The following is a 113,324-nucleotide window of genomic DNA, read 5'->3' as shown; positions in this document are numbered from 1 at the left end:
AACATGGTGAGGAAGCCGTCCAGGATCGAGGTCCGGCTCATGACGATCGCCATGCCGTCGGTCGCCAGGAATAGGCCTGCGAGGAGCGTGAGCGCCGGTGTGTGGAAGAGGTTTTGGGCCAGGCGGCACAAGAGAATAACCGTGATGATGCCGCAGATAGCCGCAGCGATACGCCACCCCACGGGGTCCGCCTGTCCGAAGAGTTTCATGCCCAGGGCGATGAGCCACTTGCCTGTCGGTGGGTGGACAGGGTATCCGCCTACTGCCGACAGGCCGGATGTGTCGCCGCTGGCGAACGCGGTATCGACGTCCTTTGCCCATGTGCCCTCGTAGCCGAAGGTAAGGAGAGACCAGGCGTCCTTCACGTAGTAGGTCTCGTCGAAGATCAGTGTTCGGACGTTGTCGAGGCCGGGCAGTCGAATGGCTGCCGCGATGATCGTCGCGATCAGGGTCGCCACCCATCCGGCCGCAGGAGTGTTCAGGCGCCGTGTCCATCCGGCGGCGGGCGGGGGAGGCGAGGTCTTGGCACCTTCCTCGGCGGAGGTCACGGTCGCCGTCCCCTGCTCGAGGGTGTCCGTGGCCTCGTTGATCGTGTCGCAGTGTGCAGTCGCTGTATCCATCGCATCCGAGTCTAGCGGCCGTGTCGCACTGAAAGGGATGCGCCGCACGTTTGCTCGCAACCGAAGGGAGAATGTGCAGGGGGGCTCATCTTGAGAATTATTCTCTCCTCCACCTATAATTTTCGCGTACCCGAAAATATATTAGGAGTCATGATGTTTTCTTTGACTAGGCGCGGCTTAGCAGCTGCTTCGGGGCTGACCATGGCGATCGCCTCGCTGGCCGCCTGCTCTCCCTCTTCGTCGTCACACGGCCTCGCGGTCGTCGCCACGACGACTCAGATCTGCGACTACGTCACCCAGATTGCGGCTCGGTCGACCGATATCTCCCTCGACAAGACCGATGCCTCAGGGCAGAGCACACACGTGGGCGCCGCCCCTGAGGGGGCCGCCCTGACCATGAGCCTCACGTGCCTGCTCGCCCCCAACGCCTCCGCGCACGAGCATGAGATGACCCCCGCCCAGACCAAGGCGCTCTCAGAGGCCGACGTCATGGCTGTTTCCGGCGTCGACCTCGAACACTTCCTCGACGATGCTGTCGCCTCCTCGGGTTTCAAGGGGCGCATGGTCGTCACCTCGGGCGTCCTGACCGCCGCCGACATCGACAACCCGGGCACACCCGACCCTGAGGTGGCCTACACGATCGACCGCGGCGGAGAGCGCGTGAACGTCGCCCCGTGGCCCTTCCCGCCGGAAGAAGCGGACGAAGAACCCGAGTTCCGCTTCGATCCGCACGTGTGGACCTCGCCCAAGGGTGCCCACGTCCAGGTTGCCAACCTCGGAGCAGGCCTCGCCGCCGCGGTGCCGGACGCAGCCTCGTCGATCAACGCGGCCACGGCCTCGTACCTGGAGGACATCGACGCTCTCGATCAGTGGACCGCCGAGGCCATCGAGACCGTTCCTGCGGGCCAGCGCGTGCTCTTCACCTCTCACGACGCATTCGGCTATTTCTCTAAGGACTACGGCATTCGCTTCATCGGCGCGGCCCTGTCCGACTTCAATGAGCAGCAGGACGCTACCGCCGACCACATCGCCGAGGCCGTCGCCGCCGTCAAGGAGTCCGGTGCGGTCGCGCTCTTCGCCGAAAACTCCAACAACTCTAAGTCCATCGAGGCGATCGCCCGCGCGGCCGGCGTGACCCCCATCGTGGGTGAGGACGCCATGTACGGTGACTCGCTAGGCCCCGATGGGTCTGAGGGGGCGACTTACGTCGGCTCGATCGTCCACAACGTGCGCGCCGTGACACAGGCGTGGGGCGGCACCGTCCCGGACCTGCCCGAGCGCCTGAAGGATCAGTGATGGCGCGACTCGTCTCCTTCCGGGACGCGGCGTTGGGGTATGCACATACCCCGGCGTTGACCGGCCTGACCCTCGACGTGTTCGGGGGCCAGGCCCTCGCCCTTGTCGGACCCAACGGCGGCGGCAAGACCACCCTCATGCGCGGCATCGCCGGCGGCTGCTCCCTCCTGTCCGGCAGCGTCGAGGTCGAGGCCGAGCGCATCGGCCTCGTGCCCCAGAGCGCAGACCTGGACCTCACCTTCCCCGTCAGCGCCGCCGAGGTCGTCACCATGGGACTGGTCGCCGAGGTCGGCTGGGGTAGGCGCATCACCGCAGAAAAGCGCGCGCGGGTGGGTGCCGCCCTCGAGCGCGTCAACCTGTCAGACCGGGCTTCCCACCGCTTCGGGACGCTCAGCGGCGGACAGCGCCAGCGTGTCCTCGTCGCGCGTGCCCTCGTCGCGCGCCCCGATCTGGTCATGATGGACGAACCCTTTAACGGCCTCGACGCGCCCAGCCGAGACATCATCACGGGCCTCATCGCCGATCTGACGGCCGACGGCATCGGCGTCATCGTATCCACGCACGACCTGTCCCTCGCGCGCGACGTGTGCTCCCAGGCGTGCGTGCTCGCCTCCCGCCTCATCGCCCTGGGGCCCACTGGCGAGGCCCTGGCGCCCGACATCCTGGCGCGTGCCTACGGGGCGAGCGCCGACGAGGCGATTGCGGCCCTGTCATGATCGCCCCCTACCTGCTGCGCCCGATCATCGTCCTGGGCCTGCTGGCGCTCGCGGTGGGACCAGCCTCGACGCTCGTCAACCTGCGCCGCGCCGAGTTTAGCGCCGAAACCATGGTGCACGGCGTCTTCCCCGGCATCGTGGTGGGCATGGCCGTGGGCGGGCGCGACGCCATCATTCCCGGAGGAGCAGTGTGCGCGGCCCTCGTGGCGGCTGCCTTGACCGCAGCCTCTCGTAAGCCCCGCCACTCCGAGGCGACGACCGCCGTCCTGCTGACCGCCTTCTTTTCCCTCGGCATCGTGATCTCCCTGCGCATCGGGGACATGTCCGGTCAGCTCGAATCCCTCATGTTCGGACGGCTCTTGGATATCACCCCGTCGCGCATGGGCACGAGCGCCGTGGTGCTCGTGGTCGCCGCCGCCCTGCTCGCGCTCACCTGGCGCGCGCAGGTCGCCGTGGCCTTCGACCGCGAGGCTTCCCGCGTGAGCGGAATCCCGGTCACCTGGATTGACGTCGTGTTCAATGCGGCGCTCGGCGCGATCGTGGTCGCGGCCTCCACGGCGGTCGGCGTCCTCCTCGTCGTCGGATACCTCATCGTGCCCGGGGCTTTCGGGCGCCTTCTCGCCGCAGGGCCTCGGTCGATGGTGCTCCTTGCTGGCGCCTGCGCGCTTGTCGGTGGATGGGCCGGTTTCGGCGTCTCCCTCCTGCGCGCGCCGCGTCCGCTCTCCCCGCAGGCCTGCGTGGCCATGGGGGTCCTCGTCTGTTTCGCTGGTGCCTGCGTGCTCCGCGAGATCCGCGCCCGCCGCGCGCGTCCGAGGCCGGACGCGTGTGAAACAGCTCGTGAAACGAGCGCCGCTGGAGGAGGGGAGCAGCAGTGATCGCCAACCTCCTCCTGTATCCAGTGCTCCACGTGACGATCATCGGAGCCCTCGGCGGCCTCGTCGGAGCCTTTGCCTACCTGGACCGGCGCATCTTCTTCGCCGAATCAGTCACGCACGGGACCTTCCCGGGCGCGGTCCTCGGCGTCGTCATTGCCGCGGCCTTCGGCCTGGGGCACTCGGGCATGTCGGCCGCTCTGTACGTGGGGGCCTTCCTTGGGACCATCCCCCTCGTCGCCCTCATGCGCTGGCTCGCGAGGATCCCCGGCGTCTCCAGCCAGGGTGCCGCGGGTATCGTGCTGACCGCGGGATTTGCCTCCGGATACTTCTTAGCGACCTGGTTCAAGCCCCTGCCCCTTGCGGTCAATTCCTTCCTCACCGGTTCCGTCATGACGGTCTCTCCGGCGGACGTCGCCTGGGCGGGCGCTGTTCTCTTGGTCGCGCTCGTCGTCGTGGCGCTGGGTGGGCGTCACCTGATCGCCCACTGCTTCGACCCCGCCAACCCGGCGGCAGCCGCTCGGGCCGGGCGACACGAACTCATCATCCTCGGGCTCATCCTCGCGTCGGTGACCGTGGCAATCCCCGCGGTCGGCACGATCCTGTCCATCGCCCTCATCGCAGCTCCAGCGGCTGCCCTCGCGCCCCTCGTGCGCAGCTCGCGCGCCTTCCTCATCGCCTGCCCCCTCCTCGGTGCCCTCGTCGGCCTGGCTGGCTTGGCGATCGCCGTGCCCGCGCGGCTCAGCGCCGGCGGAACCATCGCACTCCTGTGCGCCGCATGCGTCCTGGTTTCGCGCCTTCCCCACTGGCTGGCGTGCTCGGGACGGACGCGCCGTGCGCGCGCAGGCGGCGAATGAGACGATACGGGCATGGAAGCAGCGACCGACACGACCAATGCCCCCGAGCCCGGCTCGACCTCGACGCCTCACGAGGGGTGCGCGACCGAAGACTACCGGCAGGCGGCGGGAACCATCCTGCTGGCAGCCACCCCGATCGGGGATGTGCGTGACGCGTCGCCCCGCGTCGTCGCCGCGCTCGAAGGGGCGGACATCGTCGCCGCCGAAGACACCCGCCGCGCGCTCGCCCTGGCCTCCCGCCTGGGCATCAAGCTGGGGGGTCGCCTCATCGCCCTGCACGACCACAACGAGGCCGAAAAAGCCGCGGGCATCGTCGAGGCCGCCAGGGGAGGGGCGCGCGTCGTCTTCGTCTCCGACGCGGGCATGCCCACGGTCTCCGACCCGGGCTTCCGACTGGCACGCGCCGCCATCGACGCGGGCGTTCCCCTGTCTGTGCTGCCCGGCCCCTCCGCGCCGCTCGTCGCCCTCGCCCTATCCGGCCTGCCCTCCGACCGCTTCGCCTTCGAGGGGTTCCTGCCGCGCAAGGACGGGGAGGCCACGCGCTACCTGCAGGACCTAGCTACCGACCCACACACGCTCATCTTCTTCGAGTCCCCCCGGCGCGCGGCCGCAACGCTGACGCGCATGGCCGAGGTCTTTGGTGCTGACCGGGCCGCCGCGCTGTGTCGCGAACTCACGAAGGACTACGAGGAGGTTCGCCGCGGCACGCTCGGTAAGCTCGCGGCGGGTGCCGACGACGTCCTCGGCGAGGTGACGATCGTTGTCGCCGGATACGCGCGAAGCGGACGCGCCGAAGACCATGTCGGTGCCGTCCTCGCGCTCGCGGCGGAAGGTATGCGCCTCAAGGACGCCGCAGCCGAGGTGGCCGCGGCGACGGGCGCGCGCAAGAACGACCTCTACAAGGCCGCACTCGCCGCGCGCTAAAGACGAGGCCGGGGCGCCTCAGACGATCTCGACGCGCTCCGACGTCATCCACTGACGGGCCGACGCGCCCAACTCAGCGGTTACGGGAGCCGTCAGCTTGCCCAGGACTCGGGTCTTGAAGTCCGCCCGTGCGGCGTCCACCGCGGTGCATGCGACGCAGTGCGACTCGGCGAGGCCCACGACGTCGACGTCCGTGATGCCGGCAGCGCGCAGGGCCTCCAGCAGCGTGGCCCCGTCCTCCGTCGTGCCCTCGAAACCCGAGTAGGCGGCCTCGTACTGGCCCTTCTTAATCGTCACGTCCGCGTTCACGTGGGCGAGCGCCGGGTGCAGCTCGGCCTCGGCCGTCCCCGCGACGCCGTGCGGCGGCCACGTATCCACGAAATCCGGCGTCTCGGAGAAGTGAGCGCCCGGATCGATGTGCCAATCCTGCGTGGTGACGATCAGCTGGTACTCGTCGCGGTGCGCGTCCACGTAGGCGGCCACGGCCTCGGCGATGGCGTTACCGCCCGTCACCGGCAGGGCACCCCCTTCGCAGAACGTGGGCTGAACGTCGACAATAATGAGTGCGCGGGCCATGAAACCTCCCTGATAAATCAGTATTTTCTCAAGCGTATCACCCGTGCCAGCGCCCGTGGTAGAGCTGTCTTGATACATCGGTCTGCGGCCAGTTCCCCGTTTGTGACTACCAGGCAGTATTGTTAGGGGCTATGAGTCGTATTCTGTCCGCCGTCGCATGGCCCTACGCCAACGGCCCCCGTCATATTGGCCACGTTGCGGGATTTGGTGTCCCCTCCGACGTTTTCTCCCGGTACATGCGAATGGCCGGACACGACGTCCTCATGGTGTCCGGCACCGATGAACACGGCACCCCCATCCTGGTGGCCGCCGACGGTGCGGGCGTGAGCGCCCGCGAACTCGCAGACCGCAACAACCGCCTCATCGTCGAGGACCTCGTGGCCTTGGGCCTGTCCTACGACCTCTTCACCCGCACGACCGCCGGCAACCACTACCGCGTCGTCCAGGACATGTTCGCCACCGTGCGCGACAACGGCTACATGATCGAGCAGGTCACGCGGGCCGCTATCTCCCCGTCCACCGGCCGCACCCTGCCCGACCGCTACATCGAGGGCACCTGCCCGATCTGTGGCGCCGAAGGAGCGCGCGGCGACCAGTGCGACAACTGCGGCAACCAGATGGACCCGACCGAGCTCATCAACCCGCACTCGCGCATCAACGGCGAAACCCCCAACTTCGTGGAGTCCACCCACTACTTCCTCGACCTGCCCGCCCTGGCCGAGGCCCTGTCCGCCTGGCTCGATGAGCGCGAGAAGTCCGGCACCTGGCGCCCCAACGTCATCAAGTTCTCCCAGAACTTCCTCGAGGACATCCGTCCCCGTGCGATGACGCGCGACATCGACTGGGGTATCCCGATCCCCGGCTGGGAGGACCAGCCCACCAAGCGCCTGTACGTGTGGTTCGACGCCGTCATCGGCTACCTGAGCGCCTCTATCGAGTGGGCGCGCCGCACCGGCGACCCCGAGGCGTGGCGCAAGTGGTGGAATGACCCGGGCGCCCTGTCCTACTACTTCATGGGCAAGGACAACATCGTTTTCCACTCCCAGATCTGGCCCGCCGAAATGCTCGGCTACAACGGCCAGGGAGCAAAGGGCGGCGCCCCCGGTGACCTGGGCGTCCTCAACCTGCCCACCGAGGTCGTCTCCTCCGAGTTCCTCACCATGGAGGGGAAGAAGTTCTCATCCTCGCACGGCATCGTCATCTACGTGCGCGACTTCCTGTCCCGCTACCAGGCTGACGCCCTGCGCTACTTCATCAGCGCGGCCGGCCCCGAGACCTCGGACTCCGACTTCACGTGGGCCGAGTTCGTGCGCCGCACCAACGGCGAGCTCGTCGCCGGGTGGGGCAACCTGGTCAACCGCACGGCCTCCATGATCGCCAAGAAGTTCGGTGAGATCCCCACCCCCGGTGAACTCGAGGACATCGACCGCGCCCTCCTGGACGCCGTCGAGGCCGGCTTCGCCACCGTCGGTAACCTGATTCGCCACCACCGACAGAAGGCGGCGCTATCCGAGGCCATGCGCCTGGTCGGCGAGGCCAACAAGTACGTGACCGACACCGAGCCCTTCAAGCTCAAGGCCCCCGAGCAGCGCGAGCGCCTCGCGACGGTCCTGTGGACCCTGGCCCAGGCGGTCGCGGACCTAAACCTCATGCTCTCCCCGTTCCTGCCCCACGCCGCCAACGACATCGACCGCGTCATGGGCGGCACCGGCGAGATCGCGCCCATGCCTCGTATCGAGGACGTTGAGGAGCTCGACCCGCAGGTCCTGCCCGCCGACTTCGAGGGCCGCGACGGTTACCCGATCATCACCGGCGACTACACGAAGGTGCCAACCTGGGAGCGCCACGCGATCACCGCGGGCACCCCGATCGCCAAGCCGACCCCGGTGTTCGTCAAGCTGGACGAGTCCATCGTCGAGGAAGAGCTTGCCCGCTACGCGGACGCTCGCCCCGACGACGTGACCGGCGCATGATCCGTGCTTTTCCCTTGATACGTCGGGCTTTGTCACAAATGTGACGAACGTTTGACAGCGCGCGGGTGGGATGAACGTGTCCCGCCCGCGCGCTCCTCTGTCCCGGGGTGTTACCGTGAGGTCATGGCCGAAGATTTTCTCGCGTCAGCCCTCGCCGCCGAGGCCTCGTCGCGCGCCCTGCAAGATCCCGACTATCCCCTCTTTCACGTGGCCCCTCCGGTGGGCCGCCTGAACGATCCCAACGGCCTCATCGAGGTCGGGGGCACCTTTCACGCATTCTTCCAGTACACGCCCGAGCATCCTCGCCGGCTCGTCTACTGGGGCCACGCTTCCTCCGCCGACCTGACACACTGGAACTACCATGCGCCCGCGATCCTGCCCGACACCCACCAGGACGCCAACGGCGCCTACTCGGGCACCGCGATCGAGGTCGGCGAGCGCGTTGAGCTGTGGTACACCGGCAACTACAAGGATGCGGAGACGGGGGAGAGGGAGGCCACCCAGTGCGTCGTCACCACGACAGACATGGAGCACTTTGACAAGCAGGTGCCCCCGGTCATCTCTCGCCAGCCTGAAGGCTACACGGCCCACTTCCGCGACCCGCAGGTCTGGCGCGACATGGACGGCTCCTACCGGATGCTGCTCGGTGTCCAGCGCGAGAACCTCACCGGCGCTGCCCTGCTCTACCGCTCGACCGACCTGCGCGCCTGGGAGTGCGAGGGGGAGATGACCTTCCCGGACGCCGGCGGCACCTTCGACGCCTTCGGCTACATGTGGGAATGCCCCAACCTCGTGCGCCTCGTCGATGAGGCAACGGGGGACGCCCACGACGTGCTCATCTTCTGCCCGCAGGGGGTCTCGCCGCAGCGCGAGGGCTTCGAGAACATCTTCCCGTGCGTGGCCATCGTCGGTCAGCTCGTGGGCACCGAGTTCCGTGGCGCCTCCGGCTCCTTCGAGGAGCTCGACCGAGGCACCGAGTTCTACGCGCCCCAGATCATGGCCCGCTCCGCCTCATCCTCCCCGGATGCTCCCACCATCCTCCTGGGCTGGGCCGGCAATGCCAGCGAGGACGACCAGCCCTCGATCGGCACCGGCGGCTGGGTACACTGCTTCACCGCCCCGCGCGCGCTGAGCCTGCGCAACGGCCGCGTTATCGCCCGCCCGTACCTGCCGGGTCTGGTGCTCGCGCCCGCAACCCTCGATGGCGAGCCCGGGGACGAGGCCGGGGCGAGCGTCGCCGAGCTAGCCGGGTCGCGCTCGTGGCGCCTCGCCTTCGATGCCTCCTACGAGGGAGCTCTGTCCGTGAATATTGGCGAGGAATCGGGCCTGGCGATCACTCTTGAAGAGGGTCGCCTTACCGTCGACCTGACCGGCACGCGCTACCCCCACGGCGGGCACCGCGTCGTTACCCTCGACCCGGGCGAGGCTGGGCGCGTCGAGATCCTCCACGACCGTTCCATCACCGAGATCTACCTGGGCGACGGCTCGCGCGTCTTCACCACGCGCAGCTTCCTGCTCGGCGAGGGGGCCGGAGTCACGCTCACGGGTGGCGCTTCCGTGACGAAGGTGAGCGCCGTGCGCGCCGACTGAGCGACCCGATAGCGAGGCCGTGGCTGCCCAGGCGACCACGGCCTCGTCGCATGTGTGCGGTCTCTCAGTCGCTGACCTGAGATTATGCCTCCCGCGCCTTGCGTCCGCGCCTCTTTCGCCCGTAGCATGTCAATCGATTGCTACACACCGCCCAGCGCGGCGTAACAATGGCGTTGCGCGTGGGGTTTTGAGAAAGGAATGTGGTCGGCAATGGATCACGCCAAGGTGGCAGGAGAGGTCGTCGAAGCAGTCGGCGGCGCATCCAACATCAGCGCAGCAGCACACTGCGCAACCCGTCTCCGCCTGGTGATCGCGGACGAGTCCAAGATCAACCAGCAGGCCCTCGATGACAATGAAGATCTGAAGGGCACATTCGCCGCCGGCGGCATGTTCCAGATCATCGTCGGTCCCGGCGATGTCGACCAGGTCTACGCCAACATGGTCGCGAACCATGGCGTACGTGAGGTCTCCAAGGACGAGGCCAAGGAAGAAGCCGAAAAGGGCGGAAACCTCTTCTCGCGCTTCATCAAGATGATTGCCGACATCTTCGTCCCGATCCTCCCGGCCCTTGTCGCCGGCGGTCTGATGATGGCCATCAACAACGTCATGACGGCCGAGGGCCTGTTCGGCGAGCAGCCCCTGACCGCCATGTACCCGGCGATCGCCGACTACGCGGCCCTGATCAACATGGTCTCCTCCGCGGCCTTCGCCTCGCTGCCGGTCCTCGTCGGCTTCTCCGCTGCGAAGCGTTTCGGCGGCAACGTCTACCTGGGTGCCGCGATCGGCGCGGCCATGGTTTCCTCCGACCTGCTCAATGCCTGGAATACGGGCGCGGCGCTCGCCGGTGAGGCACAGGTTAGTTACTGGCACATCTTCGGCATGGACGTCGCCAAGATCGGCTACCAGGCGCAGGTTATCCCGACCCTGGCCGTCACCTACGTCATGTGCCTCATTGAGAAGAGCCTGCACAAGGTCCTCAAGGGCACCGCGGACTTCCTGCTCACCCCGCTCATCACGATGCTGGTCACCGGCTTCCTGGCCTTCACGATCATCGGCCCCATCACCCGCGTGGCCGCCGAGTACCTGACCTGGGGCATCAACTGGACGTACACGACGCTCGGCGTTTTCGGCGGTCTGCTCTTCGGCCTCGTCTACAGCCCGGTCGTTGTGACCGGTCTGCACCAGTCCTTCCCGGCCATCGAAATCCCGCTGCTGCCCGTGAACGGTGGCGTCGGCGACTTCATCTTCCCCGTTGCCTCCATGGCGAACGTCGCGCAGGGCGCGGCCGCCCTCGCCGTCTTCGTGAAGACGAAGGACGCCAAGCTCAAGGGCCTTGCCGGTGCCGGTGGCGCGTCCGCCGTCTTCGGCATCACCGAGCCCGCGATCTTCGGCGTCAACCTGCGCCTGCGCTGGCCCTTCTTCTGCGCCATGGCCGCTGCTGCCATCGGCTCTGCGGGCGTCGCGCTGCTGAACGTGCGCGGTCAGGCGCTCGGGGCCGCCGGCTTCGTCGGTTTCGTGTCGATCATCCCCAAGTCGATCCCCGCATACATCGGCCTCGAACTGCTCGTCTTCGTCCTCTCCTTCGGCTTCACCTTCGCCTACGCCATGACGCGCGGCAAGGCCGACATGGATGGCCGTGCGCCCGCCGCCAAGGCTGCCGCTCCCGTGGCCGCCGCCGTGGCCGCCCCCGCTGCCGCGCCCGTGGCTGCTCCTGCCGCTGCCCCGGCTGCCGACCCGGCCACGTCCTTCAGCGACGAGGCGCTGGCTGACCTCTCGGTCGCCTCGCCTCTCGCGGGCACCGTGGTTCCGCTCGAGCAGGTCAAGGACGAGTCCTTCGCTCAGGGGATGCTCGGCCCCGGCATCGGCATCGAGCCCGCTGACGGCCTCGTCGTCGCGCCCTTTGACGGCACCGTGACCGTCGCCTTCCCGACCGGCCATGCCTACGGCCTCAAGTCCGCCTCCGGAGTCCAGGTCCTGATCCACGTCGGCATGGATACCGTCAAACTCGAAGGCAAGGGCTTCACACCCCGCGTCGCCAAGGGCGATGTCGTGCGCCGCGGCGACGTCCTTGCCGAGGTGGACCTCGACGTAATCCGCGAGGCCGGCTACGACACCATCACGCCCGTCGTCGTAACGAACAAGAAGAAGCTCGGCGCGATCACCCCGGTTGCGAGTGGTCAGATCCAGCGCGGAGACGCGCTGCTCGACGTGGCCCGCAAGGAGGCCTGAGCCTTCCGCGAGCCATTCCTGACCCAATGGGTGGGCGGCACCATCGCATGGCGGTGCCGCCCACCCTTTTGCTTCTCGTGGCTTGTTGCGCCGAGGTGGGGTGGGTTGCTTGGGGGTGTTGGGCTGGGTGATTGAGCCGTGGTGCGCCAGCGTTCGCGAACGCGTGAGTGGGTGATGTCGGGGCTGGTTGCTCGGGGGCGTTGGGGTGAGGTTGGGTTGCTGAGAGTGTGGTGCACCGGGGCGTTGGGTTGTGGCGGAGATGCCGGTGTTTGAGGGTCGTGGGGAGTCCAAGCCCATGGCCGTTGCGCCTGATTTCCTACCAATACCGCATGCGATGCACCTGCGTTAGTTGCAGGAAGTGACAGCAGAACGCCGGTATTTCGAGGTTTCTGTGGGTTTCGCGCGTGCGGCGAGCGAGAATTGCTTGCGAAATCTGTGGAGTCGCGGCTGCCAGTATTGATCGGTGGGGTGAGGCACCCCGTGGACATGAACGAACGCGTGAGCTGGGCCGTTGGGGTGGGGTGTTGGCCCGTTGATGCGCACCTGGGCCCTATAGGTGGAGCGTGGGCACCCCTGCCCACGCTCCACTCAACGGGTTAACGTGCGTATTGAGGGGCCCACGCTCCACTCAACGGGTTAACGTGCGAGAAGAGCAGCCGAAGTGTCCGTAGGCGCTCGCTTGCGGATAGGTTGCGAGCATACGGATAGGTTATGACGATGCGGATAGGTTAATAACCTATCCGCAAGCCGATAACCTATCCGCAAGCCGGTAACCTATCCGCGTGTGAACGGCTTGTTTGCGAACGTTCCTAGGGCCTCTCCGTCGGACACCGCCTGCCCGGTGCCTGCCTTAAGAGTTGCGAGCGAACGCGCCCAGGGGCTCCTTAGCGGGGCCGCAGGTTGCCCCGTTCCTCAATCCGTTGGCATCTTGTCGCAGGCCCCACGCGGTGTCAACGTCAATGCGGCGATGGCCGCGAACCCCATTGGCATCTTGTCGCAGCCCCCTCGCGGTGTCAACGTCTGACTCGGTCGCAGCCGGTATCTCGCGCTGCACGCCCTTACCGGGACACGAGGCATGCCCGCCGCAAACGATGTCGACCGGCTCCACCACACGCTGCACGCCCCTACAGCAACACGCCGCACGCCCTTGCAGGGATAGTGCTGTTGGCGCTCGCAGGAAGCCCCGCCGCAAGGTACTGCTACAGGGCCAGGGAACGCCCCGGAATCAGCATGCCCGGGAACTCCACCGTCTGAGCGGGTGCTGCCCCGGCCTCGTCGGAGGAGGAACGTGGAGCCTTGCCTTCGATCTGATCGAGGAGGATGGACACCGCGGCCTGGGCGATCTCTGCGATGGGCTGACGGATCGTCGCCAGGTGGGGGAGGGCGCGTCGCATCGTTTCCGTCCCGTCAAAGCCGATGATAGACAGATCAGTGGGGACCGATAGGCTGTGGGTGCGTGCCCACTCGAGGACCTCGGCGGCCGCCAGGTCGTCGGTCGCAAAAACGCCATCCACGGGAGAGGCTGCGCGCGCCTCATCCAGAGCGTTGCGCACCATCGCGAAGCGCTGCGGGGTCGGAGTGTCGAAGGGGACGGTGACGATGCGAGGGGTGAGCCCCGCTCGCTCGACCTCGGCACGGTAGCCTGCCTCGCGCAGGTTACGCGGGCCCGAACGGGACGTGAGCAGGAGAGGATGAGAGCACCCGCCCTCGATGAGAGCGCGAGTCGCCATCGCGCCCGCCTCCTCGTTCGCGCAGCGCACGTTCGGGACGGACGGACTCAGCTCGCGGTCGATCGTCACGAGCGGCATACGGATCGTGTCGTACTCGTCCAGGCCCTCGTTATGGGCACCTGAAATGATTCCGTCGACGCGGTTTCCCACGAGAAGCGACAGATACTCGCGCTCGCGGTCCGCGCGCCCCATGGAATTGCAGATGAGGATCCGGTACCCGGCCTCGGCCAGTGCGTTCTCGACCTCGACGGCCAGCTCGCCGAAGAACGGCAGGGAAACGGCGGGCACGATCAGGCCTACGGTCTGCGTGCGCTTGCCGTGCAGGGCGCGCGCCAGGGAATTGGGCCGATATCCGAGCGTCTGAATCGCGTCGGCCACGTTCTTCTTTGTCTTCTCCGACAGGTAGCCGCGGTTGTTGAGGACCCGAGATACCGTCGTCAGGCTCACTCCGGCAAGCTCGGCGACGTCGGCCAGCGTGGGTTCGCGGGAACTCATGCGCGTGCCCTTCCTTTCCTCGGTACTTCTCCAGTGTAGTTGGTGGGGCTCTCATGAGCTGCCCGTCACGTCGGCGAGGCTGGGACGCTATGTGTTTGACGCCCGTCAAACGGAAGATCGAACGGGACCTTTCGATGGTTTTCTGGCACATATTAAGGTGATGTATCCCATGTCACTGTCCGTGATACCGGATTATGCCTGGGTGTGTAACACCGATACGATGGGCCGTACGGGCACCTGTGTCTCACGATGGACATACCCGGATTTGAAAGGAACGACCATGATTTCCCGCACCGTTGCAATTGGTTCCTCCGTTGGCCTCCATGCGCGCCCCGCTTCCGTCCTCGCCGAGGCCGTCGAAGAGTCCGACGTTGAGGTGACGATCGCGTTTGACGGCGAGGAAGCCGACGCCGCGTCGCTCCTCGAGATCATGACCCTGGGAGCCAAGCACGGCGACGTTGTGACCCTGTCTACCGAGGATGATTCCGCGGGCGCGGTGCTCGACTCGCTCGTCGAGCTGCTCTCGCGTGACCTCGATCAGGAGTGAGCTAATGGCGACGCACGACGTCCTGCACGGCATCGGCGTCTCTGCCGGTACCGCCGCAGCCCCCGCCGCGATCGTTCAGCCTGCCCCCGGCGTCGACACGACCGAGCCGGGCAGCGTCGATGCTGCCGCCGACGGCACGCGTGTCCGGGAGGCGCTTGCAGCTGTCTCTGCTCGTCTGAGTGAGCGAGCAGCGAATGCGCCGGAGGAGACGAAGGCGATCCTCAAGGCCACTGCACAGCTCGCGGGAGACCGCGGCCTGGCAAAGGCGGTCGATAAGAAGCTCAAGAAGGGCCTCGGTGTGACCCAGGCCGTCCATGACGCCGTAGAGGACTACGCGCAGATGCTGCGTGGCCTGGGTGGCTACATGGCTGAGCGCGCGACCGACCTCTACGACGTGCGCGATCGTGCGATCTGCGAGCTTCGTGGCCTGCCCGAGCCGGGCGTCCCGGCTTTCGACGGCCCCGTCGTCCTCGTGGCCCGGGACCTGGCGCCCGCCGAGACCGCGACCCTGAATCCTGAGACCGTTCTCGGCATCATTACCGAGGTTGGCGGCCCTACGTCGCATACGGCGATCCTGGCTGCACAGCTGGGCATCCCCGCGATCGTCAAGGCCGAGGGCATCATGGAGGTCGAGGAAGGCACGATGCTGGCCCTCGATGGGGGCGTCGGCGAGGTCATCGTCGCCCCCACCGATTCCGAGGTGGAGCTGCTCAAGGAGCGCTCGCGTCGCCGTGCGCTTGCCCTGGCCGGCTCGACCGGCGAGGGCGCGACCTACGACGGCTACCGCGTCAAGCTCCTGGCCAACATCGGCACGGTCGACGACGCTCTCAAGTCCTCGAAGGTCGACCTGAGGGGGTCGGGCCTGTTCCGCACGGAGTTCCTGTTCCTGGAGCGCTCGGAAGCCCCGACGCTGGAGGAGCAGATCGACACGTACACGAAGGTCCTGCAGGCCTTCGGATCGCGCCGCGTGGTCGTGCGTACGCTCGACGCCGGTGCTGATAAGCCGCTGAGCTTCGCGGACCTGGGTGCCGAGGAGAACCCCGCCCTGGGCGTGCGCGGCCTGCGCCTGTGCCAGGTGCGCGAGGACCTCATCGACACGCAGCTGCAGGCCCTCGCCGCCGCCCACAAGGCGACGGGTGCGGACCTGTGGGTCATGGCCCCCATGGTCGCGACCGCAGACGAAGCCAAGTGGTTCGCCGATAAGGCGCGCGGCTACGGCCTGCCCAAGGTCGGCATCATGATCGAGGTGCCCGCGGCCGCCCTGCGAGCCGAGCAGCTCCTGTCGATCGTGGACTTCGCGTCCATCGGTACCAACGACCTGACGCAGTACACGATGGCTGCCGACCGTCTGGACGGCAACCTGGCACCCCTCCTGGATCCGTGGCAGCCCGCGGTCCTGGAGATGATCCGCCACGCCTGCAACGGTGGTCGTGCGACGGGCAAGCCTATCGGCGTGTGCGGCGAGGCCGGCGGCGATCCGCTGCTTGCCCTGGTCCTCACCGGCCTGGGTGTGGCATCCCTGTCGATGGCCCCCTCGAAGGTCAACGCCGTGCGCGCCGCCCTGCGTATGCACGACCTGGCGACCTGCCAGCAGATGGCCGCGTTTGCCGTGGATGCGCCCAACGCGAAGGAAGGTCGCGACAACGTCTTGAAGCTGGTGGCTCCGGCGATGCTGGATCTGCTCTGATTTGACGTGTCTGACACACGACAGGGGCCCGGGAAGCAACTGCTTCCCGGGCCCGCTGTCGTGTGGCCCGGTGCCTCGTCAGGCGCGGCGCGCGGATTCGGCGGGGTTTGATGCCGACGAGACGGTTCCCGCCTTCGTCTTCTTGTTGGAATGTCCGGAGAAGAGGGCAGTAACAATCAGGATGACGCCGAGGCCGGCGACGGCGCTGATCCCGAGGATTGGAAGGCTGAAGCTCGTGATGTACGTTTCGGCGATGAGCAATACCCCCACCATGCACACCAGGATGGCCCAGATGAAAGAGCCGACCCTCACGCCTCTGCTGGGTGCCTCCGGGAGGGGATGCGTCGAGCCGTAGCTGTTCTGGGCGCTCCACGTCTGAGTTCCTGGCGTTGCACCGACTGGGCCGGTGCCTGCAGCCGGGGAGTCGCCCGAGGAAGAAGAGGAGTAAGTTCCCGCTCCGGCCTCGTTCCCCTGCGGAGCCTGCTCGCCCGTGAAAGCCGGGTCGAAAGCGGTGGCGCCACCCGGCCTTAGCGAACCCACAGGAGAGCCGGCCTGCGCCTGTGTGCTTTCAGCGCCCGGTGCAGCCGTCGGGCTCGCAGCGTCAGCGTCTGAGCGAAAAGGATCGACAGGCATCTGCGCGGTTGGCGCCTCGCGGAAGAGCGCGAGGGGATCCGAGGAGGACTCGGGAGAGGATGTCGGCATCTCGACCGTTGCATCCAGGTTTGGAGTGGTCGGCAGCGCCGTCGTCTCTTCGACGCTGGGCATCTGGGTGGTCTTATCGTCGTTTGAGGGCGTCATGGTCGTGTTCCTTCCTCAGTTACCCGACTGGGAGCTGGTGGGGGTGTCGGTCGGCGTCTCGGAGGGGGTGGGCGACGGGGTTGCATCCGGCGCGGACGTCCACTTTCGAGCGGCGTCGGGCGATTGAACGATCGTCAGTGTGTCCATCCTCGCCGTATCGGCGATGAGTACCGTGAGGCCACCAAGGTTGGGCTTGCCCCAGGAAGGGGACGACACGGTCTTACCGGAGCAGTTGTCCAGGTCAGCCGCCCAACCGTCGTCGTCCATGTTGGTGGACAGGGTGTCGATACTGGACTGGCACACGATCTGTATTGGCTGTCCCTCGGATACCTGAATGGTGAGTCGCTTCCACGCCCGCCAGTCGACCGTGATCGTCTTGGTCGTGCCGACGGGAGCGCCGGTCAGGTCGAGGACGGTCGTGGCCGTCGGATCGGTACCGCTGACGGTATCAACCGTCCAGTCGAGCGTATTCGCGGAACCGGTGTTGGTATTGAAGTTTACGTTGGCTGGGTTGCCTCCTTGAGAGCCAATGATGGCTGTTGGGAGCGCGAAGACGAAGCCGATGACGGACAGGGTGGTAAGCCAGCCGGCGCGTCGGTCACGCAGGGCGGCGATTGCCAGGGAGAGGCCGACGACGATGAGGCACACTCCGCCGCCGATCGCGATGATTCGGGCGATCGTGAGGTCTAGTGTCTCGGCGGAGATGTAGGGAATCGTCACGCCCTCGCCGACAGCGTACAAACCGGTGAACACGGCTGCGAAGACGAGCACGACAATGCCCGTAATCGCGAGGTTCGCGCGAGCAGACACGGCGCGTGGGCTGTGCGTCGGCAGCGCGGGTGCGGTCCATTGACGAGGTCGGGGCGAATTCGCTGCGGACGTCCAGCCTGCGCTGGTCTGGGAGGGATGGGCGGTCGGTGGAGGTGTCCAGCCGGGGTGATGCTGTGACGCTCGCGCCGCATCCGGTGAACCCGACGGGCTGTTCGCTGCGGGTGTGCCGGCAGGGCCTGCGGGCGCACCGGTGGAGGAGGCCCCCGGGGATGACTGCGTGTTGTTGTGCGGGTGCATCGTGTTCTCCGATCTCTTAGCGGCCGGAGCGCTCTGATCAAAAGGGGCGGACGCTCCCATCGCCGACGTCTTGTTCTGAGGAGTGTGGTTCTGGGGCGCACCGTACGGGGGCGCGCCGTGCTGGGTCGTGTGGTTCTGGGGCATGCCGTATTGGGGCATGCCGTACTGAGGAGCGCCATGCTGCGGGGTACCGTACGGGGGAGCGCCGTGTCGATGCGGGCCGCTCTGAGAAGCGGAGCGCACAACGCTCACGATGACCACGACGATGGCTGTCATGGCAGCAGCCAACGCGAGCAGCTGGAACCAGCCGAAGCCCACGCCGTTGACAATTCCGATCGACGACAGTGCCGATGACAGACCGGCGAGAACCATGAACACGCCACCGATAACTGCGACGTCGAATCGTCCCTCTAGCGTTTCTTCGGCATGAATGCGACCGTCGGCGGCCTCGGGTAGGAGAAGCCAGGCAAGACCGTAGGCGATCGCAACTACGGGCATACACAGCGTTGCAACCACCATGACGACGCGCACGAGGGTCAGATCCCACCCCTGGCGTGCCGAAAGGCCCGAGCATACGCCGGCGATCGTGCGATTCTGAGCGCGGTACCAGCCCGAGCCTCGAATCGCGTCAAAGAAACCTTGGCGGGGTGGGCGCTGGTACTGGGCGTTGGGGTCTGATGTGCCATTGGGCCAACTCATGGTCCACTTCCTCTCGATGGGATCCACGAGACGCGGATCGATACCACTACTCAACCAAAGTGACGGGTCCCCCCGAAAGTAGGGGACCCCCTGAACTGCCCCTGATTGTTCTGGGGGTACCCCGGAGAATGCCCCGACACATGCCACAATGGGATTGTGAGCAGACCCGAACAATCCCCGCACCCGGGTTGGACGCCGCCCATTCCGGCCCCGCCGGCCAGGCCTCCGCTCGTGCGTGCGACAGTCGCGAGCCCGGACATGCAGGCCCCCTGGATGGGCGGCGTGTGCTCCGGTCTCGCCGTGCACCTGGGAGTGTCGGTCGCGCTCGTGCGCATCGTCGTCGTCTGCCTGAGCGTCGTCGGCATCGGTATCGGTGTCTACCTGTGGCTGTGGGTGAGCGTCCCCGAAGACAATCCCGAGCGAACCGACAACGGGACACTCAGCCCCGGCCTCGTCCGACTGCGCGAGGAACGCGCCAGCCAGGTGTCACGCAACCGCATGATTGTTGTCGGCGTCGCCCTGCTCGGTGGCGCGATCGCAGGCACCATCTTGAACGCGACGAGCACATTGGACTGGCGCGACATGGGTGCCATCGTGTCGATCGTTGCGGGTATCTCCCTCGTGTGGAGCCAAAGTCGCAACGTACGAAGCTGGCGGTCCTGGCGCTTTGTCGGTTCCGTTGTGGGCGGTATCGCGCTGCTGAGCCTCGGCGTCGTCATGGAGGCGTCGCGCGACAATCCACCCGTCGTCCTGCTGCGCGGAGGCCTCATAGGAGTCGCCATCGTCGCGGGTGTCCTCTTCGCCTTCGGCCCCTTGTGGGTGCGCACCACGAAGGACCTGTCCGAGGCCCAAGCCCAGCGTGTGCGCGAAGCCGAGAGGGCAGACATCGCCGCTCACCTGCACGATTCCGTGCTCCAGGCCCTCACCCTCATCCGTGCCTCCGCCGAAGACCCCGCCCGCGTGCGCGCCATCGCCCTCACCGAGGAGCGCGAACTGCGCGCGTGGCTCTACACGGGCCACTCGCAGGCCGCCGACTCGCTCGAATCCGCCGTCACCGAAGGCGTCGTCGGCGTCGAGAGCCGCTACGGCGTGCCCATCAGCGTCGTCGTCGTTGGCGACATGCGCCCCGGGCCCGGCGAGCTCGCGATGGTCGCCGCCCTGTCCGAGGCCTGCCAAAACGCCGTGCGCCACGGCGCCCCGCCCGTCTCCGTCTACGTCGAGGTGCGTGCCCGCGTCGTCGAGGCCTACATCAAGGACAACGGCCCGGGCCTCGACCCCGCGGACATCGCGCCCGACCGCCACGGCGTACGCGACTCCATCGTCGGACGCATGCGCCGAGCCGGAGGAAGTGCCACGATCAGGCGTCTCGCGGTTGGAACCGAAATCGCTCTGAGCGTGCCGCGCTCCGATATCCTGGAAGAAACAGCGCCCAACTGGAGGACACAGTGACCATTCGCATCCTCGTCATCGACGACCACCCCATGGTTCGCGCAGGCGTGCGCGCCGAGCTCGAAAACTCAGGGGCCGACCTTGAGGTCGTCGGAGACGCCTCCGACGTTGAGGGCGCCATCGCAGCGTGCCGCGCGCTCACCCCGGACGTCGCCCTCCTCGACGTGCACCTGCCCGGCGGAAACGGCGGAGGTGGCGCTGAGGTCGCCAGCACCTGCCGTGATATTGAGGGACTGCATTTCCTGGCCCTGTCCGTCTCGGACGCCGCCGAGGACGTCGTCCAGGTCATCCGAGCGGGCGCACGCGGATACGTCACGAAGTCGATTGCCACCCCCGACCTCGTCGAGGCTATCGGCCGCGTCGCCGCCGGTGACGCCGCCTTTAGCCCGCGCCTGGCCGGCTTCGTACTCGACGCCTTCGGGACCGGCGAAGTCTCCGCGACCGACACCGAGCTGGACCTGCTGTCCGCGCGCGAACAGGAGGTCATGCGCCTCATCGCACGCGGCTACACCTACAAGGAAGTCGCCCACGACCTGTTCATTTCCATCAAGACCGTCGAGACCCACGTGAGTGCGGTCCTGCGCAAGCTCCAGCTCTCCAACCGCAATGAGCTGACCCGCTGGGCGATGCAGCGACACATCGTGTGAAGTCGGACCCCTTTCGTGCGCCCTGCTCCTGGCGTTCGGCTCGCGCGTGCCTACAATGGAATTCCGAGAGCGTGACAGCGCCTGACCGCCCCCGCACGGACGGCCCCTTTATTTCCGCGACCTCGGAGGATGCATGCACCGCATCGGTTTTGATAGTGATCAGTACGTCGAGATGCAGTCTCGACACATTGCCCAACGACGCAGCGAGTTTGGCGGCAAGCTGTATCTGGAGTTCGGCGGCAAACTGATCGACGACATGCACGCGTCGCGCGTTCTTCCCGGTTTTACGCCCGACAACAAGGTGCGTATGCTGCGCGAGCTGGCCGACGAAGTCGAGATCATCGTCGCCGTCAACGCCAAGGATTTCGCGCGACGCAAGGTGCGCGCCGACATGGGCACCACCTACGACGACGAGGTCCTGCGCCAGATCGATGAGCTGCGCGAGCGCGGCCTGTACGTCGGCTCCGTCGTCATCACCCAGTGGACGGACGACAACAAGGCGGCCGCCGACGTCAAGGAACGTTTCGAGAAGCTCGGCATCCGCGTCTACCGCCACTTCCCGATCCCCGGCTACCCCTCGGACGTCGATCGCATCGTCTCGGACGAGGGCTACGGCGCCAACGAGTACGTGGAGACCAGCCGCAACCTCGTCGTCGTGACGGCTCCCGGCCCGGGCTCCGGCAAGATGGCGACGTGCCTGTCGCAGCTGTACCACGACCACAAGCGTGGGATCGAGTCGGGGTACGCGAAGTGGGAGACCTTCCCGATCTGGAACATTGCGCTGGATCACCCGGTCAACATCGCCTACGAGGCGGCCACCGCCGACCTCGACGACGTCAACATGATTGATCCCTTCCACCTCGAGGCGTACGGGATCAAGACGGTCAACTACAACCGCGACGTCGAAATCTTCCCGGTCCTGAACCGCCTCTTCGAGAAGATTCTCGGATCCTCCCCGTACAAGAGCCCAACCGACATGGGCGTCAACATGGCGGGCCACTGCATCGTCGACGACGAGGCCTGCAGGGAGGCCTCGCGCCAGGAGATCATCCGCCGCTACTACAAGGCCCTGGTCACCGAGAAGAAGGAGATGAGCGAGCCCGTGCAGTCGGCGCGCATCTCCCTGCTGATGAGCCGCGTGGGTGTGGGTCGCATGGACCGTCCGGTCGTGCGTCCGGCCCTCGAGCTGGCCGAGGCCACGGGCGAGCCGGCCGCCGCGATAGAACTGCCCGACGGACGCATCGTCACGGGTAAGACATCGGAGCTGCTGGGCTGCTCCTCGGCGATGCTCCTCAACGCCCTGAAGCTGCTCGCGGGCCTGCCGGACGAGGTCCAGCTCCTGGCTCCGCAGTCGATCGAGCCGATCCAGCGTCTCAAGACCCACGACCTGGGGTCGCGCAACCCGCGCCTGCACACCGACGAGGTCCTCATCGCGCTCGCGGTCAGCGCCAACGGCGACGACAACGCGCGCCGTGCGCTGGACAAGCTGAGCTCGCTGCGCGGCTGCGACGTGCACGAGTCGGTCATCCTGGGCCCCGTGGACGAGGGCATCTTCCGGTCCCTGGGCATCCAGGTGACGACGGAGCCGGTGTACGCCACGAAGTCGCTGTACCGCAAGAAGTAATCTCTTCGACGAGGCCGGGGTGTCCTTCGCGTTCCATCGCGGGGAGGCCCCGGCCTCGTCGTGTGCGCCCTTTCGTGGTTGGCGCCACCCGGGACGGGGGTCGCAGGTGTGGGTGGGGCGGTTTACCCTTGGAGACGATGAGTGACTCGACTTCTTTGCCCGACCTTGGTTTCCTGATCGGCCCCGACGGGGGTTTCCAGGACGACTACGTGCCACCGGAGGTGCCCGCCTTTGATGTGGAGGACGCCCTGGGTGCCGACACGTGGCCGGATATCGCGGTACCCGGCGGAGCGTCGGGTGCTCCGTCGGCGTGGGAGCCTCCCGCACCCTCGGGCGGCTTGTCGTCCGGCTGGGAGCGGGCATCTCGCCCGGTCGTGGATCCCGAGTCGCTCACGCGTGGCCTTAACGATCGTCAGCGCGAGGCGGTGACGCACGCGGGTTCGCCCCTGCTCATCCTGGCGGGCGCAGGCTCCGGCAAGACGCGCGTGCTCACGCACCGCATCGCCTACCTGCTGGCCACGGGCCGCGCACGGGCGGGCGAGATTCTGGCGATCACCTTCACGAACAAGGCGGCGGCCGAGATGCGCGAGCGAGCGGGTGCCCTCGTGGGCGACGATGCGCGCCGCATGTGGGTGTCGACCTTCCACTCGGCGTGCGTGCGCCTGCTGCGCTACGAGCATGAGGCGGCGGGGCTGTCCTCGTCCTTCACGATCTACGACGCCCAGGACTCCCAGCGCCTCATCCAGATGGTCCTCAAGGCCATGGACGTCGACATCAAGCGCTTCACCCCGAAGATGGTGGCGGCGCGCATTTCGGACGCGAAGAACGAGCTTATCGGCCCGAAGCGTTACGCCGAGACGGCTGGCAAAGACCCCGTCTCTCGCATCGTCGCCGACGCCTACGTCGAGTACGACAAGCGCATGCGCGCCTCGAACGCGCTGGACTTCGACGACCTCATCATGCGCACCGTCGATCTGCTGCGTGAGAACCCGCTGATTGCCGAGCACTATCACCGCCGCTTCCGCCACATCCTCGTGGACGAGTACCAGGACACCAACCACGCCCAGTATGTGCTTGTACGTGCCCTCGTGGGGGACGGCAAGGACGGCGTGCAACCCGCCGAGCTGACCGTCGTGGGCGACTCCGACCAGTCGATCTACGCCTTCCGTGGCGCCACGATCCGTAACATCGAGGAGTTCGAGCGCGACTTCACGGGCGCGCGCACTATCCTGCTTGAGCAGAACTATCGCTCGACGCAGAACATCCTGTCGGCCGCGAACGCTGTCATCGCCCGCAACACGGGGCGCCGCGCGAAGAACCTGTGGACGGCCTCGGGCGATGGTGCGCTCATTACGTTGGACGCCGCCGATTCCGAGCACGACGAGGCTCGCTTCGTCGTCGGTGAGATCGACCGCCTCGCTGATACGGGCGTTGAGTGGGGCGATATCGCGGTCTTCTATCGCACGAACGCCCAGTCCCGCGCACTCGAGGAACTCCTCGTGCGCCAGGGCATCCCGTACCGCGTCGTCGGCGGTACGCGCTTCTACGAGCGCCGCGAAATCAAGGACGCGCTGGCGTACCTGCAGGTCATCTCCAACCCCGATGATACGGTTGCGGCTCGCCGCGTCCTCAACGTTCCTAAGCGAGGCATCGGTGCCAAGGCCGAGGAGGCCATCGCGGCGCACGCCGCCCATTACGGCATCTCCTTTGGTGCCGCCCTGCGCCACCTGTGGCTGCGCGCAGGAAGCCCCGCCGGTGAGGGGGAGGGCATCGACGTCGATACGCTCGCTCGTTGCACGGACGAGGCTTCCGTTGAGTCCTCTGCCCGGGTTTCCTCGGATGAAACAGCGGGGGAGGACACGGTTGTGAGCGACGCTGCTGCTCAGAGTGCTCCTGCCCCGGCCTCGTCCGCGGTATCGACCGAGAACGCTCCCGAGGTCCTGGGTATCACCCCGCGCGCCGCGAAGTCGGCGGCCTCCTTCTGGGGGCTCATCGAAACTCTGCGCGCCGCGGAGGCGCGCGGCGCATCGCAGGCCGACATCCTTGAAGAGGTCCTGGACCGGACCGGCTACCTCGCGGAGCTGCGCCGCAGCGAAGACCCGCAGGATGCTTCGCGCGTGGAAAACCTCGCGGAACTGCACTCGGTCGCCGGAGCCTTCGCGGCCGACGCTCCCGGCGGAACTCTCGCGGACTTCCTCGAGCGCGTCGCTCTCGTGGCGGACTCGGACCAGGTGCCCGCAGAGGGGGAGCGCGGTGGGCAGGTCACCCTCATGACCGTACACACCGCGAAGGGCCTGGAATTCCCGTCCGTGTTCGTCACCGGAATGGAAGACGGCACCTTCCCGCATCAGCGCAGCCTGGGGGACGAGAGTGAGTTGGAGGAGGAACGTCGCCTGGCGTACGTGGCTATCACACGTGCGCGCGAACGCCTCTACCTGACGCGTGCCGCCGTCCGCAGCGCGTGGGGAACGCCCCAGGAGATGCCGCCCTCGCGATTCATTGATGACATTCCCGCTGAGCTTCTCGACGTGCGCCGTGCGGCCACGTCGGGGGAGCGCATGCGCGCCTCCTATGGCTCCGGATCGTACGCTTCGGGATCCTACGGGCGCTCTCGTCGCTCCGATGGGCGCGACCCGTGGGGCGATACCGACACGGGTGCCTTCGGGTCCGGCCGTGGTGGTGCCTCCGCACAGACTGCAGGCATTCGCAAGGTCACCCGCATGGGTGTCGCACCTGCCGCCAAGCCCGCCGACGACAAGGCGCTGCTGTCCCTCAAGGTCGGCGACCGCATCAAGCACGCCACCCTGGGTGCAGGCACCGTCACCGGCATCGAAGGCGAGGGGCCGCGCACCGTGGCCCGAATCCGTTTCGGCCTGGGCGAGAAGCGCCTGCTTGTGCGCATGGCACCGATGGAGAAGATTTCCTAGCTTTTCCCGCTGGTTTTTCGGCGTCGCGTGGCTTGTGCCGCGCCTCATATCCGGGGATCGTGTTGCTTGTCTTGTCGCGCCGGGCTGCTGGTTGTGCCGGTAGGAGATGGCTCGCTCGTACGTCATGATGCGGGAGTGCGACAACGGGACCGCTGGTTGTGCTGGTAGGCGGTGTCCCGACCGCGACGGCGAGCGCGTGGGGCGCGTCGTTGTGCTGCTGGTTGTGTCGGTGGGCGGTGTCCTGCCCGCGAGATCGCCACGCGCGACCTTCGCCCCGATTGGTCGATCACGAGGCCTGCCCTGCCATCGCTCGCCGGAACCTGTGCCGTACCGCTGTGTCTCGCGTGTTGCTGCGCGTCCCTGCCGCCGTCCGCCGGCACCAAGGCCACTCCGCGTAGGCCACGCGGCACCCCCCACGCCGGTGGCGTCCGCTGCGCATGCGGATAGGTTGTCGGCGTGAGATCGGCGTGTTCGAGTCGAGGGGGTACCCGCCGCGCACGCGGATAGGTTGTCGGCTCATGGATAGGTTATGAGGGTGCGGATAGGTTATTAACCTATCCGCGTGGCGATAACCTATCCATATCGCCATAGCCTATCCGCATCTTTGGAACCCATTCACGAAAACGACAATGAGGCATCGAGGTGGCCTTCTCTCAGGTGGCAGTGGGGGCTTTTACCCGACACGAAGCCATCTGAGGGGCGTGTGACCCTGGTGTCGTGCAATTCTCCCTCGGTCGTTGCCGGTGCGCCGGTGCCAACGGGCGTGTGACCCTGGTGTCGTGCAGTTCCCCCTCGGTCCGGGCCGGTACGTCGCCACCGACGCGCGTGGTTGACCCTCGTGTCGTGAAAATCCCCGGCGGCCGTCCGCGCGCCTTTGCCGGGGGTCCCGTATGCGCCGCCCCTCGGGTCGTTCCTCCGCGTTGGAGTCTGTTCGGTCGCTCGAGCTTCGGCAGGAGCGTGATCACCGTACCCCCGGCAACGCAAAGCATTGACAAAGGGAAAGGCCCGTCCGGTCAAGGCTGTGACAAGCCTTGATAATGGGAGGAAATGGCGCGTTTGTGCCGGTCGCACGTTAGAATTATTGCGCTGACCACACCACGTTCAACGGAGGGAATAAGGTGGATCTCTACGAGTACCAGGCCCGGCAGATGTTTAAGGAGCACGGCGTGCCCGTGCTCGACTACCGCCTGGCGTCAACCCCCGAAGAGGCGCGCGAGGGTGCGCGCGAACTCCTGGAGGACGGTGCCTCGCTCCTGGTCGTCAAGGCGCAGGTCAAGACCGGGGGCCGCGGCAAGGCCGGCGGCGTCAAGCTCGCTCACACAGCCGACGAGGCCTACGAGAAGGCTGAGGCGATCCTCGGCCTCGACATCAAGGGCCACATCGTCAAGAAGGTCATGATCGCATCCGGCGCGGACATCGCCGCCGAATACTACTTCTCGATCCTGCTGGACCGCTCGAACCGCCGCCACCTGGCGATGTGCTCGCGCGAGGGCGGCATGGACATCGAAACCCTCGCGAAGGAACGCCCCGAGGCACTGGCCCGCGTCCCCCTCGACCCCGCCGTCGGCATCGACGCCCAGGTCGCCCGCCACATCGCGAAGCAGGCGGGCTTCGACGAGGAAACGGCCGAGGCCATCGCGCCCGTCCTCGAGACCCTGTGGACGGTGTACCGCGAGGAGGACGCGACCCTTGTCGAGGTCAACCCGCTGGTCTCCAGCCCCGACGGCTCCGTGTGGGCCGTGGACGGCAAGGTCACCCTTGACGACAACGCGCGCTTCCGCCACCCCGGCCACGCCGAGCTCGTGGACGTCGCCGCGCAGGACCCGCGAGAGGCCGCCGCGAAGGCCGCGGGACTCAACTACGTACGCCTGGAAGGCCAGGTCGGCATCATCGGTAACGGCGCGGGCCTGGTCATGTCGACGCTCGACGTGGTCGCGATGGCCGGCGAAGAGTTCGGCGGCATGAAGCCCGCGAACTTCCTCGATATCGGCGGCGGTGCCTCGGCCGAGGTCATGGCCAAGGGTCTCGACATCATCCTCGGCGACGAGCAGGTCCGCTCCGTATTCGTCAACGTCTTCGGCGGCATCACCGCCTGCGATCAGGTTGCCCGAGGCATCGTCGGCGCGCTCGAGACGCTGGGCGACGCGGCCTCCAAGCCGCTGGTCGTGCGCCTCGATGGCAACAAGGTCGAGGAAGGGCGAGCGATCCTCACGCAGGCTGCCCACCCGCTTGTCCACATGGAAGAAACGATGGACGGGGCGGCCCGGCGCGCGGCCCAGCTCGCAGCCCAGGCCTCGTCGAAGTAACGACCCGAGAACCGCAGGAGAACACCCATGACTATCTTCGTCAACTCTGACACCCGGGTCATCGTCCAGGGCATGACCGGCGCCGAGGGACGCAAGCACACCCAGCGCATGCTCAGCGCAGGCACCACCATCGTCGGCGGGACGAACCCGCGCAAGGCCGGCACGACCGTCACCTTCGACGTGGCCGGCTACGGTCCGGGCGCCGACAAGGTGACCGACGGCCAGGTCGAGGTCCCCGTCTTCGGCACGGTCGCCGAGGCCCGCGAGGCAACCGGCGCGAACGCGTCCGTCATTTTCGTTCCCCCGGCCTTCGCGAAGGGCGCCGCCCTTGAGGCCATCGAGGCGGGCATCGAGACGATCGTCCTCATCACCGAGGGCATCCCCGTCCAGGACTCCACGATCGTCGTCGAGCGCGCGCTCGCGGCGGGCGTGCGCCTGATCGGCCCGAACTGCCCCGGCATCATTTCCCCCGGGCAGGCGAACCTGGGCATCACCCCGGCGGACATCACGGGACCGGGACGCCTTGGCCTCGTCTCCAAGTCGGGCACGCTGACCTACCAGCTCATGTACGAGCTGCGCGATTTCGGCTTCACGACGTGCCTGGGCATCGGCGGTGACCCGGTCGTCGGCACCACCCACATCGACGCGCTGGCGGCCTTCGAGGCTGACCCGGACACCGACCTCGTCATCATGATCGGCGAGATCGGTGGCGACGCCGAGGAGCGTGCGGCGGCGTGGATCCAGGAGAACATGACGAAGCCCGTCGTCGCCTACATCGCGGGCTTCACTGCCCCCGAGGGCAAGACCATGGGCCACGCGGGTGCAATCGTGTCCGGTTCGTCGGGCACGGCCGCCGCGAAGGCGGAGGCGCTCGAGGCCGTGGGCGTGCGCGTGGGTCGCACCCCCTCGCAGACGGCGCAGATCGCCCGCGAGATTCTCTCGCGCTAACGTCACAGCACGAATCGGCCCGGGGTCGGCGCGCAGCGTCGCGACCCCGGGCCGATTCTGACACTATGGGCATGTGAGCGAGCGCATCAGAGAAGTACCCAGCCCCCGGCGAACCACGACCACGTACGTGCCGGATCGCGCGACGATTCGTGTCGCCGTCCCGCAGGGCTGGGCGCGCGGCGTGCTGGCAGGCATCGAAGCTGCCTTCGCGGGATGGGCACTCATCACGGTCTTCACGATGATCGCGTATCTGACGATGCGATCGAACTCGTGGATGAATAACACGACGCCGCGTGATGCTCTCGGCCTGGGCTCAGACCTGTGGGCCGCCGTCATCGGAGGCACGTCGGTGGTTGGGGGAGTGCATTACCGCGCGATTCCGACGCTGGCGGGCATCCTACTGATTGTTCTCGTGCGCCTCCTGCTGCGCAATACGGCTGACTTCCCGCGTTCCTCGGCGCTGTTCGCAGTGCCCGGTTTCCTGCTCACGTCCTGGCTTCTTGCGGGCGCATCGGGCATCTATTCGCACTGGTGGACGGGCACGATCGGCGCGATTCTGATCCCGCTCATCGGCTCGCTGTGGTTCGTTGCGTCGGGGTATTCGCGCGATAATGAGGCCCCGTCGATGCAGCACTGGATCTCGGGCGGATTCAAGCTGGGTGGCCTGTCTCTCCTCGCGCTCGCGGCCGCGTCGCTGGTGGCGTCCGTGGTCGCGCTCGTCGCGGGGTGGAACCGCATGGCCGGTATCCAGGAGATCCTGGGTGCGGACTCGGCCACGGACACGGCGTTCATCGTCGGCGGGCAGGTGTTGTTTGCTCCGACGGTGATGGCTTGGGCTGCCGCCTGGTGGTCGGGCGCTGGTTTTCTGACGGCGACGGATTCGCTGCACTCCCCGGCGGTGGCGGCCCCCGGCCCGATTCCGCCAATTCCGCTGTTGGGTGCCGTCCCCGAGACGGCCCCCGGCATGTGGGTGATTCTTGCTCCGATCGCTCTGGGCATCGCCTTGGGCGTTGTCGCGGCGCGTTCCTTCCGGCGCGAGCACCTGCTACACCAGAGCGCCCAGGGCGTTCTGGCCTCGGTGATTGTCGCCTCGGTGACGGCCCTGTGGATGTGGAGCGCGACGATGAGCCTGGGCTCCGCGCGCCTGGCATCGATGGGTCCGCGCGTGGGCTGGGCGACGCTCGCGCTCGTTCTCGAGATTGCGCTGCCCACCCTGATCATCGCGCTGGCGACCCATCCGACGACGCGGGCCCTCCTGGGTGAGGGAGCGGGGCGCGTCCGCAATGAGGGCGAGGCCTTGCGCCGACGCGGCGCCGAGCGCGCCTCCCGTGAGGGGGCCGCGGCATCGGAGATGGACGAGGCGTGGGCGCAGGCCTCCGGTCCCGCTGATGCGAAGGACGCGGAAGCGGGCGACGACAAGGCTGCGGACAGTCAAGCGGGCCAGGGCGAAGGTGACGCGGATGACCCCGCGACGAAGGGGACGCGGCGCAGAGGGCTGAACTAGACTGGGGGGTGCCGCGACTGGCGAGGGTGGATGACCACCGGGGAGCGGCCGCATTTCCCGCGAGGCGTCGCCCGCCTGGGCGCCTGGGTTTGGTATCAACCTGGAGGAACTATGTCCGTCTCCCTGGACAACCTTGAACCCGTCGACGTGCGCCCCATCAAACGGGCCCTGATCTCTGTCTACGACAAGACTGGGCTGGAGGATCTCGCCCGCGCGCTCGGCGATGCCGGCGTGGAGATCGTCTCCACCGGATCCACGGCCGCTCGTATTGCGGCGTCGGGCGTGGCCGTCACCCCGGTCGACGACGTCACCGGTTTTCCCGAGGTGCTTGAGGGGCGCGTGAAGACACTGCACCCCTTCATCCATTCCGGCATCCTGGCCGACCAGCGTAAGGCCGCGCACCGCGAGCAGATCGCGCAGCTGGGCATCCGGGCCTTCGACCTGGTCGTATGCAACCTGTATCCGTTCCAGGACACGGTCGCCTCGGGTGCGTCCTTCGACGAGTGCGTCGAACAGATCGACATTGGCGGCCCCTCGATGGTGCGCGCCGCCGCAAAGAATCATCCGTCGGTCGCGGTCGTGACCTCCCCGCAGCGTTACGCGGACGTGGTCGAGGCCGTGGCGGGGGAGGGCTTTACTCTCGAGCAGCGCCGCGAGCTGGCCGCCGAGGCTTTCGCGCACACGGCGACCTACGACCTGGCGATCGCCGGCTGGCTTGCCGACGAGCTGGAGTTGGAGGACGTGCGCGAGACCCTCGACGAGGCCGCAGAGACCCACCTGGATGCCTCGGACGCGGCGTTCCTGGAGTCGCTGGGCTACCAGACCGGGGAAGACTACGCGGTGGAGGTGCCAGAGGAGGAGGGGCAGGCCTCGGGTATGCCCGTGTTCGTCGCGGATGCCTTCGAGCGCGTGGAGTCGCTGCGCTACGGCGAGAATCCGCACCAGGGCGCGGCCGTGTACCGTGAGATGGACGAGTCCTTCGAGGATGAGGGGGCGGGCGACGAGGCCTTGGCCCCGGGGATCGCGAACGCTCGCCAGCTGCACGGAAAGGCCATGAGTTTCAACAACTACACGGACGGTGACGCGGCTCTGCGTGCGGCCTACGATCATGAGCGTCCCTGCGTGGCGATCATCAAGCATGCGAACCCCTGCGGCATCGCGGTGGCCGATGATGTGGCGCAGGCGCACCGCCTCGCGCACGCGTGCGATCCGGTGTCGGCGTTCGGTGGCGTGATCGCCGTGAATCGCCCGGTGAGCGTGGAGCTGGCCCGCCAGATCGTCCCGATCTTCACGGAGGTTGTGCTCGCCCCCGACTACGAGGAGGGGGCGCTCGAAGTGCTCTCCGCCAAGAAGAATCTGCGCGTCCTGCAGGTCGAGCCCCCGGCTCGCGGCTCGTACGAATTCAAGCAGATCAGTGGCGGCCTGCTGGTCCAGGAGCGCGACGACATCGATGCCCCTGGAGATGCCCCGGAGAACTGGTCTCTCGTTGCGGGTGAAGCGGCCGACGAGGTGACGCTGGCGGACCTGGAGTTTGCGTGGCGTACGGTGCGTGCCGTGCGTTCGAACGCGATCCTGCTGGTCAGGGATGGTGCCTCGGTGGGCGTGGGCATGGGCCAGGTGAACCGTGTGGACTCGTGCAAGCTGGCTGTTGAGCGTGCGAACACGCTGGGCTCGCGCTCGACGGGCGACGCGGCCGTCTCCGCCGTGGATAGTGCGGGCGGCGCTCGCGCGTCCGAGGTTGTGGGCGAGGCTCCCGAGCGGCGTTCTGTCGGTGCGGTTGCCGCGTCGGATGCTTTCTTCCCCTTCGCCGACGGGTTGCAGGTGCTCATCGATGCGGGCGTGAAGGCCGTTGTCCAGCCCGGCGGATCCGTTCGTGACCAGGAGTCGATTGATGCGGCGAAGGCCGCGGGCATCACGATGTACCTGACGGGCACACGCCACTTCGCGCACTGATCACGCCTGTTGATTGACGTCAGGGGGCGAGCGCCGGTGTGACGCTCGCCCCCTGAGATCTTCTCCCGTGTGCTTGACAGGGGAGCGACAGTCGACATATTGTTCAATTGTTGAATGAAAGGCTGTTAGCCCTGCTGAAAGGTTCCCTATGACCACGCTGACCGTCCAGCCCGCCGCCCTCGCGCACAAGAACCGCGTCCTCGCAGACCGTCTCGGCGGAACGATCGCCCGCGAGATTGCCCTCGTGGCGGCCGGCACGATCGCCATGATCGTCCTGGCGCGCATCTCGATTCCGCTGCCCTTCACGCCCGTGCCCGTCTCCCTGGGCACGCTCGGCGCGCTGTCGGTCGGCACTGCCCTGGGCGTTCGTCGAGGCCTCCTCTCGGTTGCCGCCTACGCCCTCCTCGGTATTGCTGGTGCCCCCGTCTTCACCGGCACGAACGTCGGCTGGGCCTTCGCTTCCTTCGGTTACATCCTGGGCTACCTCCTCGTCGCAGCGATCGCCGGAGCGGCCGCCCAGCGCGGCGCGGACCGTCGCATCATCACCATGGCGCCGACCGCGCTCGTGTCCCTGTTCTCCGTGTACGTCGCGGGCCTTGCCTGGATGATCCCCTTCGCTCACATGACGCTTGAGCAGGGCCTCATGAAGGGCTTCGTGCCCTTCATCATCGGCGACCTGGTGAAGGCCGCCGTGGCCACCGGCACCTTCCCGGTGCTGCGCTCCATCTTCCGCTGATCCGCGCTTCAGCGTCACGCGAGTCGGCCTCGTCCCCACCCGGGGGCGGGGCCGTCGTCGTATTCGGCGTACGCTGTGGTGACATGCGTAATGGAGTGCGACGGGGCGGGGCGCGCGCGGGTACCATTGGCAGGGTGAACGCTTCTGACATGCATCCCGTCCTCGTTGTCGACTTCGGCGCTCAGTACGCCCAGCTGATCGCGCGCCGCGTGCGCGAGGCCAGCGTCTACTCGGAGATTGTCCCCCACACCATGAGCGTGGCCGACATGCTCGCCAAGGAGCCCGCCGCCATCATCCTGTCCGGCGGCCCGTCCTCCGTGTACGAGGAGGGCGCCCCCTCCGTCGATCCGGCGATCTTCGAGGCAGGCGTGCCCGTTCTGGGTATCTGCTACGGATTCCAGACCATGGCCCACGCCCTGGGTGGCACCGTGGGGCGCACGGGCACCCGCGAGTACGGACATACCGAGGCGACCGTCGCGGGGGACTCCTGCCTGTTCGGCGGCACCCCTGACGATCAGATCGTGTGGATGAGCCACGGCGACGCCGTCCAGGGTGCCCCGCAGGGCTTCACCGTCACGGCATCCACCTCCGAGACTCCCGTCGCTGCCTTCGAGTCGCGCGAGCGTCGCCTCTACGGCCTGCAGTGGCACCCCGAGGTCGGACACTCCCAGTTCGGCCAGGCGGCCCTGAAGAACTTCCTCTACGAGGGCGCTGGCCTGGAGCCCACGTGGACCGCCGGTTCCATCGTGGACGAGCAGGTCGCCAAGATCCGCGAGCAGGTCGGCGACGCGCAGGTCATCTGCGCCCTGTCCGGCGGCGTGGATTCCTCCGTGGCCGCGGCGCTCGTGCACAAGGCCGTCGGCGACCAGCTGACCTGCTTCTTCATCGACCATGGCCTGCTGCGCGCGGGCGAGCGCGAGCAGGTGGAGAACGACTACGCGCGCGGCATGGGTATCCGCGTCGTCACGTGCGACGAGTCCGAGCGCTTCCTGTCCGCCCTGGCCGGCGTCACCGAGCCTGAGGCGAAGCGTAAGATCATCGGCCGCGAGTTCATCCGTTCCTTCGAGGCCGCCCAGAAGCAGGTCATCGAAGAGGTTGGCGCCGCCGGCGGCGAGGTCAAGTTCCTGGTCCAGGGCACCCTGTACCCCGACGTCGTCGAGTCGGGCGGCGGCGAGGGCGCGGCCAACATCAAGAGTCACCACAACGTGGGCGGCCTGCCCGAGGACATGACCTTCGAGCTGGTCGAGCCCTTGCGCACCCTCTTCAAGGACGAGGTGCGCGCGGTCGGTCGCGAGCTGGGCCTGCCCGACTACCTGGTGAACCGCCAGCCCTTCCCTGGCCCCGGCCTGGGCATCCGCATCATCGGCGAGGTGACGCGCGAGCGCCTGGATATCCTGCGCGCCGCCGACCTGATCGCCCGCGAGGAGCTCACCGCCGCTGGCCTGGATCAGGAGATCTGGCAGTGCCCGGTCGTCCTGCTCGCCGACGTGCGCAGCGTGGGCGTTCAGGGGGATGGCCGCACCTACGGTCACCCGATCGTGCTGCGCCCCGTCTCCTCCGAGGATGCGATGACGGCCGACTGGACCCGCCTGCCCTACGACGTGTTGGCCCGCATCTCCACGCGCATCACCAACTCGGTGCCCGAGGTCAACCGCGTCGTCCTCGACGTGACCTCCAAGCCCCCGGCCACCATCGAGTGGGAGTGATAGCGGAATGAGTGAACAGTCGCAGCTGGAGAATAAGCTGAAAATAACGACGGGACAAACTATCCTTGGATTTGTTTATCTGCTATTTTTTCTCGCTGTGATTGTTGGTCTCATTTACTTTTTTCTGGTGAAGCTTGGGCCGGCTTTTGGCGTATTCTTTAGTTCGCTATCGAGTCTTGATTCGGCTATCATCGTTGCATTGATAACTGGTGCTGTGTCTGCGGTATCTTTTCTTGGGAACACAGTAGTGAACTCGTTTATGAAAAAGAATGAGTATCTTCGCGCGCATCGTGAAGAGCCATATATGAGGCTTATTTCTTTAGTCTATGATTTTCAGGCAGTCGCTTCAAAAGGGAAGACTATGGCAGATGATGAGCTCGCAGAAATTCTAAAGCAGTTTAACAAGGAGCTAACGCTCTGGGGCTCTTCTAAAGCTATTCAGGCTTGGGGGAATTGGCGAACAGCTTCGTCGAACTCTTCAGGTGATCCACTCCAGAATCTATTCGGGATGGAAAAGGTTATGGTTCAGTTGCGGAAAGATATGGGGATGAAGCGGGGGCTTCGTAAAGGTGATCTCTTGCGCCTAATGGTCAATGATATTGATTCAGTTCTCAACTGATTCATAGTTGCTGAGTGTGGTATGGATAATCTATTTTTCTTAGCGAGCTGTTTCTCGTGAATTGGGCGCTCCCTCACTCGCCGTCATCCCAGTCTCCAGGGAGTCGTGCGACTCCATTCGCATCCAGGGGTGGGCGGTAGGCGTAGCGCTCAAGGCCATCAAACGTGGGGATCTCGGGGCGCATATCGAAGGGGAGGCCGCCAACCTCAATCGACTTGGCAAGGAAGATGTTGGTCGCGTCGGAGAGGCTAATTCCCCAGCGCGCATAGACGGCTGCGGCATCGGCCTTGATCTGTGCGGTCGTGCGGGTCTTCACCTCAGCTGTGCGGGTCATTGTCGGCATCATCGCTCCTTTCGTTGTCTCGATTATAGGCCCGAACCGGGTACAGTTCGGGTTCTTTCTGGGGATAAAACGGTTGATTTGCTGTCTGTTGGCCTGGCTTCGCAGTGCTCACGGCGCATCACGTGGAGTAGGGTTCGTCGTAGCGAAGCGGCAGCCCTGGATCAAGGAGGATGACACGTGGATCTGCTCGAATACATGCGCTCGCATAACGGCATGACGCAGGAGGAATGGGAGCGCACGTTTGAGGACGAGGCCAGGGAGATCCTCGTCCTGCTTGCCGGCGGCAGGGGAGCGAGTAAGAGGAATAGCTTCTGGGAGGTCGCGCACTACTTCGTCGCGTATGTGGACTGTCAGACCGGCGCACTGTACACGGGGGACGGCCGGATCGTCTATCCCGTTAGCGATGAGGAACACGATGCTGGAGGAATCCTCGATCTCTTCTGTCAGGAGGCGGTTTACCGACTCAAGGCGCGCAAGAAAGTCCCGCACGAGGCTCCGCATGGTGTGGCTGCTTCGTCGCTCAGTCAGTTCCTGATCGTCGAGGTCCTCGAAGAGCGCCCCCCGTGCCCCGCGCTCGAAGAGGTTCTGGCCGAATACCGCAGACCGGTCGTGGTGACCGACGAGGTGCTCGGAGAGCTCACCCTCGACAAGGACTACGACGTGTTCGAAGGACATGTCCTGTGGCAGGGTGAGCAGATCGACGTGTCGCTTGAGGTCGATGCGGCAAGCGAGGACAGCTGGATCGCGGCCAGGCAAGCGATGAAAGCGATGCTGGCGGACCAGGATCGCTGGGACCGCGACATGCGAGCGAGCGCCGCACGTGAGCTGACCGAACTCGCGTGTGAGTGGCGCGATTCCGCCGACGAGGAGGCCCCAGAGATTACCGAAGAGAGCTTTGCTCGCCGGATCGAGCTGCGCAGTATCGTGATGGACGCCGAGGGTTCATTCTCCGCCTACTTTGATGATGACGATGTGTTCTTCGGGCACAGCGTCACCGTGTACGGAACCCTGAAGGACGGTGTGACCAAGGCAAACATGGAGGGATAGTCGTCCTACATGGTGGTCGGAGAGGCGCTGTCGAGTCGACGCAGGAGTGCGTAGAGCCTGATCGAGGAGACCAGGTCGGCGACGGGGATGGCATGCCATCGCTTGTGCTGCTTCGCCGTTTCAGGGGAGATTAGTTGCTCGTTGCGCGCCCGAACGATTGCCGCGAACCCGTGGGATGAGGTGACGATCATGATGATGTAGCTCCCCAGGAGTAGGGGAGGGAGGAAGAGCACGTGAGGGGCGGGGCCGCCTGGAGCGAACAAATATTGTCCCAGGAAGAGAAGCAACAAGCACGTGATAAGGAAGAAGGGGAGGAAGCTAAGTTTGATGAAGAGTCCCCAGAACGCCAGTTCGCGGGGCTTGCGCCTGTTGCGCGAGATATTGGTGAAGACGACAGTCGCCACGGCGAACACAAGCATCGCGGGGAACCAGACGTCGATCCGGAGCATTGGGTAGGGACGATAGAAAACTACGGTAAAAGGCCCGCCCGCATAGGCTGTCGCGACGAAGCAGAACGTGGTGACGAGGGATGCGACTCGAGACATGGGTTTTCTCCATCGGACTTCGTTGACTTGTGGCGAGTATAACCTTGCTGTCGCGGAATGAGGCCTACCCTGCCAAGCAAGGTAGGCCTCGTGATGTGCGCCTGGTGTCGCTACCGAAACAGTCGTGCGTTCAGCTCAGTGCGCGGTAGCGGGACTACTTCTGGCCCTCCACGTCGGGCACGTACGCGAGGAACCCAGCCAAGACCTCGTCGTTGTGCTCGAAGAACGGCTTCCCCTTGTCGAGGGAATCGATCTGGGCCATGTCCTCGTCGGTCAGCGCGAAATCGAACAGGTCGATGTTCTGAGCGATGTGCGACGGCGTCTTCGATCCCGGAATGACGATGTGTCCCTGCTGGATATGCCAGCGCAGCAGCACCTGGGCGGGGGACTTGCCGTGCTTCTCGGCGAGGCCCTGGACGAGGGACTCGGTCATGATCGAGTCGTTGCCGCGCCCGCCGAGCGGGTACCAGGCCTGCAGTGCGATGTTGTGCTCCTTGAGGAGTTCCTTGAGCTCCGTCTGAGGGAAGTACGGGTGGCACTCGACCTGGTTGATCGTGGGGACAACCTCGCACTTGTCCAGGATGCGCTGCGTCTGGGCAACGTCGAAGTTTGACAGGCCGATTGCGCGAATCTTGCCTTCCTTATGCGCCTTCTCGAGGATGCGGTACCCCGCGACCGTGTCGCCGGCGGGCTGGTGCAGGATCATCAGGTCGATGTAGTCCGTGCCCAGACGCTCGAGCGTCTCCTCGACGGCGGTGGGGCGTTTGAAGAACGATGGCCAGAGCTTCGTCTCGAGGAAGATCTCATCGCGCGCTTTCGAGGACGCGCGCATTCCGCGCCCGACGGCGCGCTCGTTCACGTAGACGTTCGCCGTGTCGATCAGCGTGTAGTTGTTGTCGAGTGCGTAGGTGACCGCTGACTGGGCATCATCGGGCTCGAGCAGGTAGGTGCCGAGGCCGACCTGGGGGATTGTGATGCCGTTGTTCAGGGTGATGTGGTCCATGTGAACTCCTTTGTTGTCGTGAGCGGCGTGCGATGGCTCGGCAGTGTGGCGCTGAGGCGTGCGGACGCTGCTGATGTCAGAGTATTCCTATCCCCGGTTGGTTTGTGTGGGGCGGGTGCATCTGGATATGTGATGTGCGGCTAGTATTATGGTGATGGCGGTATGAATTTGTGGTTCTGCTCTTGACGTGAGGCTGCGCAACCCTATACTGAACACTGTTCATTATGAGTTGTTGCAGCTCGCAAGACAGTAGGAATACGTGCCCAAACAAGTGATCGACCGGGAGGGCCTGGTCAGCCAGGCCTACGCCATCGCCTCGCGCGACGGTATTTCCGCGCTCTCCGTGCGCAAGGTCGCCTCCGCGTGCGGGATCGCCGTCGGATCGGTCTACGGCTACTTCCCGACGAAGGCAGACCTGACGGCCGCAGTGCTCACCCGATTTTTCGAGGAGAACCTCTCCGAAGAGCTGTGCGTCGTGCGCCCCGGTGAACGCTTCACCTCCTACGTGAGGCGATTCCGCGAGGCCTTGAGCTCTGCCCGTGCGGAGATGAGCGTCGACTGGTTTACCGAGATGCGCCGCCTGCCCAGCGCCGAACACGCGGCACTCGATGCCGTGCGCGCCCCCATGCTCGCCCACATCGAGCGCGGACTCGCGCGCGTCCTCGACGCGGACGAGGCCGTGGACTCCTCGCGCCTCGTCGGCCCCATGAGCCCCGAGCCGCTGTGCCGCTACGTGCTGCGCGCCCTCTTCTCTTCGCTCGCGGAGGGAAGCGACTGTGAGACGCTCATCACCCTCCTGGACGCCGCCCTATACGCCCCCGAATTCGCCACAGACAAGGAACCCGTTCGATGAGTCGATTCCGCATGAAGAAACAGCCGCTGATCGCCGTCGCCGGCGTGGTCTGGCTGCTCGCCGGCTTGAACGTCGCCATCCTGGGCGTGCGCGCGGCCATCGACATGCGAGGAGTCGCCGCGATCATCCTGATCGCCCTCGTCGGCGGCGCGATCGCGGTCTTTAGTGCCTTCCACTCGATGTTCTCCAGGCTCGTGAAGAAGAATGCCCGGCGTATCGCCGACCTGGAGGGGGATCGCCACCTCTTCTTTCGATTCTTCGACCGTAAGAGCTACATCATGATGGCGGTCATGATGACCTTCGGGATCGTCATGCGCGCCATCGGCCTCTTCCCCAACTGGTTCATTGCTTTCTTCTACACGGGCCTGGGCCTGGCTCTCGCGCTTGCGGGTGCCAGCTACATCGTGCGCGGCGTGCTTGGCCGGGCCTGGGCGTTCCATGGGAGCAAGGGTGAAACACGTGGGCAGTCGGCCAGCTGAACGGGGAAGAACACGCCAGTTGGCCCGGGGTGTGCTCGTCGCGGCTGTTCTGGCGTACGCGGCCGTCCGGATCGGCTTCCTGTACGTTGGTCTCCAGATGGCGTCGACGGCCTCCTTGCGCGAAACTGTGGATCAGTACAGCGCTCTGCTCATGGCCATGGACGAATTACTGATGCTTGCAGCCGTCCTGGGCGGGTGGGCTTTCTACATCGGGCTCGAATCGCGTGTCCGCAATGGGAGAACGCTGACCGGGCTCGCGGTGGCGAGCTTCGTGCTGATGCTGATTGCATGGGTGGTGATTGTGCTCGGGACCGGCAGGCTCGTCTACCCCGTCAATGGGCTGCCTGCCGTCGCCGACGACGGTCTCCGGGGGGCTGTGGCCGAGATCTACGGGGCGTGGCACATGTGCGACATCATGCTCGGGGTATTCATGATCGCCTGGGCCGGGTTGTTGTCCCGGCCCCTGTGGAAGTACAGCGGGGCGGTCATTGGGCTGGCACAGATCCTCAGCACCTACTTCGGGCAACCCGTGAAGCCGATCCCCATGCTCATAGCGATCGCACTATCGACGGCATGGTTGCTGATGCGCGGCGTTTCCAGCGTCACCGGCCTCGAAAGCGAAGCCGTCCAAGAGGCTGAATGAGCCGATCACAGCGTTGCCGTGGGGAGTGTTCCTCTTTTCCCCCTGGATCTGCGCACGCCCCGTCGGTCGCCCCCGCCCTAGAATGGGAGGAGTCAGGAACTCCTTTGCCTAGGAGATGAAGGAGGCCGTGTCGTGGCGCGACCGACGAGCAAGAACGAGCTGATCACCGCATCCGCACACGGGTACGGGAAGCTCATGGAGTTTGCTGCCTCCATGACCGAGGACGAACTGGCGGCCCCCTTCGACTTCTCCGCCGACAAGGGCCGGAAGGAGGCGCACTGGAGCCGGGACAAGAACCTGCGCGACGTCCTGGCTCACCTCCACGAGTGGCACCGGCTCCTCCTGGACTGGGTGGGTGCCAACGAGGTCGGGGCGAAGCGGCCATTCCTGCCCGAACCCTTCACGTGGCGGACCTACGGCGACATGAACGTCGCCCTGTGGCGCAAGCATCAGGACACGCCCCTGGAAGAGGCCCGCGACCTGCTGGATCAGTCCCACAGTGGGGTCATGGCCCTGGCGGAGGGGTTCTCCGACGAGGACCTGTTCGACAGGGGACGATTCGACTGGACGGGGACCACGACGCTCGGCTCCTACTTCGTGAGCGCCACGAGCTCCCACTACGACTGGGCGCTCAAGAAGCTCCGCGCCCACCGAAGGGCGTGCGCGAGGCGCGACTAGCCGAGGGCCGCGGTGCATGCCGCGCCAGCGCTCGGCACAAGAGTCCGAGCGGCTTGCCGGCCCCCGCGACTCACGCCCCGGCCTCGCCGTAGCGGCGACGCAACTCCGCACGCAGGTCCCTGAAGTATCGGGCCTGGTACGAGCGTAGGAACAGCCTGGCAACCCAGCGGGGGACGAACCTGCCCCGCACGTCCACGTCCTCCGTGAAGCGCAGGCGGCACCCGGATCCCGCCGGGACGAATACGCCTCGCCAGCATCCCTCCAGGGTATCTCCGTCGATGGAGAACTCCCAGAGTCGTTCCTCCTGCCGGCGCACGGTCGTGAAACGAATGGGCTTGCCGCCCTTGGGATACTCCACGAAGTCGTGCTCGCCGACCCTCTCGCATCGCTCCAGGTCCGAACGCCACCGCCACTGATCGACGTCGGTGACGACCTGCCACGCCTGGGATACCGGCCAGGGCAGGTCGTCCTCGTAAACCACGCGAACTCGTCCCATCGTCCCCACCGTCCTTCTTCACACGGGAGCCACGGTGCCGGATGTGTCTGCCGCCTCCCCGTCGCGAGGCGCTCCCCGGTTATCCTCTCAGGATACACAGCTCCCTGAAGCGGTCGTCCAGCTCAGCGATCCTCCCCAGCGTGTCTGCCAAGGCGAGGTTGTCCTCCGCGAGGTTGTGCAGGTGCGCCTGCCCGAACAGGGAGGCGATCCGCTCCTTGAGCTCCGCCCGCTCCGGGTCGTGGTCGGCGAGGAATCGGGCAGCGTAGAGGCTCCTGGCCGCGGCCAAGCGGAAACTGAAGTACTGGTGCATCTGCTTTTGCTGCTGGCTCATTCCGTTGCGTCGGATGGCCTCGGCGTAGGCGCGGATGACGCCCGCCTCGCCTGCCTCGTAGCGTCTTCTCATGATAGAGGAGACCTCACGGTAGACCTCCTCCTGCGTAGGTTCCCTTACCCGCGTGAAGGCGCCCCACATGGAGAACGACCCCCTCCTGTAGGAGATCGTCCGCGCCTCCCAGGCCTTTGCGAAGTCCTGGAACTCCATGCTCATGCAGGGGAATCCCGCCGGATCGTGCAGCCGCACCCGACCGTCGGTAAGGCCGAGGATGCAGACGAAGTGATCGACCCCGCCAAGCTCACGAAAGTTCGGGTTGTAGGTGAGCAGTCCCATGTCCAGAGGGCCCGCCACCACGGGGCCGCGCTCCAGCATGCGGGCGAGCCGATCCCGAACCTCGCCGAGGCCGGCCGCGGGTCCTTCGACGAAGAAGTCCTCCCACGTAAAGCCGAGCGCGCGCAGGCAGTTACTGATGGACGCGTCGGGCATTCCGTTGTCGAAGAAGACGATCGGATGGCGCGGGTCGTCTTCCATGACGCTTGCCCCGTTGCCCATGACCATGAGCGCCTCCAGGCGCTCGGGCCGCACGTCGAACCCGTAGGAGTCCAGGGCCATTGCCAGCGAGTTGGTGTAGCACAGCGACACGTCTCCGAAGTACATACTCATGCGTTCTCCTCACATTCTGCGCGCGCGTGAATCAATCTGCGTGCGATGATTCCCAGGTTTGGGGCAGGGAAAGCCGCGCCTGGCATCCCTCCTTGGAGACTGCTCACGTGTGACAGGCGGGCAGAGGAGCGGTCGGCGCTCACTCAGTCCCCCGCCCACGATAACGGCAAGAAAAATTCCCGTCAACACAACGAAAAATCATCCTTGGAGGGGTTGCTTCCGGTCATCGAGAATCCTGAGCGCCCCGAACCGCCGATGTCACGATGTGAGGGTGCTCGCGCTGCTTGTCGCCTTCCTCACCCCAGGAAGAACTCGTGCTTGGCTCGGAAGAAGCGAGTGAGCGTCTCCGCCACGTTCACGGGTGCCTCCTCAAGGCCAGATCCTCCGGCGTCCCCTTCAGAGGTCGACGTGCTGGCGGGCGGAGAACCCGCGTTCCTTGAGCCTGCCGCTGACGTAGTCGTAGCGAGTGGGGGTCACCTTGATGATGTTCATGATGAAGGGCAGATTCCGCAGGCGCTCCACCGGGATGCCGCGCAACCGGCAAGCGTGCTCATACTCCTCGCCGAAGGGCTCGAGCACCTGCGCCGTGCCCGTCACCTGCAATCCGGCGAGGCTATCGAAGGATACGTCGTCGTCGTGGATGGCCAGGCACACGTTCCTGTTCTCCCGCAATGCCCGGAACTTCAGGCCGCCCTCGCTGATGATCCAGAAGGCCCCCTCGGCGTGGACGTACTCGACGGTCGTGTTGCGGACAATACCATTCCCCGCCGTGGCCAGCGCGCAGATCTTGTGGCGGCTGAGGAAGGCCTCAATCTCGGCGATCAGCTCATCCTCGGGCATGCGCGCCTCGCCCGCTTCCTGGTCGATCCAGCGCCTCGCCGCCGCCTCCCAGTCGATTGTGTTTCCATCCATGGGGTCTCTCCCTTCGGGGTCGGGGTCGGGGGCCGCGCCGCGCGGCCCTTCCCACCAGGATAGGCCGGGGCAATGGCGCTTCGGGCGCCCGTGGGAGAGGGACACTGGGACCTCGGTGCCTTGAAAGACGGCACCCGACGGTGTTCCCTGTGAACAGCCCGATCCGAAGACCCGAAAGAGGTGGCCGACGTGCCCGAGCTGAGTGAGCTGTCGAAGACCCTGTACATCCCCCTCGTGGGGCGCATCTACGCCTCGAGGCACTACCCGTCGATGATCCACGATCCCAAGGCCCTCGGCCTGGAATCCTCTCTTCCTGAGGATGCGGCGACGATGAACCGCGGGCAGAACGAGTACACCATGGTGTCGAGCATCGCGCGCTCGGTCAACATGGACCGCCGGATACGGCGCTTTCTCGCGGCCCACCCCGACGCGGCGGTTGTCAGCGTCGGATGCGGGCTGGAGACAACGTACTGGCGCTGCGACAATGGGCGTGCCCTCTGGTTCGAACTCGACCTGCCCGAGGTCATCCGCGTGCGTGGCGAACTCCTCTCGCCCGGCCAGCGCCAGGTCCTGATCCCGGGCGACATGTTCGACTACTCGTGGATCGAGCGGGTGAAGGAGTATGGTGAGCGGCCCACCATCGTCGTCGTCTCGGGAGTCTTCTACTACTTCGAGGAGGAAAGAGTCATCGACTTCCTGAACCACCTCTGCGCCTTTGACGCCGTGCGAGTGGTCTTCGACTCGACCTCCTCCAGGGGGCTGAAGCTCTCGCAGGCGTACGTCAAGCGCATGAAGAACGGCTCGACCATGCACTTCTCGGTTGACGACCCCCGTCAGTTCGTCGGTAGGCTCCAAGGCGGGGCGCGCCTCGTCGAACACGTGCCCTACTACCGCGAGATTGACCGGCGCGGCGTAGGGCTCATCCCCAGGGCGTACATGCGCATCTCGGACATGTTCCACATGGTGTCCATGACGACCATCGACATGGGGCGGCCGTGAGGGGCATGGCCCTCCGGGCCGCGGGGTGCCTACGCCTCGTCGTCGTTGGCCGAGGCGTCCGGGGTCGCGGCCCTCGCCTGTTTGCGCAGGTGCGTCAGCCATTCCAGGCGCTCCTTGAAGCGCCTCTCGTTGCCCTCCTCGGTGGGCCTGTAGTACTCGGCGCCCGCGAGCGAGTCGGGCAGGCACTGCAGGTCGGTGGCCACCTTGTCTGCCTCGTAGTGGGCGAGACGGTAGCCTTGCCCGTATCCCAGGTCCTTCATGAGGCGGGTCGCGGCGTTGCGGATGGTCAGCGGCACGGGCTCGGCGAGCGTGTGTAGCGCGTCCTTCTTGGCGTGCTCGTAGGCGATGTAGGAGCTATTCGACTTCGGGGCCAACGATAGGTAGATGACGGCCTGCGCCAAGTGGACCGAGCACTCGGGCATGCCGATGAAGTGGGCGGCTTGGAAAGCGTTGATCGCCACGTTCAGGGCGTTCGTGTCGGCAAGCCCGACGTCTTCCGAGGCGAAACGCGTGATGCGCCGGGCGACGTAGAGGGGGTCTTCGCCGCCCTCGAGCATGCGGGCCAGCCAGTACACGGCGGCGTCCGGGTCCGAGTTGCGCATCGACTTGTGTAACGCCGAAATGATGTTGTAGTGCTCTTCGCCGTCCTTGTCGTAGCGCAGGCTCTTGGTGGAGGTCAGCTGCGCGACGGTGTCTTGGCTGACGGTCGTCACGCCGTCCTCTTCGTCGCCGTTGAGGACGACCATCTCCAGGGTGGACAGGGCCACGCGCGCGTCGCCGTCGGCGAAGGTCGCGATCGTGCGCAGCAGGTCGTCCTCGATATGTACGTTCTGGTTGCCGAAACCCCGCGGGTCACTCAGGGCTCGGCGCATCAAGGCAACCAGGTCCTCCTCGGTCAGGCCGTGCAGGACGAAGACTTTGCAGCGCGACAGGAGGGCGTTGTTGACCTCGAAGGACGGGTTCTCGGTGGTCGCGCCGATGAGGATGATCGCGCCCTTTTCGACGAAGGGGAGGAAGGCGTCCTGCTGGGCCTTGTTGAAGCGGTGGATCTCGTCAATGAAGACGATCGTGCGGCTACCCATGGACGCCTGCGCGTCGGCCTGCTTCATGACCTCGCGGATCTCTTTGATGCCGCTGGTCACAGCGGAAAAGTCGATGAACGAGGCGTGGGTGTGGCGGGCGATCACGCGCGCCAGGGTGGTTTTGCCGACCCCGGGAGGCCCCCAGAAGATCATCGAGGGCGTTCGGTCGGCCTCGATCATGCAGCGCAGGGCCTTGCCCGGCCCGATCTGGTGCGACTGACCCACGACCTCGTCGAGAGAAACCGGGCGCATCCGGTCGGCGAGAGGACGCGTGTCCTCGCCGGACTCCTCGAACAGTGAGTGTTGCTGGCTTCGCTTCATGGGTGAGCCCTCCTGGTGGTGCCACGAATCCGGTTCCTGTACCCAGGGTAAGACGAGTCGCCCTCGTCTGCGCCTCACCGATCGCCGCCCACAAGCCGCCCCCGGATTACCGCCACTGGCGGTATAATTGTGGCGGTAATAGGGGGTGGTCATGGCCTACGAGCCGTCATTCGAACGCACTGACGTTATCGATACCCTCTGCATGGAGATTGCGGAGCTGGTCGGTATGCTCTCGCCGCAGGCTCCGCTGTCGACCAGTCCCGCCCTGCGCAGGGAGCTTCGGATCCGCACGATTTACTCCTCGCTCGTCATCGAGGGCAACAAGCTTGACGAGAGTGCCGTGAGTGCGATCATCGATGGCAAACGAGTGCTCGGCGATCAGCGCGACATTCTCGAGGTGGAAAACGCGCGCACAGCCTACGATCTCATACCCGAGCTTGATCCTCATTCATTGGAGGATTTGCTGCGCGTTCACCGCGTGATGATGGGTGGCCTCGTTCCCGATGCTGGGCGCTTTCGCTCCGGCAATGTCGGCGTGTTCAACGGGGGTACCCTCATCCATGCGGGGACGCCAGCCGCTTATGTCCCCGAGGTGATGGGCGGCCTCTTCGAGTGGGTGCATACGACGCGCATGCACCCACTCCTCGTCTCGTGCATCTTCCACTTTGAGTTCGAGTTCTGCCACCCCTTTTCAGATGGGAACGGCCGGATGGGACGGCTCTGGCACACGCTACTGTTGGCGCGGTGGCGCCCGGTACTGGCCTGGGTGCCCATCGAGTCGGCGATCAGGAGGTGGCAGGCGGATTATTACGAGGCCTTGGCCCGCTCCGGCGCGGCCGGCTCGAGCGAGGACTTCGTCGAGTTCATGCTCGAAGCGATCAGGGAAGCCATACTTCCCTATGCGCGGCCAGCGAATGCAGCGGACACCGTGGGTGCCCGTGCGCTTGCTTTCCTGGGGGATAATGCGCACTCCACCGTCGCTCAACTCGCGCAGCACCTCGGCTGCTCGAAGCGAAGCGCTGAGCGCATCGTCGCGCAGCTCAAGGAAGAAGGTGTCCTCGAACGACAGGGGAGTACCCGGTCGGGCGTGTGGGTTGTCCGCTTCCCTGGACCCTAGGTCCGCGATCAGTCGTCCACGTATTGGTATGGAGACCCCGCTACTCCACAACGAGCCCTGCTGCTAAGGAGAGAAGGAAATCGACGATGAGATATGTTGCGATGGTGGCATTGACAGGTGGGGTGGAGCTCCTTGTGCGGAATGCCGTCGCCTCGGACGCCCGGGCGCTGCGCGAGACCATGCGCCGCACGCATTCGGAGACCGACTACCTGCTGTCCTACCCGGATGAGCAGGGCACTGACGAGGAGCGGGAGGCACGCTCTCTGGCGGAAACGGAACGTAGTGATGATGGGGTTGAGCTCGTCGCCGTCGTCGATGGGAAGATCGTGGGCAGCGCTGGAGTTGCGGCGGTGGGTGGTAGGCGCAAGGTGGCTCACCGGGCGCGTTTCGGGATCAGCGTGCTCCAGGAGTATTGGGGGATGGGGATCGGCCGAGTGCTTATGGAATCGTGCATCGATTGTGCGCGCCGGGCGGGCTACACCCAGCTCGAGCTCGATGTGGTGGCAGACAATGAGCGAGCGATGTCCCTGTATCGGCGCGCGGGGTTCGAGGAGTGCGGGCGCAACCCCCGGGGCTATTGGTCCTCGTCCACGGGGTTCCAGGAGCTCGTGCACATGAGGCTCGAACTGTAGCTCCGAAGGGTAGCGGGCGCTTACTGCTCTTGCTTCAGGAGCCTAGAATCCCAGTTCTTCGCAGACCTTCGCGTGTGGCGAAGGGGACGTCGTCGTGGATCGCCAGGCACACGTCGTTGAGGCCCTCCCCCAGGATACGGCGGCAAGTGTCCCCTGTTGTTAGATGTGTAGCCGTTCACAGATACGATGCACCCATGACGATTGCGCTTGTTCCCCTGACTGATGCCGATCGTTCTGCGCTGATCGCGGACTTTCAAGATTCCTTCGAGCACTTCCAGGGCAACCCGCAGGGGTCCTTCATGGGGGAGCGTCTTGCCGTGCGCGAGCAGCCTCCGGCTGGTCCTGGCGCGGGCAGTGCGACCGGATAGCCGATTCTCCCGCTGTCCGACATTGAGGAGTCCCTGAAAGCGCCGGGAGCGCTGGCCTATCGCCTCGTTGAGGATGGCAATGTCGTGGGCAACGTGATCCTCCCGTCGATGGGGAACGAGGCGAGGTCCTACTGTTCGCCATGAATTCCTCGGTTCACTCCAGGGGAGTGGGGACGCGCGCCTGGTTCGCCATCGAGGCCGCCCATTCGCACGTCACGGAATGGACCCTGGAAACTCCATACTTCGAGGTGCGCAACATCCACTTCTATGTCAACAAGTGCGGCTTCCACATCGTCGAGTTCTTCAACGAACGTCACCCCGACCCCTCCCATCCCCGTGGGGCGGACGAACCGATGGGCGAGGCCGACTACATGTTCCGCTTCGTCAAACGCGTGAACCGGTAGAGGTGTCGCCAATCAGTCGAAGTCCTCGACCTTATTGGTGTTCAGGGGTGCCCTTCCTAGCACCGGTGCGTGGGCGCGCTGCGGGCGTGCGGTTGTGAGCGGCGTACCCTTGACACGTGAAGGTTCTCGTCATTCCCATGGTTGCCCGCTCGCGGATGGGTGGACCGTGGTCGCGCGCGCAGCGCGTCGCACGTGCGTTCCGCGACGCTGGCCATGAGGCCGTGCTCGCGTGGGGAGACGACGGAAACTGCGTTGATCCCATTGCTCCCGCGCTTGAGATTCCGGTGCCCTCACCCCTCGGCCTTCCCGAGGCCATCGCGCGCCACACCTTCCCCCTGGCCTCGCGCCTCGGCCTCATGGGCCGCAAGCCCGTGCGCAGCTTCGAGGAGGTCCTCTGGCTGACCGGTGCCCTCGACGAGCGCTACACGCGCGCCGCTGTCGACGCACTTCGCGCCCACATACGCACCGCGCGCCCCGACGTCGTCTACTCCGAATTCAGTCTCGCCACCGTCATCGCCGCACGCGCCGAGGGCATCCCGTGCGTGGGCAGCGGCTCGCAGCCGACGACCGCCTCCTACGCTTCCAACCCGCGCAACTCCGCAGGAATTCGACGCCTGCTGCGCGAGATGGGAATGCCCGCCCCGGCCTCGTCCCTGACAATCCTCGAGGGGGTGCGGCGCCGCTTCATCCTGAGCTGCCCGACCCTGGAGCCGCGGGCGGGGGAGCGGGCCGTCTACTGCGGGTTCCTGGACGAGCCGCCCGTACTGACGGCCACGCCGCGCGATTGTGTCCTCGTTTACCTCGGCGCGGGCAGCGTCCCCGCGGGCGTGGCCGTGCGCACCGGACGGGAGCTCGCCGAGGCCCTCGGATGCGACGTCTACGTCGCGGGCGTGGCCGAGGCCATCCACGCTGTGGGGGACCAGGAGGTGACCTGCGCGCCCCGCTTCGACGTCGCCGATCTCCTGCCACGTGCCCGCGTTTTCGTGCACCACGGCGGGCAAAACTCGATGATGGACGCTCTGTCCTACGAAGTTCCCCAGGTGATAGTCCCGGGGCGCGTCTTTGAGCGCCAATTCAACGCCGAGGCCGTGGAAAACGTGCGCTGCGGCCTGACCGTGCGCGAGCCCAAGCCGGCGCTCATCGCACGCGCTGCCCGCACCCTCGTCGACGAGCCTGTCCTGACCTCGGGAATCCGAGGGCTGCGCGCGGAACTGTCCTCGCTCGGCGGAGTCGCGCGCATCGTGCGCGAGGTTGAGGAGCTGGTCGGTTAGCCTCAGCTCCAGCCGCGCAGGATCGCCTCCAGGCCCCGCTCAAACTGAGCGTTAAAGTCGTAGCGGCCGTCCAGGAGATCCTCGATGAGCGGGCGTAGCGCCTGCGCGTCCTCGGGGTCGAGCGCGGCGCTCGCGGCCGACAGGTCGGCGGGCTGTTCGGGGGAGCCGCCCACGGGCGGAACGACCTCGGCGGCGATGAACGCCGTCGTGTAGATCGACACCGCGTTGACCAGCCCCAGCATGTCCGCATTCGGCGTGAAGCCGCGCCGGGCCAGCGTCACGAATACGCGCGCCAGGAGCGAGAGCTGCTCGGGCGTCGACATCGGGTGCGTGAGCAGAAGCATGACCGCGCCCGGGTGGGAGCGCAGCGTTGATGCCAGGCAATGCGCGTAGGCGCGCATGTAGGTCATCAGGGGCGAGGCGGGGGCACCTTCGGTCGGCTCCGACGCCTCGTGCGTGGGCTTTGAAGCTGAATCGACCGCCCCGGTGTTCACGCGGTCCAGGAACGACTCGAACGTGAGGCGCCAGACCTGCTCGGCAATGCCCTCCAGGAGGGCCGCCTTGTCGGGGAAATGACGATAAAAAGCGGCCTGGGAGACGCCGAGACGCTTTCCCAAAGACCGCAGAGACAAAGCGGAGAGCCCCTCCTCGTCGACCACGTCGAGCGCGGTCGACAAGATGATGTCTCGCGATAGCGCGCGCTGGCGTGACGACGGCATGGACTCTCCGCTTCGGTGGACGTTACTCCCTGTGATACCGGAACTGTACCAGTGCCAGCCCCGCGATCACCGCGAAGAAACCCCACGGGACGCCGATCCGCGCCCGGATGTCGGCAAGTCCCGCCCCGTCCAGGCTCACCTCGTGAATCGCGGTGATCGCCCAGTATGCGGGGTACAGGCGCGCGGCGTGCTGCGCCCAATCGGGGAACGAGGAGACCGTGGAGAAGGAGCCACCGATGCCGGCCGCCAGCATGCCGATGATGTTCGACAGTGACAGGGCTGCGTCGCGGCTGCGTGACCACAGCGCGAGCGCGACGCCGAGCGCCGACAGAACCGACGAGAAACTGAGGAGAATCGCGGCCAGCGTGACGAGGGAACCGGTCGGTCGATAGCTGAAAACGAGAGCGCCGAGCGCGAGGACAACCGCGATCTGAACGGTCTGCATGAGGAAGGCGACCAGCGCCTTGCCCGTCAGAATGGACGCGCGCGAGGTGGGGGAGGCCTAGAGGCGCTCCCACGTGCGCCACGAACGTTCGTTGAAGAACGAGCTGATGATGTTCTGCACGGCCAGGAACGAGAAGAGGATTGCTATCGATGGGACGGCCTGCTCCGCGCCGGTCACGCCGGTGTATCCGTCGGCCAGCAGCATCGACTTGAACGCCGGCATCATGAAGGGGATCAAGACGAGGGGGATCACCGTCAGGATGAGCGTGGGCGCAGGGTCAGTGAGCTGCAGGCGGATGTTGAGGCGGGTCATGGCTCCGATTTGCTTAAGCCGCGACATGGTCACTCTCCTTGACGATCTGCAGATACGCGTTGTGCAGGCTCGCCTGCATGACGCGCACGTCCGTCAGGCGCGCGCCTTCGAGGGCGGGCGAGGCCAAGGCTTCGCCGATCCGCGAACCTGGGTCGGCCTCGTCCCCGATGAGTCGGAGGTGCCTGTCGTCGGCGCTCCACCCGTCGATCGAGGGGATGGGGCGATCGAACTCGAGCGTGACCTCGGCGCGCGCGTGGTGAGATACGATCGCTTCGAGCGTGCCGCTCGCGACGATGCGCCCCTCGTTCAGGATCGCGATGTCGGAGCCAAGCTCCTCAAACTCGGCGAGGTAGTGCGAGGTGTATACGACGGCCGCTCCGTCGTCGGCGAGCCGGCGGACTGCGCGCAGGATCTGGCTGCGCGCCTCCACGTCCGCGCCGACGGTCGGCTCGTCCATGAACACCAGGCGCGGGCGGTGCATGATCGCCATGCCCGCGTGGAGCCTGCGTTGCTGTCCGCCCGACAGGTGCGAGGCGCGCTGCCCTCGCTTCTCTGTGAGGCCGAGGAGGTCTATGACCTCGCCCGCGCGCGAGGCCGCCTCGCGTCGACCGAGTCCGTGCAGCTCGCCGAAGGCAGCCAGATTCTGGGTGACGTTCAGGTCGGGGTAGATGCCCAGCTCCTGGGGTGCGTATCCGATTGACCGTGCGGCATCGGCGGATGCGGGGCGCTGGCCGCAGATGGATGCGGTCCTCGAGTCGGCGCGGCGCAGTCCGCACAGGATCGTGATGAGCGTGGACTTGCCCGCTCCGTTTCGTCCGAGTAGTCCGAGGACCTGACCGGGTTCGACGCGCAGGTCGACCCCGCGCAGGACTTCGTGAGTGCCGTAGCTCTTGCGGATTCCCCGGGCGTCCAGGCCCGGAGCGTGTGGGTGCGACACGGTGATTCTCCCATAGGTTAACGCTGTTAACTTTGTGTCACGAGTAAGGTTTACAGTGTTAACTTGTGGGTGCAAGGTGGTGCTGTCTGCCGGGGAAAATGCTGATTTGCTGCGTTTTTCTGACAATCTGTCGCTGCGTGGGGGAGGCGCGCGGCCCTACACTGTCTGCGCGAGGCCTGAAGGAGGAGCGAAAGTGCCAGGTATGGATACCTACGACGCGATCATGCTGCTGTCCTACGGTGGACCGAACGGCCCGGACGACGTCCTGCCGTTCATGCGCAACGCCACGCGCGGTCGCGGAATCCCGGATGAGCGTCTGCTCCAGGTCGCTGCGCACTACAAGCGCTTCGGCGGCGTCTCGCCCATCAATGCCTGCAACCAGCGCCTGATCGCCGACCTGTCCGCGGAGCTCGGCAGGCGCGGGCACGACATTCCCGTCGGGTGGGGAAATCGCAACTGGCACCCCTTTGTTGCCGAAGGCCTCGACGAGCTCGCCCAGGCGGGTGCCCGGCGCATCCTCGTCCTGCCCACCTCCGCCTACGCCTCGTACTCGGGATGCCGCCAGTATCGCGAAGACCTCGCGGAGGCCGCGGACGCCCTGCGCGACAAGTGGGGGACGATCGTACTAGGGGCAGAAGACAGCGCCGATAACCCCGACGCTGACATCATCCTGGACAAGGTCCGTCCCTACTACTCGACCCCCGGCATGGCGAGCGCGCAGATCACATCCGTTCGGCGCGCGTGGGAGGCCCTCGCGGCGCGCGGCGTCGATACCTCCGGGATTCGCCTGATCTTCGTCACCCACTCCATCCCAGTGAGCATGGAGGCAGGGTCCTCGCCCTTCCCCTTCCGTCCCTCAACTGACGAGGCCGCGGCAGCCTCGGACGGTCACGTCGAGCAGCAGGGGAGTGCGGCGTCGTCGGAAGCGGGAACCTCGGCAAGCGAAATCAGCTACGTCGCCCAGCACCACGCCCTCATCCAAGCGATCATGCCGGAGCTGAGGCGCATCCTCGGGCGCGCCGATCTGGGCTACGACCTCGTGTATTGCTCGCGGTCGGGACCCCCGCAGGCCCGCTGGCTTGAGCCTGATATCAACGATTTCCTCGAGGATATCGCGGCCGACGCGAACCCGCTGACCGGTACTGTCGTCGTCCCCATTGGCTTCATCTGCGACCACATGGAGGTCGTCTACGACCTCGATACCGAGGCGAAGGAGACCGCCGCACGCCTGGGGATCCCCTACGAGCGTGCAGACACCGTCGCGACGGATCCGGCCTTCGTGTCCTCCCTGGTCGACGTGCTCGAAGAGCGCGCCGCTCAGGCGCGAGGCGAGCAGCCCGTGCCCGTCACCGTGACGAGTACCGGCCCCTTCCACACCGTCTGCCCGAGCGACTGCTGCCTCTCCCCGGCACGCCCCGGCCACGCCTCGTCCCCTGGTGCCAGCGCCCACCCCGGCACCGCACACGCCCCTCATTCTTCCGGCGCGCCCGCCCGAGCCGCCGGTCAAACAGCCACACCCCAGGAGGACTCTATGTCTACCCCGCATCCCCACGCCGTCGTGCCGCCCCAGCAGAACCCGGAGAACCCGGGACATCCCGCGGGAGTGCCGGACCGTGTCGGTGAGCACGCCGCGCGCCACCAGGCCCGCCATGCGGGCACCGAGGCGACGCCCCACTCGCACGCCGCTCACGCCCGTGTCACCGACCCGCGCGACGCGACGGGCGTCGACTTCGACGAGGTCAACAACAAGCAGCACTACGCCCTCTACTCCGTGTTTGCGCTCGGCGAGTCCCTGCCCGCCGACGACGGCGAGCGCGGCCGCATTATCGCCGAGTCCCTGGACTACGTGAAGGGCGCGGGCGCGGAAATTCGCGGCTTCTACGACGTGTCCGGCTTCCGCGCCGAGGCAGACCTGATGGTGTGGTGGCTCGACGACGATCCCGAGGTCCTGCAGGACGCCTACCACCGCCTGCGCGCCAGCGCGCTCGGCAAGTTCCTGGATCCCGTGTGGTCCTGCATGGGCCTGCACACCCCCGCCGAGTTCAACAAGCGCCACATTCCCGCTTGCTTCGGCGGCGTCGCCCCCCGCGACTGGGCGATGGTCTACCCCTTCGTGCGCTCCTACGACTGGTATCTCAAGGCCCCCGAAGAGCGCGCCCGCATCATGGCCGAACACGGCCGCAACGGCTTCGCGCACTACCCGGACGTCAAGGGCTCGACCCTGTCCGCCTTCGGCTTCTCCGACTACGAGTGGGTGCTCGCGTTCGAGGCAGACAGCCTGGACCGCCTGGAGGGCGTCATGCACGCCCAGCGCTACACCGAGGCGCGTCTCTACGTGCGTGAGGACACCCCGTTCTTCACGGGTCCGCGCGTGAGCCTCGGCGAGTGGGCGGAGCGCCAGCCCCGCGCATAGGGGCCTCGTTTATCTGTCAGCCAGCCCTGGCCTCGTCCCTAAGATAAGGGACGAGGCCAGGGCTGGCTCTGCCGGTGTGCGGGGAGAATCCCCTACGCGGGCGGGAAAAGGAGCGGCAGGTCGTGGGCGACCTGGTTGGCAACCGAGGTCATGGAGTGGCTTTCTCCCTCGTCGATCCACAGCTGCAGGCTTGCGTCTGTCATCAGGTCGGGATAGTCGGATTGCAGCTGCGTCAGCTGGGGCATCATGTCCCACAGTGCGGGATCGTCGGACCCCACCGAAGCGAGAATCCGGAAGTCCTGCGGACCGAAGTGCGCGCGCTCGACCCCCGCGGCAATCAGCTCAGCGATCTGGTCGGTGTCGGCGTCCGTCTCGTGCCCGATCCACGACTCTCCTGCCATCGGCAGGTAGCCGTAGAAGTACTGTGGCCTCATCGAAAAGACGTCCCATGTGGTCGTCGCGCCCATCGAGAAGCCGCCAAAGGCGCGGTGCCTGCGCGAGGCGCGCAGAGACTCGTCCGAGGTGTCCCCGTGCGCGTACGTCGTGTAGCGAGACTCAACCGCCTCGATGAGCGTGTCGATCTCGGTCGTCGCGAAGAAGCGATTGAGTGCGTAGTCGTCCTCGTAGTCCTCAGTCGCGAAGGAGCGATCCGGGTAGTAGCTCGCAAACACGACGATCGTGGGAGCGATGGCCCCCACGGAGGTCAGCTGATCGACGATGGGGGCCACGCCCTCGGTCAGACCGTCGGCTGTGCCCCACCATCCGTGCGTCAGATAGACGATGTTCGCGGGAACCCCCGGCGTGTAGGACGCGGGCACGTAGACGAGGGCCTCCTTCTCGTAGGTCACGCCCTCATAGGCCTGCTCGTACGTGATCTGTTGGATCGACCCCGCGAGCTCCGAGGGGGCGGAAAAGGCGGAGGTCGTGCCGTCCTCCTCGTAGGAGACGGGGGAGGGGTCCTTCTGGCCGTGCCCGGAGCGATTGAGGGCGCTCGACGTCAGGCCCGCGAGGCCAAACAGTGAGATTGTGATCGCAACCGACGCGGCGATAACGCTCATCCTGTTGGAACGGCGCACGAATCCTGTTGTCACTGCCCTCGCCCCGCATGCCCGGTGCTCGTTGTCTTCATGCCATCCACTGTATGCCTGTTGGGGTCGCCACTCCTCATTGGTGTGGCCAGGCCTACCATGGTGGCATGACGCCAGAGATCACCGACCCAGCTGTCCTCGCAATCGCCGAGGAGATCGCCGCAGACCCGGCCAACGCCTCGTTCACGAAGCGAGGCGTGGGGCCGCTGTTCTACGCGGGGCCTCAGTGCCGCATCATGATCGTCGGTCAGGCACCCGGGCGAGTCGCCGAAGAGACCGGCATCGTGTGGAACGACCGCAGCGGCGACCGGCTGCGCGACTGGATGGGTATCGACCGCGACACCTTCTATCACTCGGGCAAACTCGCCATCGTTCCCATGGACTTCTACTTCCCGGGCACTGGCAAGAGCGGCGACCTGCCACCGCGCAAGGACTTCGCCCACAAGTGGCACCCGCGCCTGCTCGCCCTCATGCCGAACCTGGAGATGACGATCCTCGTCGGAGCTTACGCGACGAGACGCTACCTGCACCTGCCCTCCTCGGCTTCCCTGACGGAGGTCGTGCGCGGCTACAAGCAGTATCTACCCGCCTACTTCCCACTGGTCCACCCCTCGCCGCGCAACCAGATGTGGATGAAGAAGAACCCCTGGTTCGCCGCCGACGTGCTGCCAGACCTGAAAGCGCGCGTCGCCAACCTGCTCGCCTGACGAGGCCGGGGCTGGGCCAGGTGGGGAGCACCAGAATCCGTCGATGGGTAGGCCGCCAGTCTGACGAGGCCGGGGTAGGTGGTGCACACTGGAACGCATGAACGATCTGCGTATACCTCCCGGGCCGGGCTGCCCGCGCGGCCTTCTTGTGCCCGCGGGGGAGCTGGCCGAGCGCTTCTCTCACGCCTCGGGCCCCGGAGGGCAGGGGGTCAACACCGCGGACTCGCGGGTACAGCTCAGCCTGGACCTTGGATCGACGAGCGCCCTCAACGACAAGCAGCGCGAGCGTGCCCTGTCGGTGCTCCGCGAGCGACTCACCGGAACCGTCCTCACGATCACGGCCGCCGAGACTCGTTCCCAGCGCCGCAACCGCGCCGCCGCGCGCGAGCGCCTCGGCGAGATCCTGCGGGCGGCGCTGACTCCGCCGATCCCGCGGCGTGTCACGAAGCCGACGCGCGCGTCCAAACTGCGTCGCCTGGATGCCAAGAAGAGGCGCTCGGAACTCAAGGCTCGCAGGCGCCGCCCCGACTGGCAGTAGCGCCGGACTCGCGGGGCTAGTCCGGGCGTCGCGCGCCCGCACTCATCGTCTCGCTGCGTCGGCTGGCAGCCGGGCGTTGCCGGCGCAGGTTGCTCGGGAGTCTACCCCCACTCGCTTTCCTCCGTGCGCCACCCGATGAACACCCAGGTGACCGGCAGCGGGTAGTCGAGAACCCACATCTGCCGGTCCTCGCCGGTGGGCGACTGAACGACCTTGCGCGTGAGATGCTGGGTCGCGTAGTCGTCGAAGAGACGCTGCTCGCGCACCGTGAAAGGCTCGGAGCGGGCGAGGCGACGCAGGTCGGAGCGCGCCTCGTCGAAGGAATCGAAGCGCATCGGGCGGAAGGTCGTGGTGGAGGCGGTCACGGGGACTCGCCCCAACGCACGCAGAGCCCGCAGGACCTTGCGCGGGTTGCGGGGGTGCTTGGCCGTGCGCCCTAGGTAGGTGAGCAGGCGAGGGTCGGAGGAGGGTGGCAGGCTCGCGGGGACAACAACTGCGGCACGGGAACGGGCCGCCGAGTCAAGCTTGGCGATAAAGGGTGCCACGGCCTCGGTCATGAGGGAACGCGAGGCGAAGGCGACATCTACGCTGTTCGCGCCCAGGCCCGCCGCCTCCCAGTCGTCCTCCCACGCGAGAAGGTGAGAGGAGATGGGCAGTTGTTCCGCTGCCGCGCGTTCATCGAGGATTTCGAGCATTGCCTCGGCAAAGTCGCAGGCATGGACGTGGTGTCCGGCCCTGGCTAGGGGGACCGCGAGCGTACCGGTTGCGCATCCCATGTCCAAGACCACCTCGCCGGGGTTGAGCGCGAGGAGTTGCATGAGCCATTGTTCGTACTCGCCGGTTGCGAAGCGGGTGAAATTAGCGGCCCGTTTATTCCAGTACTCCCGGCTGTCGCGTTTGGTGGACTCCTCGCGGCCCCTGCTGCGTGTCGACATCTTCCGTGGCCTCCTTTTGCTCCTGAGTGAGGGTGGGCGGCTTAGCCCGATCCCGTCAGAATAATCGCTGTGCGCGATGGGTTAAAGCGCCGGGTGGTATTTCGGCAACTATCTGATGCTTTGCGTGGAATAATATCCGCGTGAATTCTTCCCACGCGCTGCCGAACTTTTCCAGTGATTACCAGGAGGGGGCGCATGCCCGGGTGCTTGACGCCCTCGTTGCCACCAACATGGAACAGACCAGCGGCTACGGCACCGACGAGCACTGCGAGCGCGCCCGCGACCTGATACGCGAAGCTTGCGCCGCCCCCGACGCGGACGTGTATTTCCTGGTCGGCGGTACCCAGACAAACGCCACCGTCATCGACGCGATCCTCCTGCCCTGGCAGGGCGTCATCGCCCCGAACACCGGCCATATCAACATGCACGAGGCAGGCATCGTCGAGCGCGGCGGCCACAAGATCCTCGACACTCCGGCCGTCGACGGAAAGATCAACGCCGCCGACGTCGAACGCATCTGCTCGGCGTGGGAGGGCGACGGTGCGCGTGACCACATGATCGCCCCCGCCCTCGTCTATATTTCTCAGCCCACCGAGTACGGCACCCTGTACTCCCTGAAGGAGCTTGAGGAGCTCTCCGCGGTGTGCCGCAAGCGCGATCTGAAGCTCTTCGTCGACGGCGCGCGCCTCGCCTACGCGCTGGCCTCGCCCGCCAACGATGTGACCCTGGCCGACCTGGCGCGCCTGACCGACGTGTTCTACATCGGCGGCACCAAGTGCGGTGCGCTGTTTGGTGAGGCCGTGGTCATCCCGCAGCGCGGGTCGATCCGCCAGTTCGTCACCCAGATGAAGCAGCATGGCGCCCTCCTGGCTAAGGGGCGTCTCCTGGGCGTCCAGTTCGAAGCGCTCTTTGAGGAGAGCCTCTACCTGACCATCGGTGATCCGGCAGTGGCGGCCACAGCCCGGATCCGCGCGGCCCTCCAGCGCGCCGGATACGTGGTCACGATGGACTCGCCGACCAACCTGACGTTCGTGGCGCTGGACCAGGCCGGGCACGAGCGCCTGTCGCGCAAAGTGCATTACAGTATCTGGGAGACGCTGCCCGACGGACGCCTCCTCGCCCGCATTGGCACCTCGTGGGCGACCCCCGAGGAGGATGTGGCAGCCTTCGAGCAAGCCCTGGCGCGGTAGGGCATCGCGTCCGATAGTCAGGGCGATAGCGGTCAGTCAGCGTGCTTCGTCGGCGGTGAGAGCCTAGAGAAGCGACTGGACCCGCACTGTGACCCGGTGCCCCGTAGGGTTGTCGACGTGTTCGGAGCCTTCATCGTTCACAGCGTCATCGTCCCGTGAGTCCGGCTCGGCGAGGGAGCGGATCACGGTTTCTTGGATGTCACGCACGATCTCTTTGACAGGCCGAGACTCGTCGAGGCCGACCTCGATGATGGCCCTGTTCGTACCTTCGTCAATGATGACGCCGAAACGGTCCTGCTGAGACTCCTGCTGCTGCATGCGTTTACCAATCACCTTTAACGTGCTGGTGAGTCCCGGTTCGATTCCTCGCACCCCGGGAATAGCAGTAACGAGGTGCACCAGCTCGGCGGCTGAGCGGCTAGTCGTCATCGTGGAGATCCTCAATGTGAATGTTGACAATGGGCGAGACCCCCAGGTTCTCACGACAAGCTGCCCGAACGGCATCGCGGACCTGCTGAGTGAGAAGTGGCAGGCTGTCGACGCTGATGTGCGCGGAGATCCGGCAGGAGATGGTCTCAGGAACCCCGAGGCCTCGGTGCTCCTTGCTCGTGGGGGCGTGCGTCATAGACGAACGCAATGCCCGTGCGCCGGGCACGGCATCGATGGTCTTTCGAATCAGTGCCCGCAATGAAAACTCGGACATGCTGTACGGGCCGAGATCCGTTTCCGGCATCTCCACCTGGGATCCGTGTCGTGTTTCGGCCGCAATGGCGTCCATGAGGGAGCGACGGGGCATCACTGATGAGCTGCCCTGCGCCTCGAGTTCATCCCATTCCTTGTGTAGAGATGCAATCACCTGCAAGTACTTCTGTGTGTTTGCATCGTCTTGCTCGTGCGAACGAATAAGAGAACGTGCCGAAGCCGCCGAGTTCCGGACGTTGTCGGATAGCTTTTTCGCGCCACGCATCAGGACCACTCCTTCATCATGCGCATGACGAGAGAGCGGGCGCGTGCCAGCCTCCCTCGAACGGTTGGAACGGTCAGGTTGAGGGTTTGGCCTATCTCCTCGTACGTCATCTCGTCAATTTCTCTCAGTACCCAGACGATACGCAGGTTCGGGGGCACAGAAGCTAAGATTTCGGCCAGCGCTTTGATCTGTGCGTTCACTTCGCTGGAGTCAGCTGGATCGGCGGTATTGTTCGCAGAGGCCTGCGCAGTGTTACTCGCGGTCTCGAGGCTTTCAGCGTCGTAGGGGTCGGTCGCTCGGCGCTGCTGTTTACGCATCAGGCTGGTGGCCTTGTTCGTGCAAATCCGCAAGAGCCATCCTCGAAAAGCGGCCGGCTCGCGGACCAGGTGAATGCTCCGCCAGGCTTGAATGAGCGTCTCTTGGACGATGTCTTCGCTGTCCTGGCGGTTGCGTACGATCATGTAGGCCGATCGGAACAATCGGCCCTGATATCGATCGACGAGTTTCTCAAACGCGCCGATGTCTCCGTCTTGAGCGCGTAGGACCAGATATCGGTCGTCGTGAGGCGGCGCGGCCGGGGTAGTCATGTCAGCATCGTAGCGCGAATGAGGAGCAGGGCGAGGCATTGGTGTTGCCTCGCCCTGTACCTCAGGCGTCAACGTTGCTCCCGTCGATGACTGGGGCGCGTTGTCCTGTCACCGCCTCTGAACGACTATTCGACCGTGACGGACTGTTGAGATTCATCAGGACGTCGATCTGTCGAGGAGCAGCACCGAGGGACGTTGCGATGTCCTCGTTGAGTCGATTCCTGAGCGCAGACACTGCCCATTCGACCGCACTGTCTCGAGAGACAGTGATGTCTGCCTGAACCCAAAGGTTCTTGTGGGACCCTGCCACCCAGACCGAGCACTGTTCGACGCCGGGTATCTCCTGCGCCCTCTCAGACAGCGCCTGGGAGAGGACATCGGGAGCCAGGGAGGCCAGTAGTGAGCCATCGGAACCGGTGATTCTCAGGGGAGAAGCGGCTGCCTTGCGAGGAATCTGCTTGATGAGCACGAATGCTCCCGCGACGATCGCTAACACCGACAGCAATGCAGCGATCGGGATAAGCCAATTCGAATGGGTGAGAGGCGCGAGGATGCTGCTGACAGAATCCTGGGCGGGTGCCAGGTAACGGTCGACGGCTGGCCAGTAGCGGCCAGCGCCGAGGCCCGAGGCCACGAACCACGACGCCGCCGCGACGAGAGCGAGACCGAAGGTGGCCAAGATAATCCGATTGAAAGCACCAGAAACTGAACGCATAGTGGGATCTCCTTCAGCTCGTTCGCTGGACGCGCACGCGGCTGCGTGAAATGCCGACGGGTGCGAGCAATGCCAGCGCCTCATTGGTCTGTTGACGGGCAGCATCCTGCACGGGGTCGAGGTTATCCAGGACGCTGCGGACCAGGACATCGACGCGGGAGCGGCGGATGGCCACGGTGACGGAGTGGACGCCGTCAACTTGCTCAACCTGAGCGCGAATGAGGTCCGCCAGGTCGCGGCGCTTCGTCGCGGTCTGCCCGGGAAGATCATCCGGAAGGATCTCGAGACGCCCGGGAAGTCCCGGCCACAGTGCCGACAGAATCATCGACAGGCCGCATAGCGCTATAAAGAAGGCGACTGCAAGGGCTGCGGGGGAGCCGACAGTGGCGGAGCCGATAGCGGACAGTGCAGTGTCAGCGGGTGTCGGCCAACTTCCGGTGATGATCCTGTGTCCTGTGATCCATGCTCCCAGTCCTCCGGCCGTGAGGAGCAGCAGCGCGAGGATAATGCTCGGGATGGTGCGGGAGGGGAGGCGGATAAGTGAAGGAACCGGTGTTCTCATGTCAGGCTCTTCCTAACGTGGCTGCTCGGATGGAGCCAGGAGATCTCGATCGTCATCTTGCCGACGTTCAGTCCAGTAAGCGTTTCGACTCGACGGCGCACGTGGTGGCGCAAATCCTCAACAACGGAAGATAGCGGCGCTGGAAAGGACAGGCCCAGGTTCAGGTGGATGACGGCCACCTGACCGTAGATGTCACACGTCGCTTCGGGTCGCGAATGAAAGTTGTGGCGCGCGCCGATCCCCAGGAGTCCACCTGCGTTCGAGCCAACGTTCGCAGTTTCGTAGGCTGCTTCGGCAGCGATCCGGGCGACGACTCGGGAGGGAATGGTCGTGGTGCCGCGGTCCTCCCAGGACGGGTGAGAGTCCTCGGAGGGTCCCGGCTGCGCGATTGCGCGCTGGGTCGCGGTCGCCATCGTCATTTCTTTCGCCGATCCAGGAGGCTTCGGACATCGACCCGGCCCTCCAGACAAAGGCCTACTCCCCATCCGACCAGGCCGCACAGGGCGACCAGAACGAAGTCGGCGAAAGAGCCGAAGGCGAGAATGGTTCCTAGGAACAGGCCCGTGAGGAGGGCCAGGTGCGTTGTCTTCATAAGAAATTCCTCAGATCAAAGCGTCGGGGTGAATCACTTGAGGTCGGCAGCTTCGGAATCGTCAGAGTCTTCGTCAGGAAGGTGGACGTCGGTGACGTTGATGTTGACCTCGACGATCTCAAGGCCGGTGGTGCCCTCAAGCTGCTCGATGACATTACGACGAATCGCGTTGGAGACCTCGACGATAGAGACACCGTAGTCGATGACGATGGTGATCTCGATGGCAGCCTGGGTCTCACCCTTCTGCACGCTCACGCCGCCAGCGACGTTGGTCTGGGCGTTGGGGATGCGGTCGGTGACAGCGCTGAAGGCGCGGCGCACGGCGTTGCCCATGTCGTAGACGCCGGGCACCTCGCGAGCGGCCATTCCGGCGATCTTGGCGACCACGTTCTCGTCGATCGTGGTCACGCCGTGCTCGGTCTGGAGGGGACCGCGCAGGGTCTTTTCCTCTTCGACGTTCTCATTGCGCTCGCGCTGCTGGCCGGTCTGGGGGATGGTGTTCTTGCTCATGTGAGCCTCTTTCGTTTCTTCGAGAGATGATTGGTGACGGGTTGTGCGCGGATCAGCAAGTGGTCAGTCAGGCACCGTGGTGGCTTCCTTTGTCGGCCAGTGTGTAGCCGGATTCAATTGTCTTGCTGCCCGTCATGATTGCCGCGCTATGAAGAAGACGCCTCAGGTCGTGAAAACCTCACGACCTTCTTGTGTGGCGTATGCCACTAAGCTTGATGGCGTCGCAATTTGGGGCGTGTCAGTGAGTGTCGTTCACTTGCGACCGGCGAGCTTGAGGTAGACCGAGATTGCGCCGATGGCGGCAACCAGGGACAGGGCCCACCTGATCCAGTCGATTCCGCTGGTGTCGGCGACGCCGAAGAAGCTGGCGATCGTGCCTCCGATGAGCGCGCCCACCGCGCCGAGGATGATGGTCCACAGGATGGAGATGTTCTGTTCACCTCGCATGATGAGTCGCGCGAGGGCACCGAGGATGGCGCCGGTGATGACCATTCCGATAAGTGACAGCATGATGTATTCCTTCGTGAGGGTCCGACGATGTGATTGCGTTCCTGGTCGGACGTTGGAACGTGTGGAAGCGTGATGCCGGCGTTGAGGCTGGCTGCGCGCTACATGTTAGACGTCGCGATGGCTGATGATGTCACGCCAGGAAACTGTGTTGTATGTTACATGCGTTCAGCTGTTGTGCTGAGCGCCGAGTCCGCGGTTGTCAACGGCTGTTGTCGGATAACCGCGCCCAGTAGGTGGATCATCCCGATGTTCAGGGGAATCACAGGGGTAGCCTCAGAGCATGACACTCAACGAAGAGACGATCGACTTTTCCTCCCTGACAGCCTCACGTCGCTCCACGCGCGCCTTTACGGAGCGTGAGATTCCAGCCGATATCCTCGATGCGATCCTTGCCGACGCGACGACCGCGCCGAGCTGGTCCAACACGCGCGCATTCCGTGTCGCGATCGCGACCGGAGAGCGCGCCGCGCGCCTGCGCGAGCACTACGGACGACTCTTCGACGAGGAGATCGCGGCCCAGGCGCGCAAGGCGGAAGATCCGAACGCGGAGATCCCGATCCCCGACGGCGACTACCCGGTGCGCAAGCGCTACCCGGACGAGGTGCGCCCCGCCCAGATCGAGGTCGCGAAGCTGCTCTACGGTACCTACGGTGTGGAGCGCGGCGACATCGAGGGGCGCAACCGCGTCAACCGCCGCAACGTGACGGCTTTCGACGCGCCCGTCATGGGCTTCGTCTTCGTCCACGAGGACATGCTTCCGTGGAGCGCTATGGATGCAGGCCTCATGCTCCAGACCCTGTTGCTCTCCGCCAAGTCTCGCGGCGTGGACTCCTGTCCGGTCGGCATCCTGGCGACCTGGCGCGCGCCCGTCGAGGCTGAGTTCGAGGTTCCTGAGGGCTACCGCTTCATTACGGGTTTCGCGCTCGGCTACGCGGATCCGGAGGCTCCGATCAATGCGATGGAAGCACCGCGCCCGCCGATCCAGCTGCTCGAAGGGAAGTAGGGGACAAGGGTCTTTGCGGTGCTGTGAACAATTTCCCACGGGCGTGCATCCCTCCAAGCTGCGCCTCTACCGTGGAAGTAGCTTCGGCCTCGTGAAATGTTCACCAGTGGAAGGCCCCTATGTCCAAGAAGTACCTTTCTGTTGCCTTCGCCTACGTGGGAGTCATCGTCGGCGCGGGCCTAGCCAGCGGCCAAGACTTGCTCCAGTACTTCCTGTCCTTCGGGGCGAAGGGACTCATCGGTATCGCCGCGCTCGGCGTCCTGAACGTCATCTTCGGAGCTGTTGCTCTGCAGCTGGGCTCCTACTACCGCTCCGGCCACCACGACGAGGTCTTTGAACGCATCACCCACCCGGCGCTGCGCCGCGTCATCGACGTGGTCCTGGTGTTTTCGGGCTTCGCGATGGGTTTCGTGATGCTCGCGGGAGCGGGAGCGAACCTCGAGCAGCAATTCGGCCTCCCCGCGTGGGCGGGAAGCGCCCTGTGCGCGGTTCTCGTGGTGCTCACCGCCTTCCTCGACTTTGATCGGATCATGAGGGTGATCGGCGTGTTCACGCCCATGATCATCATCGCGATCACGATTCTGACCGTCTACTCGCTGTCGATCCCACACCCGGGCCTTGCCGAACTCGACGCCGCCGCAACCCAGGTGACCCCCGCGTTGCCGAATCTGTGGCTGTCTTCGATCAACTACTTCGCGCTGTGCGTCGTCAACGGCATTGCGATGGCTTTCGTGCTGGGCGGCTCGGTGCTGCGCATCGGCGAGGCACGCCGCGCCGGGCGTATCGGCGGTGCCATTATCGCGCTCGTGATCGGCGCGGACGCCGTGTGTCTCTACCTGAACATGGATCGCATATGGAACGTGAACGTCCCGGCGCTCGAGATCGCCCGGTCGATCCACCCGGCCTTCGCCTTCGTTTACACGCTCATCATTTTCGCCCTTATCTACAACACGGTGTTCTCGCTGTTTTATTCGACCGCGCGCCGTTTCTCGGGTGGCTCGACAAGCCGCATGCGCCTTGTCCTCGTGGGCGTTGTCGCGGTGGGGTATGCGGCCTCGCTGATGGGCTTCAAGAAGCTGATCGGCGGCATGTATCCGATCATCGGCTGGCTGGGCGTCGCCCTCCTGATGGTCCTCGCCGTCGGCTGGCTGCGCGAGCGCTCCGCCGTCCTGCGCGAGGAAAACCTGCGCCGCAAGCTCATCCGCGTCCTCGTGCGCAAGCACGCCGACGACCTGGAGTACACGGACGAACACCGTGCCGAGGCCCGCACGCTTGCCCGCGCATCGGTCGTGGATGGGCGTGAGCTGCGCCGCGAGGCCAACTCGATCGCCGAGGAGATCGCGGATACCCAGGAGGACGCGGCGGCCTACGCGCGAACCGCGCTACCGGTTGACGAGGCCCTGGTGGCCCAGGCGATCGAGGCCGACCGGGAGAACGACTGAGTCAGCTCACCGACGAGGCCGTGGCCGCCTCGTGCGCGAGGAGCCAGGCTTTCGCCTCCGTTCCGGCCGCGTATCCTCCCGGGCCGCTGGCAGCGACTACGCGGTGGCAGGGGCGGATGAGGAGCAGGGGATTGCGCCCCACCGCGCCGCCGACCGCCTGCGCGGAGGCGGGCACGCCTGCTTCGAGCAGCTGGGCGACGATCTGCCCGTAGGTGCGCGTCGCGCCGTAGGGGATGGTGTCCATCGCCTCCCACACGCGCCTCTGAAAGTCCGTGCCCGTGGGCGCGAGGGGCACGGCGGCGGGGGAGGGGGCCGCGCCCGCGACGTAGTCATCCAACCACGATGCGGCCGCGCCCAGAGCCCGCGCGTCGGCCTCATCCCACTTGGCCTCGGCGCAGACGCTGTCCCGGGAATCAGGCGAGGTCAGATCGACCGAGGAGGGCGCTACGACCTCGTTGATGCCATAGAGGCGACCGAAGAAGCGCTGCCCGGCCACCCACACACCGACGATCGAACCGCCCCACGCGGCCAGCGTGAGGCGACCGATGGGGGAATTGTAGGTGGCGAGTGCCGGATCAGAACTGCTCGGGGTGGTCTCGGTAGGCATACGCCCACACTGTCACGGCGACAGTCACAGCGCGAGTCCACGCATCGCGGACGGCGTTCAGCTCGTCGCCCTCGAAGCCCTCTGCAAGGAGACGGTGCCCGACCTCCACAGTCGGCGCGATGAAGGCGAGCACGTAGCGTAGGGGAACGAATGGTGTCGAGTCCGCCCTATCCGCCGCGTTCTTCGCTGCGGACATGTGCCGTGCGCCGATCAGATACTGGTAGTCCAACCACGCCTGGTCCCGCTCGCGCGTGCACATGTCGATGATCCACTGGGCGAAGCGGGGCTTTGATGCCTGCGCGTACTCGGGGTTTGGCTGTCCATCTGGGTGCGCGGAATGGGCTGCCAGATACGTTTTTTGAGCCAGAATTCCACGCCACGTGTCGACCATTTCCATGGCATGCGGCGCCAGGATGGGTTCTGCTCGTGAGAGCAGCTCAGCGTCACCGGGCTGGACGTGTGCGGCGGCCTCAATCTGGCGTAGATCCTTGAGTGTAAGCGGAGCTGTGGGGACGGCATCAGTGCCGTAGGTGTACCCCGACGAGTGGTCGTAAGCAGTCATGAGGACCTCCTTGAACCTATGGGTTAATGGTAGCACGTGCTCTGCTCGTGTGGGTCTGTTTGACATTTGGGGCCGGTGTGGAAGGCAGGAGGGCGGGGCGTGGTACGCCGCGCGAGTTCGCGGCGCGCGTAGCCACTGTGGTGAGATGGCAACGGCGCTGGTGGGGTTGCTCGCACTACAATTGACCTGTGGATCCCCTTCTTATTGCCGTGGCCGGAATGCTCATCATCGTGGCATGCCAATTCTTCGCCCCCAAGGTGGGCGTGGCGTCGCCGCTGATTCTGCTGGTTATCGGCCTGGCGATTGGCTTCTTGCCGCAGGTGGGCGCCATCGAGGTCGAGCCGCATCTCATCCTTGAGGTCGTGCTGCCGCCGCTCCTGTTCTCGGCGGCCGTGCGCATGCCGACCATGGACTTCCGTCGCGAGATGCACGCCGTCGCGATGCTCGCGATCCCCCTCGTGTTCCTCTCCGCCTTCGCGGTCGGCTTCGTCATCAACTGGCTGGTCCCCGCGATCTCGCTGCCCTGGGGCGTCGCCCTGGGGGCTGTGCTGTCGCCGACGGATGCGGTCGCCGTCTCGATCGCGAAACGCTCGGGCGTCTCCCACCGCATCATCACCGTGCTCGAAGGCGAGGGCCTCTTCAACGACGCGACCTCGCTGGTCCTCCTCTCCGCCGCGATGAACGCCGGCCTGGCAGCAGACGAACATGCCCTCAACCCGGGCCTGCTCATCGGCAAGGTCGCTCTTGCGCTCGGTATCGCAGCTGCGATTGGCTGGGTCGTCGGCGAGGTCGGCGTGCGCCTGCGCGCACTCATCAAGGAGCCTTCGGCCGATACAGTCTTCTCGTTCACGATGCCTTTCATTGCCTCGATCCCCGCCGAGCACCTGGGAGGCTCCGGCCTCGTCGCTGCCGTCGTCGCCGGCTTGGTCGTCTCGCGTCGCCGCGCCGCCGTCATCTCCGCGACCAACAGGCGTTTCTCCCAGCAGAACTGGCAGACCATGACCCTCGTCCTGGAGAGCGGAATCTTCCTGACGATGGGCCTCCAGGCTTTCGGGATCGTCGAGGAGACCGCCGCGTTCTCCGGTGGCCTGGCCTTCGCCGCCTTCCTTGCCGTCACCCTCGGCGCGCTCATCATGGTCATTCGAGCCGTCTTTATCGCGTTCATGTTCACCTGGCTGGACCATCGGCACAAGCGCCGACAGCGGCGTTACGAGGCCGAGGCCGCGCGCATCGAGCGCTTCGAGAAGCGCATGCACAAGGCGAGCGAAGTCGACGCCGACATGCTCGAGGCTCGCGACCTGAGCCCCGAACACTGGGAAGAGGCGCTCAACCTCTATCGTCGCCGCCTCAAGCGTCGCGCGCGCCGCAACGCCATGCGCGGATCCGACCTGGATTACTTCGAGAACGAGCCGCTGGGCCCGCGCGAGGGCAGCGTCATCGTCTGGGCGGGCATGCGCGGCGCGATCACCCTGGCGGCCGCGCAGACAATCTCGATGCACGCCCCGATGCGCGCGCTGCTGCTCACGATCGCCCTGCTCATCGCCGCTGGCGCCCTCGTCATCCAGGGCCTGACCCTGCCCGGCCTTATTCGCCTCGTCAAGCCGAAGATGGCGACGGGCGACATCTCCGAGGAGGAGCGCGCCAAGCTCCTGAAGGTCATGGGCTCCGCGCTCGTCGATACGGCGCTGGCCCAGGCGATTCACGAGGTCGACGGCAAGACCCTGCTCTCCGCCGGCGTCTCGCGCACACTCTCCCGGCTGGGGCATGCACTTACTGACGAGGCTACGGGTGAGCAAGTGCGGACTGCGCATGCCGCTGACCGCGTCCTCACGGACATCTTCCAGGACGCCGCCGCTCAGGCCACCGTTTCCGCGAGCGAGGTGGATGACGACGACCACGGCACCGTCGATATGAGCGAGGAGGAGGTTGAGCGTTCCTTCACGCGAGACCAGATCCGTGAACTGGCGCTGGAGGCCATCCATGCCCAGCGCGACGCCCTTCTGCAGGCCCGCGACGAGGGTATCTTCTCTTCGGCGGCACTCGAGGGCGCGCTCGCCCGCCTCGACAATGAGGAAATCCTCCTGGTTTCGAGCCACGGCGTCGACCATTGAGCAACCTCCCGCTCCTCCACGCAAGCGGGGCACAGCTGGGGCAGACGGGGCCAGGCGGGGGCGAGACCCGACGCGACGCGCAGCGTCAGTCCGTCGTCACCCGCGACGCGTACGCCGGATCATCGGTCACCGAGTTCAGCGCCTCCTCCAGGCGCTGCGGCGCCACGATGCCGTCGCGCGCGAGGACCCGGTAGGTCTGGTCGGCCTCGTGGGTGATCATGTTCGTCACCGTAAAACCGTTGCGTTCGTAGAACGCCAGCCGTCGCTCGCGCTGCTGGTAGTTCCCAGCCTCGCGCTCGAGAGGCTCAATTTCGAGCAGCTGCGGCACGTCGCCGTGGCGCTCGCGGAAGTGGGTGAGGATGCGCGAGCCGTAGCCGGCGCTGCGCGTGGACCCGTCCACCGCGAGGAAGCCCAGGTAGAACAGGTCGGGGAACACGAAGGAAAACGTCAGGGCGACCACGCCTGCGGCCCCGTCCTCGCCCGCCGGGCGAGACTCGTCGACCCACGCGACGAAGGACACCTCGGGGAGCTCGGCCGCCTTGAGCAGCTCGGGAAGGGGGATCTGTTCCTCGGGCGGGAAGGAACGCTCGTAGATTTCCTTGACTTTGTCGGTGATCGCCCCCTCGTTGGGCACTGTGATCTGGGTGAGGTCGGTCATGCGGTCAGTCTACCCGCTCACCCTCGCCCCTTTGTCAGGCCTTCCGATGAACGAGGCGGAGGCGGGGTTTTGGGCCTGTCGGGCGACCCGTGAGGTGGGGAATCAGGGGTGCGTCAGGGTCCGATCAGGGGACATTCAGTGAACATCTGCGGTCAGGGGGTATTCCCGCTCGCCTAGACTTGAAGGGGTTCCAACAGTAGATGTGAGGATGAAACGTGCTTGAACTCAAGGAGATCGTCAAGGCCTATCAGACAGCGAGCCTGGTCCAGGTGGCGCTCAACAAGGTCTCCGTGGCGTTCCGCGACAACGAGTTTGTGGCCGTGCTGGGCCAGTCCGGCTCCGGCAAGACGACGATGCTTAACGTCATCGGCGGCCTCGACCGATTCCAGAGCGGCGACCTCGTCATCGACGGCATTTCGACGAAGAACTACAAGGCCCGCGACTGGGATGCCTACCGAAACAATCGCATCGGCTTCGTGTTCCAGGCCTACAACCTGATCCCGCACCAGAGCGTGCTCGCCAACGTCGAGCTGGCCCTGACCCTGTCGGGCGTGTCCCGCTCCGAGCGACGCCGGCGAGCCCTCGACGCCCTCGAACGGGTGGGCCTGAAGGAGCACGTGAACAAGAAGCCCTCGCAGATGTCGGGCGGCCAGATGCAGCGCGTCGCCATCGCACGCGCCCTCATCAACGACCCCGAGATCCTGCTCGCGGACGAACCCACCGGCGCCCTGGACTCCAAGACCAGCGTTCAGGTCATGGACCTGCTGCGCGACGTTGCCCGCGACCGCCTCGTCATCATGGTCACCCACAACCCCGAGTTGGCCCACCAGTACGCGACCCGCATCGTCGAGCTGGCCGACGGCTGCGTCGTCGCCGATTCTGATCCTTTCGTGCCCGAAGCCAAGGATCGCCGCGAGGCTAAGGCTGCGCGCCGCACGTCCATGGGATTCCTGACGGCGATGTCCCTGTCCTTCAACAACCTCATGACGAAGAAGGGGCGCACCCTCATGACCTCCTTCGCGGGGTCCATCGGCATCATCGGTATCGCCGCGATCCTGGCGCTGGCCAACGGCACGAACGCCTACATCGCCAAGACCGAAGAGGAGACCCTGGGGTCCTACCCTTTGACGATTCAAAAGACCGGCATCGACATGACGGCCGCGCTGTCCGTGTCGGCCTCAGATTCGAAAGACTCCAACCCCGCGCCCGACGGTCAGGTCGGCGTCTCTAAAATGCGCACCTTCGCCGACACGATCCGCGACGCCAAGACGAATGACCTGGCCTCCCTCAAGACCTACCTGGATAACAACGGCGGGGACATCGATTCGATGGTCAACGCGGTCGAATACGACTACGACCTCGTTCCCCAGATCTACCAGTCGGACACCTCCAAGGAGACCGTTCAGGTTAGCCCCGACCAGTCGATGAAGCAGATGGAGGCCGGTTTCGGCTCGGGTTCCTTCGGGGCAATGATGGAGACCAACGCCTTCTATCAGATGCCAGCTACCTCCTCGCTGTACACCTCCGCCTACGACGTCGTTGCGGGCTCATGGCCGACGGGTGCGAACCAGGTGGTCCTCGTCCTGGACGAGGACGGCAACATTCCCAACCTCTTCGAGTACACGCTGGGCTTCAAAGACCACAAGGAGTTCGACCAGCTCATGCGCCAGTACTACCAGGGCGCGCTCGGAGGGAAGAAGCAGTCGGGAGCGCAGTCGGGAGTCCAGTCGGGAGTCCAGTCCGGTGCGAGCACCGCGACCTACGACTACTCCACGATCCTGGGCACCACCTTCCGTCGCGTCAATGCCTTCGATAGGTACACGTGGGACGACACCTACAAGGTATGGACTGATCGTTCCAACGACAAGGATTACATGAAGAAGCTCGTGGACGGTGGCCAGCAGCTCACCATCTCGGGCATCGTGAAGCCGAACTCGGACAAGGGCGGTGCCCTGCGGCAGGGGATCGCCTACACCCCCGCCATGACCTATCAAATGATCGAGGAGGCGGCCGCCAGCCCCATCGTCAAGGCTCAGCGTTCCAAGCCCGAGGTCGACGTGTTCACGGGCAAGACCTTCAAGGAGCTCGCGGACACCCAGAAGAGCCAGTCCAGCGGTTTCGACATGTCCTCCCTGTTCACCGTCGACGAGTCGAAGCTTTCAGCAGCGTTCCAGATCGACCCCTCGAAGATGCAGATGGACCTGTCGGGCTTGGACTTTTCCGGCATGGACCTGTCCGGCCTCGACTTCTCCAACCTCGACATGTCGGGAATGGACCTGTCGTCTATCGACCTGTCGGCGCTGGCCGCGCAGTCGGGTCCGCAATCGGGAATGGCCTTTGACCTGTCCTCCCTCGACCTGGGCGACCTGAGCAAGGAATTGCCGCAACTGGCCAACGTGGACTTCCAGACGATCATCCGTTCGGCGCTGGCCGACGGGGCCGTCAAGGACGGTGCGGGCGAGTACCTGAGCGCCCAAGCATCCCAGATCGCGCAGGGATTCCAGGAATATGCCCAGAAACAGATCGAGGCGGGAGGCTCAACCGACTTCGCGACCCTGGCCTCGGCCTACTTCTCTCAGCCCGAGGTCCTCGAGCAGTTGCGTGCGGCCGTCTCTTCGGACCAGGTCGTTGACTCCGACAAGCTCGCCGCGAATCTGGCGAAGGCTCTCGGGGACGACCCAGCCCTATCCCAGATCGGCACCGACATCTCCACCCAGGTCATGAACGCGATCTCCACCCAGATCGCCGCTCAACTCGGCGGCACCCTCACGCAGGGGGTGAGCGCCGTGATCGGGCAGGTCATGCAGGAAGCCATGACGAGCGCGATGACTCAGATGATGGAGCAGCTGTCGACCGCCATCGGTCAACAGATTGGCACCACCATGGAGCAGTTCGCCACCAACATGTCGAGCGCCTTCTCTATGGACCCGCAGGCATTCGCCGAGGCCTTCCAGTCCAACGTGGACGAGAAATCCCTCGCGGCCCTCATGGCGACCATGTTCTCCACGAACGTGCCGACCCTGGACACGAACCTGAAGAATCTGGGGTGGGCGGATATCGCTTCTCCGTCGAACATCTCGATTTACCCCAAGTCCTTCGCTGACAAGGACAAGGTTAAGGCCGCCCTTGACGCCTACAACGCCGACCATAAGGCCGCCGGTGCGACCGATAAGGTCATCACCTACTCCGACATCATGGGAACCCTGATGAGCTCGGTGACCAAGATCGTCGACATCATTTCCTGGCTGCTCATCGCCTTCGTGTCGATCTCTCTCATTGTTTCTTCGATCATGATCGCGATCATCACCTACATTTCGGTGCTCGAGCGCCGCAAGGAGATCGGCATCCTGCGCTCGATCGGTGCCTCGAAGGGCGACGTGTCGCGCGTCTTCAACGCGGAGACCGTCATCGAAGGCCTTTTGGCAGGCCTGATGGGTGTGGGCGTGACCTACGGGCTGTGCGCGATCGCCAACGCCGTCGCCTACTCTTCCTTCAACGTGGAGAACATCGCGCAGCTCTCGCCGCTGACCGCGCTGACGCTCGTCGCCGTGTCCGTGGGCCTGACCGTCATCGCGGGCATCATCCCGGCGTCGCGCGCCTCGCGTCAGGACCCGGTCGAGGCCCTGCGCTCCGAGTAAGCGCCCCGGCTCATCGATCCACGGCCTCGCTCCGGTTAGGGCGAGGCCGTGGTGTTTTCACGGGGCGCGCGCGGCTGCGCTAACCTGGACGCAACGCTCGTTTCAGTAGCCGTGAGGAAAGAGGAATCATGCCCACTCCCGAGAACCTTGCCACCGATGCCACCGTGGCCATCATGCTGGCCGACGGCTTCGAGGAGGTCGAGGCCCTGGCCGTCGCCGACGTCCTGTACCGCGCCGGCGTGCGCGCCGACCTGATCTCCGTGACCGATGCGCGCCACGTGACCAGCTCCCACGGCATCCGCGTCGTCGCGGACCTCATGCTCGCAGACGTCGACCTGTCGGCCTACACCGTCCTGTTCCTGCCCGGCGGCATGCCCGGCACCCTGGGCCTGAAGGGCACGCCCGCGATCCAGGCGGAAGTGCTGCGCCGCTTCGACGCCTCCCAGCCGATCGCAGCGATCTGCGCGGCCCCCTCGATCCTGTCCGAGCTGGGCGTCCTCGACGGTCGCCACGCGACCGCGAACCCCGCCTTCATCAAGGCCATCGCCGAGGGCGGCGCGATCGCCCACGACAACCCCGTCGTCGTCGACGAGTTCATCACGACAAGCCGCGGGGCTGGAACCTCCCTGGAGCTCGGCCTCGAGATCGTGCGCCAGCTCCTCGGGGACGAGGCTGTCGACGAGGTCTCCCGCGGGATCGTTCTGTCCCGGTGAACTCCGCCTTCTTCCTCGCCTCTTTCGAAAGGTCACGACTCTTCCATGAGCCCGCGTAAGCCTCGTCCCTGGCCCGACGTGCCCGCGCCCCTCGCGGCGTCCGTGGTGGACAACCACACGCACCTGCCCACCCACGTCGGACAGATTCCCCGGCGCGAGGGCGAGGTGCTCAGCCTCGGCGAGCAGCTGGAGCACGCCCGCCAGGTTGGCGTGACCAGGATGATTTCAAGCGCCTGCGAGCTTCCCGACTTCGACCCGATGATCGAGCTGGCCAGGGCCCACGAGGGCGTGCGTGTCGCGATCGCGATCCACCCCAACGACGCGGCCCTGCACGCGGGCTGCGCCGATCCCTCGCCCGACGGTCTGGTCCCACAGGTGCGCGACTACCACGTTCCCCTCGACGAGGCCTTGGCCGCCGTCGAGGCCCGCCTGAACGACCCGATGGTCGTCGCGGTGGGGGAGAGCGGCCTGGACTACTTCCGCACCGCAGACCCCGGTCGGCAGGCGCAAAAGGAGTCCTTCCGCGCGCACATCGACATGGCGCAGCGCGCGGGACTGCCCCTGCAGATCCACGACCGCGACGCCCATGAGGACACCCTCGCAATCCTGGAAGAGTGCGTCAGTGCCGATCAGCGCATCGTGTTCCACTGCTATTCGGGGGACGCCGCAATGGCCGAGCGCCTCGCCGAGCGCGGCTGGTACGCCTCCTTCGCAGGCCCCGTCACCTACCCGGCAAACTCCGATTTGCGCGCCGCGCTCGCCGCCTTGCCGCGCGAGCTCGTCCTCGTGGAGACCGACGCCCCCTACTTGACCCCCGTCCCCTGGCGAGGCTGCCCCAACGCCTCCTACGTCATGGCGCACACGGTGCGTTTCATCGCGGATCAGTGGGGCGTCAGCGAGGCGGTGGCCTGCGACCAGCTGCGGGACAACACCGAGGCGGTTTACGGAACCTGGTGAGGGGTCATGCCGCACGAACGCGGCTGATTCGTGACTCCCGCGCTTGCTGTTAGCGCGCGTTCTCTGAGTGGTGAATTGCGTCAAAGTGGTCGCGCAACGGTAACAAATTGGTTACGGTGGGAGTGTCAGTCCGATTCGGCCTGCCCGCCCGCCCCTGCCGCAACCTGCGGAACGCGGGCAGACGCGGTCCTCGAATTGGAACCTACAAAGTCTGGAGACACGTGAGCGTTCAGCCCTCCCGTACAACCGTCATTTCCGTCGCAGCCGCGACGGCCCTACTGGTGGCCGGCACCGCTGCCGCAGCCGTTGGGACCTCCTATCGTCACGTGACCGTCGAGGTTGACGGCGTCACCCGCGATGTGTCCGGCTTCTTCACGACCGCAGGGGACGCCCTGAGCACGGCCGGCGTCTCCGTCGGCGCCCACGACCTCGTCGCCCCCGCCTCCGACCAGCGCGTCGCCAGCGGTGACACCGTCGTCGTGCGTACTGCCAACGAATACGACGTGACGGTCGACGGCAACCAGACCACCGCGTGGTCCACCGCCTCGTCGATCTCCGGCGTGCTCGCGGCCCTGCCTGCTTCCGCCTCGTCCATGGCCGCCGACCGCTCCTACACGCGCGCCGAGATGCCCGTTGCTGAGAGCGGTGAAACCATCCACGTGATCGCCGACGGTGCCACGACTGACGTCGTCGTCTCGTCCTCCGAGGGCACGACCGCCATCCTCGACAAGGCCGGGGTGAGCGCCGGTCCGATCGACCGCGTCACCCTGGAAAACGAGGGAGGCGAGACCACCCTGCGCGTGGCTCGCGTCGTGCGCGGCAACGTGTCCGCGACGACCGAGATCCCCTACGAGACCGAAGAACGTGAGGACGCCGAGGCCGACGAGGGCACTGAGAAGACCGTGCAGGAAGGCGTGGCCGGCTCCGAGGTGACCGAGACCTACCAGGAGACCATCGACGGTAACGTCACCGTTTCCGCCGTCCTATCCACTACTCGCACCGAGCCCACCAAGCGCATCGTCTCCAAGGGCACGAAGGCCAAGAAGGCCGAGGAAACCGCAAGCTCGGCCTCCGCCGACTCGGCGTCCTCCGGTTCGTCCTCGGCCTCCTCGTCCGCTTCCGCGCCCGCCGCCGTCTCCGGTGACGATGCAGCGATCTGGGCGGCCATCGCCCAGTGTGAGTCCGGCGGCAACCCGTCGATCAACACGGGTAACGGCTACTACGGCATGTACCAGTTCTCGCTGCCGACCTGGCGCTCCGTGGGCGGTAGCGGCCTGCCCTCCGACGCCTCCGTCGAGGAACAGACCATGCGTGCGCGCATGCTCCAGCAGCGTTCCGGTTGGGGCCAGTGGGGCTGCGCCTACAAGCTCGGCCTCGTCTGACGTGACATTGCCCGCTGGCACGCCAGGACCCTGGTATGCCAGCGGGCGCTCACGCTAAGCTAACCAGCAGTACCGATAGCGAGTAAGTGGAGAATTGTGAGCCATCATCTGAGCACCTCCCTGAGTGCGTCCGCCGCCAGCGCCCTGCACGTCCTCGGTGGCCGTCTGCGCTCCTTTGCCCCCTCTCCGCGCGTCGTTCTGGGTGTTGCTGCCCTGACGTCGGCGGGCGTCCTCGGCATCGCCGGTGTCGGCGTCGCCGCCTCGCACACCTCCGTCATGCTCGAGGTCAACGGAGTATCCCGCCCCGTGACATCGTGGGGCAACACCGTCGGCGATGCCCTCAAGGTTGCCGGTGTGAGCATCGGCAGCAACGACCTCGTGCAGCCCGGCCCGGGCGAGGCCGTGCGTGACGGCGACACGATCGTTGTGCGCACCTCCAAGGCCTACACGGTGACCGTCGATGGCCAGACTCGCACCCTGTGGACCACTGCCTCCTCCGCGGACAGCATCCTTGCCGACGCGGCACCGCTGGGCTCGGCTATCTCCCTCGCGGCGGACCGCTCCTCGTCTCGCGACGAGCTGACCCCGCTCGTGTCGCGTGCGCGTAACGTCGCGGTCACGGTCGACGGCTCCACACGCGAGGTCGCCGCGCGCCCCGGTCAGGACGCGCGTGCCATTCTCGAAGCGTCGGGCGTGTCCGTGCACGCCCTGGATCGCGTGGCCGTGTCGACCGGCGCCAACGGCGAGCTGACCATCAACGTCAGTCGCGTGACCCGTGGCGAGGCTACGACGACCGTTGAAATCCCCTTTAGTGAGACGACGGCGACTAGTTCCGATCTTTTCGTGGGCGAGTCTCAGGTGACCACGGCTGGCGTCAACGGCGTCACCACGTGGACGGTGTGGCAGGAGAAGAATGGCGATGAGGTTCTGACCTCCGTGCCGCTCACCGAGCATTCGACGTCGCAGCCTGTTACCCAGGTGCGCAGCGAGGGAACGAAGGAAGCTACGCCGGCTGCCCTCGTCGCCGCCGGCATTGATCCGAAGGCTACCCTTGAGGAGAAGACCGAGGCGGACGGCACGACCTCCGTGCGCTACCGCGCGAAGCTCGGCACTATCTCCTCGAAGGAAGAGATCGCCGCGATCGCAGCCGAGACGAAGAACGCCGACACTGCCACGGCTGCTGCTGCCGCAGCCGCAGCTGCCGCCGCCGGTGCGGTTCCCACGACCTACTCCGGTGAGGATCCGCGTTCTCTGGCGAAGCCCCTCGTTGCGGGTCAGGGCTGGGGTGACAACGAGTACCAGTGCTTGGTCCTTCTGTGGAATCGCGAGTCCCAGTGGAACCCCTACGCCGAGAACTCCTCGTCGGGTGCCTACGGCATCCCGCAGTCGTTGCCGGGTAGCAAGATGGCCTCGGCCGGTGCTGACTGGCGCACCAACCCGATCACCCAGATCAACTGGGGTATCGGCTATATCAAGGGTCGCTACGGCACACCCTGCTCAGCCTGGGCGCACTCCAACGCCGTGGGCTGGTACTGAGCCTGAGAGCTGCCGAGCGCCGGGCCTGACAACGAGGGTTGTCGGGCCCGGCTTTCGTTTGCGTATACGGGCGTGTGCCCGTCTGGGGTCGGCAGGTGGATGCGTGCTGCGCCAGACGGGGAGCTGGCTGTTGGCAAGCTTATGCATGCGGTGCCCGGCTCGCCGTCGGCATATGGATAGGTTGTGAAGATGCGGATAGGTTAGGCGCATGCGGATAGGAAAACAACCTATCCGCACGCCGATAACCTATCCGCACGCCGATAACCTATCCGCGTGGTGTCGGGGTTGTGGCAACTTGACGCTTACCATACAATCCTCATGAAGGTTACCTAATATTCACCCTAATTGTGTCAGTGAGGTCATCATGGGTTTATCACCCCTTGCTAAGTTGGCTGCGTCTTTGGTGATCGCAGGTGCAGGATTCGCCGGTGGCATGAAGGCTGCCCCGGTACTCGGGTTGGGGCCCGGGTATGACCAGGGTGCGGAACCTGTCGTTACCGTTGACACGACTCTTGTGAAAAACTCCTTCGCCGACATTGGTGAACTTGCCACCGAATCCTACAACTTCACCCAGGTGGGGAAATACTCTGAGGAGGGCACCAAGGTGTTCGGCATGGAAGTGCCGGGCACGAGCGCCCATTACCTCATCACCTATTCGGGAGAGGTGAAGGCCGGAGTGGCCGATGTCAGCCAGATTCAGGTCGATGTGGACGAGGCGGGGCATGTCGTGACGGTGACCGTGCCTGCCGTCGAGGTCCTCTCCGCCTCCATCGATCCCGCCTCGGTCGAGACCTACGACCAGTCCTTCTCCATCGTTAACCAGATCGAGGTCGCAGAGGTCACCACATTCCTGGCGGATCGGGAAGCCGCCGCAGCAGAGGAGGCTGTCTCCAAGGGACTGCTCGACAAGGCGCAGGGGCGTCTGGAAGACATCGTGAAGAAGCAGGTCAACGCTGTTCTTGGTGAGCGGGCCAGCAAGTATGAGGTGCGCGTCGTCCTGCCACCTGCGCCCGCCCCGTGACGCTCCGAGCCTCACAGCGCCGCTTGCCCCGGCCTCGTCGGCCCCGTGCACTAGACTTGCCAGCGTGAGCCGATCCTCCAGCCCCCGTAACCAGCGCGAGACGCGCCGCCGCATCGACCCGACCCTGCCCGAGGGTGCCGTCCCATCCGAGACGGGTCTGCTCGGCCCCCTCGAGGTGCGTGCCATCTCCGAGGCGCTCGGCATCCGCCCCACCAAGGTGCTGGGCCAGAACTTCGTGCACGACGCGGGCACGGTGCGCAAGATCGTCGCCGCGGGAGGCGTCGAAGAAGGCGATGAGGTCGTCGAGGTCGGCCCCGGCCTCGGCTCCCTGACGCTCGCCCTGCTTGAGGTCGGCGCGCGCGTGCGAGCCGTCGAGATCGACCCGCCCCTGGCCGCCGCACTGCCCGAGACCGTGCGCGCCCGCATGAGCGAGGCCGCCGACCGCTTCCACGTCGTCACCATGGACGCCACCGAAATCAGCGGTGTCGATGACTTCGGCGTGGACTGGCCCGCCCCCACGAAGCTGGTTGCGAACCTGCCGTACAACGTGGCGGTGCCGGTCCTGCTCAACATGATCGAGGCCTTCCCCTCCATCCAGGGCGTCGTCGTCATGGTTCAGGCCGAGGTCGCGGACCGCCTGGCTGCGGGCCCCGGATCGCGCACCTATGGCGTCCCCTCCGTGAAGGCATCCTGGTACGGCTCGGTTGAGCGCGCCGGGACGATCGGCCGCTCCGTGTTCTGGCCGGTGCCCGGCGTGGATAGCGCCCTCGTGCGGCTGACTCGCCTTCAGACCCCGCGTGGCGACGACGAGCTGCGCCGCGCCACCTTTGAGGTCACCGACGTGGCCTTCGGCCAGCGGCGTAAGACGCTGCGCGCCGCCCTAAAGAACTGGGCGGGCGGCCCCGAGGCCTCCGAGGATCTTCTGTCCGCCGCAGGCATTGATCCGGCTCGCCGCGGTGAGACCCTCTCGATCGACGAGTTCGTCGAGCTCGGACGCGCCGTTATTGAGGCCCGCGCGAACGGAACGCTCGCCCCCTCGACCGCAGCCCGCTGACGTCACCACACAGAAGGATCGCCATGCGTGAAGTGCGCGCCAGTGCTCCCGGAAAAGTCAACCTAACCCTGCGCGTGGGAGCGCCCACGCCAGACGGCTACCACCCCCTCGTCGCGGTCTTCGAGGCCCTGAACCTGCGCGAGACCGTCACCGTGCGCACGTCCAAGGCACCCGGCGTGCGCGTCGAGACGATCGCTTATCTGAGTGACGGTAGCGTCGACGAGGCGACGACGCGTGCGATGGCCGACGTCGACCCGGCCACGCATCTGGCCGTACGCGCCGCGCGCGTCCTCCAGCGCCTTGCGGCCGCCGGTCCCTGGGCCTCCACGGCTGCCGGCCTGAGCATCCGCGTCGATAAGCGCGTCCCCGTTGCCGGCGGCATGGCCGGTGGGTCCGCCGACGCGGCCGCCGCCCTGGTGGCCTGCAACGAGCTGTGGGAGCTGGGCTTGAGCGGCGAACAGCTCCAGGCCATCGGGCGCTCGCTTGGCGCCGACGTGCCTGCGTGCCTGGCCGGAGGCATCGCCCTGGGAACCGGGCGCGGCGACCACATGAGCGTCCTGCGAGAGGTGGATGAGGCCGGGGCGCAGCACCACTGGGTGATGCTTCTTGCCCACGAAGGCTTGTCCACCCCCGACGTGTTCCGCGAGTTCGACCGTCTCGACGCGGCGGGTGCGCCCGCCTTGGCCGAGCCCACGCCCGAGGAAGTTGCGGCCCTGTGCGCGGGGCCCGAGGAGCTGTGCCACTGCCTCGTCAATGACCTGCAGGCACCCGCCCTGCGCCTACGGCCAGAGCTCGCAGAGACGATCAGGGCCGCGGCGGACGCGGGAGCCCTGGCCGTCACCCTGTCCGGGTCCGGCCCGACCGTCGCGGCCCTCGCGCGCGACGCTGAGCACGCGCAGGGCCTTGCGTCCGCCCTGAGCGATGTGCCCACGGTCGCGCGCGCGATCCCCACCTGCGGACCCGCATGCGGTGCCCGCATTGAATCGACGGAGGCCATCTGATGGCGCACCTGCTCGGAACCCAAAACGTCGGCGCCCTCGCCGGATCCCGCAAGCTCCTTGACGGGGTCACGGTCGGCCTCGACGATGGCAGCCGCGTCGGTATTCTTGGACCCAACGGTGCCGGAAAGTCCACGCTGCTGCGCATCGTCGCGGGCACGCAGGAACCCGACGGGGGAGTGGTGACCCGCCGCGACGGTGTGCGCGTCGCCGTCCTCACCCAGGCGGACACACTCAACCCCGAGGAGACGGTCGTCGCAGCCGTCCACCCCGGCATGGCGGAATACGAGTGGGCCTCCGACCCCGCCGTGCGCGACATCCACGCCGGACTCCTCGCCGACATTAACCCGGACGCACTGGTCGCCACCCTGTCGGGCGGGCAGCGCCGCCGCGTCGCCCTGGCCCGCGTCCTGGCCGCCACAGCCGACATCGTGTGCCTGGACGAACCCACCAACCACCTCGACGTCGAGGGCGTGGCATGGCTGGCCTCCCACCTCAACGCCCGCTTCGCCCGCCCCGGCGCGTCCGGCGCGCTCCTGGCCGTCACCCACGACCGCTGGTTCCTTGACGCCGTGTGCGAACACATCTGGGAGGTCGTCCCCGGCGTCGATCCGGGGGGCGACCGCCCGCAGATCGCCGGCCGTGTCGAGATCTACGACGGCTCCTACGCCGCCTACACCCTTGCCCGCGCCGAGCGACTGCGCCAGGCGGACGTGGCCGCCGCCAAGCGCGCCAACCTGCTCACCAAGGAGCTCGCGTGGCTGCGTCGCGGCGCTCCGGCGCGTACCTCCAAGCCGAAGTTCCACATCGCCACCGCCGAGGCACTCATCGCCGACATGCCACCCCCGCGCGACACCGTCGAGCTGGTGAAGATGGCGACCGCGCGCCTGGGCAAGGACGTCATCGACCTCGAGGATGTCTCCGTGTCTTTCGCGCGTCCCGACGGGTCGCGGCTGTCCATCCTCGAGGGCGTCACCTGGCGCCTGGCCCCCGCCGAGCGCGTCGGCATCGTCGGCGTGAACGGCGCCGGTAAGACGACGATCCTGAACCTGCTGCGCGGGGACCTCGAGCCCACCTCGGGGCGCGTCAAGCGCGGCAAGACCGTCCAGGTCGCCACCCTCTCCCAGGACACGCACGAGCTCGACGCGCTCGCGGACATGCGCGTCGTCGAGGCCGTCGCCGACGTCGCCCAGACCGTCGTCGTGGACGGCAAGGAGGTCAGCGCCTCCCAGATGACGGAGCGCATGGGCTTCACGCGCGCCCGCGCCTACACGCGCATCAGCGAGATCTCGGGCGGCGAGCGCCGCCGCCTCCAGCTCATGCGCCTGCTCATGAGCCAGCCCAACGTGCTGCTCCTGGACGAGCCCACGAACGACCTCGACACGGACACCCTGGCGTCCATGGAGGATCTGCTCGACACCTTCCCGGGGACCCTCGTCGTCGTGTCGCACGACCGTTACCTCCTCGAGCGCGTCACTGACCACCAGGTCGCCCTCCTCGGCGACGGACAGGTCCGCGCGCTGCCCGGCGGCGTCGAGCAGTACCTTCAGATGCGGGCCTCGGGCGACGTCGGGGTCTTCGTCTCCGCCATTCGTCGCGACGAGGCCGGCTCCGCCTCCCGCTGCGCCGCGCAGCCTGCGGACGCATCCTCGGGCGAGGTGACTGCGGGGCGCGGGAGCACTGGTGGCGGCGTGAGCGACGCAGCGGCGCGGCGCGCGGCCAAGAAGGAGGTGGCCCGCATCGAACGTAAGCTGGAGCGCCTGCGAGTCGAGGCCTCGGCCTTGGAGGCGAAGCTGGAGAAGCTGTCGATCCAGGTGGCCTCGGACCCCTCGGCGGTCTCTGAGCTGACCAAGGTGTCTGCCTCCCATCAGGACGTTCTGGCCGAGATGGGCGAGCTGGAGGACGCTTGGCTCGAGGCTGCCGATTTGCTCGAGTGAGTGTTGATGCGCTGACCGATTATGTTCAGCTAATCAAGTGGTTGAATGTGCAGGGTGGACTGATCCCCATGACCAATGAAGGTGAGGTTAGCTGCGGCTGCTTTGTCAACGGAACAAGTAGCGCAGGGGATTTAGCGTGAGTGTGACACATAAAGGTGCTCCGACATTTGAGATCAAGGGCGATCCTGCTGCCATCCGCGGTCGGATTGCTGTCATGCGTGATCGTGCGTCCGATTTTGAGAGAATCGCGTGGTCATTGCAAGAGATTTCAGTGTCTCGCTGGAGTGGGTGTGGAGGGGTCTGGGTTTTTCGGACCGTTTGTTTTGAGAGGGTTGTTCTGAGTAGTCCCGGCTGTCGACTGCGGGACGCAATCGCCCGCGCTGCCCCTCGGCGGCGTGGGTTGAACCTTGCGTGTGGGCCGATCAGGGTAGGTTTGCCACAGTTGTGCAGCGCAGGCTCACCTACCCGAATTACGCAAAAGACGCCCCCCATTTTGTTGCGTAATTAGTGATGGAGTGGGTGCGAAAATGATGCCCACAAGCCTCGTTGAGACCATTGGAATTGCAACGAAAAGTCGTCACGTTTGGGATGTGTTGCGAAAAGGCGTATCACTGGAGTTAACAGCGCGGCCAACCCGGCCGCGACCGGCCAGATGAAGGCCCCTCGGGGCCGCGTTGAAAGGACACTCCAATGGCAGATATGCCCCGCATCCTCGACTGCTCCGTCACCGACTGCTCTTACAACAAGGAGAAGAACTGCGCAGCCGCCGCGATCACCGTCGGCTACTCCTCCTCCTGCACGACCTTCATCCCGCTGACCGTCAAGGGCGGCCTCGCCAAGGCCGAAACCTTCGTCGGCGCCTGCCAGAAGGCCGACTGCGCGCACAACAACGCCCTCGAGTGCACCGCCGCCTCCATCTCGGTCGGTGCGGGCACCGCGGACTGCCTCTCCTACGAGGCGCGCTGAGTCTCACTCATCGAACGAGGCCGTGGCTGGGGAAACCCGCCGCGGCCTCGTCGTGCGTGCAACGGGGGAGCGGGCCTCGCCCGCCCTCGCCTGCCCTCTCGGCGGAGCGACAGTCAGCGCGCTTCGGCTGAGCGCACCCGCAGCGTCGGGTGAGGGCTCAGGCCCCGCTGGCCGTTCCAAATGAGGTTCACGACGTGGGCGGCGACCTCGTCCTTCTTCATGCGTCGATCGTCCAGCCACCACTGGCCGACCTGGGCGATGAGGCCGACAAGCATCTGCGCGTACAGGGGAGACCAGGTGGCGTCGAAGTCCGATCGCTTGAACTGTTCGGCGATGATGTGCTCGACGCTGGTCGCCACGTCGCCCATGACGGAGGAGAAAGACCCCGCAGCGCGGTCCGATGGGGCGTCGCGCACGAGCACGCGGAAGCCGTCCGTGTTGCGCTCGATGTAGTCGAGCAGGCCCAGGGTTGCGTTCTCCAAGATGAGGCGCGGCCGCTCCGAAGACTCCAACGAGGACTGGAGGGAGGAGATGAGCGCCTGCACCTCGCGATCGACGACGACCGCGTACAGGCCCTCCTTGCCCCCGAAGTGCTCGTAGACGACCGGCTTGGAGACCTTCGCGCGGGAGGCGATCTCCTCGACGCTGGTCGCGCCGAAGCCCTTCTCGGCGAACAGCGAACGTCCCACCGACACCAGCTGCTCGCGGCGCGCGAAGCCGCTCATTCGTGTCCTCTTCTCAGCCATGACCCCAGTATCACACGAGGCCTCGGCGAAGCAGCGCCAGGACCGAACAGCGGGCGGGGGTCCGCGTTTGAAAGCGCGTGCGGGGTGCGGGTATCATCACGGTGGACGCATTCCGCCTTGGTGTAACGGCAGCACAGAGGTTTTTGGTGCCTTTAGTCTAGGTTCGAATCCTAGGGGCGGAGCGACCGGTCCCGATGGGACCGCAGACCCCGAGGAGGAACATGTCTCGCCCCGCCGCCGTCATCGTCCTGGCCGCAGGTCAGGGAACGCGCATGAAATCGGCCCTCCCGAAGGTCGTCCACCCCCTGTCCGGCCTGTCCATGATCGGACACGCCCTGCGCGCAGCCCACGGCCTTGACCCTCAGCATCTGGTCGCCGTTGTGCGCCACCAGCGCGACGTCGTCGCCGCGGAGATCACGCGCGTCCTACCCGGCGCGATCATCGCCGACCAGGACGAGATCCCCGGCACCGGCCGCGCCGTCCAGTGCGGCCTCGAGGCGCTCGATAAGGCTGTCGAGCCCGTGTGCGGCACCATCGTCGTCACCTACGGCGATGTGCCCCTCCTGTCCACTGGCACCCTGGCCGAGCTTGTCGCCACCCACGAGGGTGCGGGTCACGCCGTGACCGTCCTGACCTCGCGCGTCGAGGATCCCACCGGCTACGGGCGCATCATCCGCGATTCCTCGGGCACGGTCACCGCGATCGTCGAGCAGCGCGATGCCACGCCCGAGCAGGCCGCGATCAACGAGATCAACGCGGGCATCTACGCCTTTGACGCGGACTTCCTGCGCGCCTCCCTGGCTTCGCTGGGGACCGACAACGATCAGGGCGAGGTCTACCTGACCGACGTCCTGGCCGCCGCGGCCCCCGCCGGGCGCAGCGCCGGTGCCCTCGAACTCACCGACCACTGGCAGAGCGCGGGTGCGAACGACCGCGTCCAGCTGGCCGAGCTCGGTGCCGAGATGAACCGCCGCATCTGCGAGGCTCATATGCGCGCCGGCGTGACGATCGTCGACCCGGCCTCCACTTGGATTGATATCGACGTCGCGGTCGGCGCCGATACCACCATCTACCCCGGCACCTGCCTGCGGGGGACAACCGTCGTTGGGACCGGCTGTGAAATCGGTCCTAGCGCCACGCTGATTGATGCGGAAATTGGGGACCGCGCTGCGGTCCCCACCGCGTGGATCGGTCAGGGCTGCGTCGCAGCCGATACGATGGTTACGCCATATAGCACCATCGGCACATTGATCGCGGCGCCCCGCGCCTGATCCAACACAAGGAGAGACAACCGCATGAGCGGACTGGTGACCACCGGAGAGAAGAACCTCGTCCTCGTTTCTGGACGAGCTCACATGGATCTGGCTCACGCTGTGGGCGAGGAAATCGGATGTGGGGTCTCGCCGGTGACGGCCTACGACTTCGCCTCCGGCGAGATTTACGTGCGCTTCAACGAGTCCGTTCGTGGCGCCGACGTGTTCGTCCTGCAGTCCATCGAGGGCGACATCAACAAGTGGATCATGGAGCAGCTCATCATGATTGACGCTGCCAAGCGCGCTTCCGCCAAGCGCATCACCGTGGTTGCTCCCTTCTACCCGTACTCGCGCCAGGACAAGAAGCACCAGGGACGCGAGCCCATCTCCGCGCGCCTCATGGCTGACCTGTACCGGGCAGCCGGTGCCGACCGCATCATGAGCGTCGACCTGCACGCCTCGCAGGAACAGGGCTTCTTCGATGGCCCGGTCGACCACCTCTTCGCCATGCCGGTCCTCGTGGACTACGTGCGCGGTCGCGTCGACCTGACCAACACCGCCATCGTCTCCCCGGACGCGGGCCGCATTCGTGTCGCCGAGAAGTGGTCGAAGAAGCTGGGCGGCGCGCCCTTGGCCTTCGTCCACAAGACCCGCGACACCACCCGCCCCAACGTCGCCGTCGCGAACCGCGTCGTCGGCGAGGTCGCAGGCAAGGAATGTGTCCTCGTTGACGACATGATCGACACCGCAGGCACGATCACCGAGGCGATCAACGTCCTCAACAATGCCGGTGCCAAGAAGGTCATCGTCGTTGCCACGCACGGCATCCTCTCCGACCCCGCCGCGAAGCGCCTCTCCGAATCCGGCGCAGCCGAAGTCGTCGTCACCGATACCCTCCCGATCCCCGTTGAGAAGCGCTTCGAGCAGCTCACCGTCCTTTCCATCGCACCTCTCCTGGCTCGCGCGATCCACGAGGTCTTCGAAGACGGTTCGGTCACATCGCTCTTTAACTGAGCGGCTCCCGCTTCACATCCGCCCTCGCCGTGGGGTAACCTATTGGGGTTGCTCCGGCGAGGGCGGATCCGTATCCGCCGTTATCGACAGGGCCTGAATCGAAATGCCTCGCGTTTCCTTCACTCTGCCGACACCGACGCCGGACCTGAGAAACGAAGGAAAACACATGAGCGACAACCCCGTCCTGCTTGCCGAAGAGCGTTCCGAGTTCGGTAAGGGTGCTGCCCGCCGCGCCCGCCGCGCCGGCAAGGTTCCCACGGTCCTGTACGGCCACGGTCAAGACCCCCGTCACCTTGACGTTCCCGGCCACGATCTGTTCCTGATCGTCCGCGGCACCAAGAACGCCCTCGTCGAGCTCAAGATCGACGGCAAGACCCAGCTTGCCCTCGTCAAGGACGTTCAGGTTCACCCCGTGCGCCGCGACATCCTGCACGCCGACTTCCAGGCCGTCAAGGCCGGCGAGAAGGTCGACGTCGAGGTCGCCCTCGTCGTCACCGGCGAGTCCGCTCCCGGCACCGTCCACTCCGTCGAGGAGTTCACCATCCTGGTGAAGGCCCCCGCTACCTCCATCCCCGAGAGCCTCGAAGTCTCCATCGAAGGCCTCGAGGCCGGTGCCGCCGTGCGCGTCTCCGACCTGACGCTGCCCGCCGGCGTTGAGGTCGAGCTCGATCCCGAGACGGTCATCGTCGCCGTCCAGGAAGCCGCCGCTGAAGAGTCCGAGGAAGCCGACGAGGCTCCCGCCGAGGGCGACGCCGAGTGACACTCGCGTAGCAGACGCTTTCCACGAGGGGGCGAGGCCAGTGCCTCGCCCCCTCGTCGTATCTGCGATACTGAGGACATGAGTGAGCTCCACGTGATCATCCCCGCCGGCGGCGCTGGCACCCGCCTGTGGCCGCTGTCGCGGCGCCGCCGCCCCAAGTTCCTCCTCGACCTGGCTGGTACGGGCCGAACCCTCCTACAGGGCACGGTGGACCGCCTGGAGGAGTCGGCCTCGTCGGTCACGATCGTGACCGGAGCGGCGCACCGCGACGGCGTGCTCGACCAGCTTCCCGAGTTCGCCTCGTCTCAGGAGCGCACCCTCCTCATCGAGCCGTCGGGCCGCGATTCCATGGCCGCGATCGGCCTGGCCGCCTACGTCGTGCGCGAGCGCTTCGGCGACGACGCGATCGTCGGCTCCTTTGCGGCCGACCACCTGATCGCCCGCCCCGAGCTGCTGCGCGCCGCCGTCGAGACCGCGATCGGTGCGGCGCGCGATGGCTACGTCGTGACGATCGGCCTGACGCCAACCGAGGCTTCGACCGCCTACGGCTACATCGCGCCGGGGGGCGCCCTGGCGGACGAGGCTGGGGCCGGTGACGCTGAGCGCGGTGCCCGCAGGGTGGCGGAGTTTGTGGAGAAGCCGGATGCCGAGACCGCGTCCCGCTACGTGGCGGCGGGCTATCTGTGGAACGCAGGAATGTTCATCGTGTCGGCGGGCGTGCTCGCCTCTCACCTGGCCCGCCTGCTGCCCGACATGCACGCACGCCTGGAGACCATCGCGCGCGCGTGGGATACTCCCACGTTCGACGAGGTGCTCGCGCGGAACTGGCCGCACCTGACGAAGATCGCGATCGATCATGCGATCGCCGAACCCGTCGCAGCCGACGGGGGAGTGGCCGTCGTTCCCGCGCACGCCGAGCTGGGGTGGACGGACCTGGGCGACTTCGATGCCCTCACCGGCATCGTCGCGCAGGGCGGCAACCTGGGCGAGGCGCTGCGGGTCGACTCCGAGGGCGCTGCCGTCTTCGGAAGCCTCGGCGAGGACAGCCCTCTCGTCGCCCTCGTGGGCGTGCCCGACGTGGCCGTTACGCTGACCCCCGACGCGATCCTCGTGACCCGCCGAGACCGCGCGCAGTCGGTCAAGGCCGTCGTCGATCAGCTCGCCGACCAGGGGCGCTCAGACCTGCTCTGACCCCTCCCCGAGGAACGTGCTGAAGTGGCTTCCGACAAGGGGCTTTGGCCTCGCCACGCGCTGTTCGCTCTCGGGTGAGGTGCGCCGCCCCGCCCTTCGCCTACGGGTGCCAGGCTGGTAGCGTGATGAACAGCAAGAAGCCCCGACGAAAGGCATCACACGTGAACAAGCGGACCGTCGCCGCCCTCGCAATCACCGCGACCGCGGCCTCCTTGGCCCTTGGAGCTTGCTCGACTACGCCCGCCGCCACCCCCGCCGACTCCGCAAAGGTCTGCGCAGCCATCTCCGGCGTCCGCGGTGACGCCGCCGCGGATCCCGTCGCGACCGCGCTCGCGGGTGCCGCCGCCGACGCGTCGGTGCCCTTTGAGGCGGCCAGCGGCGAGGACGCACCGGCCTCGCTCGTGGAATCCGGATGCACGCTGATCGTGGGGACGGACTCGACTATGGCCGCCTCCGTGTCCGAGGCCGCTCGCAACACCTCGAAGGTTCGTTTCGCCCTCGTGGGTGCCTCCTTCGTGGACGGCAAGGGTGCCGCGACCTCCCTGAAGAACGGTTCCATCGTCGACGTGGAGGCCTCGCAGGCCGCCTACCTGGCCGGCTACGCCGCTGCGGGTATGACGACCACGGGCACGCTCGCCGTCATCGGCGGGGCGCGTGAGAACGTCACCAGCTCGCAGATGTCCGCGTTCTCGCAGGGGGTGGACGCATACAACCTGGCAAATGGCACGTCGATCAGCGTGCTGGGATGGAACCCTGTGACGAACGACGGTACGTTCGTGGGCAGCGCCGACGATGCGCGCACGGCTGGCGCCGACGCGATCTCGAAGGGAGCAGATATCATCGCCCCCTTCGCGGGTGAGGCGAACGAGGGCGTGGCACGCGCCGTCACCGAGGCCGCAAACCCGGCCGTGCGCCTCGTCTGGTCGGGCCTGACGAAGGCCGACCTGAAGGGGTTGACCCGTGACGAGGCGCAGTCTGCGGACAGCGTTGCGATGTCCGGCCAGTCCGGAGCGGCGGTGTCGGTGCAGGTGGACACGCAGTCCTTCGCGGACGCTTTCAGCTACATCCAGATCTCCGACGAGGTCCGTTCCACCATCGGCGCTCCCGTGCTGACCGGCATCGTCGTGGACTACGCGGCCGCGATGGAGACGCTCATCGCCCACGCTAACGCTGGCGAAAAGGCCTCAGTCGTGCCGGTGTCGCTGGCCTCGGGCGACGTGATCCTCACCGGCTTCGGTGCCTACACGCCGATGCTCTCCTCCGACCTGAAGCTGGGCCTGTCCGACATGGCCGGCCAGATCGAAACCGGTGGCATGGTCATCTCCACGCCCTTTGACGTGTGAGTTGATAGCTCCGACAGCTGTGCCCCGGGTGACGCGATGCGTTCCCGGGGCACGGCTGCTTGTTCTCAGGCTCCCAGCACAGCCAACGCCGCGCCCGCGCACAGGGCATCCGCGTCGAGCACGAACGCCGGGTCTACGCAGTACAAGCCGGCGCCCGTGGGGGCTGCGGGGGAGGTCGCGATCGCGTCGGCGAGCACGGATTGCACCTGCTCGTCGGGTAGCGATGCGCTCAGCGTGCGCCCGTCCGTGGAAACGACCAGAGAGAGCCCGGCGTCCTCCTCGGCGATCGGCACGCCCAGGCGCGCCAGGAGCGTCGCCAGCAGCCCCGACGCCTCGTCGACTGAGACGGAGACCGGGCGCGCGCCCGAAACCTCCAGAGACGCGATGTGAGAGGCGCAGCGATCCACGTATGCGCCGATCATGCCCTCGCCGACGCACTCCCAGCCCTCCTCGGCGCGGGGCACGGAAGCCTCGTCGCCGCAGTTGGCCACCGCCTCGTCGATGAGGGCGAGCTCGGCGTCGGGGGCCAGCGACCCCTCGCGCGAGCGATCAATCGCGCGCCCACCCAGGTAGACGAGCGCCTCGCCTGAGGCCCTCACGTAGACGGCACCATCGGCCATCACCATGCGTACGGAGAACGCCGTCAGGGGAGCGGGGAGTGCTCGCGGCATGAGCAGAGCGTGCCCGCCACAGGCTTCGATGATTGCCGCACCATCGCGGGCCAGGTCCTGGTTCTGAGGGGCTTCGTAGCCGATTATCAGGCGGAAACGCCCGCCGGTACGCGTGGACAAGAAAGAAGCGATACCCGCAAACAGCAACGGGCTAGCACAGCGTGTCATGTGCTGAGAGTAACACTATGGGGGTCTGCCGCAAAAATCAGTATCAGGGACGAGGCCCGGGTGCTTGCGCGGCCAGCAGCGCACAGACGCGGGTGGGGGAGCCCACCGCTATCCTGGAGGCATCCACGAAGGAGGAGCCATGCAGCTGACGGACGTGATGGATGCGGTGGAGCTGACGCGCCAGATGATCGACATTCCCTCGGTGTCGGGGGATGAAGGGCCCTTGGCCGATGCGGTTGAGGCCGTCCTGCGCGACGCTGGATTCGGATCGCTTCCTGCCCTGGAGATCCTGCGCGACGGGGACGCCGTGTGCGCGCGGACCCGGCTCGGTCTGTCGCAGCGCGTCGTTCTCGCCGGGCACCTCGACACCGTGCCCATCGCGGACAACGTTCCCGGTCGATACGAGGATCGCGACGGGGTTGCGGTCCTGTGGGGGCGCGGCGCGGTCGACATGCTCGGCGGGTGCGCCGCGGCCCTCGCGCTTGCCCGCGAGGCCGGGGAGGCCATCCGAGGAGGCGACGAGGCCGCGCTGAGCGTCGACGTCACCTGGATCTTCTACGACCACGAGGAAGTCGCCTCCCACCTCAATGGCCTGGGACGCGTCCATCGCAACCACCCCGAGTGGCTGGCGGGAGATCTGGCGCTGCTGGGCGAACCCACTGCCGCTCACGTGGAAGGCGGCTGTAACGGCACGCTGCGTGTCATCGCGCACTTCCCGGGGCGCGCCGCGCACTCGGCACGCGCCTGGATGGGCGACAATGCGATCCATGCGATGGCTCCCGTCATCGAGCGCATCGCCGCCCACGGCAACCCCGTCGTCACGGTCGATGGGTTGGAATTCCGCGAATCCCTGTCGGTCGTGCGCGTCGAGGGCGGCATCGCCAACAACGTGATTCCCGAAGCCGCCTCGATGAGCGTCAACTATCGTTTCGCCCCCTCGATGCGCGCCGATGAGGCCTTGGACAAGGTGCGTGAGCTGTTCGAGGGGACGGCGGCCAGGATCGATGTCGACGACCTGTGCGAAGGGGCGCGGCCCGGTGCCGACTCGCCCCTGGCTGAGCGCTTCCTGGCCGTCGCCCGCTCCGTGGCCCGGGCGCAGGGACGTGAGCTTCAGCTCAGCGCTAAGGTCGGGTGGACCGACGTCGCGCGCTTCAGTGAGGCCGGCGTGCCCGCCATGAATTTCGGCCCCGGCGACCCCCTGCTGGCGCATACGCGCGACGAGCACACGCCGGTATCGGATATTGTCAGAGTGCACGACACGCTGCGCGCGTTCGTGCTCGCATCGGTCGGCGACGCAGCCGACATTCATCAGGAGGCGTGACCTTGACCAAGTCGACGAACACCTACCGTCGTGGATCCGTCGTTCTGCGCGGGGACCAGATCCCGCGCCTGACGGCTGACGCGTCCCTGCTGCAGCCCGACCAAAGCGCTGACTGGAAGCACGAGGACCCGTGGCGTGTCCTGCGTATCCAGTCCGAGTTCGTCGAGGGATTCGAGGCCCTCTCGGAGGTCGGCCCCGCCATCTCCGTTTTCGGGTCCGCTCGTACGCGCCCCGATGATCCCCTCTATGAGTGCGCTCAGCGCATTGGTCAGCTTCTTGTGAGCCGCGGTTACGCGGTGGTGACGGGCGGTGGTCCGGGCATGATGGAGGCGGCAAACCGCGGTGCGTGGGAGGCCGGTGGTACGTCCGTGGGCCTGGGCATCGAGCTTCCTCACGAACAGGGCATGAATCAGTGGGTGAACCTTGGCGTGAACTTCCGCTACTTCTTCGCCCGCAAGACGATGTTCGTCAAGTATTCCCAGGGTTTCATCGTGATGCCCGGCGGGTTCGGCACGATGGATGAGCTCTTCGAGTCGGCGACTCTCGTGCAAACGGGGAAGATTCGTTCCTTCCCCCTGATTCTTGTGGGAACTGACTACTGGTCGGGTCTTGTCGATTGGATTCGCTCCTCGATGGTCGAGGACGGAATGATTTCTCCCGACGATGTGGAGCTGCTTCATGTCGTTGATGACCCGGAGGAAGCTGTTCGTCTCGCGACGGGTACCCGCTAGTTAGTTCTTCTTTCTAAAGGGTATTTCGTCGCTCAAAATGCTGGGATAGGAGCCTCAATTGATCGGGTGGTCTATTGTCTGTTGATTTCTCTTTGCGAGCTGTTGAGGAAAGAAAGCGCACATCCGGTAAAATGGGGATGTTACCCCGCCGGAGTAGGCGCGGGCATAACTCTGAGAAGGAGTATAGACATGGCAGCAATGAAGCCCCGCACGGGGGATGGACCCCTGGAGGTCAGTGCTGAAGGTCGTGGCATCGTCATGCGGATCCCCACGGAAGGGGGCGGGCGTCTCGTCATCGAGATGAGTCCGGACGAAGCTGCGGAACTCGCCGGAGCGCTCGGCGCGGCCATCTGATCGCAAGCAGAAGCGGTGGGACAGGAAAGCCTGTCCCACCGCTTCTGTGCGTCGAGGGGTACTCAGCGCTTGACCGCGACCGCCAGGCCATCGCCGACGGGCAGCAGGGCGGGCACGAACTCATCGGAGTCGCGCAGGTAGTTGACGACCTCCCGGGCGACCACGGTGTGCGCGTCACGGCGAGCGGGATCCGCGACCTGATCGCGCCACAGGGCGTGCACGAAGGCAATGGTGCCGCCGGGACGCAGGATACGAACCGCGTGATCGAGATACTGCGGCGTCTCTTCCAGGTCGCCGTCCAAGACGACCATGTCGTAGCCGCGGGCAGCCATGCGCGGCAGGACGTCAAGGGCGCGCCCGGCGATGAGGCGCGTGCGGTGAGAGGACAGTCCCGCTGCAGCGAAGTTGCGGCGCGCGTGGCCAAGGAGTTCGGACTCGGAATCGATCGTCGTCAGGACTCCGTCGGGAACCATACCGTCGAGGATCCACAGGCCGGACACGCCCGCACCGGTGCCGATCTCCAAGACAGCGCGGGCCCCCGACACGGCGGCAAGCATGCGCAGGGCAGCACCCGTGCCGGGGGAGACGGCAGTGGCACCCATTTCGGTGGCGACAGCGCGAGCGGCAGTCAGCGCGTCGCTTTCCGCCACGTAGTCCTCGGTGTACACCCACGTCTGGGCCTTGTCCGCCATCGCCGTATCCTCACTCGTGTTTGATCGCCTGGGTGAGGTGCGCACACGCGTTTGGCCCCTCCCCACGCCTCAGGGTACAGGCGGCGTGACCTCGGGGCGCGGTGGCACTCCGATTGCGGGCGAAAACCGCGCGCGACAAGCAGATGAAGCCCCGGCCTCGTCGATGGGGACGAGGCCGGGGCGAAGCCGCGTGGGCTCAGTGCTGAATGGGGGAGACCCCGAGGGGGCGTCCTGCCAGTCCGCGGTTCGTGGCGGACAGCTGCTTGGCGAGGGCCGAGAGTTCCTCGGCTGCGGGGCCCGAAGCGACGGCGACGGGTTCGCCGCGATCGCCGCCCTCGCGCAGCGCGATGTCGAGGGGCACCTGGGCCAGGAGCGGCACGGAGTAGCCGAGCTGGGCGGTCAGGCGCTGCGAGACAGACTCGCCGCCGCCAGCACCGAAGATCTCGAGGCGAGAGCCGTCGGGTTGGGGCAGGAAGGACATGTTCTCGACGACGCCGATGACCTTCTGGTTCGTCTGGGAGGCGATGGAACCGGCGCGCTCAGCGACCTCGGCGGCGGCAACCTGCGGGGTCGTCACGACGAGGATCTCCGAGTTGGGCAGCAGCTGCGCGATCGAGATCGCGACGTCGCCCGTGCCCGGAGGCATGTCGATGAGCAGGACGTCCAGGTCGCCCCAGAACACGTCCGCAAGGAACTGCTGGAGGGCGCGGTGGAGCATGGGGCCGCGCCAGATGACGGCCTGGCCGTCGGGCACGAACATGCCGATCGAGATGACCTTGACGCCGCCGGCACCCACCGGCGGGATCATCATGCCGTCGATGACCTGCGGGTCGTGGGCCACGCCGAGCATGCGCGGGATCGAGAAACCGTAGATGTCGGCGTCCATGACGCCGACCTTGAGGCCCTGAGCGGCCAGCGCAGCGGCCAGGTTCGCGGTCATGGAGGACTTGCCGACGCCGCCCTTCCCGGAGGTGACGGCGATGACGCGTGTGAGGGAGTCGGGGCGGGAGAAGGGGATCTCTCGCTCGGGACGACCGCCGTTGAGCTTCTCGCGCAGCGCCTTCTTCTGTTCGTCGTCCATGACACCCATCTCGACGGAGACGCTCTTGACGCCCTCGAGGGCGCTCACACGCTCGGTGACGTCCTGGGTGATCTGGGTGCGCAGGGGGCATCCGGCGGTGGTGAGAAGGACCTTGACGGCGACGGAGGAGCCGTCGATCGTGACCAGGTCGGGGGTCACCATGTTGAGGTCGGTGATGGGGCGGCGGATCTCTGGGTCGATGACCTGGCCGAGAGCCTCCATGACGGAATCAAGCGTGACTGGCATGGACTCCACTCTAGTGGCCGCCGTGCCCATCTTCTAGGGGACGAAAGGCACCGTCGCGCCCGTGCCCGGCGTCGTCCTCCGTCTGTCTCGACGAGGTGCTGGCGGCGTCCGCGGCGATCTCGGCTCGCAGGTCTTCGAGCATGTCGCGCAGTTCGGATCGCACGAAGTCGCGCGTCGCGACGTCCTGGAGCGCCAGGCGCAGGCCCGCGATCTCCCGGGCGAGGTACTCGGTGTCGGCGAGGTTACGCTCCGCGCGAAGGCGGTCCTGCTCGGCAACGACGCGGTCGCGGGCATCCTGGCGGTTCTGCGCAAGCATAATCAGCGGGGCCGAGTACGAGGCCTGGGTCGAGAACGCGAGGTTCAATAGGATGAAGGGGTAGGGGTCCCACGCGGCTTCCTCGCTGATGCTGGCGAGCATCAGGTTCGCCGTGATCCATGCGATGACGAAGATCGTCATGTACAGGACGAACTTCGGGGAGCCCATGAAGCGTGCGGTGGCCTCCGCGAAGCGGCCGAAACCGTCGCCGCTACCGGAGGAGCGGCGGAAGAACCACCGACGCTTGTCGATCGGGTTGTCCAGGCGATCAGCCATCGATGCTCCTTGCCATCATGCGGTCGGTCACGTCGTCGTCGAAGTCTCGCCAGTCCTCGGGCAGCAGCTCGTCGAGGACGTCGTCGACAGAGACGGCACCGTGCAGGTGCCCGTCCTCGTCAACGACGGGCAGGACCGTCAGGTTGTAGGTTGCCAGCAGACGCGTCACGGTCGCGATGTGCGCGTTGGGTTCCACGGCTTCGATGTCGCGGTCCAGGATCGTGCCAAGCAGCGTCTGCGGGGGTTCACGCAGCGCGCGCTGAATGTGGACCATGCCCAAATACTGGCCGGTCGGTGTCTCCTGCGGCGGGCGGGCGATGAAAGCTACCGTCGCGAGAGAGGCCGGAATGTCCTCGCGGCGAACGGCCGCGAGCATCTGGGCGACGGTCGCATTGGGGCCGAAAATGACCGGCTCGGTTGTCATGAGCGAACCGGCGGTCGACTCGTCGTAGGTCATGAGTCGACGCACGTCCTCGGCCTCTTCGGGCTCCATGAGGGCCAGCAGGGACTGCGCCTGAGCATCGGGTAGCTCGCCGACGAGGTCAGCCGCGTCGTCGGGCTGCATGACGTCGAGAACGTCGGCGGCTCGCGTGGCCGACAGGCCGGAGACGATCGCGATGCGGTCGTCGTTGCCCAGTTCCTCGAGCACGTCGGCGAGACGCGCGTCCGTGAGCTGCTGGGCGACCGCCATCTTACGATCCTGAGGCAGGCTGTGGATGAAGTCAGCCAGGTCCGCCGGGCGCATGTCTTCGGTGTACTGCACGAGCGCGGTCGCGGCCTGGTTGGAATCTGTCTTGAGCAGGCCGGATACCTCGGACACGTCCACCGTGAGGGTCTCACCGCTGCGCGTGAAACCGAGGGAAGAAGTGCGCACGCGCTGGACGTGCAGCGTGGAGATCACCCAGTCCTTGGGGCGGCGCTGACGCATCGCGACGTCGAGGATGCGCACCTGACCGGAACCGTCGTTCATGGTGACGACGCGGTCGAAGAGCTCAGAGACAACGAGCGTCTCGATCGGACGCTGCGTGAAGGAGCGGATGTTGAGCAGGCCCGTTGTGATGACGGAACCGGATTCGATGGCGGTGACGCGGGTGAGCGGCAGGAAGACGCGCTTACGCGGGCCGACCTCGACGACGAAGCCGATGACGTTGGCTTCGGATTTCAGCCGAAAGATGACAACGACATCGTGAATCTTGCCGACCTGGTCGCCCAAAGGGTCAAAAACACTGGTGCCAGCGAGCTTTCCGATGTAGACGCGCCTGCCCTTGGTGCCTAGTTCAATAGATGCAATGCTCACACAATCATCTTAGGCTGTTGACAAAGAAAGAGTAACGACGAGCCGGTCGCCGCATGAACAATGCGTTCCATGCCACCGAGGCCGTGACGAAGGAGAGAAAATGGCTGTCGCGATGGACCCGCAGATGCCCACAGGTACGGAGGTTGCCTCCTACCAGACGTACGCACAGGCGCGCGCGGCCGTCGATTTCCTGTCGGACAGCGGCTTTGACATCTCGTCGATCACGATCGTGGGCCAGGATCTGCACCTGGTTGAGAGGGTGGCGGGGCGCATGACGATCGCCCGCGCCTCGATGTCCGGCGCGTCGAGCGGCGCCCTGTGGGGGGCCCTGGCCGGCATGCTCATGTCCGCCGGACAGAATGCGGGTGGCACAGGGGGATGGGTCGTGGGCGGCATCGTCGTCGGTGCGCTGGCGGGCATGGCCCTGTCCGCCCTGGCTTTCATCATCCGGGGCCGCAGCCGCGACTTAGTGTCCTCCCAGCAGGTCGTCGCCCTGCGCTACGCGGTCCTCGCCTCGGCAGACATCGATCGCGCCTACCAGCTCCTGCAGCGCACCCCCGGCAACCGGGCGCGTGCCCAGCGCCCGCGCGCCGAGGAACAACGCCCGAAGAAGGATTCCGTCGGATTCTTCCCCGATGGTCGTCCTCGTTTTGGCGCTGCGACGAAGGACGGCGAGGTCCCGACCGGATCGACTCCCAGCCAGGAGGCCGAGGCAGCATCCCCGACGACGTCTCAGGCGGGGGCACCGGACGCCGCCGCGACCCCCACCCCCGTTGACGATGCCTCCGCACACGAGGAAGCCCCGGCCTCGTCCCCCGAAAAGGACCAGACCGAGGCCTAACCTCAGCGTCGCAGCGCGGCTCAGCGGGACTGAACGCGGGCGATCCACTCCTCGACGTCCGCGATCGTGCGCGGGATGTCCTCGGAGATGCGCGTGACGGTACCGTCGCCGCCCACGACCACGTCGTCCTCGATGCGCACGCCGATCCCGCGGTACTCCTCGGGGATGAGCAGGTCGTCGGCGCGGAAGTACAGGCCGGGCTCGATCGTGAAGACCATGCCCGGCTCGAGCAGCGCGCCCTTGTAGAGCTCGTCTCGCGCCTTCGCACAGTCGTGCACGTCCAGGCCCAGGTGGTGGCTGGTGCCGTGTGGCATCCAACGGCGGTGTTGCTGGCCCTCGGGGGCGAGGGACTCTTCCGGGGTGACGGGCAGGATGCCCCACTCGTGCAGGCGCGTGGCGATGACGCGCATGGCCGCGTCGTGCACGTCCTTGAAGCGGCAGCCCGGCTCGCTGGCGCGGGCCAGGGCGGCCTCGCACGCGTCGAGGACGGCCTGGTAGACGCGCGCCTGGACCTCGGTGAAGCGACCGTTGACGGGCAGGGTGCGCGTGATGTCGGCGGTGTAGAGGGAATCGACCTCGACGCCGGCGTCGACGAGCACCAGGTCCCCTTCGCGCACCACGCCATCGTTGTCGATCCAGTGCAGGGTATTCGCGTGGTTGCCCGACGCGGCGATGGTTTCGTAGCCTTCGCCGTTGCCCTCTTCTCGGGCGACCGCTCGGAATGCGCCCTCAATGACGCGCTCGCCACGGCGGTGGCCGACGGCGCGAGGCAGGATACGGATGATGTCCTCGAAGCCGGCCTTGGTCACCTCGACGGCTCGCACCATCTCCTCGAGCTCGAACGCATCCTTGGTCAGGCGGATCTCAGACAGGCGTTCCTCGAGACGTTCGTCGTCTTCGCGGGCCTCCTCGCCTGCGGGCAGCCCGGCCTGGGAACGCACCTCGTTCACCATCGCCTCGACGTTGGCGTCAACGCCGCGCACGATGCGCAGCTGCACGGTCCCGGCGTCCTTCGCCAGCGCGTCGCGCAGCGTGTCGATGTGGCGGGTCTCCAGGCCGGTCTGTGCGCTGAGCTCCTCAAGCGAGGGGCGCGCGCCCACCCAAAACTCGCCGTAGCGGGCGTCCGCGTAAAACTCCTTGGAGGAACGCGAGGCGCGGGGCTTGAAGAAGAGCAGGGGAGTGTGGGTGCCATCGTCGTTCGGCTCGAGCACCAGGACCGTGTCAGGTTCCTTCTCGCCGCCCAGGCCCGACAGGTGCGCGAAGGCGGAGTGCGCGCGGAAACGATAGTCGCAGTCGTTCGAGCGGACCTTGTAAGGGCCTGCGGGGACGACGAGGCGCTCGCCCGGAAACGGGGCACCGGCCTTGAGGGTGCGGTCATTGAGGAAATCGGCGACGCGTTCGCGCGCGGGAAGCTCGGTGGGACGAGGTCCCCAACCGGAGCCGATGAAGTCGCGGAACGCGGAAGACTGGGGCTGGCGGGAGCGGTTATCCCCGCGATCGGACATGGACTGTGTAGCTTCTTCACTCATGGGCGCTATTCTACGCACGCGTTGTGCGCTGATGGGCGCGAAAGACATGACAAACCCCGGCCTCGTTCCCAGGTGGCGCGCTTCGCGCCAGGGACGAGGCCGGGGCTGGGTCAGGTGGAAGAGGCTCAGTCCTGAAGGGTGAGCTCTCCCGCGATGGAGCGATCCATCCACCGCGCGAAGTCCGCGCCGCGCTTGCCCTGCGAGAGCAGGAAAACGGTCTTGGCGTAGAGTGCCTCGAGCGTCATGTCGTGCGCGCCGATCGCGCCCAGCCGAGCCAGGGCGTTGCCTGCCTCGTAGTGGCCGAGCATCACCTCGGCCTGATAGCACTGGGAGGCGACGATGATCGGGACCTCGGCCTGGGCGAGTTCCGTGAGGGCGTCGACGAAACCAGGCTCGGAGGCGGGGATGTTACCCACGCCGAAGGTGCGCAGGATGACCGCGTCCGGGTGGGGCGTTGTCATCGCCCGCAGTCGCGCGGCACTCATGCCGGGAACCACGTCGATGACCGCGATATCCTGGCGCGTGTAGGGGCTGGGATGGGCCAACCCTGCTCCCGTACTCGGAGCGCCGTACCAACGCCACGGGGCGCCAGTGCGCGCCATGGGGGACACCGAGGGGGACTCGAAACCGCGGAAGGCCCACGACGAGGTCTTGGTGGCTCGATTGCCCGCCAGGAGCTTGTGCCCGAAGAACAGCATGACCCCCTGCGCGTGATGCGACATCGCGGCGCGCAAGGCGCCCGTGACGTTCGCCGACGCGTCCGACCCCACGACGCCGAGCGGGTACTGGGAGCCGGTCAAAACGACCGGCTTTCCCATGTCCGCCAGCGCGTAGGACAGCGCCGCGGCCGAGTAAGCCATCGTGTCCGTGCCGTGCAGAACCAGGAAGGCGTCGGCCGTCTCGGCGTGCGCGTTGATGTCATCGATGATGGCCTGCCAGTCCTCGGGGGTGGCCTCCGAGGAGTCGATGAGCGGGTCCAGCGTCGACATCGAGATGTTCGACGCCAGCTCGATGCCGTGAAGCTGGGAGCCGAACCAACCCTGCAGGTCCGCGCCGGGGCGCAGGCCATCGGGGGAGTCGACCATGCCGATGGTGCCGCCGGCATACGTGACGTGAAGACGCACGATCTGTCCTCTCTTTCGCTCAGTCGCCCGAGACCAGTGTTTCCTCGCCCTGCAGGGAGGTGGCAGCCTCGTCGGTCAGATTACCGACGCGTCCGCGCACGTAGTACCAGCCGGCGACCATAAGGACGACGACCACTGCGAAGAGCGCGAGGGTCCAGCGGCCCGACTCGGAGGTCACGTTGGATGCCACGACGACCGCGAAGAAGAGCAGTGCCAGATAGTTCGTGTAGGGGGCGCCTGGCATGCGGAACTCGGGACGCTGAGCCTTGCCGCGCTTGACCTTGCGCAGGAACGCCAGATGCGAGATGAGGATCATCGCCCAGGTGCCGGCGATGCCGATGCCCGCCAGATCCATGACGATGTTGAAAGCCTTCTCCGGGACGAAAGCGTTAATGAGAACGCCCAGCAGGCCCAGCGATGCGGTGATGATGATGCCGCCGTAGGGAACGTGGTTCTTGTTGAGGCGAGCCGCGTAGCGCGGGCCTTCGCCCACGAGCGCCATCGAACGCAGCGTGCGGCCGGTCGCGTACAGGCCGGCGTTGAGCGAGGAAAGAGCAGCGGTGAGGACGACGACCTGGATAATGTCGCCCGCGTGGGGAACACCCAGGCCCGAGAAGAACGTCGTGAAGGGAGACTCGTTCGACGAGTAGGCGTTGTAGGGCAGAGCAAAGGCGAACAAAACGACGGAGCCAACGTAGAAGAAGAAGATGCGCACGACCATCGAGTTGATGGCCTTGGGCAGGATTCTCGCCGCATCCTTGGCCTCGCCGGCCGCGACGCCCACCATCTCGGTGCCGCCGAACGCGAAGACGACGCCGAGCGTGAGCGCGAAGACCGGGCTCAGACCCTCGGGGAACCAACCGCCGGACTCGGAGATGTTGTGGAGGCCCGCGGTGTACTCGCCGACGTGAGCCTGGGTGATGATCGCCCAGATGGCGACGCCCATGAAGATGAGGATCGTCGCGACCTTGATCATCGCGAACCAGAACTCTGCCTCGCCGAAGGCCTTGACGCTCATCATGTTGAGGACGAAGACCAGGGCGAGCGCGACGAGGGCGATGACCCACTGCGGGACGGACTCGAACATCGACCAGTAGTGCATGTACAGCGCCACCGCGGTGATATCGGCCATGACCGTGACCGCCCAGTCCAGGAAGAAGAACCAGCCGGTGACGAACGCGCCCTTCTCGCCCAGAAACTCGCGGGCGTAGGACACGAATGCGCCCGAGGAGGGACGGCGCACGGCGAGCTCGCCGAGGGCGCGGACCATCAGGAACGCGAAGACGCCACACACCGCGTAGGCGAAGGCCAGCGCGGGGCCGCCCTGGGCCAGGCGGCCGCCGGCACCCAGGAACAGGCCGGTGCCGATCGAGCCGCCGATGGCGATCATCTGAATGTGACGGTTCTTGAGAGCCTTGTTATACCCGGCATCTCCCGCGTCAGTCGCGGTAGACACCCGGGTCTGATCGTTGTCAGACACGCGCGTACTCCAATCGGTGTTGAGGAGGCCAAAGGGCCGTGTGCTGCCAGTTTCCTACAGTCGAAAGCTCGTCGCCGCAGCGCGGATGGTGCTCACGTCGGATGGTGACGAGGCGAGAGGACGCGCAGAAAACACCGTCAAGTCCGGCAACAATCGGGTTTTGTGGAAGCCGAGTGGCGCTCGCGGAGGCTCGTCACTCGAGCGGTTGTGTGATGGGATTAATGGGGTAATCTCAGATGGTGAAGCGAATCGACCCCCACACTCATAGCGCGTATTCCGACGGGACGGATACGCCCGCGCAGCTCCTGGCTATCGCCGCCCAGGCCGGGCTGGATGCCATCGCGCTGACGGACCACGACACGACGACCGGATGGGACGAGGCCGTGGCCGCCGTCGCGGACACCGGCGTGAGCCTCATCCGGGGCGCTGAAGTGTCGTGCGCGTCCTCGGGGATCACCGTTCACCTGCTGGCCTACCTCTTTGATCCAGCCAGCCCCAGCCTCGTCGAGATTTTCCGCAGGACACGCGAGGACCGCCAGACTCGTGCCCTGCGCATGGTCGAGAAACTGTCGGTGGACTATCCGATCGCGTGGGAGGACGTGCTCGGCTTCGCGCCCGAGGGCGGCCCCGTGGGGCGCCCTCACATCGCCGACGCGCTCGTCGCCGCAGGTGCCTTCCCCGACCGTAGCGCAGCCTTCGTCGAGGCCCTGCACCCGTCGAGTCCCTACTACGTGTGCCACTGGGCACCGGATCCGGTCGAGGCAGTGCGCTGCGTGCGCGAGGCCGGGGGAGTGCCCGTCCTGGCTCATCCCCGGGCACGCAAGCGCCAGCGCCTGCTGCCCGAGGCCGTCATCGCCGACATGGCGGCGGCCGGACTCTTCGGGATCGAGCGCGACCATCGCGACCACGGGCCCGAAGACCGCGCCGACGTGGAGCGCATGGCAGCCGAGATGGGCCTGGCGATCTTCGGCTCTTCCGACTACCACGGTGCCGGTAAGCCGAACCGCATCGGCGAGAACACGACGGACCCGAAGGTGATCGCCGAGGTCGTCGCGCAGGGGCGCATCGAGGTGGTCGAGCCGTGAGCCTGTTCGACGTCACGCTTTTTGCGACCGCCTTCGCGACGCTGACGGTCATCATGGACCCGGTCGGCACCGTGCCGATCTTCCTGGGGCTGACCTCGCGCTACTCTCAGGTCAAGCAGCGCAGGGCAGCGATCCAGGCGACATCCGTGTCCTTCGGCGTCATCCTGACCTTCGCGATCCTGGGCGGGCAGATCCTGCGCTTCCTGCACATTTCGATGGAGGCCCTTCAGCTCTCCGGCGGCGTCCTGCTCTTCCTCGTCGCCATGGAGCTCCTCATGGGCACCGACTCATCGACACCAGACACGGGGGACGAGGGCGTGAATGTCGCGCTCGTGCCGCTGGGTACTCCGCTCTTGGCGGGCCCCGGCTCGATCGTCGCCGTCATGGTGGCCGTCGGACAGGCCGGCACGAACGTGGGCTCGTGGATCGCAGTCATCGTCGCCGTGATCCTGGCGCACGTCGTCATGTGGCTGACTATGCGCTTCTCGCTGGCGCTCTCGCGTTTCCTCGGGCCCGGCGGCATCATGCTGCTGACAAAGATCTCCGGTCTGCTGCTGGCCGCCATTGCGACACAACTCATCATGGAGGGAATCTTCCAGTTCATTGCGACCGCGAAGCTGTCCTGACCTCGCCACCGTTTGTGTTCGGCGAGGCTGTTGGAAGGTCGGCGACAGAGTGTGTGCGACTCGCCAGAGCGAAGTTGACGGAAATTTGTGCGCAATGGTCAGGAAGTGTTGTAGGGTGGGTGAGAAAGCTGTGACGCGACACAGCCCAAACCTGTCAGGGTCACGCATTCGTCCCTCACCACACCTGTTCCAGGAGAAACAATGAAGAAGACGACCTCGTCTCTGCTTTCCGCGACCGCGGCCCTCGGCCTGATCGCCGCTTCGGCCGGCGTTGCTTTCGCCTCCGAGCCCGCCCCGGATCAGTCCGCGAACCCGGATCCGGCCCCCACCGCCGCCCCGACCACCGCTCCGGCCCCCGGCAACGGCGCGGACAACAACGATGCCCCGCGGCCTGATCCCCAGCCCACGGGCATGCCCCAGCCGCCGAGCACGCCGGATCCGGAGCCTACCCAGGACCCGCAGCCGAGCCAGCCTGAGCCCTCGACCCCCGCTGCTGACCAGGCTCCCGCCGCCGATCAGGCTGGCGCTGGCGCCGCCTCCGGCCCCGTCGGCAACGCTGGCGTGTCCACCCGCGGTCAGATTGCGACCGGCAACGGCCCGGCCCCCGTCTCCGCACGTGGCGGCATCCGCAACACGAACGCTCCGGCCTCTGCTGGATCCGAGGGTGGGGCTGCCCCGACCCTGGCGAACACCGGTTCTGCCGCGTCGATCGCTGCCGGTGTCGGCGTTATCGCCCTGGCTGGTGGCGTGACCCTCGTGGTCGCTCGCAAGCGCCACTGAGGCGTCATCGCTCGAGAAGCATCGCGGGCCCGCTCGATCAGAGCGGGCCCGCGTTTTATCCAGTTTGCGCAGATCGAGCGCCGTTTGTGCACAAATGTGCATTCCAGAACCTCGAATTTGCAATGAAAAATAGCCATTTCGCCTTGAACTGATGCGTGCGTCACAGGCACAATGGAACTACCGAAAGTCACCATGAATTGAGCCCTCATGTTGAACCGGTGATGGAAAGTGGCACCGCTCCATCGAGGGGTGCCACTTTCCTGTTTATGCGTCCCTGCGGAGCGTGCCCCCCGCAGGGACGCACCTTGCGGGGGACAAGCTGCCCCCAGACAACTGTTGGGGTGGCCGCTGTCAGTTATATGAGAACCTAAGAGTGCGGATGCTGACCGTGTTCGCTTGTGAGCCGGCAGCATGCTGGAGTGTGGTGAAAGCTGGTGCAGGTCGGGATCTTGTGGCCGGTGTCCGTCGGTGTCAACCTGGGTCTTTGGTCTTAGAGTCAATGTGGCTGGTGTACTCCGTCACGTGGCTTGGGGTGGGGTTTCTCCCAGACCCGTGTCAGCGCAGGGAATCGTGGTGGTTAATCGCTACCCTCTAGAATTGAGGCCAGCCCCGCCCTGGGGCGCTCGCCCCCGCGGCGGGCATGGCGCAGTTACAAAAAAGGAAATCGTATGACGCTGGATCTGACGCAGTCGCTGCCCTCTCATGTGCGCGCGACCTCTGGACGCCCCGTTGAAGATTCGACCCTGATGGAGGTGTGGCAGGGTCTGTCCGCCGCAATCGTCGATCAGATCGCCGATAACTGGGCCGCCACCACCGAGCGTTACGCCAAGGGCCGTCAGGAACACTACTTCTCCGCCGAGTTCCTCATGGGCCGAGCCCTGCTCAACAACCTGTCGAACCTCGGCCTCGTCGAGCAGGCTCGCGAAGCCCTCGCGGCCTACGGCCTCGACCTCGGCCAGGTCCTCGAAGAGGAGCCCGATGCTGCCCTCGGTAACGGTGGCCTCGGTCGCCTCGCCGCGTGCTTCCTCGACTCCTGCGCCACCCTCGACCTGCCCGTGCGCGGCTACGGCATCCTGTACCGCTACGGCCTGTTCAAGCAGCTCTTCGACAACGGCTTCCAGACCGAGCACCCCGACCCGTGGATGGAAGAGGGATACCCCTTCGTCATTCGCCGCGAAGAGCGCGCACGCATCGTCTCCTACGCCGACCTGACCGTTCGCGCCGTCCCCTACGACATCGCGATCACCGGCTACGGCACCAAGAACGTGGGCACCCTGCGCCTGTGGAAGGCTGAGCCGATCGAGGAATTCGACTACGACGCCTTCAACTCCCAGCGCTTCACCGACGCCATCGTCGACCGTGAGCGCACCATGGACATCTCCCGCGTCCTGTACCCCAACGACACCACGTTCGAGGGCAAGGTCCTGCGCGTGCGCCAGCAGTACTTCTTCTGCTCCGCCTCCCTGCAGGAAATCGTCGCCAACTACGTGCGTCACCACGGCACCGACCTCAACGGCTTTGCCGAGTTCAACGCTGTCCAGCTCAACGACACCCACCCGGTCCTCGCCATCCCCGAGCTCATGCGCATCCTCATGGACGAGCACGGCCTCGGCTGGGAAGAGGCCTGGAAGGTCGTCTCTAAGACCTTCGCGTACACGAACCACACGGTTCTCGCCGAGGCCCTGGAGACCTGGGACATCCACATCTTCGAGCGCCTGTTCCCGCGCATCACCGAGATCGTCCGCGAGATCGACCGCCGCTTCCGCATCGACATGGCTGAGCGTGGCCTCGACCAGGGCACGATCGATTACATGGCCCCCGTCGCCGGCAATACCGTGCGCATGGCCTGGATCGCCTGCTACGGCTCCTACTCCATCAATGGCGTCGCCGCCCTCCACACGGAGATCATCAAGCGTGACACCCTGAAGGAGTGGCACGCCATCTGGCCCGAGCGCTTCAACAACAAGACCAACGGCGTGACCCCGCGACGCTGGCTCAAGCAGTGCAACCCCCGCCTGGCCACCCTCCTCGACGAGGTCACCGGCTCCGACGCGTGGGTCCGTGACCTCACCGAGCTCGCCAAGTTTACCGAGGCCGGCACCGACGAGGTCCTGCAGCGCCTTGCCGACATCAAGCGCGCCAACAAGGTCGACTTCGCGGCGTGGGTCAAGGAGCGCGAGGGTGTCGAGATCGACCCCGATGCGATCTTCGACGTCCAGATCAAGCGCCTGCACGAGTACAAGCGTCAGCTGCTCAATGCCTTCTACGTCCTGGACCTGTACTTCCGCATGAAGGATGACCCGACGCTGGACACCTCCAACCGCGTGTTCATCTTCGGTGCGAAGGCCGCCCCTGGCTACATCCGTGCGAAGGCCATCATCAAGCTCATCAATGCCATCGGCGAGCTGGTGAACAACGATGAGGATATCAAGGGCCGCATCAAGGTTGTCTTCGTCCACAACTACAACGTTTCGCCTGCGGAGCACATCATCCCCGCCGCCGACGTCTCCGAGCAGATCTCGATGGCCGGCAAGGAGGCCTCGGGCACGTCCAACATGAAGTTCATGATGAACGGTGCCCTCACCCTGGGTACCCTCGACGGCGCGAACGTCGAGATTCTCGAGGCCGTGGGCGACGAGAACGCTTACATCTTCGGCGCGACCGACGATGAGCTGCCCGAGCTGCGTCGCCACTACGACCCCCGTTGGCACTACGAGAACGTCCCCGGCCTCAAGCGCGTCATTGATGCCCTGACCGACGGCACGCTCAACGACAACAATTCCGGCTGGTTCCACGACGTGCGCCACTCGATCCTTGAGGGCGGCTACGACCCCGCCGACGTGTACTACGTGCTGGGTGACTTCGCTGCGTACCGCGAGACCAAGGATCGTATGGCCGCGGATTACCGCGACCAGAAGGCCTGGAACCGCCGCGTGTGGGCGAACATCTCTCGCTCCGGCCGTTTCTCCTCCGACCGCACGATCTCCGACTACGCTCGCGAGGTCTGGCACATCGAGGGTGAGCCGATCGCCTGACGCATTCGCGTAGGGAAGGGCCCGGAACCGCACGGTTCCGGGCCCTTCCTGTGTGTCGGGAGTGCGCATCGGTATTGGCGCGCGACCCAACTGTATTAGTGGGTTGACACAATTCTGGATCTGTGTCATTGTATTAGTGTATTAATACAGAAAGACAGGAGGGAGGCGTCGATGCGTATCGATGACACCCGCCCCATCTGGATCCAACTCGCCGATTCCTTCAGATCCCGCATCACGAACGGGACCTGGAAGCCGGGAGAGAAGATCCCATCCGTCCGCGACCTCGCCATCGAGGCCGGGACGAACCCCAATACCGTCCAACGAGCCCTCGCCGCCCTCGATGATGAAGGGCTCACGATCCCCAAGCGAACCGCCGGACGTTTCGTCGCCACCGACGACGCCGCCCTGCGTGCCCTGCGCAGGGACGACGCGCGCGCCGCAGCAGACGCTTTCATCCGCGCCTGCCGCGCCCTCGGCGTCGATGTTGAAGGTGCCCACGGCCTCGTCGATGAACGCTGGAACGCGGACCTGTAAACCAGGAGGAAACACTCTTATGACCACCCAACCCACAGGCGCGAACGCGGCTGTCCCCGGCCTCGTCCAGGTCACCGGCCTGACGAAGAGCTACCGCTCTACCCCAGCCCTGCGCGACTATAGCCTGTGCCTGGACTCCGGGCACATCGTCGGCCTCATGGGCCCTAACGGCTGCGGTAAAACGACGCTGCTCAAGATCCTCGCCGGAATCCTCTCCGACTATGAGGGCGCCGTGACCATCGACGGGCATGCGCCCGGCGTCGCCACCAAGGAGATCGTCTCCTACCTGCCCGACGCCGACTTCCTGAACACCGAGTGGACGGCAGCGGATGCGATCCGCGTCTACTCCACGTTCTTCGCCGACTTCGACGCCGACAAGGCGGCCTCGATGGTCGACTTCTTCGGACTGCCCACCGACCGACGCCTCGGCGAGATGAGCAAGGGCATGGGGGAGAAGCTCCAGATCAGCCTCGTCATGTCCCGGCGCGCCCGCGTGTTCCTCCTCGACGAACCCATCAGCGGTGTCGACCCCGCCACACGCGACGTCATCCTCGACGGCATCCTGCGCGAGTTCGACCCCGCCTCCCTGCTCATCATGTCCACCCACCTCATCTCCGACATCGAACACTTCGTCGACTATGCGCTCTTCATGAAGGACGGGCAGGTCCTCCTGCAAGGCGACGCCGACGACCTGCGCGCCTCCCACGGCGATTCCCTTGACGCTATCTTCCGGAAGGAATACCGCTGATGTTCACCAAACTACTTGCCTACGAGATTCGCTCGCGTTACCGCGCGAATGCGCGCTCCTTCGGGGCGTTCATCGTCACTATTGCCGCCGCGTCGGGAATCGTCGCCGCGGGGCTGCCGGGAATCAGCGGCTCCACCGCTGTCCTCGCCTACGCCCTGTGTGCGCTCACGCCGGTCGCCTGCGCGATCGCGGCGATGGCCGACTACTGGAAGACCCTGTACGGGCAGCGCGGCTACTTCACGATGAGCCTGCCCGTCTCCGGCACGACCATTTTCTGGGCGAAGACCACCCGGATGGTGATCGAGTGCCTCCTGGCTCTCGCCCTGGCCGTCGGCGGAATTATCGCCGTCGCTTCGGCCGCCGCGTGGAGCGACGGCATTAGCCTCGCTGAGTACACGGCCGGGCCGCGTTCCCTCGTGGCCGGAGTTCCCACCTCCACCGTCGCTATCATGATTGTGGTGCAGGTGCTCGTGTCGTTGTCGTGGCTCGTGCAGGGTAGTGCCGTCATGTCCATCGGCGCGGAAGGGCGTTTCAATCACATGGGTTTCGGCGCGCCCATCATCGGTTTCGTCCTGCTGTACATCGTCAACCAGGTGCTTTCCACGGTTGGCACGTTCTTCCTTCCGCTGTCTGTTACAACCGATGGACACTTCTCCACCGAGATTATGTGGACCTCGTACCTGGCGACGATGGGAACCGAGGGGCAACCGAACGTCATCGGCATCGGCTCCTATGTCCTCGTGCCCCTGTTTGCACTGGTCATGGGACTGTGGGCCTCTCGCTCGATCGAGAAGCACACGTCCCTTCGCTAGTATTACCCGTCCTCTCGTGTGGGCGAGTAGGCCTTGATCTTCGGCGCACTCGCACTCCCGGAGCTCCCCGTCCTCGCGCCCAGGCGAGCCAGGCGTAGGAGGTTTCAATGTTACCGCTATCGTCAGCGATCAGTGCTTTCGTCCAGCTCTCCCTGATCCTCGTGGTCCCGCTCGCGTGGTGGGTGCTCACAGAGCGCCGCGCAACCGGTTTCGCCTCCTGGATCGGCCTGCATCGGCCGACATGGGATGCAAGAAGAGCGCATCGTGTAGTTGCGATCCTCGCGTGGGTGGCGATCGGTGCAGCTTCAACAGCGCTGCTCCAATCCCTCTCGGGCCAGGTTCCCGCCGCACGTTTCGCCGGGCAAGGCTTCGGCGGCATCATGCCGGTGCTGCTCTTCGCGATCATCCAGACCTCCCTCGCCGAAGAGATACTCTTCCGAGGCTTCCTCGGCAAACGGATCATCGCCAGGAGAGGTTTCGCCTTTGGCAACTGCGCTCAGGCCATCGTCTTCGGGCTCCTACACGTCGCGTTGTTCGCATCCTTCGCGGACCCTGTCCATCTGCTCCCCATCGGCATCCTGACGGGTGCCAGCGGGTGGATTGCCGGGTGGCTCAACGAGAAGAGCGCCGGGGGATCGATCCTGCCCGGCTGGGCGCTCCACGCGAGTGCGAACCTGCTCGTGGGCCTCGCAGAGGCATTCAACCTCATGGGATGAGTATCGTCCCGGCCCGCGGCCCTGAACTGCCTCCCGTTTCTTGGACATCGAAAGTGAAGTCCAGGGAATGGGAGGCTTTTCATGTCTGTGGATCTGCGGTTGAGGCATGATCGTTTGCTTCGGGAGCAGGCGGTGGAGATGTTTGAGAGGGGGGTTGGCTATGGTTTGACCGCCAAGAGGCTGGGTGTGTGTGCCGAGACTGTGAGAGAGTGGCAGAAGACGTACCGTGCAATTGGGAAGGATGGGCTTCTTGCCATGGGAGGACAGCAGGCCAGATACGACTATGAGACCAAGGTCGCCGCAGCGAGGGCCGTGGTTGATGGTGGGATGAGTAAGCCTGAGGCGATGGTGCGTTTCGGTATTGCGAGTGCGACACCGTTGAAGCAGTGGTGCAGGCTGTACCGTGAGGGCGGCGCGCAGGCCCTCAAGCCCAAGCCCAAGGGCAGGCCGAAGGGGTCGGTGGGGGCGGTGCCACCAACGCGTGAGGAGGAACTCGCCGCGCGTGTGCGTAAGCTTGAGGCGCAGGTGGCATACCTAAAAAAATCGATTGCCCTGAAGGCGCAGAGGCGCTCCGAAACCGGGACAAAGCCCTAGCGGTCGCCGAGCTTTCAGGGCATGGACACGCGGTGCGTGATCTCCTTGAGGTGGCAGGCCTTTCCAGGTCGAGCTACTACTACGCGCTGGCTCACCCCCAGCAGCCAACCAGAGCGCAGCTACGTCCCAAGGTTGCCCAGATCTTTTCACGAACCCCCAACGGGTGCGGTCACAGGCAGGTAGCCATGTGCCTGCGCGCTGAGGAAGGAGAGCGCATCGCCGACAAGACGGTCTTGAAGATGATGCGCGAGATGGGGCTGCGCTGCGGCATACGCCGCGAGAGGGCCTACCACAGGTACAACTCCTACAAGGGGCCCGTGGGGCAAAGCTTTGAGAACATCATCGGCCGCGACTTCACGGCGACCGGCCCCTGGCAGAAAATGGGTACCGACGTCACCGAGTTCAAGCTCTCCTTCGGTAAGGCCTACCTCGCTCCGGTCTACGACTTTGCCAGCAAAGAGATCGTCGCCCACTCCATCTCGATGTGCCCCAACCTCGCCCAGCAACAAGAGATGCTCCAAATACTCATGGAAGCCAAACCCGCAGGGGTCGAGCCGATCTTGCACTCGGACATGGGATGGCAATACCAGCACGAGACCTACATCAGCACACTCGCCGATAACGGTTTCATCCAGAGTATGTCACGCAAAGGCAACTGCATCGACAACGGCGCCACTGAGCAGGTCTTCGGACACCTCAAGGACGAGTTCTTTCGCGGCCAAGACTGGCAGACCTTCGAGAGCTTCAAAGCCGACCTCGACACCTACATCACGCACTGGAATACAACACGACGCCAAGTAAAGCTCAAGGGCCTGACCCCGGCAGAATACCGGGATCAGGCCCTACAGGAAGCCGCATAACGGCTACCATTAAACGCGTCCAAGTTTCGGGGCGCAGTTCACCCCCGCCGTGGGCCGGGGCTTTGCCGCGACAGCGAGGGTGGAGGATTCGATCGGCCGCTCGAACTCAACTCCTGGCGGGACTGTGCTACCCCGACGCGGAGGGAGGGCCTCGGTCCCACGTCCTACGCCAGCAACCTCACGGCGTGCTACCACGACACGGAGGGAGCGTCTGCTTGCGCGGCTTCGAGGGAACGTACGCCGGGCTTTGAGGATTCGTTCAGTTTCCTATGATGTCTTAGGAGCGATAAGCGTCGAAACCCGAAAGGACACCCGTGGAACCAACGAACGGCTCATTCGTCCCGGCGAGCCCGGACCTGATCTGGATGGTGTTCATCCAGCAGGTCATGGTCCTCATCGCGTGGCTGATCGGCGTTGCAGTTCGGCGCGTTCTCAAGAACCGGATGACGATGTCCACCGCGTCAGCAACTCTGACCGGCCTAGCCGGCCTCTGGGGTGGCTTGGTAATCGCCGGTTGGATCTTCGACTCCGGTGACCTGTGGAAACCTGGGATGATCGGCGTCGCTGCGCTGGTTGCCCTCGTCGTCGTCATCGTTGTTTCCCTGATCGCCGCCTACCTGCACCCGCGCCCCGGCCTCGACCCCATCTCCGAGGTTGCCAAGCGCGGCGAATCCGACTCCCTCGAATTCAAGTCGAGCGCCCGCTGGAACATGCGTTCCGGCAAACGCGACGACGCAATGGAGACCGTTATCGCCAAAACCGTCGCCGCCTTCATGAACTCCGGTGGCGGCACTCTCCTCATCGGCGTCGACGACGAGGGAAGGCTCATCGGGCTCGGCCCCGACTATGCGACCCTCAAGACCCCGGACGCCGACCGTTTCGAGCTGTGGATCCGCGACCTGTGGGGCCAGCGAATGGGGACCAACGCCGCCACTCTGCCGAGGCTCGACTTTGCCGAGGCCACGGACCCGCAGGACGGCTACGAACGCCAAGATGTGTGCCGCGTGACCATCCCGCCTTCGCCCCGCCCCGTTTACCTGAGGGGACCCAAGGGTAAGGGGGAAGCGGAGTTGTGGGTGCGCGTGGGCAATTCGACGCGACGCCTGGAGGTCGTGGACGCGGTCCAGTACGTCTCAACTCGCTGGCCCGAAAGCGTGCGAGTCTCCCCGTGGACGCGCGTGCGCCTCCTCGCGCTGCGTCGCCGCGAAGTGCCGACGCGCCTGCCGGGCGTCGTCGAGCGGGTTCTCACCGAGCGCGCGACGAGCATCTTGCCGGCGTCGGAAGAGGAGTGAGCCGCACGGGGCTTCGGTAGGCTCGTGCAGGGATGCTGCAGCGGGAGGTGTCGGCCATTCACTTCGAAAGGCGAGCCCATCGACAGCGCGAGGACTGTCCTGAGATGCAGGCACGACCTCAATGACGGAGCGCAGCCGAGCATCGGCCCCTCCCGGTGACGACCTGGTGGGGTATAGAGACAGTGCGCTGGTCGGTGGTATCTGAAGATG

The 113,324-nt window shown here is 65.9% G+C and carries 106 protein-coding genes, 1 tRNA gene, 1 pseudogene and 1 riboswitch (1 of these 109 only partly in view); of the genes and pseudogenes, 70 read left to right on the top strand and 38 right to left on the bottom strand.

The window, feature by feature from the left end:
* Positions 1-620, bottom strand: the 5' portion of a protein-coding gene (locus RDV55_RS02760) for a dolichyl-phosphate-mannose--protein mannosyltransferase (RefSeq protein ID WP_309187985.1). 1,081 nt of this gene lie to the left of the window's left edge; 620 of the gene's 1,701 nt are visible here — the first part of the coding sequence; it begins with the start codon at positions 618-620; the stop codon falls past the left edge of the window.
* Between the two features lie 150 nt (positions 621-770).
* Between RDV55_RS02760 and RDV55_RS02755 the strand changes: the two genes are divergently transcribed.
* From RDV55_RS02755 to rsmI, 5 genes are read left to right on the top strand one after another with little or no spacing between them, the layout of a single operon-like run.
* Positions 771-1,916, top strand: coding sequence for a metal ABC transporter substrate-binding protein (locus RDV55_RS02755; RefSeq protein ID WP_111822640.1), 1,146 nt, complete (start codon positions 771-773; stop codon positions 1,914-1,916).
* A complete protein-coding gene (locus RDV55_RS02750) occupies positions 1,916-2,632 on the top strand; it encodes a metal ABC transporter ATP-binding protein (protein ID WP_111822641.1) in 717 nt (238 codons plus the stop codon). Before RDV55_RS02755 ends, RDV55_RS02750 begins: the two co-directional genes overlap by 1 nt.
* Entirely contained in the window at positions 2,629-3,507 is an 879-nt protein-coding gene (locus tag RDV55_RS02745; RefSeq protein WP_111822642.1) for a metal ABC transporter permease, read from the top strand. The genes RDV55_RS02750 and RDV55_RS02745 overlap by 4 nt, the downstream gene beginning before the upstream one ends.
* Positions 3,504-4,361: a metal ABC transporter permease gene (locus RDV55_RS02740; protein ID WP_111822643.1), complete on the top strand. Its 858-nt coding sequence runs from the start codon at positions 3,504-3,506 to the stop codon at positions 4,359-4,361. Before RDV55_RS02745 ends, RDV55_RS02740 begins: the two co-directional genes overlap by 4 nt.
* A gap of 12 nt (positions 4,362-4,373) precedes the next feature.
* Complete coding sequence (gene rsmI, locus RDV55_RS02735) at positions 4,374-5,285, top strand: 16S rRNA (cytidine(1402)-2'-O)-methyltransferase (RefSeq protein WP_111822644.1); 912 nt, start codon at positions 4,374-4,376, stop codon at positions 5,283-5,285.
* 18 nt (positions 5,286-5,303) lie between these two features.
* On the opposite strand, the gene RDV55_RS02730 is transcribed toward rsmI, so the two are convergent.
* A complete protein-coding gene (locus tag RDV55_RS02730) occupies positions 5,304-5,861 on the bottom strand; it encodes an isochorismatase family protein (RefSeq protein WP_111822645.1) in 558 nt (185 codons plus the stop codon).
* A gap of 131 nt (positions 5,862-5,992) precedes the next feature.
* Between RDV55_RS02730 and metG the strand changes: the two genes are divergently transcribed.
* From metG to RDV55_RS02715, 3 genes are all read left to right on the top strand, one after another.
* The gene (gene metG / locus RDV55_RS02725) at positions 5,993-7,834 is read left to right on the top strand and encodes a methionine--tRNA ligase (RefSeq protein WP_111822646.1); all 1,842 of its coding nucleotides are present in this window, start codon (positions 5,993-5,995) and stop codon (positions 7,832-7,834) included.
* Between the two features lie 123 nt (positions 7,835-7,957).
* Entirely contained in the window at positions 7,958-9,424 is a 1,467-nt protein-coding gene (locus RDV55_RS02720; protein ID WP_111822647.1) for a glycoside hydrolase family 32 protein, read from the top strand.
* Between the two features lie 210 nt (positions 9,425-9,634).
* A complete protein-coding gene (locus RDV55_RS02715; protein WP_111822648.1) occupies positions 9,635-11,653 on the top strand; it encodes a PTS sucrose transporter subunit IIABC in 2,019 nt (672 codons plus the stop codon).
* Between the two features lie 1,199 nt (positions 11,654-12,852).
* Here RDV55_RS02715 and RDV55_RS02710 read toward each other — a convergent pair.
* Positions 12,853-13,878, bottom strand: coding sequence for a LacI family DNA-binding transcriptional regulator (locus RDV55_RS02710; protein WP_111822649.1), 1,026 nt, complete (start codon positions 13,876-13,878; stop codon positions 12,853-12,855).
* Positions 13,879-14,158: 280 nt separating this feature from the next.
* Here RDV55_RS02710 and RDV55_RS02705 point away from each other — a divergent pair, with 280 nt between their 5' ends.
* The gene (locus RDV55_RS02705) at positions 14,159-14,425 is read left to right on the top strand and encodes an HPr family phosphocarrier protein (protein WP_111822650.1); all 267 of its coding nucleotides are present in this window, start codon (positions 14,159-14,161) and stop codon (positions 14,423-14,425) included.
* 4 nt (positions 14,426-14,429) lie between these two features.
* A complete protein-coding gene (ptsP, locus tag RDV55_RS02700) occupies positions 14,430-16,112 on the top strand; it encodes a phosphoenolpyruvate--protein phosphotransferase (protein WP_111822651.1) in 1,683 nt (560 codons plus the stop codon).
* Positions 16,113-16,190: 78 nt separating this feature from the next.
* Here ptsP and RDV55_RS02695 read toward each other — a convergent pair whose 3' ends face one another.
* Positions 16,191-16,910 carry a hypothetical protein gene (locus RDV55_RS02695; protein WP_111822652.1) on the bottom strand — a complete coding sequence of 240 codons (720 nt, stop codon included), beginning with the start codon at positions 16,908-16,910 and terminating at the stop codon, positions 16,191-16,193.
* Positions 16,911-16,925: 15 nt separating this feature from the next.
* Complete coding sequence (locus RDV55_RS02690) at positions 16,926-18,677, bottom strand: PspC domain-containing protein (protein ID WP_165835817.1); 1,752 nt, start codon at positions 18,675-18,677, stop codon at positions 16,926-16,928.
* A 258-nt stretch (positions 18,678-18,935) separates the two neighbouring features.
* Here RDV55_RS02690 and RDV55_RS02685 point away from each other — a divergent pair, with 258 nt between their 5' ends.
* From RDV55_RS02685 to RDV55_RS02635, 11 genes are all read left to right on the top strand, one after another.
* Complete coding sequence (locus RDV55_RS02685; RefSeq protein ID WP_111823108.1) at positions 18,936-20,126, top strand: ATP-binding protein; 1,191 nt, start codon at positions 18,936-18,938, stop codon at positions 20,124-20,126.
* Positions 20,123-20,773: a LuxR C-terminal-related transcriptional regulator gene (locus RDV55_RS02680; protein ID WP_111822654.1), complete on the top strand. Its 651-nt coding sequence runs from the start codon at positions 20,123-20,125 to the stop codon at positions 20,771-20,773. Before RDV55_RS02685 ends, RDV55_RS02680 begins: the two co-directional genes overlap by 4 nt.
* Before the next feature lie 133 nt (positions 20,774-20,906).
* Positions 20,907-22,397 (top strand): DUF1846 domain-containing protein, encoded by a 1,491-nt coding sequence (locus RDV55_RS02675; protein WP_111822655.1) that lies wholly within the window; start codon positions 20,907-20,909, stop codon positions 22,395-22,397.
* 137 nt (positions 22,398-22,534) lie between these two features.
* The gene (locus RDV55_RS02670; protein WP_111822656.1) at positions 22,535-25,324 is read left to right on the top strand and encodes a UvrD-helicase domain-containing protein; all 2,790 of its coding nucleotides are present in this window, start codon (positions 22,535-22,537) and stop codon (positions 25,322-25,324) included.
* A 1,118-nt stretch (positions 25,325-26,442) separates the two neighbouring features.
* Entirely contained in the window at positions 26,443-27,630 is a 1,188-nt protein-coding gene (gene sucC / locus RDV55_RS02665) for an ADP-forming succinate--CoA ligase subunit beta (RefSeq protein ID WP_111822657.1), read from the top strand.
* A 27-nt stretch (positions 27,631-27,657) separates the two neighbouring features.
* Positions 27,658-28,578 carry a succinate--CoA ligase subunit alpha gene (gene sucD, locus RDV55_RS02660; protein WP_111822658.1) on the top strand — a complete coding sequence of 307 codons (921 nt, stop codon included), beginning with the start codon at positions 27,658-27,660 and terminating at the stop codon, positions 28,576-28,578.
* Positions 28,579-28,651: 73 nt separating this feature from the next.
* Positions 28,652-30,082: a cell division protein PerM gene (locus RDV55_RS02655; RefSeq protein WP_428985089.1), complete on the top strand. Its 1,431-nt coding sequence runs from the start codon at positions 28,652-28,654 to the stop codon at positions 30,080-30,082.
* Between the two features lie 3 nt (positions 30,083-30,085).
* A riboswitch (ZMP/ZTP riboswitch) is annotated at positions 30,086-30,170 on the top strand.
* A 23-nt stretch (positions 30,171-30,193) separates the two neighbouring features.
* Positions 30,194-32,035 carry a bifunctional phosphoribosylaminoimidazolecarboxamide formyltransferase/IMP cyclohydrolase gene (gene purH, locus RDV55_RS02650; protein WP_111822660.1) on the top strand — a complete coding sequence of 614 codons (1,842 nt, stop codon included), beginning with the start codon at positions 30,194-30,196 and terminating at the stop codon, positions 32,033-32,035.
* 148 nt (positions 32,036-32,183) lie between these two features.
* Positions 32,184-32,771 (top strand): biotin transporter BioY, encoded by a 588-nt coding sequence (locus RDV55_RS02645; RefSeq protein ID WP_111822661.1) that lies wholly within the window; start codon positions 32,184-32,186, stop codon positions 32,769-32,771.
* A 149-nt stretch (positions 32,772-32,920) separates the two neighbouring features.
* Entirely contained in the window at positions 32,921-34,477 is a 1,557-nt protein-coding gene (gene guaA, locus RDV55_RS02640) for a glutamine-hydrolyzing GMP synthase (protein WP_111822662.1), read from the top strand.
* A gap of 7 nt (positions 34,478-34,484) precedes the next feature.
* On the top strand, positions 34,485-35,096 hold the full coding sequence (locus RDV55_RS02635; RefSeq protein WP_111822663.1) for a hypothetical protein: 612 nt from the start codon (positions 34,485-34,487) through the stop codon (positions 35,094-35,096).
* A 73-nt stretch (positions 35,097-35,169) separates the two neighbouring features.
* Here the strand turns inward: RDV55_RS02635 and RDV55_RS02630 are convergent, their stop codons facing one another.
* Positions 35,170-35,439, bottom strand: a complete 270-nt coding sequence (locus RDV55_RS02630; protein ID WP_111822664.1) for a type II toxin-antitoxin system RelB/DinJ family antitoxin — start codon at positions 35,437-35,439, stop codon at positions 35,170-35,172.
* A 177-nt stretch (positions 35,440-35,616) separates the two neighbouring features.
* Here RDV55_RS02630 and RDV55_RS02625 point away from each other — a divergent pair, with 177 nt between their 5' ends.
* A complete protein-coding gene (locus RDV55_RS02625) occupies positions 35,617-36,486 on the top strand; it encodes a DUF2262 domain-containing protein (RefSeq protein ID WP_111822665.1) in 870 nt (289 codons plus the stop codon).
* Positions 36,487-36,491: 5 nt separating this feature from the next.
* Here RDV55_RS02625 and RDV55_RS02620 read toward each other — a convergent pair whose 3' ends face one another.
* Positions 36,492-37,031, bottom strand: a complete 540-nt coding sequence (locus tag RDV55_RS02620) for a DUF6652 family protein (RefSeq protein ID WP_111822666.1) — start codon at positions 37,029-37,031, stop codon at positions 36,492-36,494.
* A gap of 154 nt (positions 37,032-37,185) precedes the next feature.
* A complete protein-coding gene (locus RDV55_RS02615) occupies positions 37,186-38,034 on the bottom strand; it encodes an aldo/keto reductase (RefSeq protein WP_111822667.1) in 849 nt (282 codons plus the stop codon).
* 259 nt (positions 38,035-38,293) lie between these two features.
* Here RDV55_RS02615 and RDV55_RS02610 point away from each other — a divergent pair, with 259 nt between their 5' ends.
* The 4 genes from RDV55_RS02610 to RDV55_RS02595 all read left to right on the top strand — a co-directional run bounded on the left by RDV55_RS02610 (position 38,294) and on the right by RDV55_RS02595 (position 40,687).
* Positions 38,294-38,887, top strand: coding sequence for a TetR/AcrR family transcriptional regulator (locus tag RDV55_RS02610; protein WP_111822668.1), 594 nt, complete (start codon positions 38,294-38,296; stop codon positions 38,885-38,887).
* Positions 38,884-39,366 carry a hypothetical protein gene (locus tag RDV55_RS02605; protein ID WP_111822669.1) on the top strand — a complete coding sequence of 161 codons (483 nt, stop codon included), beginning with the start codon at positions 38,884-38,886 and terminating at the stop codon, positions 39,364-39,366. Before RDV55_RS02610 ends, RDV55_RS02605 begins: the two co-directional genes overlap by 4 nt.
* Positions 39,367-39,397: 31 nt before the next feature.
* Positions 39,398-40,009, top strand: coding sequence for a hypothetical protein (locus RDV55_RS02600; protein ID WP_111822670.1), 612 nt, complete (start codon positions 39,398-39,400; stop codon positions 40,007-40,009).
* Between the two features lie 132 nt (positions 40,010-40,141).
* Positions 40,142-40,687, top strand: coding sequence for a ClbS/DfsB family four-helix bundle protein (locus tag RDV55_RS02595; RefSeq protein WP_111822671.1), 546 nt, complete (start codon positions 40,142-40,144; stop codon positions 40,685-40,687).
* A 70-nt stretch (positions 40,688-40,757) separates the two neighbouring features.
* On the opposite strand, the gene RDV55_RS02590 is transcribed toward RDV55_RS02595, so the two are convergent.
* The 3 genes from RDV55_RS02590 to RDV55_RS02580 form a co-directional block, all read right to left on the bottom strand.
* Positions 40,758-41,183, bottom strand: coding sequence for an SRPBCC family protein (locus tag RDV55_RS02590; RefSeq protein ID WP_111822672.1), 426 nt, complete (start codon positions 41,181-41,183; stop codon positions 40,758-40,760).
* Between the two features lie 79 nt (positions 41,184-41,262).
* A complete protein-coding gene (locus RDV55_RS02585) occupies positions 41,263-42,180 on the bottom strand; it encodes a YobF C-terminal domain-containing protein (protein ID WP_111822673.1) in 918 nt (305 codons plus the stop codon).
* A gap of 396 nt (positions 42,181-42,576) precedes the next feature.
* Complete coding sequence (locus tag RDV55_RS02580) at positions 42,577-43,092, bottom strand: pyridoxamine 5'-phosphate oxidase family protein (protein WP_111822674.1); 516 nt, start codon at positions 43,090-43,092, stop codon at positions 42,577-42,579.
* Between the two features lie 189 nt (positions 43,093-43,281).
* Between RDV55_RS02580 and RDV55_RS02575 the strand changes: the two genes are divergently transcribed.
* A complete protein-coding gene (locus tag RDV55_RS02575) occupies positions 43,282-44,091 on the top strand; it encodes a class I SAM-dependent methyltransferase (RefSeq protein WP_245907598.1) in 810 nt (269 codons plus the stop codon).
* 29 nt (positions 44,092-44,120) lie between these two features.
* Here RDV55_RS02575 and RDV55_RS02570 read toward each other — a convergent pair whose 3' ends face one another.
* The gene (locus RDV55_RS02570) at positions 44,121-45,494 is read right to left on the bottom strand and encodes a replication-associated recombination protein A (RefSeq protein ID WP_111822676.1); all 1,374 of its coding nucleotides are present in this window, start codon (positions 45,492-45,494) and stop codon (positions 44,121-44,123) included.
* 151 nt (positions 45,495-45,645) lie between these two features.
* On the opposite strand from RDV55_RS02570, the gene RDV55_RS02565 reads away from it, so the two are divergent.
* The 5 genes from RDV55_RS02565 to RDV55_RS02545 all read left to right on the top strand — a co-directional run bounded on the left by RDV55_RS02565 (position 45,646) and on the right by RDV55_RS02545 (position 49,286).
* The gene (locus RDV55_RS02565; RefSeq protein WP_111822677.1) at positions 45,646-46,611 is read left to right on the top strand and encodes a Fic family protein; all 966 of its coding nucleotides are present in this window, start codon (positions 45,646-45,648) and stop codon (positions 46,609-46,611) included.
* Between the two features lie 86 nt (positions 46,612-46,697).
* The gene (locus RDV55_RS02560) at positions 46,698-47,243 is read left to right on the top strand and encodes a GNAT family N-acetyltransferase (protein WP_111822678.1); all 546 of its coding nucleotides are present in this window, start codon (positions 46,698-46,700) and stop codon (positions 47,241-47,243) included.
* A gap of 194 nt (positions 47,244-47,437) precedes the next feature.
* Positions 47,438-47,611 carry a hypothetical protein gene (locus tag RDV55_RS02555; RefSeq protein WP_245907599.1) on the top strand — a complete coding sequence of 58 codons (174 nt, stop codon included), beginning with the start codon at positions 47,438-47,440 and terminating at the stop codon, positions 47,609-47,611.
* A gap of 140 nt (positions 47,612-47,751) precedes the next feature.
* Positions 47,752-48,015 carry a hypothetical protein gene (locus RDV55_RS02550; RefSeq protein ID WP_245907600.1) on the top strand — a complete coding sequence of 88 codons (264 nt, stop codon included), beginning with the start codon at positions 47,752-47,754 and terminating at the stop codon, positions 48,013-48,015.
* Between the two features lie 137 nt (positions 48,016-48,152).
* Entirely contained in the window at positions 48,153-49,286 is a 1,134-nt protein-coding gene (locus tag RDV55_RS02545) for a glycosyltransferase (RefSeq protein WP_111823109.1), read from the top strand.
* Positions 49,287-49,288: 2 nt separating this feature from the next.
* On the opposite strand, the gene RDV55_RS02540 is transcribed toward RDV55_RS02545, so the two are convergent.
* From RDV55_RS02540 to RDV55_RS02530, 3 genes and pseudogenes are all read right to left on the bottom strand, one after another.
* A complete protein-coding gene (locus RDV55_RS02540; RefSeq protein ID WP_111822679.1) occupies positions 49,289-50,005 on the bottom strand; it encodes a TetR/AcrR family transcriptional regulator in 717 nt (238 codons plus the stop codon).
* 22 nt (positions 50,006-50,027) lie between these two features.
* Positions 50,028-50,789: pseudogene (locus RDV55_RS02535) on the bottom strand (ABC transporter permease).
* Positions 50,776-51,699: an ABC transporter ATP-binding protein gene (locus RDV55_RS02530; RefSeq protein ID WP_111822680.1), complete on the bottom strand. Its 924-nt coding sequence runs from the start codon at positions 51,697-51,699 to the stop codon at positions 50,776-50,778. The pseudogene RDV55_RS02535 and the gene RDV55_RS02530 overlap by 14 nt, the downstream one beginning before the upstream one ends.
* Before the next feature lie 202 nt (positions 51,700-51,901).
* Between RDV55_RS02530 and hemQ the strand changes: the two genes are divergently transcribed.
* The gene (hemQ, locus tag RDV55_RS02525; RefSeq protein ID WP_111822681.1) at positions 51,902-54,112 is read left to right on the top strand and encodes a hydrogen peroxide-dependent heme synthase; all 2,211 of its coding nucleotides are present in this window, start codon (positions 51,902-51,904) and stop codon (positions 54,110-54,112) included.
* A 92-nt stretch (positions 54,113-54,204) separates the two neighbouring features.
* On the opposite strand, the gene RDV55_RS02520 is transcribed toward hemQ, so the two are convergent.
* Positions 54,205-55,170, bottom strand: a complete 966-nt coding sequence (locus RDV55_RS02520; protein WP_111822682.1) for an alpha/beta hydrolase — start codon at positions 55,168-55,170, stop codon at positions 54,205-54,207.
* 137 nt (positions 55,171-55,307) lie between these two features.
* Here RDV55_RS02520 and RDV55_RS02515 point away from each other — a divergent pair, with 137 nt between their 5' ends.
* Positions 55,308-55,907, top strand: coding sequence for a uracil-DNA glycosylase family protein (locus RDV55_RS02515; protein WP_111822683.1), 600 nt, complete (start codon positions 55,308-55,310; stop codon positions 55,905-55,907).
* 97 nt (positions 55,908-56,004) lie between these two features.
* Complete coding sequence (gene arfB, locus RDV55_RS02510) at positions 56,005-56,445, top strand: alternative ribosome rescue aminoacyl-tRNA hydrolase ArfB (protein ID WP_111822684.1); 441 nt, start codon at positions 56,005-56,007, stop codon at positions 56,443-56,445.
* Between the two features lie 101 nt (positions 56,446-56,546).
* On the opposite strand, the gene RDV55_RS02505 is transcribed toward arfB, so the two are convergent.
* Positions 56,547-57,380 (bottom strand): class I SAM-dependent methyltransferase, encoded by an 834-nt coding sequence (locus RDV55_RS02505; RefSeq protein WP_111822685.1) that lies wholly within the window; start codon positions 57,378-57,380, stop codon positions 56,547-56,549.
* 140 nt (positions 57,381-57,520) lie between these two features.
* Here RDV55_RS02505 and RDV55_RS02500 point away from each other — a divergent pair, with 140 nt between their 5' ends.
* A complete protein-coding gene (locus RDV55_RS02500) occupies positions 57,521-58,570 on the top strand; it encodes a threonine aldolase family protein (protein ID WP_111822686.1) in 1,050 nt (349 codons plus the stop codon).
* Positions 58,571-58,633: 63 nt separating this feature from the next.
* Here RDV55_RS02500 and RDV55_RS02495 read toward each other — a convergent pair whose 3' ends face one another.
* The 9 genes from RDV55_RS02495 to RDV55_RS02455 all read right to left on the bottom strand — a co-directional run bounded on the left by RDV55_RS02495 (position 58,634) and on the right by RDV55_RS02455 (position 63,013).
* Entirely contained in the window at positions 58,634-58,999 is a 366-nt protein-coding gene (locus tag RDV55_RS02495) for a transcriptional regulator (RefSeq protein ID WP_111822687.1), read from the bottom strand.
* The gene (locus RDV55_RS02490; RefSeq protein WP_111822688.1) at positions 58,989-59,537 is read right to left on the bottom strand and encodes an Asp23/Gls24 family envelope stress response protein; all 549 of its coding nucleotides are present in this window, start codon (positions 59,535-59,537) and stop codon (positions 58,989-58,991) included. Before RDV55_RS02490 ends, RDV55_RS02495 begins: the two co-directional genes overlap by 11 nt.
* Positions 59,537-60,124 (bottom strand): RNA polymerase sigma factor, encoded by a 588-nt coding sequence (locus RDV55_RS02485; protein WP_111822689.1) that lies wholly within the window; start codon positions 60,122-60,124, stop codon positions 59,537-59,539. Before RDV55_RS02485 ends, RDV55_RS02490 begins: the two co-directional genes overlap by 1 nt.
* Before the next feature lie 61 nt (positions 60,125-60,185).
* Positions 60,186-60,839, bottom strand: a complete 654-nt coding sequence (locus RDV55_RS02480; RefSeq protein ID WP_111822690.1) for an Asp23/Gls24 family envelope stress response protein — start codon at positions 60,837-60,839, stop codon at positions 60,186-60,188.
* Positions 60,840-60,852: 13 nt separating this feature from the next.
* Positions 60,853-61,401, bottom strand: coding sequence for a DUF6286 domain-containing protein (locus tag RDV55_RS02475; protein ID WP_111822691.1), 549 nt, complete (start codon positions 61,399-61,401; stop codon positions 60,853-60,855).
* A complete protein-coding gene (locus tag RDV55_RS02470; protein ID WP_111822692.1) occupies positions 61,398-61,814 on the bottom strand; it encodes an Asp23/Gls24 family envelope stress response protein in 417 nt (138 codons plus the stop codon). The genes RDV55_RS02475 and RDV55_RS02470 overlap by 4 nt, the downstream gene beginning before the upstream one ends.
* A gap of 2 nt (positions 61,815-61,816) precedes the next feature.
* Positions 61,817-61,993, bottom strand: a complete 177-nt coding sequence (locus RDV55_RS02465) for a hypothetical protein (protein ID WP_003793518.1) — start codon at positions 61,991-61,993, stop codon at positions 61,817-61,819.
* A gap of 33 nt (positions 61,994-62,026) precedes the next feature.
* A complete protein-coding gene (locus RDV55_RS02460; RefSeq protein WP_111822693.1) occupies positions 62,027-62,503 on the bottom strand; it encodes an Asp23/Gls24 family envelope stress response protein in 477 nt (158 codons plus the stop codon).
* Between the two features lie 252 nt (positions 62,504-62,755).
* Positions 62,756-63,013, bottom strand: a complete 258-nt coding sequence (locus RDV55_RS02455; RefSeq protein WP_111822694.1) for a GlsB/YeaQ/YmgE family stress response membrane protein — start codon at positions 63,011-63,013, stop codon at positions 62,756-62,758.
* A gap of 280 nt (positions 63,014-63,293) precedes the next feature.
* Here RDV55_RS02455 and RDV55_RS02450 point away from each other — a divergent pair, with 280 nt between their 5' ends.
* Positions 63,294-64,016, top strand: coding sequence for a nitroreductase (locus tag RDV55_RS02450; RefSeq protein ID WP_111822695.1), 723 nt, complete (start codon positions 63,294-63,296; stop codon positions 64,014-64,016).
* Between the two features lie 119 nt (positions 64,017-64,135).
* Entirely contained in the window at positions 64,136-65,458 is a 1,323-nt protein-coding gene (locus tag RDV55_RS02445) for a hypothetical protein (protein WP_111822696.1), read from the top strand.
* A 1-nt stretch (position 65,459) separates the two neighbouring features.
* On the opposite strand, the gene RDV55_RS02440 is transcribed toward RDV55_RS02445, so the two are convergent.
* Together RDV55_RS02440 and RDV55_RS02435 are read right to left on the bottom strand one after the other, a co-directional pair.
* Positions 65,460-66,065, bottom strand: a complete 606-nt coding sequence (locus RDV55_RS02440) for a methylated-DNA--[protein]-cysteine S-methyltransferase (protein ID WP_111822697.1) — start codon at positions 66,063-66,065, stop codon at positions 65,460-65,462.
* Complete coding sequence (locus tag RDV55_RS02435; RefSeq protein ID WP_111822698.1) at positions 66,034-66,627, bottom strand: protoglobin domain-containing protein; 594 nt, start codon at positions 66,625-66,627, stop codon at positions 66,034-66,036. Before RDV55_RS02435 ends, RDV55_RS02440 begins: the two co-directional genes overlap by 32 nt.
* A gap of 218 nt (positions 66,628-66,845) precedes the next feature.
* Here RDV55_RS02435 and RDV55_RS02430 point away from each other — a divergent pair, with 218 nt between their 5' ends.
* Positions 66,846-68,738, top strand: coding sequence for a cation:proton antiporter (locus tag RDV55_RS02430; RefSeq protein WP_111822699.1), 1,893 nt, complete (start codon positions 66,846-66,848; stop codon positions 68,736-68,738).
* An 85-nt stretch (positions 68,739-68,823) separates the two neighbouring features.
* Here the strand turns inward: RDV55_RS02430 and RDV55_RS02425 are convergent, their stop codons facing one another.
* Positions 68,824-69,396, bottom strand: coding sequence for a GNAT family N-acetyltransferase (locus RDV55_RS02425; RefSeq protein WP_111822700.1), 573 nt, complete (start codon positions 69,394-69,396; stop codon positions 68,824-68,826).
* A 215-nt stretch (positions 69,397-69,611) separates the two neighbouring features.
* On the opposite strand from RDV55_RS02425, the gene RDV55_RS02420 reads away from it, so the two are divergent.
* From RDV55_RS02420 to RDV55_RS02375, 10 genes are all read left to right on the top strand, one after another.
* Positions 69,612-73,034 (top strand): ABC transporter ATP-binding protein/permease, encoded by a 3,423-nt coding sequence (locus RDV55_RS02420; RefSeq protein WP_111822701.1) that lies wholly within the window; start codon positions 69,612-69,614, stop codon positions 73,032-73,034.
* 128 nt (positions 73,035-73,162) lie between these two features.
* Complete coding sequence (locus RDV55_RS02415; protein WP_111822702.1) at positions 73,163-73,747, top strand: DJ-1 family glyoxalase III; 585 nt, start codon at positions 73,163-73,165, stop codon at positions 73,745-73,747.
* 45 nt (positions 73,748-73,792) lie between these two features.
* A complete protein-coding gene (locus RDV55_RS02410; protein WP_111822703.1) occupies positions 73,793-74,704 on the top strand; it encodes a TatD family hydrolase in 912 nt (303 codons plus the stop codon).
* A gap of 221 nt (positions 74,705-74,925) precedes the next feature.
* Positions 74,926-76,086, top strand: coding sequence for a resuscitation-promoting factor (locus RDV55_RS02405; protein ID WP_111822704.1), 1,161 nt, complete (start codon positions 74,926-74,928; stop codon positions 76,084-76,086).
* Between the two features lie 96 nt (positions 76,087-76,182).
* Complete coding sequence (locus RDV55_RS02400; RefSeq protein WP_111822705.1) at positions 76,183-77,622, top strand: aggregation-promoting factor C-terminal-like domain-containing protein; 1,440 nt, start codon at positions 76,183-76,185, stop codon at positions 77,620-77,622.
* A 364-nt stretch (positions 77,623-77,986) separates the two neighbouring features.
* Complete coding sequence (locus RDV55_RS02395) at positions 77,987-78,643, top strand: DUF4230 domain-containing protein (protein ID WP_111822706.1); 657 nt, start codon at positions 77,987-77,989, stop codon at positions 78,641-78,643.
* Between the two features lie 64 nt (positions 78,644-78,707).
* Entirely contained in the window at positions 78,708-79,697 is a 990-nt protein-coding gene (gene rsmA / locus RDV55_RS02390; RefSeq protein WP_111822707.1) for a 16S rRNA (adenine(1518)-N(6)/adenine(1519)-N(6))-dimethyltransferase RsmA, read from the top strand.
* 23 nt (positions 79,698-79,720) lie between these two features.
* Positions 79,721-80,698 (top strand): 4-(cytidine 5'-diphospho)-2-C-methyl-D-erythritol kinase, encoded by a 978-nt coding sequence (locus tag RDV55_RS02385; RefSeq protein ID WP_111822708.1) that lies wholly within the window; start codon positions 79,721-79,723, stop codon positions 80,696-80,698.
* The gene (locus RDV55_RS02380; protein WP_111822709.1) at positions 80,698-82,632 is read left to right on the top strand and encodes an ABC-F family ATP-binding cassette domain-containing protein; all 1,935 of its coding nucleotides are present in this window, start codon (positions 80,698-80,700) and stop codon (positions 82,630-82,632) included. The genes RDV55_RS02385 and RDV55_RS02380 overlap by 1 nt, the downstream gene beginning before the upstream one ends.
* Positions 82,633-83,322: 690 nt before the next feature.
* On the top strand, positions 83,323-83,598 hold the full coding sequence (locus tag RDV55_RS02375; RefSeq protein WP_048742619.1) for a DUF1540 domain-containing protein: 276 nt from the start codon (positions 83,323-83,325) through the stop codon (positions 83,596-83,598).
* Between the two features lie 113 nt (positions 83,599-83,711).
* Here RDV55_RS02375 and RDV55_RS02370 read toward each other — a convergent pair whose 3' ends face one another.
* Positions 83,712-84,344: a TetR/AcrR family transcriptional regulator gene (locus tag RDV55_RS02370; RefSeq protein ID WP_111822711.1), complete on the bottom strand. Its 633-nt coding sequence runs from the start codon at positions 84,342-84,344 to the stop codon at positions 83,712-83,714.
* Positions 84,345-84,455: 111 nt separating this feature from the next.
* Between RDV55_RS02370 and RDV55_RS02365 the strand changes: the two genes are divergently transcribed.
* The 6 genes from RDV55_RS02365 to RDV55_RS02340 all read left to right on the top strand — a co-directional run bounded on the left by RDV55_RS02365 (position 84,456) and on the right by RDV55_RS02340 (position 89,905).
* Positions 84,456-84,526, top strand: a tRNA-Gln gene (locus RDV55_RS02365).
* Positions 84,527-84,565: 39 nt separating this feature from the next.
* Positions 84,566-85,615 carry a bifunctional UDP-N-acetylglucosamine diphosphorylase/glucosamine-1-phosphate N-acetyltransferase GlmU gene (locus tag RDV55_RS02360; RefSeq protein WP_111822712.1) on the top strand — a complete coding sequence of 350 codons (1,050 nt, stop codon included), beginning with the start codon at positions 84,566-84,568 and terminating at the stop codon, positions 85,613-85,615.
* A 24-nt stretch (positions 85,616-85,639) separates the two neighbouring features.
* Positions 85,640-86,611 carry a ribose-phosphate diphosphokinase gene (locus tag RDV55_RS02355; RefSeq protein ID WP_111822713.1) on the top strand — a complete coding sequence of 324 codons (972 nt, stop codon included), beginning with the start codon at positions 85,640-85,642 and terminating at the stop codon, positions 86,609-86,611.
* 166 nt (positions 86,612-86,777) lie between these two features.
* On the top strand, positions 86,778-87,371 hold the full coding sequence (locus tag RDV55_RS02350; RefSeq protein ID WP_111822714.1) for a 50S ribosomal protein L25/general stress protein Ctc: 594 nt from the start codon (positions 86,778-86,780) through the stop codon (positions 87,369-87,371).
* Between the two features lie 78 nt (positions 87,372-87,449).
* Positions 87,450-88,562, top strand: coding sequence for a mannose-1-phosphate guanylyltransferase (locus tag RDV55_RS02345; protein WP_111822715.1), 1,113 nt, complete (start codon positions 87,450-87,452; stop codon positions 88,560-88,562).
* Between the two features lie 161 nt (positions 88,563-88,723).
* Positions 88,724-89,905, top strand: a complete 1,182-nt coding sequence (locus tag RDV55_RS02340) for a BMP family ABC transporter substrate-binding protein (RefSeq protein ID WP_111822716.1) — start codon at positions 88,724-88,726, stop codon at positions 89,903-89,905.
* Positions 89,906-89,970: 65 nt separating this feature from the next.
* On the opposite strand, the gene RDV55_RS02335 is transcribed toward RDV55_RS02340, so the two are convergent.
* Positions 89,971-90,744 carry a phosphomannomutase gene (locus RDV55_RS02335; protein WP_111822717.1) on the bottom strand — a complete coding sequence of 258 codons (774 nt, stop codon included), beginning with the start codon at positions 90,742-90,744 and terminating at the stop codon, positions 89,971-89,973.
* A 139-nt stretch (positions 90,745-90,883) separates the two neighbouring features.
* Between RDV55_RS02335 and dapE the strand changes: the two genes are divergently transcribed.
* The 3 genes from dapE to RDV55_RS02320 all read left to right on the top strand — a co-directional run bounded on the left by dapE (position 90,884) and on the right by RDV55_RS02320 (position 93,150).
* Positions 90,884-92,065: a succinyl-diaminopimelate desuccinylase gene (dapE, locus tag RDV55_RS02330; protein ID WP_111822718.1), complete on the top strand. Its 1,182-nt coding sequence runs from the start codon at positions 90,884-90,886 to the stop codon at positions 92,063-92,065.
* 2 nt (positions 92,066-92,067) lie between these two features.
* A complete protein-coding gene (locus RDV55_RS02325; protein ID WP_111823110.1) occupies positions 92,068-92,796 on the top strand; it encodes an LOG family protein in 729 nt (242 codons plus the stop codon).
* Positions 92,797-92,985: 189 nt separating this feature from the next.
* Positions 92,986-93,150, top strand: coding sequence for a DUF3117 domain-containing protein (locus RDV55_RS02320; RefSeq protein ID WP_111822719.1), 165 nt, complete (start codon positions 92,986-92,988; stop codon positions 93,148-93,150).
* Between the two features lie 62 nt (positions 93,151-93,212).
* Here RDV55_RS02320 and RDV55_RS02315 read toward each other — a convergent pair whose 3' ends face one another.
* The 4 genes from RDV55_RS02315 to RDV55_RS02300 form a co-directional block, all read right to left on the bottom strand.
* Positions 93,213-93,842 carry an O-methyltransferase gene (locus RDV55_RS02315; RefSeq protein WP_111822720.1) on the bottom strand — a complete coding sequence of 210 codons (630 nt, stop codon included), beginning with the start codon at positions 93,840-93,842 and terminating at the stop codon, positions 93,213-93,215.
* Between the two features lie 196 nt (positions 93,843-94,038).
* Positions 94,039-95,169: an Mrp/NBP35 family ATP-binding protein gene (locus RDV55_RS02310; RefSeq protein ID WP_111822721.1), complete on the bottom strand. Its 1,131-nt coding sequence runs from the start codon at positions 95,167-95,169 to the stop codon at positions 94,039-94,041.
* A gap of 10 nt (positions 95,170-95,179) precedes the next feature.
* Positions 95,180-95,761, bottom strand: a complete 582-nt coding sequence (locus RDV55_RS02305) for a DUF1003 domain-containing protein (RefSeq protein ID WP_111822722.1) — start codon at positions 95,759-95,761, stop codon at positions 95,180-95,182.
* On the bottom strand, positions 95,754-97,058 hold the full coding sequence (locus tag RDV55_RS02300) for a magnesium transporter MgtE N-terminal domain-containing protein (protein ID WP_111822723.1): 1,305 nt from the start codon (positions 97,056-97,058) through the stop codon (positions 95,754-95,756). Before RDV55_RS02300 ends, RDV55_RS02305 begins: the two co-directional genes overlap by 8 nt.
* Before the next feature lie 100 nt (positions 97,059-97,158).
* On the opposite strand from RDV55_RS02300, the gene RDV55_RS02295 reads away from it, so the two are divergent.
* Positions 97,159-97,899, top strand: coding sequence for a YflT domain-containing protein (locus tag RDV55_RS02295; RefSeq protein ID WP_111822724.1), 741 nt, complete (start codon positions 97,159-97,161; stop codon positions 97,897-97,899).
* A 20-nt stretch (positions 97,900-97,919) separates the two neighbouring features.
* Here RDV55_RS02295 and RDV55_RS02290 read toward each other — a convergent pair whose 3' ends face one another.
* From RDV55_RS02290 to RDV55_RS02280, 3 genes are all read right to left on the bottom strand, one after another.
* A complete protein-coding gene (locus RDV55_RS02290; protein ID WP_111822725.1) occupies positions 97,920-99,428 on the bottom strand; it encodes an aminopeptidase P family protein in 1,509 nt (502 codons plus the stop codon).
* A gap of 125 nt (positions 99,429-99,553) precedes the next feature.
* A complete protein-coding gene (locus RDV55_RS02285; protein WP_111822726.1) occupies positions 99,554-100,552 on the bottom strand; it encodes an asparaginase in 999 nt (332 codons plus the stop codon).
* Between the two features lie 19 nt (positions 100,553-100,571).
* Positions 100,572-102,032, bottom strand: coding sequence for an amino acid permease (locus RDV55_RS02280; RefSeq protein ID WP_111822727.1), 1,461 nt, complete (start codon positions 102,030-102,032; stop codon positions 100,572-100,574).
* Positions 102,033-102,268: 236 nt separating this feature from the next.
* Between RDV55_RS02280 and RDV55_RS02275 the strand changes: the two genes are divergently transcribed.
* From RDV55_RS02275 to RDV55_RS02225, 11 genes are all read left to right on the top strand, one after another.
* Positions 102,269-103,117, top strand: a complete 849-nt coding sequence (locus RDV55_RS02275) for a PHP domain-containing protein (protein WP_111822728.1) — start codon at positions 102,269-102,271, stop codon at positions 103,115-103,117.
* A complete protein-coding gene (locus RDV55_RS02270; protein ID WP_111822729.1) occupies positions 103,114-103,743 on the top strand; it encodes a MarC family protein in 630 nt (209 codons plus the stop codon). Before RDV55_RS02275 ends, RDV55_RS02270 begins: the two co-directional genes overlap by 4 nt.
* Before the next feature lie 201 nt (positions 103,744-103,944).
* On the top strand, positions 103,945-104,523 hold the full coding sequence (locus tag RDV55_RS02265) for an LPXTG cell wall anchor domain-containing protein (protein ID WP_111822730.1): 579 nt from the start codon (positions 103,945-103,947) through the stop codon (positions 104,521-104,523).
* Between the two features lie 668 nt (positions 104,524-105,191).
* A complete protein-coding gene (locus RDV55_RS02260) occupies positions 105,192-107,558 on the top strand; it encodes a glycogen/starch/alpha-glucan phosphorylase (RefSeq protein WP_111822731.1) in 2,367 nt (788 codons plus the stop codon).
* 171 nt (positions 107,559-107,729) lie between these two features.
* Positions 107,730-108,092, top strand: a complete 363-nt coding sequence (locus RDV55_RS02255; RefSeq protein WP_111822732.1) for a GntR family transcriptional regulator — start codon at positions 107,730-107,732, stop codon at positions 108,090-108,092.
* Between the two features lie 19 nt (positions 108,093-108,111).
* Entirely contained in the window at positions 108,112-108,840 is a 729-nt protein-coding gene (locus RDV55_RS02250; protein ID WP_111822733.1) for an ABC transporter ATP-binding protein, read from the top strand.
* Positions 108,840-109,652: a hypothetical protein gene (locus RDV55_RS02245; protein WP_111822734.1), complete on the top strand. Its 813-nt coding sequence runs from the start codon at positions 108,840-108,842 to the stop codon at positions 109,650-109,652. The genes RDV55_RS02250 and RDV55_RS02245 overlap by 1 nt, the downstream gene beginning before the upstream one ends.
* A 107-nt stretch (positions 109,653-109,759) precedes the next feature.
* Positions 109,760-110,368 (top strand): CPBP family intramembrane glutamic endopeptidase, encoded by a 609-nt coding sequence (locus RDV55_RS02240; protein ID WP_111822735.1) that lies wholly within the window; start codon positions 109,760-109,762, stop codon positions 110,366-110,368.
* A gap of 81 nt (positions 110,369-110,449) precedes the next feature.
* Positions 110,450-110,962 (top strand): helix-turn-helix domain-containing protein, encoded by a 513-nt coding sequence (locus RDV55_RS02235; protein ID WP_111822736.1) that lies wholly within the window; start codon positions 110,450-110,452, stop codon positions 110,960-110,962.
* Positions 110,911-111,822: an IS3 family transposase gene (locus tag RDV55_RS02230; protein WP_111822737.1), complete on the top strand. Its 912-nt coding sequence runs from the start codon at positions 110,911-110,913 to the stop codon at positions 111,820-111,822. The genes RDV55_RS02235 and RDV55_RS02230 overlap by 52 nt, the downstream gene beginning before the upstream one ends.
* Before the next feature lie 365 nt (positions 111,823-112,187).
* Positions 112,188-113,114 carry an AlbA family DNA-binding domain-containing protein gene (locus RDV55_RS02225; RefSeq protein ID WP_111823111.1) on the top strand — a complete coding sequence of 309 codons (927 nt, stop codon included), beginning with the start codon at positions 112,188-112,190 and terminating at the stop codon, positions 113,112-113,114.
* Positions 113,115-113,324: the final 210 nt, after the last annotated feature.

The sequence above is a fragment of the Schaalia odontolytica genome (genome assembly GCF_031191545.1).
GTDB classification, from domain to species: domain Bacteria; phylum Actinomycetota; class Actinomycetes; order Actinomycetales; family Actinomycetaceae; genus Pauljensenia; species Pauljensenia odontolytica.
This window is presented reverse-complemented; position numbering and strand designations above follow the sequence as displayed.

Coding starts and splice junctions, on each gene's coding strand:
- RDV55_RS02685 (WP_111823108.1), top strand. CDS start 18,936: ATGCAGGCCCCCTGGATGGGCGGCGTGTGCTCCGGTCTCGCCGTGCAC.
- RDV55_RS02520 (WP_111822682.1), bottom strand. CDS start 55,170: ATGAGCGTTATCGCCGCGTCGGTTGCGATCACAATCTCACTGTTTGGC.
- purH (WP_111822660.1), top strand. CDS start 30,194: ATGTCCGTCTCCCTGGACAACCTTGAACCCGTCGACGTGCGCCCCATC.
- metG (WP_111822646.1), top strand. CDS start 5,993: ATGAGTCGTATTCTGTCCGCCGTCGCATGGCCCTACGCCAACGGCCCC.
- RDV55_RS02550 (WP_245907600.1), top strand. CDS start 47,752: ATGAATTCCTCGGTTCACTCCAGGGGAGTGGGGACGCGCGCCTGGTTC.
- RDV55_RS02335 (WP_111822717.1), bottom strand. CDS start 90,744: ATGACACGCTGTGCTAGCCCGTTGCTGTTTGCGGGTATCGCTTCTTTC.
- RDV55_RS02475 (WP_111822691.1), bottom strand. CDS start 61,401: ATGAGAACACCGGTTCCTTCACTTATCCGCCTCCCCTCCCGCACCATC.
- RDV55_RS02450 (WP_111822695.1), top strand. CDS start 63,294: ATGACACTCAACGAAGAGACGATCGACTTTTCCTCCCTGACAGCCTCA.
- RDV55_RS02260 (WP_111822731.1), top strand. CDS start 105,192: ATGACGCTGGATCTGACGCAGTCGCTGCCCTCTCATGTGCGCGCGACC.
- RDV55_RS02590 (WP_111822672.1), bottom strand. CDS start 41,183: ATGGGACGAGTTCGCGTGGTTTACGAGGACGACCTGCCCTGGCCGGTA.
- RDV55_RS02690 (WP_165835817.1), bottom strand. CDS start 18,677: ATGAGTTGGCCCAATGGCACATCAGACCCCAACGCCCAGTACCAGCGC.
- RDV55_RS02295 (WP_111822724.1), top strand. CDS start 97,159: ATGGCTGTCGCGATGGACCCGCAGATGCCCACAGGTACGGAGGTTGCC.
- RDV55_RS02430 (WP_111822699.1), top strand. CDS start 66,846: ATGCTCATCATCGTGGCATGCCAATTCTTCGCCCCCAAGGTGGGCGTG.
- RDV55_RS02715 (WP_111822648.1), top strand. CDS start 9,635: ATGGATCACGCCAAGGTGGCAGGAGAGGTCGTCGAAGCAGTCGGCGGC.
- RDV55_RS02235 (WP_111822736.1), top strand. CDS start 110,450: ATGTCTGTGGATCTGCGGTTGAGGCATGATCGTTTGCTTCGGGAGCAG.
- RDV55_RS02505 (WP_111822685.1), bottom strand. CDS start 57,380: ATGTCGACACGCAGCAGGGGCCGCGAGGAGTCCACCAAACGCGACAGC.
- dapE (WP_111822718.1), top strand. CDS start 90,884: ATGCAGCTGACGGACGTGATGGATGCGGTGGAGCTGACGCGCCAGATG.
- RDV55_RS02750 (WP_111822641.1), top strand. CDS start 1,916: ATGGCGCGACTCGTCTCCTTCCGGGACGCGGCGTTGGGGTATGCACAT.
- RDV55_RS02380 (WP_111822709.1), top strand. CDS start 80,698: ATGGCGCACCTGCTCGGAACCCAAAACGTCGGCGCCCTCGCCGGATCC.
- rsmI (WP_111822644.1), top strand. CDS start 4,374: ATGGAAGCAGCGACCGACACGACCAATGCCCCCGAGCCCGGCTCGACC.
- RDV55_RS02225 (WP_111823111.1), top strand. CDS start 112,188: ATGGTGTTCATCCAGCAGGTCATGGTCCTCATCGCGTGGCTGATCGGC.
- RDV55_RS02465 (WP_003793518.1), bottom strand. CDS start 61,993: ATGAAGACAACGCACCTGGCCCTCCTCACGGGCCTGTTCCTAGGAACC.
- guaA (WP_111822662.1), top strand. CDS start 32,921: ATGCATCCCGTCCTCGTTGTCGACTTCGGCGCTCAGTACGCCCAGCTG.
- RDV55_RS02630 (WP_111822664.1), bottom strand. CDS start 35,439: ATGCCGACAATGACCCGCACAGCTGAGGTGAAGACCCGCACGACCGCA.
- RDV55_RS02320 (WP_111822719.1), top strand. CDS start 92,986: ATGGCAGCAATGAAGCCCCGCACGGGGGATGGACCCCTGGAGGTCAGT.
- RDV55_RS02670 (WP_111822656.1), top strand. CDS start 22,535: ATGAGTGACTCGACTTCTTTGCCCGACCTTGGTTTCCTGATCGGCCCC.
- RDV55_RS02245 (WP_111822734.1), top strand. CDS start 108,840: ATGTTCACCAAACTACTTGCCTACGAGATTCGCTCGCGTTACCGCGCG.
- RDV55_RS02265 (WP_111822730.1), top strand. CDS start 103,945: ATGAAGAAGACGACCTCGTCTCTGCTTTCCGCGACCGCGGCCCTCGGC.
- RDV55_RS02490 (WP_111822688.1), bottom strand. CDS start 59,537: ATGCGTGGCGCGAAAAAGCTATCCGACAACGTCCGGAACTCGGCGGCT.
- RDV55_RS02440 (WP_111822697.1), bottom strand. CDS start 66,065: ATGCCTACCGAGACCACCCCGAGCAGTTCTGATCCGGCACTCGCCACC.
- RDV55_RS02460 (WP_111822693.1), bottom strand. CDS start 62,503: ATGAGCAAGAACACCATCCCCCAGACCGGCCAGCAGCGCGAGCGCAAT.
- RDV55_RS02515 (WP_111822683.1), top strand. CDS start 55,308: ATGACGCCAGAGATCACCGACCCAGCTGTCCTCGCAATCGCCGAGGAG.
- RDV55_RS02585 (WP_111822673.1), bottom strand. CDS start 42,180: ATGAGTATGTACTTCGGAGACGTGTCGCTGTGCTACACCAACTCGCTG.
- sucD (WP_111822658.1), top strand. CDS start 27,658: ATGACTATCTTCGTCAACTCTGACACCCGGGTCATCGTCCAGGGCATG.
- RDV55_RS02560 (WP_111822678.1), top strand. CDS start 46,698: ATGAGATATGTTGCGATGGTGGCATTGACAGGTGGGGTGGAGCTCCTT.
- RDV55_RS02445 (WP_111822696.1), top strand. CDS start 64,136: ATGTCCAAGAAGTACCTTTCTGTTGCCTTCGCCTACGTGGGAGTCATC.
- RDV55_RS02395 (WP_111822706.1), top strand. CDS start 77,987: ATGGGTTTATCACCCCTTGCTAAGTTGGCTGCGTCTTTGGTGATCGCA.
- RDV55_RS02540 (WP_111822679.1), bottom strand. CDS start 50,005: ATGCCGTCGTCACGCCAGCGCGCGCTATCGCGAGACATCATCTTGTCG.
- RDV55_RS02370 (WP_111822711.1), bottom strand. CDS start 84,344: ATGGCTGAGAAGAGGACACGAATGAGCGGCTTCGCGCGCCGCGAGCAG.
- RDV55_RS02565 (WP_111822677.1), top strand. CDS start 45,646: ATGGCCTACGAGCCGTCATTCGAACGCACTGACGTTATCGATACCCTC.
- RDV55_RS02470 (WP_111822692.1), bottom strand. CDS start 61,814: ATGGCGACCGCGACCCAGCGCGCAATCGCGCAGCCGGGACCCTCCGAG.
- RDV55_RS02410 (WP_111822703.1), top strand. CDS start 73,793: ATGAGCCCGCGTAAGCCTCGTCCCTGGCCCGACGTGCCCGCGCCCCTC.
- RDV55_RS02360 (WP_111822712.1), top strand. CDS start 84,566: ATGTCTCGCCCCGCCGCCGTCATCGTCCTGGCCGCAGGTCAGGGAACG.
- RDV55_RS02605 (WP_111822669.1), top strand. CDS start 38,884: ATGAGTCGATTCCGCATGAAGAAACAGCCGCTGATCGCCGTCGCCGGC.
- RDV55_RS02485 (WP_111822689.1), bottom strand. CDS start 60,124: ATGACTACCCCGGCCGCGCCGCCTCACGACGACCGATATCTGGTCCTA.
- RDV55_RS02675 (WP_111822655.1), top strand. CDS start 20,907: ATGCACCGCATCGGTTTTGATAGTGATCAGTACGTCGAGATGCAGTCT.
- RDV55_RS02275 (WP_111822728.1), top strand. CDS start 102,269: ATGGTGAAGCGAATCGACCCCCACACTCATAGCGCGTATTCCGACGGG.
- RDV55_RS02545 (WP_111823109.1), top strand. CDS start 48,153: ATGGTTGCCCGCTCGCGGATGGGTGGACCGTGGTCGCGCGCGCAGCGC.
- RDV55_RS02350 (WP_111822714.1), top strand. CDS start 86,778: ATGAGCGACAACCCCGTCCTGCTTGCCGAAGAGCGTTCCGAGTTCGGT.
- RDV55_RS02480 (WP_111822690.1), bottom strand. CDS start 60,839: ATGCGTTCAGTTTCTGGTGCTTTCAATCGGATTATCTTGGCCACCTTC.
- RDV55_RS02385 (WP_111822708.1), top strand. CDS start 79,721: ATGCGTGAAGTGCGCGCCAGTGCTCCCGGAAAAGTCAACCTAACCCTG.
- RDV55_RS02375 (WP_048742619.1), top strand. CDS start 83,323: ATGGCAGATATGCCCCGCATCCTCGACTGCTCCGTCACCGACTGCTCT.
- RDV55_RS02415 (WP_111822702.1), top strand. CDS start 73,163: ATGCCCACTCCCGAGAACCTTGCCACCGATGCCACCGTGGCCATCATG.
- hemQ (WP_111822681.1), top strand. CDS start 51,902: ATGGATACCTACGACGCGATCATGCTGCTGTCCTACGGTGGACCGAAC.
- RDV55_RS02635 (WP_111822663.1), top strand. CDS start 34,485: ATGAGTGAACAGTCGCAGCTGGAGAATAAGCTGAAAATAACGACGGGA.
- RDV55_RS02255 (WP_111822732.1), top strand. CDS start 107,730: ATGCGTATCGATGACACCCGCCCCATCTGGATCCAACTCGCCGATTCC.
- RDV55_RS02730 (WP_111822645.1), bottom strand. CDS start 5,861: ATGGCCCGCGCACTCATTATTGTCGACGTTCAGCCCACGTTCTGCGAA.
- RDV55_RS02555 (WP_245907599.1), top strand. CDS start 47,438: ATGACGATTGCGCTTGTTCCCCTGACTGATGCCGATCGTTCTGCGCTG.
- arfB (WP_111822684.1), top strand. CDS start 56,005: ATGAACGATCTGCGTATACCTCCCGGGCCGGGCTGCCCGCGCGGCCTT.
- RDV55_RS02355 (WP_111822713.1), top strand. CDS start 85,640: ATGAGCGGACTGGTGACCACCGGAGAGAAGAACCTCGTCCTCGTTTCT.
- RDV55_RS02455 (WP_111822694.1), bottom strand. CDS start 63,013: ATGCTGTCACTTATCGGAATGGTCATCACCGGCGCCATCCTCGGTGCC.
- ptsP (WP_111822651.1), top strand. CDS start 14,430: ATGGCGACGCACGACGTCCTGCACGGCATCGGCGTCTCTGCCGGTACC.
- RDV55_RS02705 (WP_111822650.1), top strand. CDS start 14,159: ATGATTTCCCGCACCGTTGCAATTGGTTCCTCCGTTGGCCTCCATGCG.
- RDV55_RS02435 (WP_111822698.1), bottom strand. CDS start 66,627: ATGACTGCTTACGACCACTCGTCGGGGTACACCTACGGCACTGATGCC.
- RDV55_RS02305 (WP_111822722.1), bottom strand. CDS start 95,761: ATGGCTGATCGCCTGGACAACCCGATCGACAAGCGTCGGTGGTTCTTC.
- RDV55_RS02570 (WP_111822676.1), bottom strand. CDS start 45,494: ATGAAGCGAAGCCAGCAACACTCACTGTTCGAGGAGTCCGGCGAGGAC.
- RDV55_RS02250 (WP_111822733.1), top strand. CDS start 108,112: ATGACCACCCAACCCACAGGCGCGAACGCGGCTGTCCCCGGCCTCGTC.
- RDV55_RS02710 (WP_111822649.1), bottom strand. CDS start 13,878: ATGAGTTCCCGCGAACCCACGCTGGCCGACGTCGCCGAGCTTGCCGGA.
- RDV55_RS02345 (WP_111822715.1), top strand. CDS start 87,450: ATGAGTGAGCTCCACGTGATCATCCCCGCCGGCGGCGCTGGCACCCGC.
- RDV55_RS02720 (WP_111822647.1), top strand. CDS start 7,958: ATGGCCGAAGATTTTCTCGCGTCAGCCCTCGCCGCCGAGGCCTCGTCG.
- RDV55_RS02615 (WP_111822667.1), bottom strand. CDS start 38,034: ATGGACCACATCACCCTGAACAACGGCATCACAATCCCCCAGGTCGGC.
- RDV55_RS02315 (WP_111822720.1), bottom strand. CDS start 93,842: ATGGCGGACAAGGCCCAGACGTGGGTGTACACCGAGGACTACGTGGCG.
- RDV55_RS02310 (WP_111822721.1), bottom strand. CDS start 95,169: ATGCCAGTCACGCTTGATTCCGTCATGGAGGCTCTCGGCCAGGTCATC.
- RDV55_RS02495 (WP_111822687.1), bottom strand. CDS start 58,999: ATGACGACTAGCCGCTCAGCCGCCGAGCTGGTGCACCTCGTTACTGCT.
- RDV55_RS02620 (WP_111822666.1), bottom strand. CDS start 37,031: ATGTCTCGAGTCGCATCCCTCGTCACCACGTTCTGCTTCGTCGCGACA.
- RDV55_RS02580 (WP_111822674.1), bottom strand. CDS start 43,092: ATGGATGGAAACACAATCGACTGGGAGGCGGCGGCGAGGCGCTGGATC.
- RDV55_RS02425 (WP_111822700.1), bottom strand. CDS start 69,396: ATGACCGACCTCACCCAGATCACAGTGCCCAACGAGGGGGCGATCACC.
- RDV55_RS02240 (WP_111822735.1), top strand. CDS start 109,760: ATGTTACCGCTATCGTCAGCGATCAGTGCTTTCGTCCAGCTCTCCCTG.
- RDV55_RS02695 (WP_111822652.1), bottom strand. CDS start 16,910: ATGACGCCCTCAAACGACGATAAGACCACCCAGATGCCCAGCGTCGAA.
- RDV55_RS02290 (WP_111822725.1), bottom strand. CDS start 99,428: ATGAGTGAAGAAGCTACACAGTCCATGTCCGATCGCGGGGATAACCGC.
- RDV55_RS02645 (WP_111822661.1), top strand. CDS start 32,184: ATGACCACGCTGACCGTCCAGCCCGCCGCCCTCGCGCACAAGAACCGC.
- RDV55_RS02745 (WP_111822642.1), top strand. CDS start 2,629: ATGATCGCCCCCTACCTGCTGCGCCCGATCATCGTCCTGGGCCTGCTG.
- RDV55_RS02755 (WP_111822640.1), top strand. CDS start 771: ATGATGTTTTCTTTGACTAGGCGCGGCTTAGCAGCTGCTTCGGGGCTG.